The sequence below is a fragment of the Cytophagales bacterium genome (assembly GCA_033344775.1).
Classification (GTDB): domain Bacteria; phylum Bacteroidota; class Bacteroidia; order Cytophagales; family Cyclobacteriaceae; genus JAWPMT01.
Genome location: JAWPMT010000007.1, coordinates 230,685 through 346,027, shown reverse-complemented (window position 1 = coordinate 346,027; position 115,343 = coordinate 230,685). Strand labels below are relative to the sequence as shown.

The window sequence follows — 115,343 nt, the reverse complement described above, 5'->3', positions numbered from 1 at the left end:
GATGTTGCCTTCGTAGTACGCTTTTCCGAATACTACACCATCTACACCTGTGTCTCTAAGTTTCTTCAGGTCTTCAATACTCCGAACACCCCCACTGGCAAATAAACTGATATCCGGAAACCGCTTGATAATCTCTTTGTAAAGATCAAAGGAAGGTCCTTCTAAAGCGCCATCTCTTGAGATATCGGTAGTCTTCACATATTTCAATCCTCTTTCGTAGAAATAGCTGATGTGATCGAACAGATCTATTTTAGTGTCCTTTTGCCAGCCTCCTACTCGGATAAGCCCATTGTAAATATCGGCACCCAGCGCAATTTTTTCCCGGCCATAAGACATTAACCAGGACGAAAAAAGATCTTGATTGTATACTGCGATGGTAGCAGTAGTCACACTACTGGCACCCGATTCAAATGCTTTGTTCAAATCTCCATCCGTATGCAATCCACCAGAGAAATTGACATGAAGATTGGTGTACCCGGTAATCGTTTCTATCAATGGGTAATTCATCAGTCGCCCTACTTTGGCTCCTTCCAGATCAACCAGGTGAATTCTCTTAACACCATGATCTTCAAATTTTCTTGCGACATCAAGTGGTGTATCCTCATACAGTTTCTCCTTGGAGAAATCCCCTTTTGTCAGGCGGATTGTCTTTCCATTGATTACTGTGATTGAGGGTACCAAAAGCATAGATAGTGAAAGTTAAGCGTCTAAATTAATTGCCAATTACCGGTAACTGTTCCGGTGATTTCACTAACAAAGATATGGATTACTGGTCAATTGAGGTTGACCATTTTGAACCCTTCGCCGTGAATGGTCAATATCTTAACCTGCTCATCATCTTTAAGGTATTTTCGAAGCTTCGCAATGTAAACATCCATGCTCCGGGCATTGAAATAACTATCGTCTTTCCAGATCTTTTTCAAAGCGTCCGAGCGATCTACCGTTTTGTTAAGGTTGGCAAAAAAGATTTTGAACAACTCATTTTCCTTTGTTGTAAGCTTGATCTCCCGTAGTGGTGTGATCAATTTATTTTCCGTGTAGTAATACTTCATAGAGCTGATGATGAATTCATCAGGGAAAACATTGGACTGTGTTTCCTTCAATGTCCGCTTCAGCACCGCATTGATCCTAAGCATCAGCTCTTCCATGCTAAACGGCTTCGTCACATAGTCGTCTGCGCCAATTTTAAATCCCTGCACCACATCTTCTTTCAGGGACTTGGCTGTAAGGAAAATGATGGGTACAGTGGTATTTTGTTCGCGTATTTCTGTTGCCAGAGTGAACCCATCTTTCTTTGGCATCATCAAGTCAAGGATGCACAAGTCAAAATGATCATTAGAGAAGGCTTCTCCCCCCTCTTCTCCATCTCTGCAGAGTTGGGTATCCAACCCTTTTAATGTCAGGTACTCACTGAGGATCTGCCCAAGGTTAGGGTCATCTTCTACGAGTAATATTTTAGGCGTCTCCATAATGAAGGGGTAAGGTGATAAAAAATTTGCTTCCTTTTCCAGGCTCACTTTGTACATCAATTGAGCCGTGATGATCTTCTACTACGTTTTTCACATAAGCAAGGCCAAGTCCAAAACCTTTTACATTGTGAACGTTACCCGTAGGAACACGGTAAAACTTCTGGAATATATTACGAACGGCTTCCTTGCTCATGCCCAGTCCATGATCCTGCACCGATAGCACAATGTTCTTGCCAGTTTTTTCAGTTCGCACCACAATGTTTGGTTTTTCCGGAGAATATTTATTGGCATTATCCAGCAAGTTGACCACTACATTCATCAAATGCACGCCATCTCCCTTAACCATCTGATCTTTTGCGTTGAGTACCGTCTTTAAGGAGCCTTCTCTGTTCTCGATCTGCAAAGCCATTTTTCGGGTGGCCGCTTTGACCAGTTCGTGCAGGTTCATAAATTCCAATTTCATCTGCACATCCTTCTTCTCGATCGCTGCCATTTGCAGCACTTTCTCCACGTGTTGGCCCAATCGCTTGTTCTCTTCACCGATCATGCCCAGGTATCTGTCCTGAAGCATGTCTTCGCTGCGGATAGATTTATCCTGCAAAGCCTCCACGGCCAGCCCCACCGTAGCAATAGGTGTCTTGAGCTCATGGGTCATGTTATTGATAAAATCCGTTTTCATTTCAGATAATTTTTTCTGCTTCACTATCGTACGGACAGCATAGCCAAAACACAACATGATGGCTGCGATCAATATGCCCGAGCTAGCCATGGTCAACCATATTTTACCTAACAGGAACTCGCTCTTTTCCGGAAAATCCACCACGAGTAATTTGTATTCACCATTGAGGTCATTGGGAAAGAGACTCGCTCGTAATTCGCTTTTGGCCAGGATCTGATTCTTACTGGGATCCTCCAGGTATAAAAAAAGGTTTTGGTATGGTGCTATCACTCCAAAATCATAATCAATTCCAATGCCTTTTTCACCAAGTTCGTGCGTGATGAGTGAATCTAATTGGTCAGGACTCATTCGGGTTTGCATCGGCGCATTCGAAAACATCATGTCTTGCAACACCCCTATCATGTTATTGGAAGCATTGTTCACTTTGGTAAGTTCTTCCTGGATCGCCGGATCATTCATGATTGACTCGGGATTAGGTCCGGACTCAGGCCCAGGCACCAACTCATATCCCTGTTCAGTATAAGTTAAAGAAAAGCGAACATCTCTCACTATGCCTGCACTGTCCGTAACTTCAAACTCAATCGATCCGTTTTGTTGTATTAGGGGAGGGAGCAGGTTTTGCGCTTGCATTCTCCGTTGTATCTCTTGTCGTTCCAGTTTTTGTGATACATTTTGCAATGCACCGATGACATCTTTGCGAAATCGCTCTTCATTGGCACGAATGACCGTATCAATCCAGTATAACTGAAAAATTATTAGACCGGCAAGTGCCAGACTCATGATTCCGATGATCCACCTAAGGGTAATGCGATTCACAAAATCAAATGTACGTAGCCAAGTGATTGACTTCTTGTACTTTAACCATTTTTAACAGCACTATTCTCAGCAAATTTCCCGTTAAGGGCATCATTAAGGCGCTTTGTACGTTTCATTTATATGTCAGGATAATTTCCAATTTTCAGTAAACGAGCACTGTTGCTGTATAGCATAGGCTATGATAATTGACTGAAAATTCATATATTTACCTGACCTGCATCATTAAGAACGAGCTAATGTTAAATCACAAAGATTACGAGGAGTGGAAACCTCTCGCGACGGATGAAGTCGTTGATAAGCAAAAAATCCACATCTCCAGTCATGGGAGATTGAAGAGTTTCAAGACCAACGAAAAAGGCCACATCTTGAAATTTGCGACTGTACGTGGCTACAAAACCATCACTTTAAGGTTGGAAAATGGAGGAAGGAGATCCTTCTATATCCATAAGCTAGTAGCAGCACACTTCCTGCCTATGCCTGCTGATGACGCCAAATTTGTGCTCCATTTGGATCACAATAAGGAAAACAATCAGTTGGATAACCTGAAGTGGGCAACCAAAGCCGAAAAAGAAAAGCATCAACAGAGCAATCCTGCCTGGCGAGATGGTATTACAAGAAGTGCAAAATTGAATGAGTCAAAAGTACGAATGATCAAAGAGCGCATTTTTGATCCGAATCGAAAGACCCGTTTGAAAATGATCGCGCGCCAATTCGGCATTTCAGAAATGCAATTGTACCGAATCAAGAGCGGCGAAAACTGGGGCCATATCAAAGTTCCCGAACAGGAGAACGCCTAAATAAATTGCCAAGGTTACTGATAGGGTCTCAAGATTTGAGGCCCTTTTTTTTTATTCCTGTTACTGAATGTCAACTTCGACAAGCTCAGTTTGACATTTCACTCCAATAAAGTTTGAGAATCCTTTAATTAGGCACCCTTGGTCAGGCACCCTTGGTCAGGCACTTTTAGTCAATGTAAACCCAACACCATGATGATTCTTGATGGAAAGCGATTCATCGTGCCGTAAGTACTTGCGCAATCTGGAAATGAACACATCCAGACTCCTCCCTTTGAAATAGTCATTCTCCCCCCAAATACGGACCAAAATATCCTCTCTTCGCACCAATTCATCTGTTTTCTCCATCAACATGGCCAATAATTGACCTTCCATTTGGGTCAAATTGATGGTCTCTTGTTCATGTACCAGTTTCAGGTTGCTGCTATCATACTGATACGTCCCTATGGCCTCCTGAACTTCTTCTTTCTTGGTGATGGATGTCCTACGCATGAATACCGCTACTCGATAAAGCAACTCCTGCATAGAAAAAGGCTTGGAGATATAATCATCCCCGCCGATCTCAAACCCAGAAAGGCGATCCTCTTCCTGAACGCGGGCAGTCAAAAAGATGATAGGCACAAACTCATTGACCTCCCGGATGCGCTGAGCCAATTCAAAACCATCCATAGAAGGAAGCATGACATCCAGCAAGCATAGGTCAAAAACCTGATCATTAAACGCATCCCAGGCTTCTTTGCCGTTCTTGAACCAGGAAACATGGTATCCTTCTACTTGTAAACTGTCCTGGGTAACAAAGCCCAGGCTGTCATCATCTTCAACTAAAAAAATAGACCCTTTCATGCCAATTTGAATTTAAGTTGGAAGGAATTGCCCTGCTGATTATTCAGCACGATGCTCCCTCTATGATTCTTCATGATGTTGTTCACCATGTACAGTCCGAGGCCAAATCCCTTGACGTCATGGACATTTCCAGTCGGAACCCGAAAGAACTTTTTCCACACTTTGCTGCGGTAGGCTTTGGGAATTCCCGGTCCATTGTCGCCGATCACCATCTGAACGTGCTGATTATCTTTAAGGATCTCAATTTCAATCTTATCCCCACCGTACTTGATGCTATTATCCAACAAATTGTAAAAGACGGCTTCAAGCATATCAGAATTGCCCAGCACATACATGGGTTCATTTGTCTCATTACAAATGATCGTCTTTCCGGCAGCATCTGCCACCGGTTTCAGTGTCTGTACAACCCGGTCCAGAATAGCTCGCACCTCTAGTTTTACTTTTTCAATCTTAGGCTTTCTTTCAAGTAAACTATTCTTCAGCAATTGGCTCACCTGACCTTCCAGTCGTTGTGTTTCAAGGTGTGCTATAGCGCCGTATTTTTTGAGCCGCTCCGGCTGTTCCCTATCTGCATTTGCAAACACTTCAGAAGCGATTTTAAGCGTAGCGATCGGTGTTTTGAACTCATGGGTGACATTGTTGACAAAGTCTCGTTGAATGTCACGCAGACGCTTCTGCTTCAGAATCACAAACAACCCGTACCCCATGAAAAGAATTACGATAATGACCAGCATCGTTGTGATCTGCCAGAACTGAAGGTCTCGAAAAAAGCCCCGGGCCCTTCCCGGAAAGTAAATCCCAAAATAATAAGCCTCCCCCTTTAATTCCGGGAACAGGGATTTTTTTTCTATCGGAGGGCTGGAAGACAGTTGAACAAGATCTCCATATACCATCCGATCACTTTCACAATCGTAGAGACCATATTCGAAATCTTGCGTGACCGCTCTTTTCTCCAGCTCTGCCTTGAGCAGATACTCCAGTGATTCCAGATTGATCCGGTTATTGGTACGTACGATGTAGTAGTTATTGGAGATACGATCGATGGGATTGTTCAGTGGAATGTCATTGCCTTCAATCTGACAGAGCCCTTCCACCACATTATTGAGGGCCATTTGCACCGAGTGATCAAATTGCTGATTCTCATTTGACAAGGCCATGTTCACCCAATACATCTGAGACGCAATGATCCCTGCCAGCGCCACGGTGGCCAAAACAATCAGTATGCGTATGGGTGCGTTTTGCATTTACTGTGATCAAGTGAAACGAGCTACTTTTGATATCAACGTACCTCCTCAATGTAAAAGTAAATAGGGGAGGAAGAAACACGAGATGATTAACAAGACGTTAACAGTGTGGACTTAGTCTGTGATTTCTAAATTCAATATCAGCTTAGTTTCAAAAAAGACATATTTCAACTTCTTTTTTGAGCCTTAGTTAGCACTATCAAATTGGAAATGGCTAGTTTTGTCGTCCTTTCAAAGGAATAGATTCCTTAATGGGATATTAGCTCAGTTGGTTTAGAGCGCTGCCTTGACAGGGCAGAGGTCACTGGTTCGAATCCAGTATATCCCACTTCTTTCTTCTACCTTCAAATAATAATAGTTTCTGATTCTTAGCCTTCCCAACAAAGGCGAAGACCGTCGAATTCAATTCCCATCAGTGACAATGTACCTCGGACCATCAGCCGTAGATAATTGTTTAATTTCTGGTTGCGATGTTTCTGTAGTAGGAGCGCTTAAGGCAACAGCTACATTTATGATCAGTGAGACAATCAGGTCCATGTTTTTATTTCAAAACTACTAAAAGCGACCGAGCTCTAATTCCAATTGAAATCTGATCTGGTTACTGCCTCGAAGCAAGGATTGCATCCAGTTGACCTCCTACAAAATCCAGGCACTTGTCTTTCGATCCGGAGAAAAGTATGTCGTGATGGTCTAAAGTAACCGTATGAGTGGCCAATAGGTGATTAAATCGGATCCTTATTCGTTTGTCACCTAATAGATTTGTGAAGAGTTTCATGATGCAATGCTTTTCGTGAAAAGTTGATGAAACAAAAATCTACGAATAGTCACATGAATCCGTACTACGCATGATGGTAATTGAACGATACCACATTTGTGGTATGTCCAGATCAAATCCTAGATGATCCTAGAAAAACCACCCAAACCTCACCGAGAACAAATCCTCTTCGTCAGTGAAGGTCCAGTTGAAGGAAATGGCCGTGACGTCAAGTGGGGCAATGTAAGCGCCAATTCCACGGCCGACGTGCCAGGTATCAGAATTCTCTCCCTCAATCCATACCCTTCCCACATCCTGAAAGGCCAGGATGCCGAATTGTCCAGGGAAAATGTAGGTCGTGAAGGAGAACAGTTTCAATCTCAGATCCAGGTTGTGATAAAAGGCCGATTGCCCATAAAAGCGATTCCTTCTGAAGCCCCTTAGGTTGGTCCAGCCGCCAAGCTGCGACGCATTAAAAAACTCAAAGTCATTTCCAAATATGTGATCTACCCCTACACGATTCGCTATGACCAATCGAGCAGGATACTTGATCGGCGTGAAAAAGGAGAAACTTCCGGTGACTCTGGTCAGGTCTTCCGATACATTGTTCAGTCCCCACAAATGTTCAAGTTTCGCATCAAGATGGATGCCCTGAGTAGTCATGGCCGCATTGTCTCGTGTATCTAACTTAAGTCCAAAATCCAAGCCATAGTAAAAGTGATTGCGATCTACTTTGTCCGGGTCAACTCCTGTTTCTATCTGATCGATAAATCGGTTATCATCTCGTTCTACCTCTGCTTGCCGGATCAACGTCCCAAACCTGAACAACCCTCGGTCTCGTCCTCCAAAAGGTTGCAACAACCCTACTCTAAAAATGCTTCGATCTGTCTCCAGACGGTAGAAATCAATCGGGTCTTCTTCAGATGAAGCAATGTCTTCCCCGTTGAAATCCCAGGTGGTCTCATTACCATACCCAAAGAAATTGCTCACAAAGAAAGGTTCCTGAATTTCGGCCAATAGCTCCAGGCCAGCCTTTCCAAGGACATTAAAGAACTTTCCATCATACTTGAAATTGAAAGAGTTGATCGCAAAGGCTGCGTTGGCCAACAACAAATGCTGCGACGCATGCGGTGACTTGCGCCAGCCTTCTTTCCACATGAAGAATCCTCCACCCAGGTATAGTCCATTATCCGGATTGTACTGAGCACTTATTAATGGAAAAGTTTTGTCATAAACATAGCCTTTACGATTGTAGGCATTCACCTCCGGATTGTCTGACAACTTAGACTTGGTCTCCTTGCCATAAGTAATCACCGTCTTGTCAATCTTGTCATACACTACGGTCTTTTTACCCCCTTTTTTGACTGTTGACTGATCATTGATCACATCCTTCTTCTTACCTCCAATGATCCGCACCTTCAGACTTTGTCGAACATCCCCTTCAATGTCAAATACATCCTGCCCACCAAGTCCGTATAATCGGATTTCTCGGGTCTCATTGTGCAGGAAGGTTCTTTGATACATCCGATGCTTCAGGTCTCCATCTTTGGTTCGCTTTGTTACGGTTACACGGGTTTCATTGTCATTCAGTCGTTCGACCAGGAAATGCTCATGCTTATTTGTCCCTACGACTTCCACTTCCTTAGACAAATACTCGTAGAGTTCACGTGCGAAGGTTTTAAGCTTCTCCCGACGTACCTTCAGGATTCTGGCGATCTCCGGACCAGTTAGTTCATATGTTTCTTTAGGCAGGTCTTTGATGGCCTCATCAATGATATCATCGGTCACATTGGCCTGGATATCGCTGATTACCACATCCCAATCTTCCCATTCTGGCTCATTGATGAAAGAACGATCAAACCAGCGCATGTTCCAGCTCAGGCCAGGCGCCCAGTTCACTTCTTCGTCAAATCCCTCGGAAGACGGAACTGCCCATTTGCTCGCGGCAAGTTTTGGTAATAAGCCATCCGTCACGAAAAAGGCCTGGTCACGGTCACGCGGAATAGGTCGATACCTGCGTCCCTCCCGGTCTTCATTTTTCTTGCCTACCCAACGCCACTGGTCATCATGACGATCCCAGTCACCAATGAGCATGTCAAACATCCGGCTGCGCAACACAAACCGCTGATCAATCCAATTGTCATTGTCTTCGTAGATTTCCTTATCCAGTAGGTCTAAGGTACCTTTCACATCATCCCCTTCTCCAAAGAAGGGCGCGCTCGCTGCCACATCATTAGGACGCTCTTCGTAGAGGTACATCTGCTCCTCAAAGGCATAACGGAATTTGCCAAAGGCAGGATCGGATGGTACATAGACCAGCTTCGGATTGGCATGATACACACCTGCAGCGTCAGCGAGCTTAGGAACAGCCAATGCACCATAAGGATGGGAAGAAGAAATCTGATCCTGAAGAAAATCCGCAGCAAAACTTCTACGCAAGGTCTTAGGAAGCAATTGTGAAGGATCTTTCTCAATCGACCGCAATACGTATTGTTTTCCATCCTCGGCCTCCATTCGCAACGACAGGGTTTGTCGACCTCCACCACGTTTCAAGATTTCCAAACCACCATATTCCTTATTCACATCGAAAAATGGCACTTCGATGGGCGTCTCCCAGGTTTTTCGGTAATTCTCTCCCAACCAGAAGCTGGCTTTTTTACTGATTCCATATTGCTTACTGGCCGGGATCGTGATTTTCTGTGTGCTGTAATCCGGTCGATTGGCCAACTCCTGCTGATCGGTGATCACATTCTTCGAATACAGCTCTTTTCTATAAATCTCAGATTCTGATTCCCCAGACCAAAAAGTCAGTTCTACGGCTCCTGCATCTTCATAGGCTACTTCCGCAAAACCTTGCTCCTTCTTGTAGAACTGAGTTCCTTTTCCTTTGACCACATGAGAAGTTTTACTTCCTGAACCACTCACCACATAATGCGCATTTTCATTGGTGATATATTGCAAGGAATGCTCGTGACCACTGGCCCAAACGACATTATCCGCTTTTTTAAGAATATCTACAAGGACATTTCTGATGATCTTGTATTTGGGATTAGGAATATCCTGAATGTTCCCAATCACTGCCCGATTTACCCAGTAAATTGTACCTAAGCCCGGCAAAGGAATGTACAGGTTCTTCATGCTCTTGGCTTCCGTCAACGGGAATAGGTTGGCTTTCCAAAATTTGTATTTTCCACCATGTGGGCCATAAGTATACAGTGGGTGATGTGCCGCAACAATGATGTGTTTATTCGCATTCCTGACAATCATGTCTTCGAATAACTCTAATGCCTCGCTGGTCCCCGGTGCTTCACAACCATCAGCTTCACGGGCCTTTTCCTGTGAATGCAAAAAGTATTGTGTATCTAAAATGATCAATGTCACCTTATCCGATAGAATGATCTCTTCAGGCCCCGGGCATCCATTCTTGGGAAGAAATGCTTCCGCCTTACCAGTATAGGCAGTAACAAACCGCTCCATGTTTCGCACATTGTTCAGCCCTTGTCTACGGCCTTGTGCCCAATCATGATTGCCAGGTATAATGAATGATTTGCCTTTGAAATTTTTGATGATCTCCAGCTGAGGAATGAGCTTCTTCTCCATCGCCGCACGTTCCGGATCTTCTTCATCAGGGAGTCCCTTTGGATACAAATTATCCCCCAAAAAGATCAGCACGTCTTCTTCCGAGGCATTGGCTACTTTCTGTTTGAGGAAATTCAGGTTTTTGTCTTCGGGAAACTTGGGTTCGCCCGCGTCCCCCATCAGGAAAACGGAAAAGTCCTGAGCAAAAAGGCTGTTCAAAACAAACATCATTGACCCGATTAATAAGATCTTCTTCCCTGTCATTTAGTCCTCATTTTCATTGGAAACTTCAAAATATAGCCCTTATCCCCTTCTCCCTCACTGCTGATGTACAGATCGCCATTGGGAGCAAAACATATTCCCTCCGGTTGATTGAGTACTCGTGGGGCGATCGGATAAGTAGCACGAATGCTGCCATCCTGATTCAACACGACCAACAGTTTACCTACAGAAGCGAGTATGTAAAAAGTCTTCTCAACAGGATGGAACGCGATACCTGAGGGCTCAAACTTTATTTTTTCATCGTCATATTCACTCGACTTGTTCTTCTCAAAGAATTTTTTGAGGTCTTTCGAACTTATCTCAAAACGAGCTTCCTTTTTCAACTTTTCTTTCTCCACGTCAAAAGCATAAATCGCCTTGCCCTTTGCATTATGCCCTTTGATGTCACCATCTTCCTTACATGCGATGAGTAGTCTATTGGTCACCGGATCATATCCCAATCCCTCGGTATCATTAGCTCGGGAAAGTGGGGTCTCTATTTTTTTACCTACCAACTCTCTTTCTTCTGAAAGTTTGAAATGATACAGGTCACCGCTACTCTTCAAGGCGTAGATCTTATTCCCCACCATCTCTACTCCTTCAAAATCTCCGGGTTTTGCGAAGCGAACGGCCTGGACAATTTTACGCTGGCTGAAGTCGTACAAATAAACTTTACCACCTTCATCCTCAACCGTTGCAACGGTATGCTCCCGCACCCAGGTCAAACCTGATACTTCAGAAAGGACATAGGGCAGAAAATATTTTTGTTCTGGCTGCTTCAGATCATAATAAATCTCACTTTGAGCGTTAACGAGAAACAGACTATCTGCTCGTTGCCCAAACGCAGTATTGCTGCCACAGCTGCTCGATAGTGTGGCCCAGACGATGAGAATTGGTATGGCTAGTATTAGTCGAGACATTTGATGTAGGCGTAAATTTAGGCAAAGTACCTTTTCTGTATTGCCTGGCGAGCTAATGACCTTATTCAGTTTCAAAAATTCGCAAATATTTCTTCGTTAGTGGCATCCCAGGTAAGGGAAAAGGCAGAGTTAAACGTAATGTGGCTAATATTGTATTAATATGAGTTTCAAAACTCGGTATTGAATGGAAACAACCATCCTGAACAAGGCGAAAGAGAAAGCGACTTACATTCTACGTGAAGAGCTTTCTGAGGACATCACCTACCACACGTTGAACCATACGGAATTTGTGGTGAGTGCGGCACGTAAAATTGGTGCAGGAGAAGGCCTTTCAGAAAATGAATTGGAACTGTTGGAATTAGCTGCATGGTTCCATGATACGGGTTACAGTAAGTCCATTGATAACCATGAAGAAGCCAGCACCAGTATTGCCCGGGAATTTTTGACTAATGAAGCTTTTCCTGAAGGCAAAATCCAGATTGTGGAGCAGTGTATTCTGGCCACTCGCATGCCCCAGTCACCCAAGCAATTGATCGAAGAAGTACTGTGCGATGCGGACCTGAGCCACCTTGGAGGGGATGATTTTTTTGACCGTTCCGAAGCTTTATGCAATGAGATCAACAAGCTGCATGGAGAAAATATGGCTTCAGGAGAATGGTTGCAGAAAAATCGGGACTTCCTGAGTGATCATGCCTATTTCACGGCTTACGCCAAGGAACATTACGGCGAAGTAAAGGCGGCCAATCTGAAAACGGTTAAAAAGCGATTGAAATCGATGAAGAAATCCAATGAAGAAGAAAAGCTTCAACAAAAAATAGAGGAGTTAAAGGTCAAGGTAAAGCAGGCCAAAGAATTGACGCCTACTCGTGGGATCGAGACCATGTTTCGCCTGACTTCTAAAAACCACCTCGAACTAAGTTCGATCGCAGACAATAAGGCCAACATAATGATCTCCATCAATACGCTGATCTTGTCGATAATGATCTCCGTATTGTTTCGAAAATTAGAGGAATATCCCCACATGGTGGTCCCTTCTATCATTCTTACCCTGGTTTGCCTGGCCACCATTGTGATCGGTATCATTGCCACCCGACCTAACATCAGCAAAGGTGTTTTTACCAGAGATAATATCCGCAACAAAGAAACGAACCTCCTGTTCTTCGGAAATTTTCACAGCATGAAACTGGAAGACTATGAATGGGCGATGAAGGAAATGCTGAAAGACGCGGATTACCTCTACAGTAGTTTGATCCGTGACATCTACTTTCTTGGAAAAGTCCTGGGTACCAAATACCGCATGCTCCGTCTGGCATATACGGTCTTCATGTTTGGTTTCGTGGCTTCTGTGATTGCCTTTATCATTGCTGAGTTGTTCTTTAAGGCGCCTTATCCCTACTAGTAGTTTCTTGATAATAGATTAGTTTCAATTACTTATTAACAGCTAGACGAAAGAGGTCATTTCTACAAAATGTTGATTCGTTTGTGGTTTTTGGCAGAAATGTGCTGAAGTAAAAAAACTTGAATGACTCTGGTGAGTCAAAACAGAAATTGTAAATAATTGGAGCTTATAGCGAACAAGAAAGGTCACTATCTTTCTTCAAGAGACCGCCATGTTTTTTTTAAAATGATCACTACGTTTTTTAAAAAGGTCTCGACGTTTTTGAAAATGATAGCGACGTTATTCATTCTCAGCGTCTTCTGCGAATGACACTGAGAGAAGGCATAAAAAAAGATGCCCCGGTAGAGGCATCTTTTTATAGTGGTAGTTTCTTATGCTTAGAAGCTGTATCTCACACCAAGTTGGGCAATCCATCTTGAGCTATAAGTACCCGCTTGTACAATATCGTAAGGATCTCCCGGATCATTGAACTGGAATCCTTGCAGTGCACCTGAATCAAATACAGGTGTCAACAATGGGAAGGTATTGCCACCTACGAAGTATCTTCTTCCCCAATCCTTGTTCAGGAAGTTCGTGAAGTTGAAGATATCAAAGGATACTTGCATCGCGTGTCTGGTATCCCCTTGAGTGATGTAGAAATCCTGTGTCAATTTCAAATCGATGATGTGCTCAAATGGCGTTCTCACTCGATTCTGCTCAACGAACTGACCTCTTCTTTCACTCAGGTAATCATCGTTCTCAATGAAGCTGTTAAATGCCGACCACTGCTGATCAGCAGAAGCAATTACATTGTTGTCCCCATCTAGTTGAGGAATGAAAGTAATATCATCTGCATTCACTGGCACATACAACAGATCGTTGTAATCCAGGCTACCAGACAAGTCAGAAATATTGTTCGCATACACGTAAGTATATGGCGCACCATCACGACCCGTATAGAACAAGGAAATGCCTGTAGCGAAATTACCCAGGTATTCTTTTCGATAGTTCAGGAATGCAGTGATTCGAGAACCTGCATCAAATACTGATCTTCCCACAGACGGATTGTTGTTTCCTCGTACACTCAGGATATTCTCCCAGTTGGTGTTGTTGATGAATCCAGTACCATCAAACAAAGCGTCAGCCCTGGTAAAAGAGTAAGCCACACTTGCATCCAGTCCGTTGCTGAAGCTCTTGGAAGCTTGCGCACTGAAGTTGAAGGTGTAACCCTGGCTGGTGTTACTTACGTGCGTAATGTTGGTGTAAGTAGGATCTACCGGAGAACCAAAATCGAAGGCCGGTCGGTTACCAGCACCAGGAACCGTAATTCGGCCCACACTTGGTCGCAAGTTTACCTGACGTACAAAAATGTTGTTCAGAGTCTTGGTGAAAGTAAACTCAGCTGTCGTTTCAATGCCACCTGGCAATTTGTGATCTACTGCAGCACTGGCTCTCAGAATCTGAGGGTACTTGAAGTTATCAGAAAATAAATCCACATCTCCTGCAGGGCTCACAGAACTGCTTAGGTTATTCACCCACTCTTGTGGAGTAGAATATATCGGCTCACCTGAGAATACCAATACATTGAAGGCACTGTTCAAACCATTTCTGATGTACATACCACCTGGCCATACCCAGGGAACACGGCTGGTGAATACTCCTACACCACCTCGTAGCTGTGTGGTTTTGTCTCCTGAAGCATCCCAATTGAACCCAATTCTGGGCGAGAACAATACTTGCGTGTTGGGCGTGTTACTTGCTTGCGCACCTTCCAAATCATACAAGGACTCCAGTACAGGGACTGTGTTGGTGTTGAAATCGACATTTTCCAATGGAGCGTCTTCCAGGAATACCGGGATATCTGCACGCAGACCTAAGGTCAATTTGAAATCAGGGCTTACCTGGATCTCATCCTGCACATAAAATGCCATTTGCAAAGCATTGAATGTAGGTCCGAGGTTTTCTGCCTCATCTCCGAATCGGATGTTAGTTTGTCCATCTGCCAACTGCTCATGACCAAACAAGATCAGATCAGGATTTTCATCCGCCAGGAAGCGGTTCACACCATCGAAGAAGTACTCATATCGAGGCGTAGAGAAGATGGTGAACAGGTTCTGTACTTTAAAGAACTCATTGTGTGTACCAAATGTCCAGGTGTGCTTTCCTTTATAAAGGTTAAAGTTGTTGGTCAACGTGTATACATCCTGGAATACAATATTGGAATAGGAGAAGTTATCCGTTCCAACCACAATATCCGCTGATCCATCAGGAATGATGATCTGTGGAAATGGATCTCCCAGGAGTTCTCTGTCATCTCGAACGATCGTCGCACCGAGGATCAGGTTATTAGAAGCATTTGGCCCAAGGTTACTCTTCAACTCAATGGCTGTAGAATTGGTCGTAGAAGGGAAGTTGTATCCTACATTACCGAAAGTAACCCGGTTACTGTTAGGCGTTGGGTGAATTTCAGTCGTTCCTTTTACGTAACTGTGTCTTGCAGAAAGCTTATGATTCTGGTTGATGTTCCAATCTAGTTTGAACAATACTTTCTCACCATCGGTGGTCTGAGGATTATCACGGAACCCTCCCGGGTCGTAATTGAAGTCATTGATCAGTTTTTGACGAATGTCTTCCAAAACACCATCAATTCCTGCACCTGAATCTCCATTCCACGCACTGCTCACGAAAGGTCTTGGTGACTCATCTCTTTGGATCTCCACGTTTGTGAAGAAGAATAATTTGTTTTTGATCAACGGACCACCTAATCTGAATCCATACGTCTGAGCCGTAAAAGGATCCAACTTGGTTCTTTCTACATTATCGTCATCCGTTGGTGTTTTGCCAGCAAGGCTTTCATTTCTGAGGAAGTAATAAGCCGATCCTTCAAATTTGTTAGTACCGCTTCTGGTCACCGCATTGATCCCACCACCTGCGAAACCTCCGAGGGTCACATCATAAGGAGCCAGTACAACCTGGATCTGCTCAAGTGCATCAGGGCTGATCGGTGAAATACCAGCCTGACCGCCATTGGTACCCGAGTTGGCCAAACCAAACACGTCATTGTTTACCGCACCATCGATAAAGATGGCATTGAATCGGTTGTTTACCCCGGCAAATGAAATACCTCCGCTGTTGGTTGCGCCATTGTTTCCTACCGCTGCCTGAGGAGTCAATCTCAAATAATCATTCAAACCACGATCTGCAGTAGGAAGGCTATTGATATCATCGGAAGAAACTTTGGTCTCAGAACCCGTACGATTGCCATCAAACAAACCACCGGTACTGACGACAATACTTTCCAGCTCAATGGTAGATTCTTCGAGTTCAATGTCCAGTGTCTCGGTTTGTCCCAACGACAAATAAATGTCACTGAGTTTCTTGTCCGAAAATCCAACGAAAGAGATGGTGATTTCATAAGGACCTCCAACATTCACGTTATTAAGCGTGAACAGCCCCTCGACATTGGTCGTAGTTCCATACTCAAATCCTGTAGGCGTATGAACCGCCAATACAGTTGCTCCGGGTAAGGTGCCATCGCCACCACCTGTGACGCGACCTGTAATCCTGGAGGAAGTGGAACCCTGACCAAAGGCAGTATTCCCAAGCAACAGAGCAAAGCAAAATGCTCCAAATAATCGTAATGCTTTCTTCATATGTGGTTTAAATTGGGTGGGGAATTCCGGAACTTTATTCCAGCAGTTACCGCAAACACGCCTGTATAGACGATAAAAATGGAGTGCGTTGGGTGGTTGTGGTTAGGCACCGGTCATTCGAGTCAAAGGGCAAATTTAAAAATTCACAAATAAACGAGGTATTATTCCAGATTTATTAACAAAAACATTCGCGAATTGACAAAATATCGATTTACTCTTGAGAATTTTTGAATCTTCCAGAAACCAATACTAAGTGAATTTCAAAATTTACATTTTTTAACACTTCGGATTGCATCCAAATCAGTATCGGTACACCGTTAACTGGCTAATCACAACTTGTAGCTAATCTTTTTAGGATACTTCTATCCAAAAGGTTCATTAACTTTATTAGCAAATCGGCACCGAAACAATGCTCACGTCGCGAACTAAATATTGCTATATCGTACTGCTGTCTGTGCTGGGATATGCATGCGAAAAAAATAGCAGTTGTCCTAATGTCACGCCTGGGGCCATGGTGGACAACAATGGCTGTCCGGTATTTATTTATCTGGACGAGACCAACCATACAACCATCATTGCTGCACCGGAGGCAATTGTAGGCGAATCCTATACCCTCAACGGACAAGAATACCTGGTGGCGGACTCTACCATACTTTATGATCGTATTGCCGCGGGTGAGGATGTTTCACACCTGGTTACCACTCGAGTAACCAATATGAGAGGCCTCTTGCAGTACTTACCCGATTACCCGGAAAGCGAGTTTAATGAGGAAATCAGTCACTGGGATGTGAGCAATGTAACAAACATGAGCTACCTCTTTGATCAGGCCGGTCTATTCAATCAGGACTTGAGTGCATGGGACGTAAGTAGTGTCACTTCGATGCAAGAAATGTTTTCATTCGCCGGAGGGTTTAATCAAGACATTAGTGATTGGGACGTCAGCAGCGTCACCCATATGGAACGCATGTTTAAATCCGCGTTATCTTTTGATCATGACCTCACCGGATGGGAAGTGAATCAGGTGACTCACTGCGCATATTTTGGTGAATCAACTGGCCGATTACGGGGCAAAAAACCCCTCTTTACCAATTGTGCGGACGGAAAATTGGAGGGAGTCTATCCGTATAAAACGACGAATATATGGTGTGCAAACGACCGTGAGATTTCGGGAGATGTCGCATTCCTAATTCATGAAACGGGGCACTACACGTTCTCAGATTGGACTTTTGGTGCTTATACTACCTGTTGGGGTAGACGTGGGAGTTCTACAATCTCTGGCGATGTTTCATTCATCGTCGTGGATGGCGTGCTAACTTTTACAGAATTCGAAGATAATTCAGGCACTATATGGTCATTTAAGAAACATATCATTAAAGGCGATACCTGGCGTTTCGAATGGCACAACAACTACGAAGAATCTGCTTCCGTTGCCATCACTTTTGAAGACGGTGTGCCTTTTAATGAAGTGATTAGTAGGTAGTAGCGAGGAGCTGAACATAATTCATTTGAGTTACAGGAAAAGATTTCACTAGGGATTAAATGCTGCAATTATTAGCCCTTTATCTCCCTTCAGGGCCGAGGCACTGCCATTATGCTAAGGAAAAGGACCGTCATTGCGATGATAAGAAGCAATCACAAATACAGTTTCGAAGTAGAAATACAGAATAGACTGCTTCAATTCTTCGCAGTGACAAATCTTAGCTTAATGCATGGAGGAGCCTGGGGTTAATTGAGAGACTTCAAAAACTTTTCCTGAATAGAATTAAGATAGTTGATAGGGTCTAAAACCCAATTTTTTTACCCCGCCAGCCATGCGCTTCCAGTTGAGCAGCAGAATCCAGTACCTTGTCTTGCAATCCACTCTTATAGGCTTCCAATCGTTCAGCAACAGCCTTGTCATGTGAACCTAAAATAGACGCAGCTAGTATGCCCGCATTCTTTGCTCCATTGAGCGCCACAGTTGCCACTGGAATACCACCTGGCATTTGAAGAATGGATAATACCGAATCCCAGCCATCGATGGAATTGGAAGACTTGACCGGAACTCCGATCACGGGCAAGGTGGTCAGAGAAGCGACCATACCCGGCAAGTGAGCAGCTCCTCCCGCTCCGGCGATGATCACTTCAATGCCGCGAGATCGGGCATTTTTAGCAAATTCATACATTCGATCAGGGGTACGGTGCGCCGATACGACCGTTACTTCGATCTCGACTTCCAGTTCTTCCAAAATTTCTGCAGCAGCTGACATGACGTTCAAATCAGACTGGCTGCCCATGATGATGCTTACTCTCGGATTGCCCATTTATGCGATGACTTTTAATGTTCCTTTTACTTCTTGTGCCTTCTGCTTCAGCGCAGCAACTGATTGATCCCCCAAGGTGACATGTCCCATTTTGCGGAAAGGCTTGGTTTCCTTTTTCCCATACAAATGCACGTGCACATCGCTCATCCGCATGACCTCATCTAATCCCTGATACAAGGCATGTCCGGTATACCCTTCTTCACCAAGCAGATTCACCATGGCCGAAGGCCGGGTAAGTTCCGTGCTACCCAGTGGGAGGTCCATTATCGCTCGAATGTGTTGCTCAAATTGAGAAGTCACATTCCCTTCGATGGTTTGATGCCCACTGTTGTGTGTTCGTGGCGCCACTTCATTCACCAGTACCTCTCCTTCTTTGGTCAGGAACATTTCCACCGCCAATAAACCGATCATTCCCAGTTTATCAATGACATCCTCGGCAAGCTTGCGTGCTTTTTCTTCAATCTCAGGTGTGATCTCCGCCGGAGAAAACAAGAATTCGACGAGGTTTTCCGTAGGGTGGTAAGAGCACTCCACCACAGGAAATGTTCGTACTTCACCCTGTTCATTTTTTGCTACAACGACACTCAGTTCTTTCTCAAAAGGCACTAATCGCTCCAGTAATCCCGGTGCATCAAAAGCCTTGTCAAAATCAGCAGCAGTCCGAATGATCTGAACCCCACGCCCATCGTACCCTCCTTTGCCGAGCTTATTAACCGCAGGAAGAAAATCCTCATGGGTAGTCACTTCCTCAGCATTTTCCGTCAATACAAAATCTGAAGTCGGGATGCGATTCGCTTTGTAGAAGACTTTCTGCTTGCGTTTGTCCTGGATCAATTCGATGACTTCCGGCTGTGGAAAAATCTGCTTCCCCTCACTTTGTAAAGCTTTCAAGGCATCAGTGTTCACTTTTTCGATCTCAATGGTGATCAGGTCACAAGCTTGCCCAAAGGCATAGACTGTATCATAATCAGTGAGTTGTCCCACCTGAAAATCCTGAACCAGATTTTTACAGGGGGCATTGGGGTCAGGATCGAGGACACTGATGTTCAAATTGAAATCGATCGCCGACTGGATCATCATCCGGCCTAGCTGACCGCCACCGAGTACTCCAATTCTACGAGCCGCAATATCATTCATGGGTCGTTCACGTTTTACCGGATACCTTCCGGCAGACTCTCAAAATTTCTGCAAATATGAGCAAGTTCCATTGATCGGTCGTTGACCTAATCCCAGGAATATTCTCGCTTGACCCTGGGGCTGATAGAAGTAAGGATTTCGTAAGGAATGGTATCCGCGCATTTGGCCAATGCGGTAATGTGAGGTCGTTCTCCAAATAAGATCACATCATCTCCCTGCTGAGCAGGAATCCCTGTCACATCAATCATGGTCATATCCATGCAAATATTCCCGATGGTCGGTGCCTCACGGTCTTTGACCAACACTGTTACACCACCTCTCCCAAAACTCCTTCGATAACCATCTGCATAGCCCACAGGAAGTGTGGCAATGGTCATATCACTTTCAGCAATCCCCATTCGACCATAACCAATCGTAGCACCTTGCATGAGGTGTTTAATCTGACTGATCTGTGTTTTGAAAGTGCTGACCGGAAGCACCTCCAATGTTTCGCTTGGATCGATACCATACAGACCAATACCCAGCCTGACCATGTCAAAATGAAATTCCGGCCACCGTGCAATACCCGCAGAGTTGAGGGCATGTTTGATGGGTTCATAGCCCAACCCTTCCACTATTTGTTCGTAAGCTGCATTGAATATTTGTAGTTGCTCTCTGGAAAAGTCATCTTCCGAAGGATCTTCGGCTGCTGCCAAATGAGTGAAGATGCTTTGAACCTTTACTTTATTCTCAAGTAATAATGCTATCAAGGACGCCAACTCCGCTTGCTCAAAACCCAAGCGGTTCATACCGGTCTCAATTTTGAGGTGTATGGGTACTGTAATACCAAGTGACACAAAATAGCGAAGCATCTCCAGCGAATAGATCTCAGGCTCTAACTGGTAGGTTCCAAACATGGGGAGCGACTCCCATTCTGGGTTCATGACCATGATAGGGATCTCCAGTCCGTTTTTTCGAAGATCGACCCCTTCGTTAACATAAGCCACGCCTAAATAATCCACCTGATGATATTGCAGGAAATTAGCCAGCTCGTAGCTTCCTCCTCCATAAGCATGTGCCTTGACCATCACCATAAGTTTAGTCTCTGAAAGCAGGTTTCTATAAGCATTGAGATTGTGCAAGACCTTTTCGAAGTGAATGGTCAAAGAAGTGCCATGATGCTTTTCTTCCAAAATGGACACCACTCTTTCTAAACCGAAATTCCTGGCACCTTTGACCAGCACGATCTCATTTTGAAAGGCCGGAAGCTCGTTGATTAACTCCTTCGTTGATGCAAAAAAAGTCTTATGGATCTTGAAAAACGATTGCGATTCACTGATCCTTGGTCCTACTCCAATCAATCGATTGACTCCATGCTTTTCCAGCAAATCATTTACCTGATGGTACAGCGCCTCATCCGAAAGGCCCGATTGTTGAATGTCTGATAAGATCAGTGTCTTGTTTGCTTTCTGGCGTTGTTGATCAAGGATATTTAAGGCGACATTAAGTCCCGACAAATCGTTGTTGTACGAATCATCCAACAGATAACAATCATTCGCTCCCTTTTTAAGGGCCAGACGCATTTCGATATTCCTCAACCTCGAAATGGCCATCTCTACTTCTGAAAGGCTGACCTCTAGTAATAAACATGCTGCTAAAACATGCAGTAAATTTTCCAGCTGTGGTCCATCTGTAAATGGAATTCGAATCGTATTTACTCGCCCCTTCCAATTGCAGCTCAATAGGTTCCCCGTCAGCTTAAAATGAAGTTCGGCTCCCTGTTTACCCAGGGACCATGAAATGGCACGGTCCGCATATTGCGATTTCAACTTTTCTCGAACAGCCGTATGTTCATATCTGCAAATGATCCATTTACAAGAGCTGAATAGCAATGACTTTTCCTGGATCTTGCTTTGCCGATCAGTGAAACCGCTATCATGCGCAGGTCCTATGTTGGTGAAGATCCCAATATCCGGCTGAATGAGTGCTGCCAAAGTTTCCATCTCTCCAGCCATTGATATTCCTGCTTCCAGTATAGCAAGGTCATGCCGTTCAGCCATCTCCATGATGGAAAGGGGAACTCCTAATTGTGAATTGTAGCTTTTGGGGCTTTTGACCACCTGATAGTGGGTTTCAAGCAACATGGCCAACCATTCTTTCACGATGGTCTTCCCATTGCTCCCGGTGACCCCTATGACCTGGTATTGATATTGCTGTCGGTGATAGGCTGCCAACTGTTGCAATGCCTTCAGGGATTCATCTACCAAAATAATTCCCACTTCCGGGAAATTCAACTCAACAGGTCGCTCAACGATAAAGGACCTGACTCCTGAATCATACAATTCCTGAAGGTATTCATGACCATCATGGTTTGGCCCCGAATGCGCGAAAAACAGCGTACTTTCTGGATGTTGAATGGTTCTGGAATCCGTGGCTACAAATTGAAAAGTACCAGTGCCTGGCTGTAAAACCTTGCCTGATACTACTCTAGAAAGCGCTTCGAACTCCATAGGTCGAAATTAGCCGAAGAAATGACAGCTTTCAAAATAAGTTGTTGCTAAGACTCTCTAATCACTAATAAAGGCACATCCAGATCGACGGCCATGGCTTTGGTTACTGACTTCTTGAACAGTCTTTCGAAGAAATTATACTTCTTCGGGATCATGGCCAGCATGTTCAATTCGTGACTACTGACAAAACCTTTGATCCCTTCAGTTATCGAGGAGGCCTCCACGGTTCTGACTGAACTATTCGTAGGCACCAGATAATCTTTGAGTTTGCCAATCAATTTTTGATCTTCAATAGAAATTTTTGAAGGGTCTTCGGATACATTGAATGCCAACAATTCAGCATCAAAAGCCATACATAACATTTTCAGGACATTGAAATCCTGGAACAGGATACTGCTATCATACTCAATGGCGAGTCCAACCTTTTTAAGATCGAATCCTTCATAGGACTCAGGAATTACCAAAATAGGTACCGGAATGGCCTGGATTACATCAGAAGCTCTTGTGCCCAACAGGTGCTCCATTTCTGAATGCTCAGCCCGTGTACCCATGACGATCAGGTCAATGGCCTTGTTCTGCGTCTCGGTATATATGGCATCAGTAAGGTATGCGATGAAACGATCTGCTTCATGGGGGACATCCTTCAATTCAATGATCTCAGATTCCAGTTCCTGAAAGGATTGCTTCACCTGATCTTCGTAATCAGATACAATTTCTTCAATCAATCCTCCTGTAATTTCCGGATGCGGGGAATGAACGTGTACGGCATTAACCATAATGATCTTAGCGTTGCTTTTCTTGGCGATCACGATGGCAGCACGAAGCGCATTCTTGGCACATTTAGAAAAATCAATTGGGACGAGTATGTTGCTTATTTGCATGGGTCAGTATTCTTAGCGACTTCTAAGGTAAAATTTACTCTTTACAATACCCAATGACTTTTGATCTGAGACATAATGAATAAAGTCATTGTTTTCAGGTATTATGCTTCTGTGAAGAATTGGGACTTTCTGTTAGCCATCGGTGAAGATTTCAGTTCGATCCCATTAAATTCGATTCTCAGAACTTTTCCCCCAAACTTTGACATGGAAAATCCTCCTTTTTTTGACCGGGACCTTAGTTGGATCTCTTTCAACTATCGCGTCTTGATGGAAGCAAAGAATTCATCCGTCCCATTGATCGAGCGGCTGAGATTCATTGCTATTTACTCTTCTAATCTTGATGAGTTCTTCCGGGTCCGGGTATCGAATATTCGATCCATCGAACAAATTGATAAGAAGAAAATCCGTAAATCTACAGAAGTTTCTTCTGTTCTTTTGACGCAAATCAGGGAAGTGATCGGTAATCAGTTAGAGGAGTATGGGCAGGCACTTCAGGAAATTTTAAAGGCGTTGAAAGAACAGCAGATCATTGTTCAATCACCGATTGAAAACTTGTCAACGGACAATCAAAATGAATTGGGAAAATACTTCAGGACCAAAGTGCTGGCTTACTTACGCCCTTACGTCTTTGATGTCAGTGAAGGATCACCTTTTCTCAATAACCAACTGCTTTATCTGGCTCTGAAACTAAAAAGAGACGATCAAACGTATTTTGCGTACGTCAATATCCCTTCGGACGAACTCCCCAGGTTTTACCACATCAAAGAAGGAGATATCCATCATTTTGTTTACCTGGATGATATCATTCGGGCACATATTGGTCAGGTACTGCCCACTTTTGAGATCGTAGAATGTATTGCGATCAAACTCAACAAAGATGCAGAACTGTACATCGACGATGAGTATTCTGGTGATCTGGTGGAGAAAATTGAAAAGCAGATCAAGAAAAGAGACCTGGGAGCTCCAAGTAGGTTTCTCTATGATGGCTCGGCATCGGAAGAGTTAATTGAAAAACTGGCCGAGGTGTTTGGCCTGGGGGATAATGATTTGGTGACAGGAGGCAGGTACCATAACCTCAATGATCTTTTCCAGATCTATAACCCTACCAGTGCTGATCTGGAGTATGAAAGTCTACCGGAAGTACCCAGCAAAAGTATTGATCAGGCACAGTCAGTCATGAAAGCCATGGAGGCTCAGGATCAATTATTGCATTTTCCTTATCAGGATTATAGCTATGTCCTGCAATTCTTCAATGAAGCAGCCTCCGATTCTGAAGTGACTGACATTTATGTAACTTTTTATCGTATGGCCTCCAATTCGATCATTGGAGAGGCGCTGATCAGTGCTGCCAATAATGGCAAAAAGGTGATCGTGTTCATGGAATTGAAAGCCCGGTTTGATGAAGCCAACAACCTGAAATGGTCGGAGCGCATGAAAGCTGCCGGCATCAAGATCATTTATAGCATGCCGGGTTTGAAAGTGCATGCAAAGGTGGCCCTGGTGAAGAAAAAAGATAAAATTTATGGATTCTTCGGCACGGGTAATCTGAACGAGAAAACAGCCAAAATCTATTGTGACTATGGGCTGTTTTCCTGCGATCCGAGAATGACCCATGAATTACATCAAGTCTTCAAATACCTGCACAAAAGAAAAGAGCCTGCAGGTTTTAATGACTTGATCGTTTCGCAATTCAACGCCATCGATCAGTTCACTGCACTCATTGATCGTGAAATTGGTCATGCGCAAGCGGGTAAAGAGGCACGCCTGATCATCAAGTTGAACAACCTGCAGGAAAAGCAGATGATCGAGAAACTTTATGATGCTGCTGAAGCTGGAGTAGACGTCACCGTCGTGGCCAGGAGTATCTGTTGTCTGGTACCCGGCACGCATGGCATCAATGTATTCCGCCTGGTAGATCGCTATCTGGAGCATGCAAGGGCGTTTTATTTCCATAACGATGGCGATTCAGAGCTGTACATGGGTTCAGCGGACTGGATGAATCGAAATCTACACAGTAGAATTGAGGTCTGTTTCCCACTGAAAGACGAGGCATTGAAGCAACAAATCCTGGATATCCTGGAATTGCAGATCGCCGATAATACGAATGTGGTGAAGCTGGACATGGAGCTTAATAATGTTCATCGAACTGCTTCCTCAGAAAAGGTGAATGCACAATCTCAAACTAGGGAGTTGGTGAGGAGGTGGAATAGCTGAACGAACCCTAATAGGGTTATTTACGGCATTAAGAAACCCTGTTAGGGTTTCGCCCAAGTTTGTGAAGACATAAACTTGAAGGTGATTATGAAATATCGTTGGAGAGGACTCAAACGTTGGCGGAAGCGATATTCTACGCATTCACGACTATGGTGAAAACGCTACTTTTTACCTCAGAGTCTTCAGAGAATGACTCTGAGGAGCATTTGAAACCATGTCAAGGTTGGTTACTTCGACCTTCTCAACGGCATCGTCGAACACCGCAGCAAACCGCTCAGCTTGGAGGTTTCCGCATAATCCACTTCGAAGACCTCAAAATCACGCTTCTGTAGCTCCTCTTTCAGCCGATGGAAATTCCTTTCGATCACCACCTTAGCAGGCGAAATAGAAAATACATTGGGAAACATCAGGTTTTTTTCTCTTTGGTCTACGTCAATGCGCCGCTCTTCCGGGAACATGTCCAATAATATGTCTGGACGTTTCAAAAAGCCCTCCCGATAGAATATGGCCTGATCTTTTCCGATAGGCTGAAAGGTACAATCAAGGTGCAAAATATTCCGATCGGAATCATTCTGATCTACCACCAGATCCAGCGGAACCACTGTCTTGCCTGGAAAAAATTCTTGTAAAAAGGCTGCCCCAGCATGATTGGTCCGGTCACTGATTCCCACAAAGAGATAATCTCCATGAAGCAATACATCCCCACCTTCCGCAAGCGCTCCCTCCGGCAGGTGTACTATTTTACTGGAGTCTGCCTGCTGTAAGATGTAATCAACTCCCTGGATCTCTTCCTGCCGAACTGCATGTTTCATGTTTGCTACGAAATAGTAGTCTTCGATGACAAAGCCTATGTCACGCGTAAAGATCTGCTCCGTTCCTGACAAATCTTCCGGGCGCAGCACCTGAACACCGTTTTGTACCAGAACCTCTTCGAAAGTTTTGATCTCCCGAATAATGGCTTCTTCTGTGGGTGCCGAATTGTTTTGCAGGTGTTTTCGGATGGTAGGATTGATGGCCCGAGCAGCTCCTCTGTTCACCCCAATTCCTAACACCACTGACTCCAAAGGAGCTGTTTCGTCTTTTAGATAAAATTCCATATCAATGCATTAGCAGCCGAATGAGGGGTGAAAATCACATCGACCTACTTAAAAAACGATGCAAAAGTAATGAGTTCTAGCCGTCCGAATGTTCTACCAATTCCGGCTTTTTCGGGAAGATCAGAGACAATACGATGGATAATGTCAATGCAGCAATAATGATCCCGAAAGACAAGAATATCGGAATATGTACGTGATCCACACTAAATAGTGCTCCCAGTCCTTGCTGGATGATGTTCATTTCCAACAGCATCTTGGCTCCGATGAAGATCAGTACGACTGAAAGGCCTTTTTGTAACAGGTAAAATTTATCGAGCACATTGGCCAATAAGAAGAACATGGCTCGTAATCCCATCACAGCGAAAATATTGGATGTGTAGATCACAAATTCATTTCGAGTGATGGCAAAGGCGGCAGGAATAGAATCAACAGCAAAAATGAGGTCAGTAGACTCGATGAGTACAATTACCAGAAACAAAGGGGTAAACAATCTTTTGCCATTTTCGATCACCACAAACTTCCCACCATGATCATCAGTAGTCATCGGGAAAAACTTCTTGACCAACTTCATCAAGGCATTTTTCTCAGGCTCGACCTCCATGTCCTCATCTTCATTGAAGATTTTGACCCCTGAATAAACCAGAAAAGCACCGAAAATGTAGAGAATCCAATGAAACTGGGAAATCAGCAATGCGCCTACAAAAATGAAGATCGCGCGAAAGACAATGGCCCCTAGAATACCCCAGAACAGGATATTATGATAATACTCTTCTTTGACTTTGAAGTACCGAAGGATCAAAAGTATGACAAATATATTGTCTACCGATAACGCTTTTTCCGTCACATAGGCAGAGAAGAATTCCAGTGTACTGGCTTTGCCGTCACCAAAAAAGTAGATGAGCAACCCGTACATAACCGAAACAGCCACCCAAAATATGGTCTGGTTGAGTGCTTCCTTCTGAGAGACTTTATGATGTTTCTTATTGAATACTCCCAGGTCAACGACCAGGAACAGAATGATAATGACTCCAAACACACCGAAGAGGATACCCTCATTGTGCCCGGAAAGTATTGCTAACAGCATACCAATGGCGCTAAATTAAAATCAATAATATGACGTCTGTAGCCGTTGAAAAAATCGATGATTAAGAAAAAATCAGCTGACTGGTTGATTGCTGACGATCTTTTTTCATACCGATCACTACAAAGATATAAAGTTTCTGCTCATAATTATTTAATTTAGAATTCACTTCGAAATGGCACAGTTCTGGATAAACATGCTTCTTACTATTCTCGTGTACGCCATACTCATTATGGTCATGCGATGGAAGTCCTCTATGCGCAAGCCCAGAAGCCAGAATGACGATGGTGATGGAGGCATCCCACAAGACAACAATTGGGAACCGGATCTTGACCTTCCACCTGGAGTTGTGCTACCTACCGGGCCTCATGTGGTCGATAGCAAATTGGAAGAGGAGCTCGTCTAATCCAACAGCAAATTCGCACCAATTAAAATTATTCTTTCAAACAGCTCTGTTCGAACTATTTTACTGCCAAAGAAGAAAGAAACAAGCCGTACCGGCTAGGCTACGGCTTATTGCAACTAATTACCGTTCGATTTGAAATACATTGAAAATACCCGGAGATACACAATAGAAACAATAGATACCCAGAATCACTGGTGATCCGACGCAATGATGACCGGTTCCGCCACCATTTGCAATCCATATTTCTTTTGCTGTACCCGTTCCACGATAATAATACGCGTGATTTTCTGTGTCAGACCGGGCCGGCGAAGCAGAGGTGGTAATGCTGGTATCTAATCTTTCAGGATCCTGCCAACCATCATCGTTTGTGGTGTTATAGATGTATTCATTAGCCCCGGCTCCTCGATACGAGACAGTTAAACTACCATTAATTAAAGAACCCCAGGGTGTTGTTGAAGTGCTTACATTTCCATTTAGAAGGTATGGTTTATTCCAGGTTGTGCCATCAAAAACACTGTCCCAAATCAAATTTTCATTAATGCCAGGAAAGTAAACATGCAGCTCATCATTTAAAGTACAAACGCCAGGTGACGTGATACTTTGAGCAGTATAATGGTTATCTTCTATTTTAAGCTCTATTTTCTGCTCTGACGTCCAGTTATCGAGATCTTTGGTCGATACATAGTAAATGTATTGCATGGGATCTCCTTGCTTTTGATAGAAAACGTAGATCGTGTCCAGAAGTACTGCAGCCGTTGGAGAACCCGTAACTTTACTTCCTTCGGGTATACCAACTGGCTGAGACCAGGAATGGAGGTTATTATTCCCCGAACTTTTGCCTCCGTTGGCGTCAATTACTTCACGCTGATGAACCAGAGCGGCTATTGCTGCCATGGTGGAGAACTTGTATACGATCTTGGCGGTCTTTGGATCGTTGTAAAACAGACACACATTGCCATTAAATTCGACTACTGAAGGTGTATGAGGTTGATGCGGGTCTATATATAGGCCCTCCTTCGTTTCAGTGGTCATCATATCATGGAAGAATTCTTCCAAAGAGCAATAATTATGGGCTTTCGAGAAACTGGAATCAGCACTTAACAATTGCTCCGTTGTAAGTAGCAATTCACCGGCAGCTGCCACCCAATCAGATCCTAACCACGCCATCATCTGAAATATCACGGTCGCTATGTCTTCGATTTTGTCCCATGTTGACAAATCCTTACCTATGGCATGAATAATAGCCTTGAATGAAATCAAATTGAGACACCCTCCGGTAAAACCAAATAAGGCCTTAGCTTTTGACCACCAACTTGCTTCCTTATCTGCCATTCGGTACCAGGCCGTTTCCAGACCAAGCAGGTTTTCTTTTCCAAATTGAGCGGCCAAACGAGCTGTGCCATCACCTTTTAATTTAGACTTCATCCCGGCAACTGAGAATACCGCCAAAATCGCCTCAACCAAAAAGGTTTCCCATTTTTTTTCACATTCGGAAAAATGAGAGTCATCTGGCATCGAGACCTGAGGTTTAATATTGGGAATATTATCGATTAGGATTTTATCTTCACCTATTGGCTTTTTCCCACTCTTCAGATGACTAAATATGAGCCCTCTTACGGTACCATCATTATCACCCGATTGAGAGATACCCTCTCTTACTGCATTTAAATATTCATGTGTCTCTTCAGGAAAGTCTTCGAATAATTTGGATATACTCAGATCTAACTTTTGCTCTTTTGAAAGAACTGGAATTTCTCGCATCGTTAAAATTGTTTATGAATTTATCTATTGGTTTAATCAGCTCTGAACAAAACGCTTAAATCAGGAGCTAACTTCCATAAACTTAACAAATGCCTATAGCATCTCAAAGGAATCATTGTATCAGCCATGGCCCTTAAATCATAAGCAGCCGGATGATAAAAAAGAACAGGTCTATTTTAGTTTGAAGGGTTTAATAAAGACACTTTCATTTCAAAGAAAGCCGTGTCTTTAAACAGCATCTTTTGATAGCCTAGCAAAGAAAAAGACTGGATCTGATCGGAATCCAACACGAGACTCATCTTCTTTTGTGTGGTGTAGATACTGGTTTCTTCCAGAATTTCCGCGGACACAGTGAGCATGGATGCTTGACGCTCTACTTTGACCCATTGTAAAGCCTGTTTTACTCCTTCCTTTTTGTCGTAGGTAGTAATTCCATCAATTTCAGTCACGTCAAAAGCATTTCTGTATCGAGACAACCCTGGATCGAAAGGCTTAAAAACGTCCAGCTCTTCCTCCAACATTTTCGAATTCAACTCTTTATAGATACGATCAGATTCCTCATTGATTTGTATCATTTTATCCGATTTGAGGATGTCATGTCCTAATCTCTGGACTTGTCCGGTGAGCAATTCATCCAAATCAAAGTACCCGGAAGTTGCCTGTTGATCTACCGGCGTTTCACAAGCCAGGCAACTCAAAATGATGAAGCAAATAAGAAAGAGTTTACGCATCCACTAATACATTTCCACTCATTTCCTCAGGAATATTCAATCCCATGAGTTTCAAAATTGTTGGGGCAATGTCTCCTAGTTTTCCTGGTTGGAGGTTGCCTTTGTATTCATCATCTACTAACACAAAAGGTACCAAATTAGTTGTGTGCGCTGTGTTTGGCGAACCATCTTGGTTGATCATGATGTCTGAGTTGCCATGGTCAGCAATGATGATGGTGCTGTACCCATTGGCCAATGCCACATCTACTACCTGATTGGCGCAAGAATCAACCGTCTCGCAAGCTTTCACAGCCGCTTCAAAAACGCCTGTGTGGCCCACCATATCGGGGTTGGCAAAATTGAGACAAACAAAATCTACGTCTCCTTTTTCCAATTCAGGAATGATGCTGTCCCGGATATCACCTGCACTCATCTCTGGTTGCAGATCATACGTGGCCACTTTAGGAGAAGGACACAACAATCTTTTCTCGCCTTCAAATTCCGCTTCACGGCCTCCTGAAAAGAAGAAAGTCACGTGCGGATATTTTTCAGTTTCTGCAATTCGGATCTGTTTTTTCCCTTGCTCAGCAAGGGTCTCACCCAAGGTTTGCACCAGGTTATCTTTTCCGTACACCACGTTCACTCCTTCAAAAGTGTCATCGTAGTTGGTCATGGTCAGGTAGTGCAATGCCATCTTCTTCATGCCCTCTTCCGGGAAATCTCGTTGCGTCAATGCTTGTGTGATCTGTCGTCCACGGTCTGTTCGGAAATTAAAGCACATCACCACATCTCCTTCAGCAATGACGCCAACTGGCTTTTGATCAGCATCAACTTGAATAATAGGCTTGATGAACTCATCGGTCACATCCTGATCATAGGAATGCTGAATTTCGGCAGCAATATCCTGCGTTGTTGTTCCGATTCCTTTTACCATGGAATCATAAGCCAACCTTACCCTCGGCCATCGGTTGTCCCGATCCATAGCGTAGTATCTTCCGGTAACCGAAGCAACCTTTCCTCCATATTGGTCTAAAGTGGCTTGCAGATCGGCCAGGTATTTCAAACCTCCTTTGGGGTCAGTATCCCGTCCATCCGTGAATGCATGCACGAAAATGTCTTTTACTCCTGCTTCTGAAGCGGCTTTCACCAGGCCTTTCAGGTGATTGATGTGAGAATGTACTCCTCCATCGGACAATAAACCCATCAAATGAAAAGGCTTATTGTTGGCCACGGCTTTTTCAAAAGCGGCTTTCAAGGTATCGTTATTAGCAATAGAACCATCCTCCACTGCCCGGTTGACCTTCACAAGATCCTGATATACCACCCTGCCGGCGCCAAGATTCATGTGCCCCACTTCAGAGTTACCCATCTGGCCTTCTGGCAGACCTACCGCCAATCCGGACGCTTCCAAGGTACTGGTAGCGTAAGAGGAAGATACCCGATCCATGAAAGGAGTTGTCGCAGCTACGATCGCTGAAACTTCATCATTCGTTCCTAAACCCCAGCCATCCAGGATCATCAAGATCACTTTCTTATTCATATCCAAATCATTTGCAGGGCGCAAATATAATCTCAGCTTTTACAGCTTTCTGAGCGCTTACGGTTTTTTGTAGTTTAACATTCCGTAACTTTCAGGCACAATTTTGGTATAAGCAGATATCATGATCAAACTAATACCGCTTTTTCTTAGCCTCTTTTTGGTGAATACCATGGCTATGTCACAGGATAAAGTCCTAGAAGACATAGGGGTGTCATTGAAAAATGGCTCGGCTCGTGAACTGATTAAATTCTGTGCCAACCCGCTGACTATCAAGCTCAATAACTCGAGTAATTCTTATGCGAAAACGCAAGCCGAAGGTCAGTTAAGGCAGTTTTTCCAGGACAACCCACCGACTAACTTTTCTTACATCCATCAAGGATCTTCACAAGAAGGTTTGAGGTATTGTATTGGTAAATACTCCATGAAGCAAGGGTCTTTCCGAGTGGTATTGCTCATCAAGCAGCAGGGGTCTGATTATCGCGTTGACCAGATCACACTTACCAAAGAGTAAGGCATAAGTAGAATTTTACAACAAGCATGAACCAACCGTACCTGACCAAAAAACGTGTTGCTCAATTTATTCAAACCGCTTTAAGTGAGGATATTGGCAATGGAGATCATTCTTCGCTTGGCGCTATCCCTAAGGATGCGGAAAGAAAGGCGATCCTATTAATCAAGGATGATGGCATCATCGCAGGCATCAAATTGGTACAACTGATCTTCCACAATACGGCGCCTGATCTGGAGCTAAAGATGTCAAAAAAAGACGGGGACAAAGTTGAAAATGGGGAAGTGGCTTTTGAAGTAGCTGGTAAAGCCCATGACATTCTTCGCCTCGAGCGACTGGTGCTGAACTGCCTTCAGCGCATGAGTGGAATTGCCACCTATACCCACAAGATCAATTCATTGATCCGAGGTACCAATGCCAAACTGTTGGATACTCGAAAAACCACTCCCAACTTCAGACTCGCAGAAAAATGGGCCGTAGCCATTGGTGGTGGCGTAAATCATCGATTTGGGCTTTTTGACATGGTCATGCTCAAGGACAATCACGTGGATTATGCCGGTAGTGTCGAAGCTGCTATATCCAATACTCAGAAGTACCTATCTGACAATAATTTATCACTGGATATTGAGATAGAAGTCAGAAATTTAGATGAACTTGCGGCAGTTTTGAAAGTAGGGGGTGTTAAACGCATTATGCTTGACAACATGTTGCCATCAGATATGCGTCAGGCAGTCGCGATGATCGGTGGACGCTATGAGTCGGAAGCCTCGGGAGGAATCACGGAAAAAAACATCAGAGAGATCGCTGAAACCGGCGTTGATTTTATTTCGGTCGGCGCTTTAACACATTCTTACAAAAGTCTGGACATGAGTCTCAAAGCCTTTTAGAGAAAAATGAACATTCGCACAAGAAAGTACCAATTAGAAACGTCAACTTATATCAAAACGGCGCTTGTGGCCGTACTGAAAGAGCAATGGTGGGTAGGGTTGATCTATCTCGGCATATGCGCAGGTTATTTATGGATCCCCAACTGGTGGTGGATCATCGGCGCATCCATCGCTTTGGTTTTATACATCTTATTTTGGCTGATCCAATTCGCCGGAGTAACGCAATTGGAACAAGGAAAGATCCTGTTCCAAAAGTTGTCCTACGAGATCAACAGTCAGCAAATCCTGATCAAGCTTAACAGCAAACAAGGCATGCCCATGAAATGGGATCAGATCAAACGCGCCCAAAAGGGTAAAGATGCCTTCGTCTTGTTCGTTAGCAAAGCCCAGGTAATTCACTTGCCTTTCCGCATTTTCAACAGCGAAAATGAGATCAAGTTTTTGGAAAGCGTGCTTAAACGAAAGGGCTACCTCAAACAATAAATTGTGGGTTCCGCTTCGCTCAAGGTGCTGAAGCCAAAAGCGGCAAGATTTTGTGCTTATCGGGAGAGGTCTGTGCTGGAAGTGCGGACCAAACTCAAAAACCTTGGAGCTAGTGAAACGGATACCGAGACGTTGATCAAAGAGCTGATCAACGAGAATTTTATTGACGAAAGTCGGTATGCAAAGGCCTTTGCTTCGGATAAATTTCGGTTCAACAAGTGGGGCAAAGTGAAAATCCGGCAACAGCTGAGACAGAAACAGCTTGATGAAGATGAAATCGATCGGGCACTGGATCAACTCCCCAAAGAAGAATATCGAGAAATGATCAAATCACTCGTCGAGCAAAAGTTAAAAACACTTTCTGAAGACCTGGAGCTCAGTCAGAAAAAGCAGAAGGTGATCCGATTTCTGCTTCAGAAGGGTTTTGAATATGAATTGATTGCTCCGCACCTCTCAGTTCTGTCTTAAAGGCAACAGTTTCGCGCATTAACCGTCTATAATCCAAACCCTGAGTCGAAATATTGAGTAAATCGCTCCAACATTCATTGAAACCAGCGTTTTTATTTAGGCCCATAACTCAGTGATACCATGCAATTTTTACTACTTGTTTTAGCTATTGTACTTCAGCAACCCGAAACGGAACATACCAATACCAAGGATGGCCTTGCGGTTGGCGGCTATGATGTCGTGGCTTACTTCTCAGGCGAAGCGGAAAAAGGGAGCAAGTCCATCAGGGCTTCCCATCAGGGCATCACCTATCGGTTTAGTTCGGAGAGTAACAAGCAAAAATTTCTCGATTCTCCTAAAAAATACGTTCCTGCCTATGGTGGCTGGTGCGCTTACGCCATGGGCGTCAGTGGGGACAAAGTGAAAATTGACCCGGAAACATTCAAGGTCATCGATGACAAACTTTACCTGTTCTACAATTTTTGGGGTAATAACACCCTAAAGAGCTGGAACGAAGATGAATCCGGCCTAAAAACAAAGGCGGATAAGTATTGGAGTGAAACCCTCTCTTCAAATAAATAATAGCGCTATTTTTGCACGTTTAATGCGTAATTCATGATGCCCATACAGCAGTCTGCACGTGGTTTATTGTCTCAGCTAGTCGAGGTAATGGACCAGCTTTCTGATGAGGATTTTAAAAAACCGATACCCACACTAAGCGGATCTTCGGTTGGTCAGCACATCAGGCATACCATAGAATTTTTTCTTTGCCTCATGGATGGTGCCAACAAAGGTGAGATCAACTACGATGAGCGCCGGCACGATAAATTCATTGAAACGGATCGCAAACTGGCCATCAGTGTCATTCAGTCTATCGACGAGTTCCTGGCTGGCAAAGTAGAAGATCACGCCATGAACCTGATCGCGAATTACGAAGTAGAGGGCAATGATCTGGTGAGCATTCCTAGTAGCCTTTATCGTGAATTGGCCTACAACATTGAACATGCCATCCATCACATGGCACTGATCAAAATCGGTGTGCGTGCGGTCGGCGAACACATTGTTTTACCCGAGCACTTTGGTGTAGCCAGCTCTACCGTTCGATACCAAAAGCAACAGTCCTGATTGCTAAATGTCTAAGAAAGTAAGTCGGTTTGCCCAATGGTGGACTCGTTTTACAAACTTTGAATTCTGGTCCTTCAACGTTTTTTACTTTCCGGTAAAGATCTATTATGCTTTCCTGGCGCTAAGAAGCCGGTCGCTTTTTTTCTTCACCGCTTCCAACCCTTCCATTGAATTCGGTGGAATGCTGGGCGAAAAGAAGTCAGAGATCTTTGACCTGATCCCTGATGAATATATGCCTGTAACCAGGTTGTTTACTTCGGATGTATCTACTGAGGAGGTTATGACTTACCTCCAACAATCGAAGCTATCCTTTCCAATCATTGCCAAGCCTGATGTGGGTGAACGCGGATGGATGGTCTCGAAACTGAACTCAGAAGAAGAGCTAAGCAAATACCTCAAAGACATTCAGGTCAATTTCCTGATCCAGGAATTCATTGATTACCCTTTGGAGCTCGGCGTTTTTTATATCAAAGTTCCGGGTGAAGCACGGGGAAGGGTGACCTCCATCGTGAAAAAAGGATTTTTGAGTGTATCAGGAGATGGTGAAAATTCGGTGAAAGAATTGCTGGAACAAAATGTCCGTGCAATGCTACAGGTCGAATTTGATAGTCCTGAAGTACAGGAAATAGCGACCGACATACCCAAAAACGGAGAAGAGGTCCTGGTTGAAGCAATAGGCAATCATTGTCGAGGCACGACCTTTCTCAATTACAATCATTGGATTGATGAAGCTTTGCATTCAGCATTTGATCAGATTTCAAGTCAAATAAAGGATTTCTATTTCGGCAGGTTTGACCTGAGGTGCGATTCCATCGAATCGTTGAGAGAGATCAAGCAGTTTAAAATTCTGGAACTCAATGGTGCTGGGGCGGAGCCTGGGCATGTCTATCATCCTGGCAGTTCCATTTTCGCTGCTTATCGAGATATTCTCTGGCACCTGAAAATGCTCCGGCGAGTCAGTGCCGCCAATCGAAAAAGGGGGCATCAATACTGGAAATTTTCTGACGGAATCAGGAAAATGAGGGAAATTAGCGCGTATAACCAACAGAAAGAATCCAATACATGACCTTACAGGTTTTTGTAGTCGCCTTTATCGTTAGTTTTTTCGGATCCATTCCTCCGGGCACCATTAATATCACTGTGATGCAAATGGGGGTCCAGGGCAAAATACGCGCCGCTTATTTTCTGGTGGTGGGTGCCTGCATAGTCGAGTTTTTCTACGCCTTACTTGTAGTTCGTTTTCAGATCTTCCTGAATAATAACCTGACCTTTACTCATCATTTCACGCTCATCACCGGATTGGTATTGACAGCCCTCGGTTTGTATTCCATCTTTTCTAAAAGCTCGTCCTCTTCCATAAAAGTCAATACTGGAGCAAAAGGTCGCACAGGATTTCTGAAAGGCATTATTCTGGGCTTTTTGAACCCGTTGGCCGTACCATTCTGGCTGGCCGTCACCGCATATTTGCAACAAAACCAATGGATTAAATTGACAGGCCCTGGATTCTGGGCATATTTATTTGGGATTTTTCTGGGGTCAGTGATCGTTCTTTTTCTGGCCGTCCGACTTGGCAACCGGTTTACGCGGATATCAGATAATCGACTATTAGTACATGTCCTGCCCGGAGCGGCATTTCTTACGCTGGGCATTTACAACTTCTATCAGTGGGCTATCCAGTAGTTGCACAAGATAGTTGACTAACTGCATGTAAACGTCGCGGAGATAGCTTGCCTATTTGATTCCATAAGAGGTACATTTGCCACACAATTTTACCCGCTATCAAGTTCAATAAAATCACATATAGCAGGCTGTTGATGAAGTTTTTGGTTTGGCGCCTCAAACACATCAGCGACAACAACTTCATTCTCATTGTAGCAGGTATTATTGGACTCGTTGCGGGGATCGCTGCCGTTACACTCAAAACTTCTGTCCACTTCATACAAGAAGTCCTTCGAAACAACATTCACTTCCCAGGAGGTAGCTTTATTTATATCGCCTACCCAATCATTGGCATTTTCCTTACGGTTGCGATTTCAAAATTCTTATTCAAGGAAAGTTTAGGGCACGGTATCACCCAGATTCTGTATGCCATTTCTAAGAATTCCAGCATCATCCGCCGCACTCGCATGTATTCTCGGATGATCACCAGTGCACTTACCGTAGGTTTTGGAGGTTCGGTCGGTTTGGAAGCTCCCATTGTGGTAACAGGATCCGCCATTGGATCCAACCTGGCCCGACTGGTACACCTTAACTATAAAAGAAGAACTTTACTCATTGGTTGTGGCTCAGCCGGTGCGGTCTCTGCCATATTCAACTCCCCAATAGCAGGGGTTATTTTTGCCGTCGAGGTAATTCTAACAGAAGTCACCATCTCCAAATTCATCCCTATCCTGATCGCTTCTGTAGCGGGCCAGTTGGTGACCATTATCCTGCTGGGAGAAGATATTTTATTCTCCTTCCGTATTGTAGATGGATTTTCGGCCAAGGATACTCCCTATTATTTTGGGTTAGGAATGGTGTGCGGTTTGGCTTCACTTTATTTCACCCGTGTCATGTTCCGGGTAGAAGATGCGATTCAAAACATCCGTAATTCATTTAGACGCGTTTTGGTAGGCGGTCTGGCACTGGCTCTTATTCTATTGATCTTCCCACCCATCTACGGTGAAGGATATGACACCATCAAACAATTGCTCTCACACGATGAGATCATGCTATTCGAAGGCGGGTTTCTGGACCCAATCGATGATAACCAATATTTCCTGATCGCCTTTCTGTTACTGGTCGTGTTGATCAAACCCGTAGCCAGCGCGCTGACCATTGGCGCCGGAGGTAGCGGCGGAATTTTTGCCCCATCATTGTTCATGGGTGGGGTCACTGGCTTCCTTATTGCTTCCGTGTACAACATTCTCATACCTGGGGCGAATGTGAGCTTAAGCAACTTCACACTGGTAGGCATGTGCGGGGTTATGAGTGGCGTGCTACACGCTCCGCTCACAGCTATCTTCCTGATCGCTGAAATCACGGGGGGTTATATGCTATTCGTACCACTGATGTTGGTCTCTGCCCTGGCATTTACTACCATCTCCTATTTCGAAGAGCACTCTTTCTACACCAAGCACCTCATCGAAAAAGGCGATTTGATTCCTTATGACAAAGATCAGATCGTACTCAGCCTGATCGATATGAAAAAGATCATAGAAACAGACCTCCTGGCTATCCATCCGGAAAAGAAGCTGGGAGATTTGGTGGCGTTAGTGCGAAAGAGTAAGCGAAACATTTTTCCAGTATTGGACGAAGAAAATGTGCTTCACGGCATTGTAACACTGGACGACATCCGAGATATCATGTTTGATCCTGAAAAAAGAGACAGTATTTCGGTCCAGGCGATCATGCAAAAACCACCCGGTTCCGTTTCTTCGCGTGAAAAAATGCAATCAGTGATGAATAAATTTCAGTTAACACAAGCCTGGAATTTACCTGTGATTGATGATGGGAAATATGTAGGGTTTGTCTCAAAAAGTCGAATTTTCAACGCCTATCGGAATAAGCTTAGGCGTCAAAACCAAGAATAAAACCGACGAATATAAAACAAGCTAAAATTTCTGACTGTTTCAGTAAAGATTTTAGTTTTCCACAGAAATCTACATTGCTTACAATAAGCATACCTATTTGATTTACAGCATTTTAAATCAATTCACATCAAGCAATGTTGATAATTTGAATTTTTGTGGAAAACTGCCAATCAAGCCATCAGATATTGAAAATGCTGCTTTCAATAATTTCTGAAACCATACAATCGATGCGATTTTTCAATAAATACACACTCCAATCTCGGTAATATCCAAATGTGTTAACCGTAAATTAACATCAGAGTCAGTTTTCCAAACACACACCTTCCGAAAGTGCAATTTTGAAAAAATCTTAAAATTTCTGTTTTTATACAAAACCTTGGGCGTCTTTCAAACGTATTATCATATTCATGAAAAGCGTATTTGCCCTTTTGTGCCTTTGCACTTTCACCCTTGCAACCGCTCAAGACGTCAAAATCGTCAAATACGATCAGTTAGAGCAAGCTATAGCGAGTAATTCCGATAAGCTCAGAGTCATCAATTTCTGGGCAACCTGGTGCGGTCCTTGCATCAAGGAACTGCCTCATTTCGAGCAAGTGAATACCAATGAAAATGTTGAGGTTATTTTGGTCAGTCTGGATTTTATTCAGGACGAATCCAAAGTGAAAAAATTTGTGGCAAAAAAGAATTTGCAATCCCAGGTGATGTTGTTGAATGAAAAAGATTACGACAGCTACATGGGTAAAGTAGATAATAATTGGTCTGGCGCAATTCCTGCAACGCTTTTTGTGACTTCATCGGGGAAACGGCACTTTTATGAAAAGCCTTTTACCGGAGAAGAATTGGAAGAAGCTATTAACCAATTCATGGATTAAAACATGAAAGACAATATGAAACGGAATTTTCTTATGATCACAGGTTTGGTAACCGTAGTTGCCATCCTCTTCATCAATGCCTCAGCTGATAAATTCGGAATGGGGGTAGGTGATTACGCTCAGGATTTCGAATTGGAGAATATCGATGGTAAAACGGTTTCTCTTGCGGATTACAAAGACAACAAAGGTTTCATCGTTGTTTTCACTTGCAACACTTGTCCATATGCTAAAATGTATGAGCAGCGCATCATGGAATTGGATCAGAAGTATGCGAGCCAGGGATTTCCTGTGATTGCCATCAATCCCAATGACATTGATCAGCAACCTGGTGACAGCATGGGCGAAATGAAGAAAAGGGCGAAGGACAAAGGCTATTCTTTTCCTTACCTGAGAGATGATTCTCAAACAGTAGCTTCGGCATATGGCGCCACCAAGACGCCTCATGTCTACGTATTGAACGAAGAGGCTACTGGAAAATACAAAATTGAATTCATCGGAGCAATCGATGACAGTCCCAGGGATGCTTCTGATGTAGAAAAAACTTACGTTGAGGATGCAGTGGACGCCTTACTTGCTGGCAACAAGCCTACAGTAACAGGTGCAAGAGCAATTGGCTGCACCATCAAATGGAAAGAATCCTAAGAGAACAATTTTATTGATTTCAGAAAAGCTCCCTCATGGAGCTTTTTTTGTTTTAAAGATATCCCCTAATCGGGAGCGCGACAATGATTTAAAGTTAAGGATAATGGGTCGTCATTGCGAGTTGGTGATCGGACCGTCGAAGCGGCAATCTAAAATAAGGTCTCGGAACAAAAATGCAGAATAGACTGCCGCTTTGGCCGATTCAATTCTTCGCAGTAACCTGGTCGGGCCAGACCGGGTCCGCGTAGACGAATCTTAACTTTATAGCAACGAAGTACTTAGATACTCATCTCATTTCTCAGGGATATAAGCCGAACGGACCAGTTTTCCTTACAGTAAGGTCGACATGATGATTATTCTTACACCTACTGCTTCTTCGCCCTTTCCCAATACACATCCATCTCTTGGAGGGTCATATCAGATAATTCTTTGCCATCCTTCCTGGATTCGGCTTCCAGGTACTTAAATCGCTTGATGAACTTCTTGTTGGTGCGTTCCAAGGCCTCTTCAGGATTAATATCAATGAATCTGGAATAATTAACTAAGGAGAATAACAAGTCTCCAAATTCTCCCTGGGCCTTTTCCTGATCTATTTCCGCTTCATCGGCCACGTCGAACTCTGCTTTGAACTCGCCCATTTCTTCTTCTACTTTTTCCCAAACCTGGCTTTTATCATCCCAATCAAATCCTACTCCCCGAGCCTTCTCCTGAATGCGCATCGCCTTGACTAATGCAGGTAAGTGTTTTGGGACACCCCCTAACACGGATTGATTTCCTTTTTCCTGCAATTTGATCTTTTCCCAATTGGCTTTGACTTGATCCTCATCCTCTGCACTTACATCTCCATATATATGTGGGTGTCTGCGGATCAGTTTATCACACACTTCATTCAGTACATCCGCCACGTCAAAATCACCTTGTTCAGACCCGATCCGACTATAGAAAACCATATGCAACATGATGTCACCCAATTCTTTTTTCACCTCTTCATTGTCTGCTTCGATGATCGCCTCGGACAACTCATAGGTCTCTTCGATGGTCAGGTGTCGCAGAGATTCCATGGTTTGTTTCTTGTCCCACGGACAGTTTTCACGCAGCTCATCCATGATGGTCAACAACCGATCGAAGGCTTCCAGTTTTTTGGCACGATTAGGGTCAGGCTTGGCTAAACTTTTGGACATGACGTGAATCTTTTCAGTATGATTATTGGTTAACTATGTACTTGTACAATAATGGTTAATTTTGCCTTAAATCACGTCACATTATGACAACTGTATTACTCGGAATTGGATTTGTTGCGGCCTTTTTTATATTGATGTCCGTTCGCCTGCTCTTCGTAAAAAATGGTGAGTTCAAAGGGACATGCGCTTCACAATCGCCTTTTCTCAATAAGGAAGGCGCCCAATGTGGTTTTTGCGGCAAAACAGTGAAAGCAGGAGATGCTTGTGCTAATCCCGAATCTGAAGTCAACAAGGTGTTGGCCAAATTTGACTGATCCTTTTCTTCCCAATTATTAGGGTTAATCCCATCAATTATTGACCTCTGCGTAAAGGTCCGTTTAAGGATTCTAAGAAGGGCTTTGCTTACATGTAAATCCTTCTATCTTTGCGCACCGCTAAAAATTAGACCGTTTTGACATTAATAAAATCAATCTCAGGCATTCGTGGAACCATCGGTGGCAAACCAGGAGAAACCCTTTCACCACTAGATGTTGTGAAGTTCGCTGCTGCGTTTGGTATGTGGGTGAAAGAAAAGGAAGCGAATCCTTCTTTGGTCATTGGCCGCGACGCCCGACCTTCAGGCTCGGCGATCTCAAACCTGATCAGTAATACCCTTATGTCTATGGGGATCAATGTGCTCGACCTGGGACTATCAACTACACCCACTGTAGAAATGGCCGTGATCATGGAGAAAGCACATGCCGGGATCATAATCACCGCCAGTCACAATCCGGCTGGATGGAATGCGCTTAAATTATTGAATGAAAAAGGCGAGTTCATTTCAGGAGCTGATGGGAAAAAAGTGCTTGAAATTGCCGAATCTGGAGACCTTGATTTTGTAGAACCCAGAAAATTCGGGACTTATCAAACGGACGATACTTATATCGATCAACATATCGAAGCAGTACTGGCCCATGAACTAGTAGATGTAGATGCGATCAAAGACCGCAAGTTCAAGGTGGTTGTAGATGCTGTGAACAGTACCGGAGGGATCGCGGTGCCGAAACTGTTGCAAAAACTAGGTGTGGAAGTCAAAGAAATGTTCTGTGAACCCAATGGACAGTTTCCACACAATCCCGAGCCACTACCAGAGAATTTGACTCAAATCAGCCAGGAACTCGAAGCAGGCCAGTATGACTTGGGTATCGTTGTGGACCCTGATGTAGATCGACTGGTGTTAATGTGCGAGGATGGCCAAAGTTTTGGTGAAGAGTACACACTGGTAGCCGTGAGTGATTATGTATTGGGTAAGAAACTCGGAAATACAGTTTCCAACCTTTCCAGTACGCGTGCGCTACGTGATGTCACCGAAAAGCATGGTGGTCAATACGCTGCTGCTGCGGTAGGCGAGGTAAATGTTGTTGAGAAAATGAAGGAGACCAATGCCGTCATCGGCGGAGAAGGTAATGGGGGTGTGATCGTTCCTGATCTTCATTATGGTCGTGATGCCCTGGCGGGTATCGCCTTGTTCCTTTCACATTTGGCACATTATGGTAAAAGTGCCTTGATGTTGCGATCTACTTATCCCAATTACCATATTTCCAAAAACAAGCTGGAGCTAAGTCCTGAGATCGATACGGATAAGATTTTACTTGCTTTGAAAGAAAAGTACAAAAATCAACCGATCAATGATATCGATGGGATCAAGATCGAGTTTGATCGCGAATGGGTACAATTGAGAAAGTCTAATACTGAGCCAATTATTCGTATTTTTGCTGAGTCTGAGAGTTCGGCAACTGCGGAGCACCTGGCAAATAAGATTATCACCGACATAAAGGAGTTTATGTCGAGTTGAACGAATTAACCATTGTGATATGAGAGCTTACTTTGATAATGCAGCTACCACCCCCGTTGACGAAGCTGTATTTGAAGAAATGAAGCCATACTTACTCAACAAGTATGGCAATCCTTCATCTATTCATAGTCATGGTCGAGAAGTGCGTTCGGCACTGGAGCGATCACGGAAAAAAGTAGCGGACATTCTCAATACATCACCTTCCGAGATTTTCTTTACTTCCGGAGGAACGGAGGCAGACAACACCGCACTCAAATGCACCATAGCATGTAAAGGAATTGAGCATCTGATCACTTCCAAAATCGAGCATCATGCCGTGCTTCACACCGCAGAAGAACTAGAAAAAACTGGAAAAGTCAAACTCCATTTCGTGGAATTGGAAAATGACGGACAGGTCAAATACGATCATCTGGAGGAACTGCTGAAAGCACATCGCGGCAACGTAATGGTCTCTCTGATGCATGCCAATAACGAAATTGGTAATGTAACTGATATTGACCGTGTAGGAGAAATGTGTGAGGAGTATGATGCGATCTTTCACAGTGATACCGTACAGACGGTTGGTCATTTCAGGCACGATCTGCAGCAGTTAAAAGCACATTTCATTGTTGGTTCCGCACATAAATTGCATGGACCAAAAGGCGTTGGCTTTTTGCACGTGCGACACGATAAAAAAATCACTCCTTTCATTCACGGAGGAGCCCAGGAACGCAACATGCGTGGAGGAACTGAAAATGTATCAGGGATCATTGGTCTGGCCAAGGCTTTGGAGATCTCCTATCAACATCAACTGGACCATCGTCAGCATATTGAAGGACTGAAAAGCCGCATGATCCACAAATTGCGGGAACAAATTGAAGATATTCACTTCAATGGCACCTCTGGTGACATCCAAAATAGCCTTTATACCGTATTGAATGTATGTCTGCCTCCCTCCGAGGACAATGACATGTTACTTTTTAATCTGGACATCAATGGCGTCTCCGCTTCAGGGGGAAGTGCTTGTTCCAGTGGTTCCAATATTGGTTCACATGTATTGGCCGAGTTAAAAAGAGATCATTCCAGGGGGGCAGTCAGATTTTCATTTAGTAAGTATACAACGAATGAGGAAGTGGACTTTGCTGTGGAAAAATTGGCAGAAATCGTCGGCGTGGGCGTTTAAATGCCTGCTATTCACCTGCTGTTTCAGTTTATCGTATTTTTCTAACGCACAGTTCGTTCAAAAGCACACCATCCATCCGAATTCGGGTCAGGTGGCCTTAAAATCTGTGGATCTCATCACGGCAGTGGCCATCGTCGATGAAGAAGCTTCTACTCCAACTCGAACGCTACTGATCAATGAATCTAAATATCAGTTGGAACTGGATGTTCATGCTCCCAGACCCACTTATTTTCTTTCTTTACCTGAACCCACAACGGTCATTTCCATCCCTGAGACACAAGGAAAAATAGATCTGTACACCATTCACAGTGGCACCCCACCTCATTTGATCCAGGGATCAAAAAGCGAAACTCATTGTACAAGTGTTGAAGCCATCCCACAATCGGAATGGCGTGCAGGACTTCCTGCGCCAGTTGCTTCACCCAGCTTTCACACGGTAACGCATCATATTGTTCATCATACCGCTGGGTCAAATAGCAATACAAACTACACGCAGGTAGTTCGTGACATATACTTGCTACACACTGAGGTGAACGGATGGGATGATATTGGCTACAACTTTGTGATTGCGCAAGATGGTACGCTTTACGAAGGAAGAGACCCAGGTGATAGTCGCTCAGAATTTGAAGTTCGTGGGGCTCATTTTTGCGCCAAAAACACGGGCACTTTTGGTGTGGCTTTGCTAGGCAATTACGAAACAGCCCAACTGACACACGAGACCCGTGACAGACTGGTCAATTTGCTGAGCTTCAGCTTATCAGATTTGGGTATTCATCCGCTCAGCTCTTCTGATCATCGTGGTGAAAATTTACGAGCTATTTCCGGCCATAGGGACGGATGTGCTACTTTATGCCCTGGCAGAAATGTTTACTCACTATTACCGGAGATCAGAACGGAAGTCCTGGAATCACTTCAGCATTGCAACGAAACATTGGTATTGAATTATGCTGTCGATCAAAGGAACATCAACACAGGTGAAACCATTTCTTTTGAAAACACGAGTGTTGGATATGGGTCTTACCGTTGGGAATTTGAGGGTGGGAGCCCTGTATTTAGCGAAACGGACGCGCCAGAAGTGACTTACAATTCCCCAGGACTTTTCACTGTCAGGTTATATGGACAGTTGGGCAATCAGACCGATAGTCTCGTCGTTGAAAATTCCATTCAGGTCGTGGGCGAACTCCCTGAGCCTATTGTATATCCTAACCCTTTAGTAACTGGGACACAGTTTCAAATTGATTACACGGGAGAAATTGAGACCATCTATCTATATGCACTTTCGGGTCGATTGGTTGCTCAATATCAACCAGAAGAAAATGCCCAATATCAGGCCCCGGCAATACCGGGATTCTATACCCTTGTCATCGAAACAACTAACGAGACACTTGCAAACAAACTTGTCGTTCGATAGGACCTTGATTGGCTTCAGGAATTCCTAAATAATCACTTGATTCCCTCTCTTAATCCTACTTTTTAAAACATCAATTACGTTGCAATGGTTTGCAAAACGTTTTGTGCTGTAGACATCCAAAATTGTTCGTGAAGATTCAATAGATTCACTGTGCAACAAACCCAGAATATCATGAAAGTAGTTCTTCAACTCACCCTTATCTTCTTTTCTCTACAGGCATTTGCTCAAGATCTCACGCAATCTCCCTGGCATATTGTCGCAGATGATATCGACCCGAATAACTATTATGGCGTAACCGTCGCCAATGGGATGGTAGGTCTGGTCTCCTCACCTAATCCCCTGCAAGTTGAGGAGGTTATCTTGAATGGTGTTTACGACTACTACCAACGTGGCCGGGTCAGCAATATCCTGAAAACCTTCAGTCATATGAACATGGACCTGATCATCAATGATCGGGGCATTGAACGGAGCCAAATCTCCGGATATGCGCAGACGGTGGACATGAAACAAGCGAAGTTGATTACGACATTTGATGTGCGGGATGAAGCTTCGGTAAAGCATGAATTGATGTCGCTGCGCAACCTGCCATTTACCGCCATGAGCGTGGTGGAAATCACCGCAAATAAGGACATTGAAATCGTTCCTGTCAATCAAATCAGAACGCCCAATCATCTATCAGACGTACGTAATCTCTACAGCGAAATTGATCGACCTCATGTGCTGCTTCCGCTGATGAGTTCAGTCGCCTTTAGCCCGGGAGGTAAAAAGCTAGCAGCTTCTACTTCTTTCATTTTCCCGGAGAAACATGGAGAAGAACCCAAAATCATCCATGAGGACTGGGACTTCAACATGCACTTGATGAAATTTAGAAGGAAACTTAAGGCGGGAGAAACTTACCGGTTCGCTTTGGTCGGTTCCACCATTTCCACCGTGCATAACCAGGATCCACACAATGAGGCAGAACGATTGACCATATTTGCGAAGCTGGAAGGCATTGAACGATTGACAAGCGCTCACATTCGAGCATGGGACAAACTGTGGGAAAGTGATATTCAAATCGAAGGAGATCTAAACGCTCAAAAAGCTGTTAGGTCTGCACTTTATCACCTTTATTCATTTGCCCGCAAGGGTACGGCATATAGCCTATCTCCGATGGGATTATCCGGCCTTGGATACAATGGTCATGTTTTCTGGGATACTGAACTTTGGATGTATCCTCCGATCCTTGTTTTACAACCTGAAATGGCGAAATCGATATTAGAATATCGATTTGAGCGACTGGATGCGGCAAAACAAAATGCGTTTGCCCACGGCTATGACGGGGCGATGTTTCCCTGGGAATCCGCAGAAGATGGCTCAGAAGACACACCGGTATGGGCACTGACCGGACCTTTTCAGCAGCACATCACGGCAACAGTAGGGTGGGCATTTTGGAAGTACTATCAGGTCACTAAAGACAAGGAATGGCTCGCAACACGAGGTTATCCGGTTCTGAAAGAAGTGGCCAAATTCTGGTCCAGTCGAGTTGAGCGAAATGGGGAAGGTCGCTATGAGATCAACAATGTGATCGGTGCCAACGAGTGGGAAGAAAACATCGATAATAATGCTTTTACCAATGGCATGGTGAAAACAGTGATGGAATACGCTTCATTAGCAGCTGAAACATTAGGACATACTCCCGATCCAGACTGGAGACATGTAGCCGCCAACATACCTATCTTGAAATTTCCTGACGGCACCACCCGTGAAAATGCAACTTACAATGGGGTTGAAATCAAGCAAGGGGACGTAAACTTGTTGGCTTACCCATTGAAAGTAATAACCGAAGAAGAAGACATCCGAAAAGACCTCAAGTATTATGAACCAAGGCTATCACCCACAGGCCCGGCGATGGGTGGTGCGATCCTTTCCGTGCTTTATGCGCGTCTGGGGAATCATCAGAAGGCCCTGGAGATGTTTACCAAAAGCTATCAACCGAATGAGCTGCCTCCTTTCAAAGTCATTGCTGAAACAGCAGGCGGCACCAATCCTTATTTCGCTACCGGTGCTGGAGGTATGCTGCAGGCAGTCCTGTTTGGCATTGGTGGACTGGACATCACTGATGATGGTATTAAAACACTGGACACTAAGCTTCCTAAAAAATGGAAATCTTTGAAAATCACTGGACTTGGAGTGGATGGTATGGTAGTGGAGAAGTAATAGTAAAATCACACTACTTAAAAAGTAGCCGTCAACTTAAGCGTCATTCCTGACTAGTTTAGGAATCTCAACGTCGGATACACTCAATGAGCTTGAGATTCCGGCATTCGCGCTCGGAATGACGACTTTCCTTTTTTGGCTTAAGTTGATGGCTATGCTTATCAACAGGAACCTTATTGATATCAATCAGGAAAATGATCTTCTCCCACGATTCACTAAATTGAACGGGAACACGTTATGATAACGTAAACCGCCAAGTCATGAGAAATAAATTGCTGATTGGACTTATACTCTTTATTGGTTTACAAGCCAATGCCCAAAAAAGTGAGGTCTTATCGGTGACCACCAAAGACCGGATCTTTGAGGGCATTATTGACGATAATTACCCGATCACCATGTACCTGAAAGTGGTGAAACGTTCGGTTAACAGTGGTTATGTCCAATCCGTGGCTGGATGGTACTTCTACAATAAAGTAGGCACCTCAATACCACTGGCTGGCTTGATCGGTCCGGGTGTCCATCTTGTGGTATCCGAAGACCCGGAGGTATTAAAAGGCATCCAAAACTTTGAATATGTAGCGAATGGAGACACCATGCTCCTGGATAATCGTGTGAGTTCAGTGGTCGATAATATGGCATTGATAAAAAACATGATGGAACGGTTTACAATGGATTATGATGGGGATAAGATTTTGGGCACCTGGCAGAGCAACGACAAAAACCTTAAGATCGAGTTGTTTGCGGATGAATACCGAGTAGCGGATACCCGAAACTATTTGAGACACCCTAATGGGGAATATTTCGATCTGAGTTATCTCGGTTTTCCGGATTGGGCATCCATTGAAGTGGAAGCCAGTGCCAATAATGGCAGAAATGTTATTCTGGACTGCTATTTTCAAGCTAACCTCAATTACATGGGAAGGTGTGGCGCCGCAGAAAACAAAGGAAAAGTTGGCCTGATTTTCAATGAAAAGTACGAGTTGGTAAAATCCTCATTTGTCATTTTCGAAGATTGCTACCGGGATATTTATACATTCAACGAGGAACAGATCTCAGAGACTGTTACTAAATATGAAATCGAACATTTCGAGAACTCTGATGATCCGCAATACGTCTATTGTACGGTCGATCTGGAAAAGGCTACTCTCAGGAAGGAGTAGCGGTCCACTTTAAGCCAAATCCGCTATATTTAGAGATACTACTTTGTCAATAAAATAAGTAAAAATCAGTCGGCAGATTGAGCCACGTTGAAATCAGCTCAAAAACACATTTCGATAGCCTCAATGTGACACTTCGTTTATTACGAGCAAAGTAGGATGATATTCATAACCTGACTAACCCATCGTGAACGATTTTAAGACTCCACTGGAAGCCCTTAACTATTGGCTTGAAAAAGACCCCAATTTCATTTTCTTACGACAGCCCGTCAATCGGAAAATTATAGAATATACCCGTCAAGAGGTCTTTGATCAGGCATGCAAAATCGCTGCAGCACTTCAACTGCAAGGACTGAAAAAGGGAGATCATGTAGCCATCATATCCAAGAATTGTGCGCATTGGTTCATGGCAGACCTGGCCATCATGATGGGCGGTTTTGTCTCTATTCCTTTGTACCCTACCCTGGACAAAGAGACAATTAACAGCATTCTTATTCATAGTGAATCCAAAGCAGTGATTATTGGCAAACTTGATGACTACTCGCAGCAAAAAGCAGGAGTCCCCGAGGAGCTTATCCGAGTCGGCATCAATCTTTATGGAATTGATGAACAACACAGCTGGGAGGAACTTCAAAAAGCAGATTACCCGGATTTTACTCCACATGAATTGGATCCAGAGGCATTGATCACCATCATGTATACCTCTGGAACTACGGGTGACCCCAAAGGAGTGATGCATCTGGTCAAGTCATTCAATCGCGTTTCATCGATCGCTTTCCCCGCCTTGAAACAGACATACAATAAGAAATACTTTTCCTACCTGCCCCTCTCCCATATCGCCGAACGGATCGGGGGTGAAATGGGCTCCATTTACAGTGGAGGCTGTGTGAGTTTTGCTGAATCACTGGATACTTTCGGTGAAGACCTTGCCTCGGTGAATCCCGACTATTTCGGTGGTGTCCCTCGAATTTATCAGAAGTTCCAGGAAAAAGTCCTTGAGAAATTTCCTCAGAAAAAACTGGACCGACTTATTTCATTGCCCCTACTTGGGAACATCATCAAGAAAAAAATCCGGCAAAAAATGGGATTGGATAATGCCCAGCAGTGCTACATTGGGGCCGCTCCGAGTGCCGTCAGCATGTTGGAATGGTTCGATAAGATTGGGATCAATATCCTTCAAGGATACGGCATGACGGAAGATAGTATCCTTTCACATTTCAATGTAGTAGGGTCCAATAAATTTGGTACAGTCGGTCGACCGTTCCCAGGTGTTGATAGTCGGATATCAGAAGAAGGTGAAGTGCAAATCAGCAATGGATGCCTCATGGTTGGCTACTACAAGAATCCTGAAAAAACCGCTGAAATGTTCACCGAAGATGGATTCATGAGAACAGGCGACATAGGGGAATTCGATGACGATGGATACCTGACGATTACAGGCCGTGTAAAGGATCAATTCAAGACGGATAAGGGCAAGTATGTGATCCCTGCACAAATAGAATTGCACTACTACAAAAACACCGATATCGAACAAATCTGTGTTGTGGGTGTAGGTCTTGCTCAACCTATTGCCCTGATCGTCCCATCAGAAGCTGGGTTGGGTAAATCAAAAAGTGATTTGGAAACCTCGATCATGTCAACCGTCGATGAGATCAACCCTTCTCTAATGGCGCATGAAAAGGTGGCCAAAGCCGTGATCATGAAAGAAGCATGGACGATTGAAAATGGTCTGATGACCCCTTCTTTGAAAATACGCAGACCCAAAGTAGAGGCTCTTCATCAGGACAAGTATTTAAACTGGTACCAGCGAGAAGAAAGGTGCGTTCATGAATAAGCACTTCTTCAATATGCGTGGCTGACTATTCCAGTCAAAAAAAATGTATCACCTCCTTCTAAAATATTCAAAGGTCGTATCGGTTACTTTTTTGGTACTATTCGTATAAATAATTGAACCATTTATATTTTTAGCGATGATCAATTTACTCAAAACGAACTTTTCCAAAGAGATCAGAAGCATTAGAAATCTGGTCAAAATTGCTTTCTCAAATGGCAAAATCAGTCAGGAAGAATTAACACTCCTCAACTCAGAACTGGATTATCTCCACGTTTCTCCGAACAAGGAGCTTGATGAAAAACGCTTGCGTCTGAACGCTGATATCACGAGTGATCGCTTCTTTCAATATCAAGTGATCTACGATCTCACGTCTCAAATGATGGGGCAAAGTGGCTTATCTCAAAAGAAAGAGAAAATCCTCAAAGCACTGATGAGTGTCTTCGAGAAAAGTACACAACGCATCAATGAGCTGGTCAGCTTTGTTCAATACAACATCCGATCCGGCTACTCACTGGAAGATTCCTTTGATCGATTAGGGTATCAGATGTACTTGAATCGTCGGGCTTGTTCCTAATTGAGGCTAATGTCTAAACTGCAAGGCCTTATCAATCTCCTTCGTTTCCAAAACAACTAATCTGATCGTCGAAGAGGTATCCTTGCCGGACGCCCGGACTTTTTTCGGCTCCTTCCGGATTTTAAGTCGAAAAAAACCCTCGCCGGGCGTCCGGCCCGACGATCTAATTAATCCTCAAAAGCCTCTGTAAGTATCAGCGGCTTGCCTTCCAGGGTTTTGTGCACCGGGCAACGATCGGCAATTTCAATCAATCGCTTTCGTTGCTCGTGTGTCAGATCACCTTCCAGTTTGATCATCCTTTTGATCTGATCAATCTTTCCTCCCGGCTGCTCACTGGCCTCTCCATCTTCCAAATGGACCTTATCATGGGTCAATCTTACCTCCACTTCATCCAAACTTATGCCTTTATAATTGGCATACATCTTTAAGGTCATCGTGGTACAAGTTCCTAAAGCAGCAAGCAAATATCCGTAAGGTGAGGGTCCCAAATCCTTGCCGCCTACACTCTGAGGTTCGTCTGCCAGCATTTTGTGAGTTCCTGCCATGATCTCAGTAGTATAACCATCATCGCCCAATCGCGCCCAAACTTCCCCCTCCGGAGCTAACTCTTCTTCATGATCGGGCACAATGTATCGTGTCGCCCAATTGGCCGCCACCGTACCTACATAACGTGCATCTTTCTCATCAGAAAGCAAATGATCTGCTCCATCAAGGGTCACAAAACTCTTCGGGTGTTCGGCTTTGGTGTAGATCTCCGTCGCATTCTCCAATCCCACAATCGTGTCCTGGGGCGAATGCATGATCAGGAGTGCCTTGCCTAATTTTCGAATAGGGTCATGAGAATCGTTGGCGTGCAAATCATCCAAAAACTGTTTTTTGATATTGAAAGGTCGTCCGCCAATATTGACCTGTGCTTCTCCTTTTTCAACGATTTCTTCCTCTCCTTTCGCCAGTAGATGTTTCACGTGAATGGGATTAGAAGGAGCCCCTACCGTGACAATCGCGCGGACTTTCTCCAACTGACCTCCCAAGTGTAGCACTGCAGCTCCCCCCAGCGAATGTCCAATCAGGATTTGCGGAGCGCTATATTCTTTTTCCAAATACTCATAAGCGCAAGTCAGATCACTCAGATTCGATGAGAAATTGGAATCAGCAAAATCTCCTCCACTTTGCCCAAGACCAGTGAAATCAAATCGAAGCACGGCGATCCCTTCCTGAGTTAATGCTCTGCTGAGGTGATCTACCGCCAGTAAGTTTTTCGAACAGGTAAAACAATGGGCGAAAATGGCATACGCTTTGGGATGGCCCAGTACTGGAAAATCCAGTCTACCGGAAAGTTGATGGCCTTCTTCGCTCCTAAAGGTGATTTTTTTCGATTTCATTATCTATAAATTTCTGCAGATGGTCGATCAATTGGGAAACCATCTTGATTTATTACCGACTTTACATGTAAATTGGATTAGCTAAAGTGTGCCAATCCTTTTTTCAACAAGTTATACGGATCATATTAAAAACATGCGCTTCCTCTCTTTGATAGTTTTTGCCTTTTGTCTGCAAACTGCCACTTGCCAGAGTTTGCATTATGATGCGGTACGCAAAGAGAAAGTCATTGGAGGAATGGACATTGTGATCAAAAAACACAATGATGAACGAATTTATGATGTGAGAAGCAACATGGAGTTCAGAGTTCTTGTCTCATTGAAAGTGATTTTCGAGAATACAGAAACTTTCAAAAACGGAATTTTGCAGACAGGCTCCGTGGCCAATAAGATGATCGGCTTCAAGGAAAACGAAGCACACATTGAAAAAACACCTGATAAATATCATTTGTGGATCAATGGCACCCCAGAACCGATTGATGATCAGGAAATCACTTACACAGTATCTCAGATCTATACCCAGGAACCCAAAGACGGTCAAAAGGTATTTTCTCAGTATTACGGTACGTACTTCACTTTTGAAAAGACTGGCGAACACGAATACAAGTACACTTCCTCGGAAGGAGACAACCACTACACTTATCTGAATGGCATCTGTACAGATGTGAAAGTTGAGCGTGATTTTGCGACGATCTATTTCAAATTGAAACCTGAAAGCCTGGCTGCCGTGAAAAAGAATGCATCCCAATTTCAGAACAATGATTAGTACCCTGAAAAAACTCGCCCTTCCTGTAGTCCTATTACTCAGTTTTGTTTTCCTGTTGTTCCTGATCAATCAGGTTTCAGGAATTTATTTAATGGCCTCCGAACTAAATCCCATCTTCGGAAAAGTCGTACTGGGCTTACTATCAGTGATCAGTCTAATTTTGATTGCAAGTCCTTTTGTGGTCTTCATGAAGCTACCCAAGCCGATGAAACGGCCTGAGAATGAACAAGAACTTATTACCTATAAAAAAAAACTACTCAAGCGGCTTCAAAAAAATCAATTTCTACTCGGGAGAAACGCTATTCCTTCGCATGTCGATAAGCTCCCAGAAGTCATTAAGCTATTAGATGAAGAAGCCGATCGATTGATTAAAAGCACCTCAAAAACCATTTTCCTGGCTACTGCCATTTCTCAAAATGGCAAGCTGGATGCCTTGACGGTATTTCTAAGTCAGATGAGACTAGTTTGGAAAGTGGCTCATGTCTACTATCAAAGACCTTCAGCTAAGGAGTTGCTTTACTTATACGGAAATGTCGGAACTACAGCTTTTTTGGCAGGTCAAATTGAGGACATTGATTTGGCTGAGCACCTGGAACCTATCGTTACCTCCATTGCCAAAAATGTAGGCAGTAGAAGCGTTCCAGTATTAGGGCCGACAACCACCATCATTCTCGATTCATTGATGGAAGGCACAACGAATGCTTTTTTGTCCCTGCGTGTGGGAATTCTTTCTAAAAAGTATTGCAATCAATTAACTGTATCAACAAAACGCGAGATCCGTTCCAGCACGTTGAAGGAAGCTTCGAAATTGCTGCGAAAAATCGCCGTAGAGTCTTCGGGCACGATTATAAGTACCATCATTGATGCAACCAAAAAGGCCGGTATTGAAACACTGAAAAACAGCTGGGATGGCGTAGTAAAAACTGGCGGAAAGGTGAAAGATACCGTAGTGGATGTATCTAAAAAGGTGAATCTATTTAAGAAAAAGGGAGAAAAACAAGCGGAAGCTGAACAGGTCAGTCCGTCAACAAGTCAGGCTCAGTACGAGGAGGAAGCTCGAAGAGAATAGTATTTTACTGCAAAAGTATTAGCGAGATTCTAAGCCGCTTCCAGGCATTACAAATGTCAATAATCCTTCGCACACATTGCAAATGTGTGCGAACTAGCGCTTCGACCGGCACGATGGTTATTACTGCTTAAAGAAAGAGTCTACGAACTCCATCTTGTTGAAGACTTGCAAGTCATTGACTTGCTCTCCAACTCCGATGTATTTGACAGGGATCTTGAATTGATCGGAAATACCTATTACGACTCCTCCTTTGGCGGTTCCATCCAGTTTGGTGATCGCCAGTGCTGTCACGTCCGTCGCTTTGGTAAATTCCTTGGCCTGAATAAAGGCATTTTGCCCCGTGCTTCCATCTAAAACAAGCAACACATCGTTCGGAGGTTCGTTGGTTACTTTTTCTACCACCTTTTTGATCTTGGTGAGCTCATTCATCAGGTTTACTTTGGTGTGCAAACGTCCTGCGGTATCGATGATGATAACATCCGCATTATCTTCTACACCTTGTTTGACCGTTTCGAAAGCTACTGATGCAGGGTCGGTATTCATGCCTTTGGAAACCACTTTAACACCCACACGCTCGCCCCACATGATTAGCTGATCTACGGCTGCGGCACGGAAAGTATCTGCTGCACCTAGTACCACGGTTTTACCTATGGCTTTCATCTGAGCCGCCAGTTTTCCGATGGTGGTCGTTTTACCTACACCATTCACACCCACCACCATGATCACATATGGCCCCTGTACTTTAGGTACATCAAAATCCTGAAGGTCCTCGGTGTTGTTTTCAGATAGCAAAGACGCTATTTCTTCCCGAAGAATTTTGTTGAGTTCGCCCGTATTCAGGTATTTATCTTTCGCCACCCGAGCCTCTATCCTATCGATGATTTTAACGGTGGTTTCCACCCCTACATCGGAGGTAATGAGGATTTCTTCCAATTCATCCAATACCTCATCATCCACTCGCGACTTACCAACAACTGCTTTGCTGAGTTTGGTCAAAAAAGAACTTTTGGACTTCTCGAGTCCTTTATCCAAAGAGGCTTTTTTCTCTTTCGAGAACATTCCTAAAAAGCTCATAGCAATTGGCAGGTTATTAGAATCGCTGGCAAAATTACCTAATTTTTAAACTAACGTTTGCGATAGGATTTAGGGTTCCTTTTTTGGTGAATTTGGGACAAGATTCGGTGATTTTAAGATTTCTACGCGTCGAATCAAGATTTTGAAAATCCCCCGGTCTGCGACCACCCCCTTTAAAGGGGGAATCACAACTACAATAAACGAAGACAACTAGAATTGCCGCCATAATTACCAACACCAAGACATAAAAAAAGGGCACCCATATGGATACCCTTTTCCAGGTTGATTTTAATTCTTAATTATTGTTTCTTGATCTTGATCGTACGGCTCTCATCGCCATTGATCACTCGCAAGAAGTACATTCCTGGAGCCAAGCGGCTTACATCCAGGTCAACTTCTGCGGTATCCTTGATCAATACTCTTCCTGATACGTCCATCAATCGAACGGCCGCAGCTTCCGGCAGATTCTTGATGTTAAGGATGCTCTGAACAGGGTTAGGATATACTACTACATCTTCCAGTTCGAACCCATCCACTTCATCCTCCACAGGAACATTGAAACCAGTTGCTTCATTGCTACCATTGTGAACGATCGTGGTACCAGCTGCATTACAACCAGAAATCACCACATCATCAATGTAGACATAGTCGCTATTGCCAGAAGCGTCACAACGGAATCTCACTCTTGTGTTGGTTGTGAAAGGACCAGCAATGGTCACGGACTCGGTGTAGAAGTTGTTATTCACAAATTCAGCCCCAGCAGCCCAGGTTTCGACAGTAGTATATGTAGATCCACCGTTGGTAGAAATCTGCAACCAGAAATCCTCATTGGTTTCCATACTTCGTGGGTAGTATCCGAAATCAACCGTCAAGTCATCAAACGTTGAAAGATCAATGTTATCGGTAGTCATTGTAGAAGTAGACGTATTGTCTCTCAATCGAATACAGTAAGACCCTGTGGTAGCATAAGCCTGATCGTTGATGCTTCTTCTAGCATCGGACCCACCATCGTTCCAGATGCCCCAGCCACCTTCGAATCCTTCAGAATTCACAGTAGCAGGAGTACATCCACCAGCACTAGCAGTCGTCACATTGATCGAAGTAGTACCAGAAACATTTCCTGCAGCATCGTAAGCCTGAACACCAGCACTGTAAGTCGTATTTGCCACCAATCCAGTAATGGAAGCAGCAGTACCGGTTACGGTTCCGATGTTAGATCCGTTGATAAATACATTGTATCCGGTTACGCCAACATTATCCGAAGAAGCCGTCCAGCTAAGATCGAAGCTAGTTTGTGCAACATTGGAAGATGTCAGGTTCGTAGGATCGGTAGGTGCTTGTGTATCACCACCGCCGCCACCAGCGGAAACGCCAAGGTCATCAATAGCGATATCACTAGACCATCCGTTTCCGGTAGTTCCGGTAATTCTCAGTTTCACTGTTCCTCCAACATAGCTTGCCAAATCAATGTTTGCACTATTCCACTGATTCCCTTGATCTCCAGTTTGAGTAAATAGCGTCGTATAGTTGGAATCATCAGTAGTAGCTGAAACAGTCAACGTACCTACTGCAGTACCCCACATATGATATTGGAAATCAAAACTTGCAGAAGTTTCGCCAGAAAGATCGAAACAAGGGCTTTCCAAAATAGCCGTAGCATTATTACCAATCTGTCCAGCAGAACCATTGGTAGAAGCTTCAAGGAAAAGATAGAAAGATCCTTCCGCAGCAGAAGTTGGTCCAGTTCCACTTGAAGGTGTATTGGTAGAAGTTCGGTACCAGTTACCATCATCTCCACCAAGCTGTGTCCAGCCATCTCCACTTTCAAATCCTTCTCCGTAAGGGAAAGAAGCAACCGTAGAAGTACAGCTAATCGCTCCAGGAGCAGCAGTAGTTACACTTCCAGTCAATTGTCCTGAAACATTTCCAGCAGCATCGGTTGCTTCAACCGCCACATTGTAGCTAGTAGAAGCAGAAAGTCCTGAGAAGCTGAAGCTTGTAGAAGCGGTGCTTCCGCTGAATGCGCCATTCAGGTAAACATTGTAACCAGTCACACCGATGTTATCAGTAGATGCAGTCCAACTGATGTCAAATCCTGTTTCAGTAACATTAGATGAAGCCAGATTTGTTGGAGTGGTAGGCGCTTCTGTATCAGGTGCAGCACCACTGAAAGGGAATCCTGTGTAAGAACCTCGCCCATGCGTGATCACCATGACCTGACCATCACTCGCTCTGTACTGTAACATGTCGCATCGTACATTGGCCAATCCTACGTTAGTTGCTCCCCAATCAGGAGAAGAAACATTCACATTATCTGTAGACCAAACGCCAACTTCTGTCGCTAGCAATACTTCATTGGTATTATTAGGGTTGTAAATACCCCATCGTACCGGTACATCTGGTAAGTTACCTTCTCTGTTGGTCCAGGTAGAACCTCCATTTCTGGTTTCCCAAACAGAAGTCAATCCATAGTTAGCATACGTGATCAGGATCTGGTTTTCACTTGTTCCTAAATCGATGCTAGAGATATAACCATTGCTAGGAATAGCAGAAGTACTGATTTGAGTTACCGTTGGTGAGTTGGTGTGGGCATTATCAATTCTGTAAACAGCCGATCCACCTGCACCACGGTTTGTACCTGTTGCCATGAATACTCTGTTCGCGGTATAAGGCGAAGCTTTAAACGCAGAAGCCGTTCTTCCACCCAAGCTTACAGAATTCAAGAATGCTCCGATACCAGCAGCACTACCCGTTAAATTATCTAGATAGATGTACTGATCGGCGTTTGCAGCGGAGTAAAGTACTTTGGCATTGTCATCATACTCGGTAGGGTTAATGAATCGTCCGTAAGTCTGGTTAGACAAGATGGTTGAGAATGAGCTACCATTATTAGTAGATCGATAATAACTGTTGTACACATAAGCAGTGAACTGATAATTACCGTTGGCTTGGTCTATATGACAGTAAGCACCGTCACCACCAGTCACCTCAGTAGTAGAGTTGATACCCGCTGTGCTGTATCGGTGAGAACCATTATCCTGCGCACCTGCCAACATGATGTTGCTGCCAGATTCCGCTCTTTGGTCTCCACCGTAGAACTGCGTTACGTTGTAGCCATTGTTTCTTGCAACGAAGCTAGGATTAGAAGCGCTTCCTACATTGGAAGAGTAGAATACACCTCCATCATTACCGAAGATTGCTGCATCGGTATCAGTAGGACTCCACATCATTGCGTGCTGATCCGCATGAACATAAGTATCACAAGCGCCAGTCCAGTAAGAAACCAGCCCCCAGCTGCTACCACCATTGGTGGTTTTGTAAATGTCGATACCACCTACTAAAGCAACGTTAGGATTGGTTGGGCTTACAGACATGATCAGATCATACCATGCTTGTCCACGCGCAAAATCATTGGATCCAGAAAGCGTACAGCTTTGCTCAGTGTATTGAGGTACAGTGATAGCTGACCAGCTGCTACCACCATTGGTAGTTCGGTACATCCACGCAATGGCTGTATTGTTAGACGCTACAGCATAAACCGTATTGGGATCTGAAGGCGCAATCGCCAATTCGATACGCTCTCCACCAGAAGCAGGAGTTACTGTAGACCAGCTTACCCCGTCATTGGTCGATTTTCTAACTACACCTGTAGTGAAAATACCTTCGGAAGCCCATACATCACCATTTGAAGCTACTTCAATATCCGCATAACGTCCTGTAAAAAGCTGGCTCCAGCTGGCTCCATCGTTAGTAGATCTGAAAAGACCTTCTTGGGTTGCGGCAATCACAGTTCCTGAAGGGGTTACCACCACTTTCTGTACATAGTGGAAATCAGAACCAGTCGTACTGGAAAGCTGTGTCCAGCTTGATCCACCATTCGTAGATTTCCAGATACCTGCACCTCTGATCGCATCTGCGTTGAAGAATCCTTCACCCGTACCTACGTAGAAAGTATTGGTGTTCGTTGGATCATAAGCAATCGTTGTAACGGCAATATTGGCCCAGAAATCATCGACATTTTGCCAAACTGAAGAAGCAGAAGTAATATCATTGTTGGACCATAGCCCACCACCAACACCACCAGCCCAGACTTTTCGGCTCGTACCATCATTGGGATCAAACATGATCGCTCGGGTACGTCCACCGACATTGTCAGGACCTCTTTCTGTCCAGGTTACACCGGGAAGAGCTTGTGCCTGGAAATTTTTCTTCACTTCCTTAAACGCCTGAAGTGCTCGTTCTACCGGCACTTCATTGGTACTTGGATCTCTTGTCATGTCAAAATTTTGCATGACAGCCAGATCTGGTCGGTCGTATTTAGGAAGTGAATTGATTTCCTCTACGGTTGATCCCTGATATTTGGTTCTCTGCTCCTCGAGCGTCAAACCTCTGTCCTCTTGGAAAGGATTCAGGAACAACACGGATAAGGTTAAAGTTGCGACCAACGCAAAAGACATACGTCTCCACGCTTTTCGCGGAAAGTTAAAATGTTCCATGTTATAAAAAAGGTTGAATTTGAGTAACCGTAATACTAGGGAAAACTTCCGTTCATCAAAAAAATATGCATAAAAAAATACCCATTTTATAATTAACTGTTTTGGATTGAAATTTGCTATTGTTAGTCTATTCCTCTCCTTAATAACCGTTTTGTAACGAAACTGACATACTTAATTTCAAGAAAGCGAGAAAATCTGAAATTTTATTGGGCACAAAAAAAGTCACACATTTCTGCGTGACTCCTGAACTTTTTGTGGTTCGAGTTGGTTACTTGCGGCTCAATACTTCTTTGACCTCACCTTCCGTTACCATCTCCTCCTTGAAAGTGTAAGCGCCAGTTTTTTCAGAACGGATTGCTCTGATCACTTTGGCATACTTTACACCATCTTTACTCTTAAGCGTTGCAACTACTTTCTTTGCCATGACTTATTTAATTTCTTTGTGAACAGTGTACTTCCTAAGGATAGGATTATATTTCTTCAACTCCAATCTCTCAGGAGTGTTTTTTCTATTCTTCGTAGAGATGTATCGGGAAGTTCCAGGCATTCCTGAATCCTTGTGTTCCGTACACTCTAGAATTACCTGAACTCTATTTCCTTTCTTCGCCATTTTTTTCTACTTGAAATTTTTGGGAAGGCAAAATTAGGGAAACTCTTGAAAACACACAAGAATTATTCATCTAATCCTGGTAATATGAATTGATCTAATATACTAGGCTGTTTCATCAACGCCTCAATCTCCTCACTTTTGCGTGGAGCCCGGTCCGATAGCAACTCATAACCATCAGAGGTGATCAATATATCATCCTCTATTCTGACGGCAATTCCCCACCACTTTTTCGCACATTCACTTCCTTCGGGAATATAAATGCCCGGCTCGATGGTGATCACCATGTTTTCCTCCATTTGATCATAATTCCCTTTGTCGTGCACATCCAAACCTATGTGATGTGATAAACCATGTGGGTAATACAAATGATACTCTTTCTCACTGGAAATAATTCCTAACTCAACCAGGCCTTTATTGATGATGGTCTTGGACAAGGCAGTGATCTCTCGAAAAGACGCTCCGGGTTTACACATTTTAATCGCTTCATCCTGCGACTTGTAAACCAGATCATAAATCAGCTTTTGTTCCTTAGAGAACTTTCCACTAACGGGAATCGTACGCGTCACATCCGCGGTATATCCATGATATTCCGCACCCAGATCCATTAAGATCAATTCATCATTGCTAATGTTTGGCTTGTAATTTTCAACGTAATGCAAAATGCAGCCATTATGCCCGGCCCCAACGATGGATGGATAACCTTCATATTCAGCCCCATACTTCTTAAAGACAAATTCATGGATACCTTGAATCTCTCTTTCTCCCATACCTGGCTTCATGGCTTTCATCACCTCTACCTGACCTACGGTAGAAATATTTACCGCCTTTCTCAGAAGATCCAGTTCTTCAGGAGTTTTGATCCCGCGAAGGTCTTTCATGATCTGATCCAATGTCCGGGTATCCAAATTGGTCACCACACCTTCGATATCCAGGGAAATCTCAGTAGGGTAACTGGCCTTTTCTTTGAACCAGGAAATCAGATCATATAGATCACCTTCTGTACCAGTGTCTCTGACATCATTCTTAAAATCATAAAACAACACCTTATCAAATTGTGAAAAGTCGACATTGTATGCTTTGAAGGTGCGATTGACGTAGACGTCTTTGATCTCCAACTTGGTCTTCACACCTTCCACTCCCAATCTTCGGCCATCCCACATTTCCCTGAGTTCGTTGCGTGGCTGCGCAAAAAGTATCTCATCATATGTGCCATTAGGGCCTTCCTGCTTTTCTTTGAAGATCAACAGCACACCATGTGGCTCTCGGTAGCCAGTGAGGTAATAATAATTAGGGTCCTGATGATAGACGTAATCCACATCATTGGCACGGTTTCGAACCGGATTGGCAAAAATGACTGACACGGAATTGGGAGGCATTTTTTCTCGCACCAGATCTCTTCGCTCTTTATGAAAGTCTGTACTTAAAAAATCATCGGGCTCGTCCTGAGCGACCAATAAAACAGGAAGCATCCAAAAAAGCATTCCGAGTATGCTGTTGTGTCGTCGCATGATCAAACTAGGTTTTGTCTGGCACGATAATAAGCAATCCCTTCGGAAAGAACGACTCCTATTATCCAGATGGCATTCATCTTTAAGTCAATGGGACATTAAAGGCCGATCAAGGAACCAGTTGAAATTTGGACATAAAAAAAGCCCTCTTTCGGAGGGCTTCACTTATTTCTTCAAGGTCTGTTAGACCAGGGTATTTCCGTTTGCTCTTGCTTTTTTCAAGACAGAGGTGATGCCATTCTTATTGATGGTTCTCAACACCTGCGTAGAAACTTTCAAAGTGACCCATTTGTCCTCTTCTGGAATATAGAATCTCTTTGTCTGAAGATTTGGATAAAATCTTCGCTTCGTCTTGTTGTTTGCGTGAGAAACGTTGTTCCCTACTCTTGGTCTCTTACCTGAAATCTGACAAACTTTTGACATGTTCAAATGGTCTTTTGAAAAACGGAGTGCAAATATCGTAAAAATCCAATGAAAGACAAGTGTGGATGCAGATTTTGCTAAAGAAATGAAATTAATGGCATTCCAATCTCTATGTTTTGCAGATACACCATCAATTTCAGCCCTAAAAATGCACTTAAAGACGACTTAAACTTCATTACCCCTGCATCGGAGTGAAAAAGAATTCCTCCTTGATCACCTTACCATCTTTTACCTGATACAGGCATATCTCTTCCATATTTACCCTCGGGCCATCCTTAAAGGTAACATCCATGGTCATGGAGCAGGAAAAGAAATTATCAGCCACGATAGGGTCAGACACGGAAGATCCATGCGTTTCAGCAATCATTTCACCGAAAGCTTTGGCTTTTTCCGCCAACGCCTCAAATCCCTGCACCCTTTCGACCGGTGCTCCTACAGGCTCTACGCTTACAATTTCAGGGGCATACAATTCCTGAATGGCTTGTTCAAATTTTCCCTCACGGCAAAGTGCAACAAGTCTATTGGCTATTTCTTGAGTGGACATATGTTTCAATTTTTTTGATGAGAAATAGAATGGTATCGAATCAACCGGGGAAGTTATCAGCTTCCATCACCTCTTTAATCTGGTCGGTATGTCGCTGCACATGGCCGGAAAGAAAAAGGATCGTCTGATACGCGTCGATGGTGCCAAAAGGGAATTGACAATAGCGATTCCGCAGATCATCATCAGTTTTTTTCACATAGTTCAGATGTTCTTTTCTCCTTTTTTTAAAGGTTTTCAAACTACCTGAATAATCCACAAATCGATTTTGCGGCTCCGCATCCGGTCTTGTTTTCACCTTATTTTCTCTCGCCCGAATTAACCCCAGTATTTGGTCATCGCTCATTTGAACCTCATTCCTTCTGGAAGGATCAGCTTCGACAGTCAATGCCGTTTCAACCAGGCCGAATATGGTATTTTCCGTGATCGCAATGTGTTCCACGCATTCGGCGATGGACCAGGAATCTGCATCAGTCTTAAAATTCAATTGCTCAGTGGTAAGTCCTTTTACCGTCGCAAAGAGCTCACTTTGAGATTGATTGAGATGTTTGACAAGTTTGGTGCGCTCGTCTGCGCTGATTGATTGTGCGACAAGCATCGTAGCAAACAAAGTCAGCAATAGGAAGATTGGTAATCTTTTCATCATTGATAAATTTTTGATCAGTTAAAGAAGAGACGAGCGACTGACGTCATCTTGGACATCTGCCACAGAAAAAATGAAAAATTTCCTAAACCTCGGATTCTGGTACCAACTGGTAGATATCACGAAGATTTCTCCCCAGCCCATCGTAATCGAGACCAAAGCCCACCACAAAATCGTCAGGAATTTCGAAGCAACTGTAAGCCACGTCTACATGAAATTGCATGGCTTCTGGTTTTGACAAGAGCGTTGCTATCTCCACACTGGAAGGACCCATGTCTTTCAAAATAGGCAGAAATTTATGCATTGTCCTTCCTGAATCTATGATGTCCTCGATGACGATGACAGACTTACCTTTCACTGTTTCCGGATCCAGCCCCGACACTTGAACATTGCCGGTACTTTTCATTCCCTCATAAGATCGGATGTTAACAAATCCCAGGTGACATTGCCCAGTGTAGCGACTGACCAACTCTGAACCAAACATGAAGGCGCCTTTCAAAACGATTAAAAAAAGAGGCTCCGTGTCCTTATGACTTTCGTTGATCTGTTTTGAAATTGACGTGATCTGGGCAAGGATTTCCTTTTCTTCAAGAAAAACCTCAAATACTTTATCGTGCAGATGTACTGTTTCGGGCATGGTCTTAAATGATCGCTCTAAGATAGGTCACTGATGGAAGTTAAACGCTTTGTTTTCCTCTGAACCCTAAAATATTACCCCTCATCGAAGAAAAATATCAAACCGTCGGCTTTGTTAATATGTATTCAATGGATTTGAATTAACTTTCAGGTAGCCATTTGACAAATAGTTTAGACGAACATATGACAGCTTCACTTCAAACCGAACATTTGAAGCGGATCTCAGCTGATGTAAACTCATCCATGGTATCACACCTGGAATATTCGAAAGAAGAATGTAAGATGAGTATTAGATTCATCAGAGGCCGATACAAGGGTAAAACGCGTGAATACGACAATGTGATGCCCCATGAATTCTTTAGCCTGCTGAATGCGCCTTCACTCGGAAAAGCCGTGATCCACTTTTTGGAAAGCAGAAAGTCCGCCTGACATCCTTAAATCCTTTTCAACAAAATCTTATTGTACATTGATTAGTTGCCGGGTACTTTTGGTTGATATAACCTAGTTACCCGTATGAAACGTCAGTTGATACTGTTTTTTGTTGCTTCTATTTTTTCCTTCACAGCATTTGCACAGGACACACCAACCATGGATTTCGAGGAATATGATCCGGTATCCACACTGGTTGTTCCTGAAAACCCTATAAAAAAGGCCAAGTTTCCCTTCATCGATGTACACAGTCATCAGTGGAATGTAACCGTAGATCGTGTGGCTACACTCGTCAAAGAAATGGATGAGATCAACATGGGTGTGATGGTAAATCTAAGCGGACGTGGCTTTGATCGCGCGGCAGGAGACATTGGTACACAGGCCTATTTACAAGGAATGGTCAATCGCTTCAACGGAGAAGCTCCTGGAAGATTCATCGTTTTCACGAATGTGTCCTGGAAAAACGTCGGTGCTCCAGGCTGGGCGGATGAAGCCGTTCGTCAACTGGAAGAAGACGTAAAAAACGGCGCCAATGGGCTGAAGGTTTACAAGAGTCTGGGCTTAAGAAACAATGATATTAATGGCAACAGAATTGCCATAAACGATCCCCGACTTGATCCCGTATGGGCAAAATGCGGAGAATTGGGCATTCCTGTCTTGATCCACGCAGCAGACCCTAAATCCTTCTGGGATCCACATGATGAAAAAAATGAGCGTTGGTTGGAATTAAAATTGCGCCCTGGAAGAAAACGTGAAGCCAATGATCCAGCCCCTTTTGAGCAAATCATTGCAGAACAACATCATGTCTTTGAAAAGCATCCTAATACGACGTTTATCAATGCTCATATGGGCTGGATGGCTAACGACCTGGAAAAACTTGGAAAGCACCTTGACCACTTCCCGAATGTGAATGTGGGTATCGGTGCGGTGATCGCAGAGTTAGGTCGTCAACCGCGAATGGGGCATAAGTTCTTTGTGAAATATCAGGATCGCATACTCTTCGCGAAAGACGCTTATAATAAGGAAGAATTCTGGACGTACTTCCGTGTACTGGAAACAGAAGATGAGTATTTCCCCTACTACAAGAAATACCATGCATTCTGGAGGATGTACGGACTCGGATTACCGGATGAGGTACTGAAAAAAGTCTACTACAAAAATGCAATCCGCATTATTCCGAATATTGATGCTTCGGGGTTTCCGGATTGATATTTAGCTGTCACCCTTCCTGCCTTGGCGAGAACCTCACCCTTCGAGAACCTCAGGGTGACAGCTTTTACTTAAAGGCTTAATGCGCTTCTTCCTTCAATAACTCAGGGAATTTCGCTTTGAATCGATTCAAACGAGGAACAGAAACGCTTCTGACATACGGTTGATTCGGGTGCAGCATTTCATACTCCTGATGATATGCTTCCGCCACATAGAAAATCTCGAAAGGCACGACTTCTGTCACGATGGGATTCGGCCAAACCTTGGATGCAGTCAAGTCAGCAATAGCTTTTTCAGCGATCTCTTTTTCAGCATCATTGAGGTAGTAGATCATGGATCGGTATTGCGGTCCGCGATCTGGCCCTTGTCGATTCGGCGTAGTAGGATCATGAGATCCGAAGAATACTTTCACTAATGTTTCATAGGACACTACTTCAGGATCGTAGTACACTTCGACTGCCTCAGCGTGTCTGGTACCACCTGAGCTTACCAATCGGTAGCTTGGGTTTTTGATCTTTCCACCGGAATAACCAGAGATGGCTTCTTCTACTCCTTTCACTGACTGGAAGATCGCTTCCACGCACCAGAAACATCCACTGGCAAAGTACGCTTTTGAATATCCTTCCAGTTCTGCAGCCGTTTTTGGTTTTGGCTGTTGGGCCGTTCCGGAAGAACAAGCCATCAAGAAGGCCAGGGCAAAACTGGCAGAGAAGAATACGGACTTAGAAACACGCATGATCAATTAATTTTTTTCAAGTGTACGGAAGAAGCAGCTACAAGGTAGGCAAACCTCCTCACAGAATACTTGATTTAACAACCAGCGGACAGTTTTGGTTGTTTGGGGGTGGATCAATTTTAAAGCGGCTAAAGTAAATGGCACTGCAATGATTCTCATCCATGCAAGTAATGCTCCATGCTCCTCTGGTTTACCAGTGTATTTATACCAAATCTCTTGTTTAGTATAGCCTCCTGCCAAGAACTCTTGTATGATTTTGTGTAGTTCAGCGACTCAATCAAGGCCTTGCCTAAAAGGAAACTCCAATTAATACTAATACTCCACAGATTTTCGGCTTGACCCGTGAACCCGTCAGGATTGCCCTAAGCGATCCTTGATAATTCCTAATTCCGATAGTAAAGCACGCAATTTCTGATGGCGAACTTTTTCTTTTTGTCTGCTTCTCTTAATAAATTCAGCAAGCCACAAAAAGAAAAAGCCCTTCGTTAGACGAAGGGCTTTACTCTCTTAGTGAACCCGGCAGCCTGCCTCGCCGGCAAGGCGGGGATTCAAACGGAATTCAATATCTTTCTCAGCAACTCCCTTCCAGAGCCCGATTTCAAGTATTTCTCTCTTTTCCGAGCTTCATCTCTACTTTCATATTCTTCATGGTAAATCAATTCCCATGGTCTGTTTGGTTTCGTTGACCTAGATCGACCAGCGTTATGCTCAGCTAATCGTCTTTCTATATCGGAAGTTAAGCCAACATAAGTTTTGTTATGATTGAGGCTCCTTAACACATAAACAGTGTAATTCATAGTATTAGTTGTTTCGCATAAAAAAGGCTCACCCAATTGGTGAGCCTTTGTGAACCCGGCAGGATTCAAACCTGCAACCTCCAGAGCCGTAATCTGGTGCACTATTCAGTTATGCTACGGGTCCAGTATGTCATGAAAGATCCCTAAAACGAATCTCTAATGTTAATTTTTCCCAAAAAGAGAATCCGCTTTTGAACGTGTTCGTTGTAAAACGGAGTGCAAAAGTAATAATTTGTTAAATAAATCGACGTTAAAGAGCAGGTTTTAAAATTGACTCTATCTTTGGCGCTTCAAATTTGGATATGAAGATGAACAAAATCATTGGGACGGCCTTGTGCTTGTTGGTGGCTTTCTTTTCAATGGCTCAGGACAGTAGCGACAATCGATATGCGCAACCAGAATTACCTGGAAGTATCATGATCGACATTGGCATGAACTCCATGCAGAGCGCTCCTGACTTGATGGACATCAATGTATTCAATTCACGGTCTGTAGGTATTTACTATAGTCGTACCTTCAAAATGGGCAGTCGATTCACTTTTGTTCCCGCCATCGGAATTACTGCAGAAAAATGGAGATTTGACAACAATTCAAATTTTCAGCTGGATGACGACAATGTTGTAGTATTTGATACGCTGCAAAACCGAGGGGCTCTCCGAACCAATAAATTGGCCATTAACTATCTTGACATCCCTTTCGAGCTGCGGTTTTATCCCTGGAAAACCATTGGCGGCGAAGGGCTGTTCGTAGGAATTGGTGGTATCGTAGGAACCAGAATTGAATCACATACCAAAATCAAATACGATTTTGACCAGGATAGAAGAACTGAAAAACTCAGAGACACCTTCGGCATAGAACGTTTCAGATTCGGAGTTCAGGGTAGAATTGGTCTGAATGGCATTCACCTTTTCGCCAAATACTATCTGACAGATATTTTCGAGTCCGGCGCTGCACCGGGAGGAATGGCTACACCGAGTCAACTGACCTTCGGCATCAACGTCTCCGGATTCTAAAACTGAGGGGTCAGGACTGCAGGATAAATAACCCCAGCAGGCAAAACGCATAGCCAAATACCGATCCTATCCATATTTCGCGCGGGGAATGTAACCCCTGATAGAGGCGACTGGTACAAACCAGGCCTGAACACAAAATGGAGCCAATCAATGGGTAAAACAATGCCGGTGAGTTCATTACCGCCAGGTAAGTAAGTATGCCTGTAGAAGCCCAATTGGCGGCCGCATGAATACTGATCTTGAATCTTAGGGTGATGATGGACAAAATAAAAATTAGTGAAGTCACCAAAATCATCATCACGGCAAACAAAGGACCTACCCTAAATTGCGTAATAAACATGTAGGTGGTCACGCCATAGAACAGCGTGATGGTCAAAAATGGCATGAATCTCTCATCCCTGGAGGAAAGTTCCAGACTGGTGATTTTTGAAGTCAGCCGCATCATGCCCATACTTAGGCCCGGAACCAAAAAAGTTGTAATAGCTGTTGCAGCGATGAGCAGCGGGATTCGATTGGCCCCTAGCCCTCCGAAGAGTTCGGGGGCAAAAAAGTACAGCACCGTCATCAAATAGGTTGCAATCAACAAAGGATGCAGAACGGCCGAGACGACCTTCATGAAAAAATTCATATCAGAGCTCTTTTCTTAAGCGGGCTACCGGAATATTGAGCTGTTCACGGTATTTAGCCACAGTTCTGCGAGCAATATTATATCCATGACCCTTCAGTAGCTTTTCCAGTTTATCGTCAGAAAGGGGTTTCTTCTTGTCCTCTCCATCAATGATCTCTTTCAACTTGTTTTTCACCTCCCTGCTACTGACATCTTCCCCGCTATCGGTGGCAATGCCCTCTGAGAAAAAGTATTTCAAAGGAAAAATCCCAAACTCTGTTTGAATGGCCTTACTATTGGCTACTCGTGACACGGTGGAAATGTCCATGTTGATCCGGTCAGAAATATCCTTCAGGATCATCGGTCTCAACTTGCTTTCATCGCCTTCCAAAAAATAATCATACTGGAAATCAATGATGGCCTGCATCGTGTTCAATAACGTCTGTTGTCGTTGTTTGATCGCATCAATGAACCACTTGGCTGAGTCCAGCTTTTGTTTGATGAACGTGACCGTTTCTTTAAGCTTCTTATCTTTCTTATCGCCCTTGTCATACGCCTGAAGCATTTCTGAGTAGGAACGACTCACGCGTAGTTCTGGTGCATTTTTCCCATTGAGGCTTAGCTCCAACTTGCCATTGTTATTGGCCAGTTGAAAGTCTGGCATGAGGTACTGTGTTCGCACCAGTTCGTCACCACTCCCTCCCGGTTTAGGGTTGAGTTTCGTCACGATAGAGATCGCTTCTTTTAGCAAATCCTCATCGGAAATGGACAGTTTCCGGGCAATTTTGTCGTAATGCTTCTTCGAAAATTCATTAAAACAGCGATCGATGATTTCATAAGCTAGCCTGTTAACCTCTTCTTCAGGGTCTTTTCTCTCCAACTGCAGCAATAAACACTCTTGCAAGTTTCTTGCGCCTATTCCTGCTGGTTCAAAATTCTGGACTTTGTACAGTACGTCTTCAAGCTCCTCTGCATCAGTGTCCATGCCCATCGAGAAGGCCATGTCATTGGCGATGGCTTCCAATTCACGGCGTATATAGCCATCTGTATCGATACTACCGATCAGCTGCTTGCCCAACGCCCTTTCACGATCAGTTAAACGAACAAATCCCAACTGAGAAATAAGTTGTTCATGGAGTGTGGATCCTACTGAAATTGGAATTTCCCTGTCTTCTTCATCAGAGCGACCATCCCCCTGCATTTTATATCCGGAATAGTCATCGTGCAGGTAGTCCTCCAGATTGGTGTCCGCATCTACTTTTTCTTCAAACTCCTCAGGTTGGTCGTACTCTTCCTTATCTTCATTCTTACCTTCTTCCAAAGCAGGATTGATCTCTAGCTCCTCTTCCACCCTCGATTCCAGCTCGGCCGTAGGTACCTGAAGCAGTTTGATGAACTGAATCTGCTGCGGAGAGAGTTTTTGTTGAAGTGACTGAGTTAAGCTGAGTTTTTGCATATTAATTGTCCAACAATCAAAAGTATTTATTTTCTGTGAGTAAGGTTAGTTATTAAGCCAAGCCAGGCAGATTTTATAAGATAAAGGCTAACACTCCTTAGTTGATTACAAATACTAAACCAATTTTGACGAGTATACCGATAAATTGTTGCAACAAAATTTTTCTCTCTTTCAGCCAGCAATTGTACCAGTTCACGATCTTGTTTTTTGACAGATGCTGTAATTAGCAAATAATTGTATTTTCATTGAAGTCAGCAAACACTTTGAGCCATGAAGGGAACCATTCACTATTGTCTGGAAGACGCAATAACCCACTATTTTGGTCAAGAGGCTTGGGGCACATTGATGACCAGCCTTGGCAAAGAAGCATCATTTAGCTACGGCACACATATTCGCGATGACATAGACGAAGTGCAAAGTATCGAACTCTTTGTATTAGCTTCAAATTCATTAGGACTGGATTTAGGTGAAGTTTTTGACATGTTCGGCGAACATTGGTGTGTCGAGTATTCTACCAAGCTTTACGGTGTATTTTATCGCGGCATGAACAGTACCAAGGATGCCATTACTCAATTAGATCACGTTCACGCCAAAGTGACCGAGCACATACAGGGTGCCTATCCTCCACGATTCGAATACGAATGGATCAATGAAGAAACCCTTCAGGTGAAATACAAATCAGACCGGAACCTGATTGACCTTTTCATTAGTCTGATCAAAGGACTGGACCTCAAATTCAATGATTACACGATCATCGATAAGCTGGATGGAAATCTGTTGCACCTGACTTTCGGACAAAAAGACAAGAAAAGAGGCACCTTCAAAGAACATCTGGAAGCTAAAACAGCATAACTGTCACATACTTTCTGATTTATCTGCGGTTCTAATCGTAAATGCGTTCATTTTCTCTAGTGCCCAAGGTGTAGATTCATTTATTTTGCCGAAATTTTTAATTCAGTAAAATGGTGGATTCGAAAAGAACAAAAATCAAATTCGCCCTTACAGGAACAGTTGACGAAAACGTAAGGGTCAGTGGTTGGGTCAGAACAAAGCGAACCGGTAAAAATGTGGCGTTCATCGCATTGAATGACGGGTCTACCATCAATAATTTACAGGTCGTTGCAGATGCTGCTCAATTCGAAGAGGTCTTAAAATCGATCAATACCGGTGCTAGTCTTTCTGTTTTCGGAAAACTAACTGCTTCTCAGGGTTCAGGCCAATCTGTAGAGTTGCTAGCGGAATCGATTGAAGTCCTTGGGGAGGCAGATCCGGAAAAATATCCATTACAACCCAAACGTCATAGCCTGGAATTTCTTCGTGAGATAGGGCACCTCCGCATGCGGACCAATACGTTTGGAGCAGTGATGCGTATCCGGCACAACATGGCGTTTGCCGTACACCAATTTTTCCATAACAAGGGGTTCTATTATATGAACACGCCAATCCTGACCGCTTCTGATGCGGAAGGGGCCGGCGAAACTTTCAAAGTCACGACCCTTGACCTGGATAACGTTCCAAAAACGGAAGAAGGTGGCATTGATTACGCGCAGGATTTCTTTGGAAAAGAGGCAAACCTGACGGTTTCGGGTCAATTGGAAGGTGAATTGGCAGCCTTGGCCCTTGGAGAAATTTATACTTTCGGACCAACATTCCGGGCGGAGAATTCCAACACGACCAGGCACTTATGCGAATTCTGGATGATTGAGCCGGAAATGGCTTTTTATGATCTGGAAGACAACATGGACCTGGCCGAAGAAATGATGAAGTATCTGGTGAAATTCGCACTGGACAACTGTCAGGATGACCTGGAATTTCTGGACCAACGTGAGCGTCAGGAGGAAAAAAGCAAACCTCAAAACGAGCGCAATGAACTTTCATTGATCGAGCGATTGAAATTCGTATTGGACAATCCGTTTGAACGCATCACCTACACAGAGGCGATTGATATTTTGAGAAACTCCAAGCCCAACAAGAAGAAGAAGTTTCAGTTCTTGATTGAGGAATGGGGCGCGGATCTACAATCTGAGCATGAAAGATTTCTGGTAGAGAAGCATTTCAAAAAACCCGTGATCCTATATAACTATCCGAAGGACATCAAAGCCTTCTACATGCGGCAAAATGATGATGGAAAAACCGTAGGGGCAATGGATGTATTGTTCCCTGGCATCGGAGAAATCATTGGAGGGTCACAGCGAGAAGAGCGACTGGAACAACTGACAACTCGCATGGCGGAAATGGACATTCCTGAAGAGGAGCTTTGGTGGTACCTCGAAACGAGAAAATTCGGCACGACACCACACAGTGGTTACGGATTAGGATTTGAGCGCATGATCCAGTTTGTGACGGGCATGAACAACATCCGAGACGTGATGCCTTTCCCAAGAACTCCCGGCAACTGTGAGTTTTAAAGATTAGACTGAGTTCTTTCAAAGCAATGTCTTGAAAGGATGTGCAAATAGTAATGGATCAAGTGAATTCCAAGAGGGTTTGCTTGATCTTTTTTTTTGCACTGGGTATAAAAAAAGGATTGACCGCCATGGCCAATCCTATCAACCTAAAACATCACTGAACCAATGTTTATCTTTATGATAGTCCCTTTCGGGCATTCAATACATTAGTAAAAGTCTATATAAGACCATACAAAGATGCAAATCCTAATTGCACTACAACAAAGAATATGGTCGAGACAACTTGATTAGGCGCTGAACGGGAAGAATTTGGAATCAAAGGGCATTTGCTGAAAACGCAAAGGGAAGCAGTGACTTAGCGTCCTCTAATTCAATCAATTGCTCGTTTTCCAGCAACATAAGCACTCGAATCGGAATGTCTTGCTTCATGGCATATTCCAAAATTACCTGCCGGCAGCCTCCACATGGAAAAGCACTGGCCAATGCATCTTCAGCGTTTTTAGCCAAAACAAGTAGTGTACGAACAGGCCCCATGTTTTCAGCACCTGCATGAAACAATGCCACTCTTTCTGCACAAAGTCCTGACGGATAAGCTGCATTTTCCTGATTATTCCCCGTGACTACCTGGCCGTTTTCCATTTGGAGTGCACAACCCACCGTAAAATTGGAGTAAGGAGCATATGCGTTCTGTCGTGCTGATTCGGCTGCTGTCAACAATTGCTGATCTTCTTCCGAAAGATCGTCTTTATCCAGCTTTTTGTAGGTTAATGTGATTTCCATAGCTAAAAAGTAAATCGATAGTTCAGGATCTGGTCAAAAAATTCCGGACCTGCCTGAGGGTAAACTACCAATCCAAATATAAGGCCATAAATGGCGCCATATAGATGAGCTTCATGATTGATGTTATCTGCCATGTTCTTCCCCTGGGTATAGGAGTAGATCACATAGATGACCCCCAGGACAAATCCCGGTAATCCGATGAGGCCGAACAAGTAGATCTTATTTGTCGGATAATACAATATACTGGCGAAGACAATCGCAGAAACAGCACCAGAAGCACCCAGGCTATTGTATCCTGGATTGTCCTTATGCTTGAAAGCAACGGGAAGATCTGAAATGACAATGGCCGATACATATAGGATCACGAACAATACTGTCCCATCTGTTTCACCGAGTCGATAATTAAATGTTTCCTCTACCAGCCCTCCAAAAAAGAAAAAGGTGAACATGTTGAAGCCCAGATGAATATAGCTATTGTGAATGAACCCGGAAGACAGGAACCTCCAGTATTGCTTTCCATGGATGGCTTGATACGGATTGAGTAGGAATTTGTGGTATAAACCATCATTCCCCAACGCTGCAAAACTGATGGCCACGGTAATGATGAGGATGAGTAGGGTCATGTGGTACTTATTTTGGGTCTGATTCTTGAAAATGAACAGCGGTTACCTTTCCCGCTGCATCAACTTCGTAGCAAACTCTTTTAGTAAGACTTTGGCGATAGAATTGCCTTCAAATGTTTCTAGTTCCTTGATGGACTGATCGAAATAATAATTCATCTTCATTTTTGCGAGGTTGGGGATTCCAATCTCATCATAGATCTCAGTGACTGCTGCTACTTTTTCCTGGACATCAAATTCTCTAGCAGATAACCAATGATCCAGTTTAGCTTTTTGCTCAGGGTTGGCCATTTCCAACGCAGATAGGAGTAAATAGGTTTTTTTGTTGGCAATGATATCCCCGCCTACTTGCTTACCAAACTTGGCTTTGTCTGCATATACATCAAGGATATCATCCATCAACTGAAATCCGATGCCCATCTTCTCTCCTATACTAAAAAGTTTTTCTGAGGATTGCTGATCATAACCAGCCAGTTTTCCTCCCAGGTACATACTGAAACCCAGCAATACGGCCGTTTTCAGACGGATCATTTCGAGGTATTCTTCTTCCGTTACAATCTCCTGTTCTTCAAAATTCATGTCGATCTGTTGGCCTTCACAAACTTCAACCGATGTTTGATTGAATTTCGGACATACTCCCATGAAGTAATCGCCTGAACCTTTTTGTAATAATTCGTAAGCCTTGATCATCATGGTATCACCAGACAAGATTGCTACGGTATCGTTCCATTTGGTGTGTACAGTAGGTTGACCTCTTCGGAGTGGTGCCTCGTCCATGATATCGTCATGTACGAGGGTGAAATTATGAAAGACCTCAACGGCCAGCGCGGCATCAAGAATCTCATCCAAGGACTCTCCTTTCAGTTGATAGCTGAGTAAAACCAGTAATGGACGTAATCGCTTACCCCCCAATCCCATGATGTAGTTGATTGGCTCATAGAGATTGGCTGGATTACTTCCGTATTCCTGTTTCGAAATGTGCTGGTTGATCTTTTCTAGCAGTTCTTGCGTGGTGTGCATTCAAAAAATGAGTTTGACCGGGTTAACAGATGAGTACAGAAAAAAGTTATTGTAGTTAATCAGCGTTCCCCTCTGGGCTTTGTAAGTAAATAAATTGCCATACCAATTACCAGTATTCCGACACTGATTAAACTTTCAAAAGGTTTGTCGATCGCTACAAAAACCAACGACCATACACTGACTCCTAAAAATATTGCTGGCGCAATGGGGTAGCCCCACATGCGGAAGGTGGCTTCATATTTTTTGATCCGAACGATATATACTCCCCCTACCGCCAGGGTAGTGATCAATATCAACAGGAAAGAAGTATAAAGCAGGACTTGTTCAAAGGTGGATGTATAGATAAAGATCAAACTGAGTGCCGTGGAAAGGAGAAAAGCACGAACGGGTAACCCATTTTTGGACGTATGTGCCAGCCAATTCAATCCTGGCAAGTCCTGGCCCATTACCTGGCTGACCCTTGGGCCAAGAAAAACATAAGCACTGACTGTGGAAATGAGGAGAATAGCAATTGCAATAGCCATGACCTTACCACCAACCGAACCGAAAATCGACTCACCGGCAAGGAAGCCTACTTCTATGTGTCCTTCCAATACAGAAATCGGAACCGTGTAGAGAAAAATCCAATTCAACAATAAATACAAAATGGTCACGCTAGCCGTACCGATGAGCAAGGACCTGGAAAGATCTTTTACCGGATCTCGCATTTCATCCAAAATGTAAATGGCCGAATTCCATCCAGTATAAGCGTAGGAAACGTAAACAAATGCGACCGCATAAGCCGGCTGAATGATCTCCGACCAACTTCCCGATTGAGGGAAAATAGAAATGTTTTGAGGTAAATCGATGGTAAATCCAAATACGATCAAAATCAAGATTAAAATCAACTTGAGTGCCGTGGTGAAATTCTGGACAGAACTCCCAATCTTCAATGACGAAGCATGAATGACACTCAGCAACAAAACCGTACCTGCAGCCACATGTTTTCCTGGCAATCCCGGAATAATCACTTCAAGATAGGAAGACAAGGCTATAGCTGCAATGGCCGCAGGAGCAGCAAACCCAACCGTCACGGATACCCAACCGGCCACAAATCCTAGCGCTGGATGATAGAGTTTCCCAAGCAATTGATATTCACCTCCGGAACGACGAAACACGGAGCCCAGCTCGGCATAGGCTGATGCTCCGAAAAATGCCACGATTCCTCCTAGTGCCCATAATAGCATGATAGAAAATCCTGACTTAATGTCGACAACTTGATAACCCAGACTGGTAAATACACCCGTGCCGATCATGGCGGAAATGACGAGTGAGGAGGCTGTTTCTACACCGATCTTTCCCTTGGACATCCTTAAAATTCGTCAGCTTGCCAGGGTGAATGATTCTTATTGCCCTTCTTAACCAGATCAATGGTTCGACGGTCAATATCGGTCTTGGCCACGATCACTTCCACTTTATCCCCGAGAGTGATGATTTTTCCAGAGCGCTTGCCCACCGCAGCGAATTGTTTCTCATCGAACTCGTAGTAATCGTCATCCATGTCGGACATCCGGATCATGCCTTCACATTTTGTCTCCACGATTTCTACGTAAATGCCCCATTCGGTCACACCGGAAACGATCCCTTCGAACTCCTCACCCAACATAGATTGCATGAATTCCACCTGCTTGTATTTGATGGATGCACGTTCTGCTTCAGCCGCACGTTTCTCTCGCTCACTGGAGTGCACACATTTGGACTCAAATGCTTCCTTGTCCTGCGATTTACCACCTTCCAGATAGTGCCAGAGTAAGCGATGAACCATTACGTCCGGATATCGCCTGATGGGAGAAGTAAAGTGTGAATAATGGTCAAAGGCTAGTCCAAAGTGTCCTTTTGGATCGGTGGTATATTTCGCTTTCGCCATCGATCGGATGGCCAATTGTTCCAGAACATTTTGTTCAGGTTTGCCTTCAATCTTGGACATCAGGTTATTCAGGCTTTTACTGACCAGTCCATCCGTTGAAACCTTGTGACCAAAGCGGGAAGCAAACTTAGAAAACGAATCCAGTTTCTCCGGGTCGGGGCTGTCGTGCGTTCGGTAAACAAACGTCGTAGACCCTTCCTCTTTTCTTCCGTCTCTTTTCTTGAAAATGAATGTCGCTACCTCTCGATTGGCTAACAACATGAATTCCTCGATCATCTTGTGCGCGTCTTTCCGCACTTTGGGAACTACCTCCAGCGGCTTTCCTTTATCATCGAGTTTGAACTTGACTTCCACGGTCTCGAAATTGACTGCCCCATCTTTGAAACGTCGCTTTCGGATCAGCTTGGCCAAGTCATTCAGTTGATTGATCTCCTGTTGGAAATCACCTTCTTTGGATTCAATTCTTTCCTGTGCTTCTTCGTAGGTGAATCTGCGATCGGAATAAATGATCGTACGACCGAACCAACGATCCACCACATTACCTTCTTTGTCAATCTTGAAGACTGCCGAGAAAGTCAGCTTTTCCTCCTCGGGTCGAAGGGAGCACAAGCCATTCGATAATTTCTCTGGGAGCATCGGAATGGTCCGGTCTACCAGGTACACCGATGTTGCACGGTCATAGGCTTCTTTCTCCAGCATAGTCCTTGGACGCACGTAATGGGAAACATCGGCAATGTGTACGCCAATTTCCATCAACCCTTCCTTGGTCCATTCCAGCGACAAAGCATCATCAAAGTCCTTCGCATCAAAGGGGTCAATTGTGAAGGTGGTCACCTTCCTGAAATCCCTGCGATAGGCCAATTCCTGCTTGTCAATTTCCACTGGGATTTTCGCAGCTGCCTTTTCGATCTTCTCCGGAAATTCAAAAGGAAGTCCGAATTCTGCCATGATGGAGTGGATCTCCGCTTCATGTTCTCCAGCTTCTCCGAGTACCCGAACGACCTTGCCTTGTGGGCTTTTGTTCTCCCGATTGTGCCATTTATGGATCTGCACGATCACTTTGTCATCGTGCTTGGCGCCCATGGTTTTTTCTGGATACACAAAGACATCAAAGTGTAAGTTGCGATTGTCGGGAACGACAAAGGCAAATTTGTCTGAGATCTCGATTCGTCCTACAAATTCTGCCTTATTCCGATTCAGAATCTTCGTGACCTTGCCTTCAGGCTTTGCGCCCCTTGCAGCTGGTCTGGTGATTTGTACCTCTACCTCATCGCCATCAATGGCAAAGTTCAGATTGGAGGATTTGATCCAGATATCTTCTTCAGAATCCATCGATATGACATATGCAAATCGTGGATTGACATGGTCCACCTTACCGGTAATCACCGATGGTGTGGAATTGGAAACGAACCGGCCATCGCGATTTCTCGCCACTTTGCCTTGTGCTTCCATCCCCAATAATATGTCTTTTAATGCATCTTTCGTTTTGGCATCTCTGATCCCGATTTTCTTGATCAGCTGCCGATACGAAAAACTTTCGCCTGCTTCTTCGTAAAAAATTTGGCGCAGACGATCTTTCACGTCCACTACTTTCTTAGATTTTTTAGTGGTTGTGTTTTTAACTTTTCTTTTCTTTCGTGCCATAAGATTGGCTAGTCCACAATGGAGATCCGGTCGTCCGGTATCGTGGATTTTGCGTTCATTTTTAAATACAATTGCGCGGTTGCTACCACGTCTTTTTCACAATATCGACGGATACTTTCTAGTCCGTCCTGTTGATGGTAGACTTCATTGACCATGGAGCCGTCAATGTTGTCCTTGCTCGTCGGGATACCGAAAATTTCGGTCAATAGCTCTAATGATGTGAAACTTTTCCAGTCTCCGAATTTCCAGAGTTCCATCGTGTCGATGTGATTGACCTCCCAGGGTTTTTTACCCCGGGTATCCAATACAAAAGGGATCGGCAGGCCATTGACGAGCAATCTACGACATAGATAGGGGAAGTCAAACTCTTTTCCATTGTGCCCGCATAACTGCAGGCTCCCCTGATTAAATTCCTGGACCAAAAAGGAAACAAAGTCTTGTAAGACTTGCTTTTCGTCATGTCCAAAAAAGCTTCTTACGGTAAAGGAAAGCTCCTTTTCCCTTCCACTGAAGACCCCTACACCAATAACGATCACTTTGCCAAATTCGGCATAGATCGCGGCTCGGTCTTCATAGAGTTGGCTTATATCAAGCTCCTCTTCGTTCTTTAAATTCTTTGCTTTTTTCGCCCAAAGAGATTGTAATCGCTCGGGCACTTTAGAAAAATTTGAATAAGCTGATACGGTCTCAATGTCGATAACGACGGTGTTTTTGATGTTTTGCATGTCAAAGATGAATCACCCCACGCAAGTTGAGTTCGGGGATGAAGCTTAAGTTGTTTTCAGAAATAGAATCAGGTACAAATATGTACTTTTTATCATACACTTGTGTACCAATGAAAAAACTTAGCCAATATTCATTGTTGAGATGGAACACCTGAGGGTCGATTGGCTCGATCAAAGCAAACTCTCCTGCTTCCAATTTTGGGATGCCATGTCGAAGGACTGAAGTCTCCTGTTTCTTCCCATCCTTTTCGCCATACCCTTTGGAAGTAATCATCACATTTTCCAACACATCAGAACCACGATTGATGAGGTAAACTTTCCACTCTTCCTGGTCTTGCGCTACCGTAAAAAACACGTCTTTGACTGGAAGGAACTGAATATCTTTTTTCAAGGTGATTAAAAATTAATGGTCACTGACCATGACAAGATCAAAATTAAAACAAGCCGCAGATACTTCGATCTATTCGGAAAACTCCATCTCAAATAAAGTACCAAGATGTTTTTTCAACTTTTGTTCAACTTCAGACATTTCAGGCGCATATCCCAACTCTTTGGCCAGGGAAGTCACGGCTTTGTCAGAAATACCACAAGGCACGATATTATTGAAATAATCCAGGTTCACATCCACGTTGAAAGCAAATCCATGCATGGTTACCCAACGACTGGACTTCACCCCCATCGCACAGATCTTCCGGGCAAGATCAGGATTTTCCCAGTCAATCCATACGCCAGTAAGCCCATCGATACGGCCCGAAGCAATTTCATATTCTTTAAGCGTCAGAATGATTGCTTCTTCCAGGTAGCGTAGGTATTTATGGATATCAGTAAAGAAATTATCCAGATCCAAAATGGGATACCCTACGATTTGCCCAGGGCCATGGTAAGTGATATCGCCCCCACGATTAATTCGATAAAAAGTGGCCTCCTTTTCCTCTAACGCCCGGCTATCCAATAAAAGATGTTCTTCTTTGCCGCTTTTACCTAAGGTATAAACGTGTGGATGTTCGACAAAAATCAAGTAATTGGATGTCGTAGCTTGTTCTTCCTCGGGAAGTTTTCTGTTGACGATCTTTTGATCTACAACCCCCTTGAAAAGTTTTTCCTGATAATCCCAGGTTTCCTGGTAATCTTTCAATCCCAGGTGAATGAATTGCGTTTTTTTATTTTTTGTCAGAGACATGTCGGTAGTACTCCTACTCTAATCGATGTAAGACTCTAACAATTTAACCTGCCCTTCGGGTTCAATCGTGTAATTCGTCATAGCAGCTGGAACCAGAATCACATCACCCATGGAAATGCTTTCTGAGGCTCCTTCTGCATATTGAATATTGGCCTTGCCTTCCAGGCAAATGTAGATTTTGAATGAATCCAACTTGGGCAAATCAATGGTCATTGCCTGATCCAGGGTCAGTTTATTGGTTGTGAAAAATTCGCATCGTTCCAATTGCACACGCGCATTCAATTGATCCTCATAGGAAGTCTTGTATTTATCGTATTTCTTATAATCTATCGCATCCAGGGCTTCTTCCACGTGAAGCTCTCTTTTATTTCCTTCGGCATCTACTCGATCAAAATCAAAGATGCGGTATGTGATGTCACTGGTCTGCTGGATCTCTGCAATTAATAAGCCCTCACCAATCGTATGTACTCTGCCTGCTGGCAAGAAGAAGACGTCATCTGTTTGCACTTCCTCCCGGTTCAGGATCTCAGACAATCGGCCGCTTTCGAAATGCTCCACATAGGAGGCTTTATCAACTTCCTTGCTAAAACCGCTGATCAAAGAAGCCCCTTGATCTGCCTGCATCACATACCACATTTCAGTTTTGCCTTTGCTATTGTGCCGTTCGGCGGCCAGCGTATCATCAGGATGTACCTGAATAGAAAGGTCCTGATTGGCATCGATGAATTTGATCAATAAAGGGAATTCGTCACCGTATTCCTGATAGTTTTTCTCCCCTACTAAAGTTGCTTTTTCACGAGCAAGTACCGATCGAAGGTCCACTCCAGCCAATACACCGTTATTAATCATGGAAATATTGCCTTTGACTCCCGATAACTCCCAGGTCTCTCCACAATTGGGCAGATCACCAAAGTCCTTCCCCAGTACAGTATGGATTTTCTGGCCTCCCCAGAGTTTGTCTTTGAAAATCGGATTGAATTTGAGAGGGTATAGTTCCATTAATGACATGATACTTGCTAATCAAATTGCAAGATTAGCTTAGTCAAATCAAATAAAAAACTTAAGGGGGGTATGGATTCAATCTGCCAGACTCAATCCGAACCCTGAAAAATCAGACTTCCATTAATAAACTGAAATCCGCTATTCGTGAGAGGAATTGAACCACTCACAAACTTTATTTGCATTCCAGCCACGATGATTTCTATTTTTAGTAACGAAAGACGGTATTAAACTGAAATTGAAAATTCAAAGTAAAACAGGAATCGGTTTTTCGTTACAGGATTGAATGCATTGACGAGTCCAAATTACTGAAGGTTCTACAGGCTGCAATTCATAGCCAATACTCGGAACACTACTTACATAATTTTATATAGTGGTTTTTTGGGAGTAGATATTCATGAGAATCAGTGAATTTGACGAATAAATACATGGATTCTACGTAATATTATTTAATCCTAACCAGAGTATTCCTAACTTTCTAGAACTAACAATTTTTGTCCGTTCAGGGCTTTTTTGCTAGACAAAATCACTCGACCAAATATGAACTTCAGCAGAACAGCAAAGTCAGCTTTTTGTTGCTTGATATTATTCGCCATATGCCTTATTCCGTTAAAATTATATAATGGGAATCCGGTAGAGGAAACTAATACTTCAGCAGAAATTTCCTCAGCACCTTCCGATGAAAAGGTCAAAAATTTTAAAGCGAGTCTAGCCGCAAAGTCTGGATCGGTCATGGATTTCAGGCCTGATGGTTTTCTGGAAAACAAAGGACAATGGGATGCCGATGAACTTCAATTCTTCTTGGATAAAGGAGGTCTGCAGGTTGCGCTTGGCCTTGATCGTTTCACCTATATCCTGAACTATAGGGAATCGACCAGCGGGGGCAATCAATATTTTCAACACAACATTCAGGTCCAGCTTGTAGGAGCTAACCCATCTCCTCGGGTTTCAAAAACAGGAAAAAGCGCTGATTATAGAAATTATTTCTTTGGAAAAACACAAGCCTCAAAAATTCATCATTATGAACAGGTTACTTATCATGATGTCTACCCCGGAATCGATGTGGTATTTGAAACAGCAGCACCTGACACTCGGCGAATGGGCTTCAAATACAGCTTCATCGTTCATCCTGGTGCTAACCCTGACCAGATTCGATTGAATTACGATGGGCAGGATGAGCTAGGAATCAACCACTCCAGCGGCATTCATACCTCTCATGAATCAGACGAAGAAAACCTGGTTTCCAATTTGCTCACGCTCACTACGCAAGGTGGTGTGGTTGCTGAAGATTTGAAAGAAGTTTATACGATATCCAGTGGGATCCGTCAGTCTGTACCTGCCAAATTTCAGCTAGACAGTGAAAAGGAAGTACATTTTGATTTAGGTGAATATGACCAAAGTAAGACGCTGGTAATTGATCCGGAGGTAGTGACATTAACACTAAGAGTTTCCACCTACCTTGGAGGCGAAGAAGAAGACCTGATTTATGGTGTTGACATTAGCAATGACGGAAATACCGTTTACGTAACAGGCGCTTCTAACAGTTCGGACTTATTAACCAATGCCTTGAGCTTAGGCTTTCAACCAGGGAAAAGTGGGGGTAACGACGCCTTCATTGGCAGTTTCGACGCTACACTCGAGAACCTGCTGTGGGCGACCTATATGGGCGGAGGTACTGAATCCAGTAACATTGATGTAGGTTTTGATATCAAGCTTGATGAGTCTAGTTCCAATTTGTTTATCAGTGGCCGTACAGGCTCAGACAGTGTGGCTTCTCCTTTTTTTGGGGCTTATGCGGGTGAAGCCGACGGTTTTGTGACTAGCGTATCTACCGACGGCCAAACTCTCAATTGGCTCCGATTTGTTGGTAGTGACAGGAATGACTATATGAGCGCATTGGATATCGATGATGATGCAGTAATTGTAGTGGGAACAGTCGGTAACAGCTTATCTACAGATAATATCGACGGGGCGACGGTTGAAAACGCCTATGCTGATGGAAATGATGCAATCATCTTAAAACTATCTGCAACCAGTGGAACGCTAGAACGAATTTCTTATGCAGGCAGCAGTCTCGAAGATAGAGGACACGACATTGTTGCTCACAACAATGAATATTACATCATAGGGTCCAGAACAGTTGACCTTGGAGGCATTGAATTGGTTCGGATTGGGTTAACCAAATTAGATCAGGATCTTGATATTATCTTAGAAAAAACACCATTCGGACAAACCACTCACCCAAATGATAATATCCCGAATCAAGGAATTGATATTAGCACAGATGGCTCCTTTCTCGCCATTACAGGAGTAATCTCTTCTTCAAGTTCCGACATAGTCGTAGGGAATACGCACCAAAACACGAATGGGGGTAACGGCGATGCCTATTTGTTGAGGGTTGATGCTGGCACCCTTGACTTAGATTGGGGCTCTTACTATGGTGGTTCCGGATCGGATGAAGGAACTGATATCATCATTGATTGTAACGATAATATCATTTTTACAGGAACCACTAACAGTGAAAATAACATCGCCACCTCAGATGCTCTGGAAGGCAATGAATCCTTTGGAGGTGCATCCGTAGGTGATTCAAATGGCGACGTTTTCCTGGCAAAATTTGACAGTGAAGGTAATCGTATCTGGGGTACATATTTTGGAGCAGGGGGAAGCGATCGAGGAATTTCATTAGGTATTAATGAAGCTAATGGGGAATTCGTCCTTGGAGGAGTAACTAGAAGTAGTACGCGCATTGCCACGACGGGAGTTTCACAATCCAGCCTCAATGATGCTAATGAGGGATTTGTTTCCGCATTTTGTGATGTAATTATCATTCAATCACCACAAGATGAACTTTCGGCAGTCTTCGGAGGAGATGCGACTTTTGAGATAGAAACAGATTATTGTGGTACGATCTCTTATTCCTGGACCAAACAAGGTGAATCAACGGTACTCTCCACTTCAAGTGTGCTGACATTAACTTCTCTTACGGAAGCTGACATTGGGACTTATTGCGTAACTGTTAACACCAGTTGCGGAGCCGATTTCGAACGATGTGCCGAACTGGATGTTCTTTCACTGGCTGGTTCCGATGTATGTTTAGATCCTGGCACCACTTCCGGGGCTCCTGCTATAACACAAGATACCATAGCACTAACTTTCCCCAATTTGGAGGACAATGCAAACATCACGAATGCATTATATTCCTGGTCTGTTACATCATCTGATGCGGATCCAAATGACGCCTCTACGGTTGTAGCAGGGCCAAGCGGGGCGATATCAAGAACCTTGCCCATCACCAATGAGGCAGACTTGTATGAAATTGATATCATTCCTACAGCTGCCGGCACCTACACTTATACCCTTGATCTGTCTTATGATGTCGATGGTACGCCGACAACCGAAAGCCTCGAGGTAGAAGTCACCGTAAACCCATTTCCAACCATCACCGCATCGGACCCAGCAAGCTTTTGTGAAAGTGGATCTACTACGATTGAGGTCACATCAGATATTGACCTGGACCGTGTAGAATATCAGCGAATCGACTCAAACACCGGCCTGACAGGAAATAGTAGTGGTACGCAATCCGGAGCAGGCTTGAGTGTATCAATAAATCTGGGTTCGTTCGAAAATGCTACCAATATGCCATTGGATGCGGTTTTCGAATTAACTCCTTACGCATCGACCGGTAACTGTGTGGGGGCTACGGAAACAGTGACCGTTACTGTTAATCCGGAACCCGAGTTTTCGACCACCGTAGTTACTGACACGATCTGTAGTAGTGGCAATGTTGAAATCAATTTTGAAGCACTGACCTCTCCTAACTTTCAAACAGGCAGTGGCACTTCTTTCGAATATACGCGGAGAGCGAATACAGCGATTGATGAGCCTACGGCTACCGTCACGGTTACAGACCCGAATAGCGGAACAATCAATGAGTCACTGACAAATAATTCAAGTCAAATCGCTACGGTCACCTATGACATCACCGGCACATTTGAAGGTTGTTCTGCTGATACCAGTGTGTCCCTGCTGGTATTACCTGTACTTACCTTGGAGCATTCAGGAACGACCGTCAATGGATGTAGTGGCGAGGATGTCTCTCTGTCTTTAGGTGTTTCCAATGATCAAATAGCTACTTTTCTTGAGGTGACATTCGACGATAATCCAAATGTGGATGGAGAATCAGATACAACCATCAGCGTATCAGCAGGCAGTAGCGTAACCCTGGTCGCAAATTTGACTCACAGTTCTTCCAGCACGGAAACGGTCACAGCAAACATTACCCCAGTATATACGCTGGCAAGTGGAGACAGATGCGAGGGAACCCAAGAATCTTTTGATTTCGAAATAGCTCCATTGGCTACTGTAAGTGACTCGAATGCTGCCATATGTGAAAACACCTCACCCAACATTGATTTAACAAGCCTCAGCAATGGCATCACAGGAACGACGTTTAGTTGGACTGCTGTGAGTGCCACTGGCAACGTGACATTTAATGCTACAGGGTCCGGGGATACCATTGACGAAACGCTTTCTCTTACCAGTGGCACAGAAGGAACAGTCACATATACGGTAACGGGGAGTTTCGAGGGTTGTTCGGGTGCTACCGGAGAGATTGTAGTGACTGTTTATAGTCAGCCTGAACTTCTCATTTCAGCTGATCCTACATCTGCAGAGCTATGTGACTCTTCTCCTATGCCAGTGGAATTAACGGTCACCGTTTCCAACACGGATGAAGCCAACATCACCAGCAGAACGTGGTTCAAAGATGGCCTGGAGATCACCGGCGAAAACACCAATACTTTGACAGTCGAAGAAGCAGGATTGTATGAATTCAGGGTACAAACTTTAGGTGATTGCAGTCAAAGCATATCTCAAGATGTAGCAATTGTAGAGCGAGCCAATGTCGAGATTGATGCTTCGAGTGAAAATGAAGTTTGTTTAGAGGAAGACTTTGTATTGACCAGTGTGGTAACGGGCGGAGTGGCCTCTTCTTACCAGTGGTTCCGTGACGGCACCGCAATTTCCGGGGCAACCGGAACCACATATACTACTGGAATCGAGGGAGCATATCAAGTAGTGGTCAATTCTGCGGGTGCTTGTCCGGACACCTCTAATGTGGTCAACTTGACGTTCTTCGCAGAACCTGTACCTACCTTCAACCTCGACGAATCAACATGTCCTAATATCACGTTGGATTTCACCGGTTCCAATACTAATGCCTCCGCCAATGTTACCCGCGTAGAATGGTCCGTTACAGGGGAAGCACCACTTCCCACCTTCTCGACGACCAGCGAACTGGCCACCTCTTTATCGTTTGGAGAGAATCAAGGTACCGACCGGAACTACACTGTTTCGCTCTCCTTAACAACCGACAATGACTGTGAAGCCACTTTTTCGAGAGACATCACACATCTGGCAAGACCACTGGTCGATTTCGAATTCGAAACGCTTAATTGTTCGGGAGAGATTTCCCTTGCTACACAGAACACAACAGGTGGCGACACTTTTCAGTGGGCCATCACCTCAGGTGGATCTGATTTGACCATCACTGATCCTACGAATCTTAACACCACTTTTGAAGTGGAGAATGAAACCCGGGAAATCGTCACCTATGACATCACCCTAACTGCCACAGATGACACTGATTGTAGCCATGAAGCAACACAAACACTGTCTGTCTATCCGACACCAATCATGGTCATTGATAACGCCCCAAGAGGTGTTTGTCCTGGCGATCCTATTTCCCTGACCAGCGAAAATTCAGACCCTGGAACCGGATTGAGTTTTGATGAAGTCTCATGGTTCATCAATGGCACGTTGGTCAGCAATGCAACCACCCTGGATACGACACTCACCAATACCGGTGAAGAGGAGATCGATTACGTGATTGAATTAAGAGGCACCAATGAAGGGCAATGTGAAGGCATCGTAGACACAAAAACCATTCAAGTGGCACCGGACCCACAAGCAGTAGTTACTACTAATTTCACGGCTGCTTGCGACGGAATAGCGGTTAATATCAATAATGAATCTGTTGGACTGCCAGAGTTTTACGTGATTGATTACGGAGATGGCTCTCCAGTTGACACCCTCTTCAATCAAGAGCCAATTCCTCACATCTTCCAAAACAACACTTTTGACGATGTGACTTATACCGTTGAGCTAAGTGCGATTAGTGCCTGTGGTGTGTCCACAGATTCCGTTAATGTTACGGTGATACCCGTAAATGAGGACGCTGAAATCGACTTAGGAAGACCATCTAATGACTATTGCGAAGGAGATTTACTGAACGCAGGCGTAAACGGCTTAACCGATGGAACAGGAAGAGATTTTGAATGGACGCTGGTTGCGGAAAACAGCACTGATAGTCTGCAGCTATCACTCACGGATACGGTTCAGAACCATGAGCTGGATCAGGCTGGAACATTTCATCTCATTCTCTCCGTAGAAATAGCCACAGGTGGCGTTGTTTGCGGTCGTGTTCAAGATGTTGAAACCATCATCGTGGAACCAGGTCCTGATATCAGCTTTGAAGTAGAACCCTCGTCCATATGTCTCGGAGAGACTGTGGAAGTCATTAATACCAGCTCAATTCTTTCTGAAGAGACCATTTGGGACCTTGGAGACGGAACCGATTTAGAACCGACTGAAACACCGGGTACGCATCAATATAACAATCCAGGAATGTATTGGGTCAATATGACGCTGGAAGGGACAAATGGTTGTTTCTCCTACGACTCGAGTCAGGTAGAAGTAAAATCTGTGCCCACAGCAGCAATCGAATCTCCAGGACGAATTTGCGAAAACGATCGGATCACTTTTATCAATAACTCCGTAGGTGCAGATTCCTATCAGTGGGAAATCAGTCGACTAACAGATTCCCTTTCCAACAGTGTTAATGTTACCCGAAGTTTCTTTGAGCCAGGAAGTTATTATATCAACCTTACAGCTTTTGGCCCCGGGCCAGACCCCATCTGTTTTGATAAGGATAGTCTTGCATTTGAGGTCAATGCCAATCCAGAAGTATCCTTCAGACTTGACGATGAAAGATATTGTGAGGACTCTACGGTAACGGTGATTAATGACCCTTCAGAAGCCACCTATGAGTGGACACTCATCAATTCAAACACAGATGAAGTGATCCTTCTCAGCGACCAGAATACGCCAGATCCATTTGATGCACCATCCGTTGGTAATTATTACGTTAAGTCTATGGCGGTATCCAGCGCAGGCTGCAGTTTGGAAGATTCACTACCCTTAAGGGCCATCGCCAACCCAATACCCATCGTTTTTCCAACCCAAACAGCCATTTGTCATGGCATTGAGTTTGACTTATTTAACCAGACAGATGTTCCAAGTGAAGAAACGGGCATTTTCCAATGGTACATGGACGGAAATTTAATTAGTGAAGAGTATCGCGTATCTCCTGTGTTTTCACGGGTTGCACGTAGTATAGGCAGGGACTCTCAAGTGACATTCCGCCTGGATGTGACCAATGAGATTTGTGAAAACAACTGGCAAATGACTTATGATGTTCCAGGCTATTATGGATGTAGTTTTACGCTTCCGAATGCATTTTCTCCTAATGGCGACGGGACCAATGATCAGTTTTTGGTACAGTTCCACGACGAAGATCTGGATAATGTGGAACGAGTAGAATTATCAATTTTTGGTACAACCGAAAACCTCGTTCACCACCTAGTCATGAGTCGTGATGCTGTAGGGGAAGAAATGTCATGCGATGGCTGTACCGGAGAATTCATCGCAGAAGAATGGCAAAAAAGCGTAGGCTGGGATGGTAAAATCACCACTCCTGGGAACAACAGAAGCGAAGACAATAACCGCGGAACCTATTTCTATGTCGTGAAAGTGCAATGTTGCGATGACAAGCCCATTGCCAGAACAGGATACTTCCAGTTAATAAGATGATCATGAGAACGATTTTACCTCAGATATTGATCCATATTGTAGTAGCGCTGGCGCTAACATTGCCAAGAGCAGCGGAGGCACAATTATCTCCTTTATTTCAAACGCCCTCGATGAACATGGATCTACCTGTATTCAACCCAGCTTTTACAGGTGATGCAGACAAATTCAGGTTTTATTCGATGGCCATCACCCAGAAGCCTGATGTAAACTCCTTGTTTGGCAATAACATCTATGTGCTAGGGTATGATTCGAAAACTGATCACAAAAAGTCTTCCGTCCAATTCACCTATGGGGTTTCGATGATTCATAATCAAATCTCACTGGATCTTGAAAACAGCCCTGATGTCTCAAATTCCGGACAAGCCGAAAGTTTTGGTGTCGGTTATGGCAATATTGAGGTGGCATTTGGTGGCCGAATACCTACCGGAGATATATTCAGGAAAGAAAAAAAGCTCAGAAGACCTGTAAGGCAGAAAGCTGGTTATCGAAAACGAAAAGAGTTCAAGGACATTCGTAAAATGCCTGTCGAAACACAGATTTTTCTGGCCCCAGTTGCTAAGTCTCAGGTGTGTAGTGACAAAACTTTAGAAGACTTTCTGGCCTTTGATTTTGTTGTGGAATTTAATTACCTCACCATCAGCAGTGAAAACGGAGCCATTTTTGGGAATCAGATCATGACTAACCCCATAGGGAGTAGCACCCCATTCTTCATTGATTTCAATGTTGCTGACCCTTCGTTAGATCCTCCTGCATTGGATAACATCGGAAAAATCGATTTGGGCGCAGGGGTCTTATGGCAACATGGATTTAAAAAGTATGGCTCATTAATGCGAGTTTCCTACGCCATTCGCCACCTTACCAGGTCTAATTTGACGCTAAATGAGGCTGCTCAAAGAAACCGATTGCTCAAAACATTTCATGCGAGCTACAAATCTTTCATTGGAAAACACATGGGCTTTCATGCAAGTATCATGAACCTCCAACAGGATACTGAATATCATCCTGTTCTATTTGGGGAGATCAACCAATGGCGAACAGATGTTTCCACTCCCATTTTCAGAAAATCATTCAAAAGAGAAAATGTGATTCGAAAAGGCAAGTATCATCGCTTGAGTGTAGAGCCGGGTTTATCGGCCTTTATTTTCGATAAAAAGGTCCGATCAATATCTGGTTTTGTCGGCATGCGATTTCGTAAAAGTCAAATCGATCCAAATGACCCTACCAACAATGAAACGGTCGCAAAGATCAACAATGAAAAAAAGGATACTGGCAATATCATCTATGCCTTTCTGAACTGGAATGTTTTCACTTCAGAAGACATTGCCTTCCGCGATACCTATGGTAATCTGACTTTTGGAGTCACCATTGAAGGATGGCTAAACAGGTGAACATCTCCCACGACCAGCATTCGAGCTTACGCTGACTAACTCGCTATTTTCCTGTATTTGAACTTACTATCACTACAACTAGTGATACCCTCCTCCACTAGCTCTAGTGAACCCTGAAGCCCCTTTTTACTACCATTAGTGAAATTTTCGGATTATTTAGAATGATTCTAAATTTTGTGATTGACCCCAAATAATTTTGGCCTCAGCTAAATCACACAAACGAACAAATGAAGATATATAAACTATTCACAGCCCTATTGATCCTCGTATTTTTATCGAGCTGTGGAGAAGATGAACCCAGCTTGAACTTAGAGATACCCGATGAATACACGTCGGCTGATTTTGACACCAATGTAACGACTGAAGCTACCGTATTGGCGGAGCTTTCTGCCATGACGGCTGCCGTCAATGCAGCAGAGGCCGGTGCACAAGGTGAAACAATTCCTGCGATCCCGTATCCCTCCAACTTGTCTTTCATCACTGAGCCTAACTACCGCACACTAGTCGAAGGTTGGTTGGTGGAACTGGTTGCTGCAGCTAATTCCACGACAGGATTTCAAAACCCAGGAACCGGCACTCCTGCAGCAGAAGAAGAAGGCGGCTTGCTAGGCACACGATTGCTGGATGAAAATGGGTTGGAGTTAGAACAAAATGTGCAAAAAGGCTCTTTCGGAGCGGCCCTTTACAATCATGCGCTGACCGTGATCGACGGTGACTTGAGCAATTCATCTGCTGTTGATAAACTGGTGCTGATTCACGGAACGAACCCAGCTTTTGATCCTTCCGCAACTACTGCAGCTGCTACTTATTCACGACGCAGGTCCAACCAGACCACACAAACAGGCTTTTTCTACGATATCAGAAATGCATTGATCATTGCGAAAGCAGCCATTGAGGGTGGAGATCTGTTCAACACACAGAGAGACCAGGCCCTTGAGGATTACCTGCTTGCCTGGGAAAAATCAAATTACGCCACAGTGATCTATTACTGCAATGCTACTAAAGTTCAATTGCAGGCCGCAGGCGATGATCCCGAAGCACTGGGGAATGCTATGCATGCATATGCAGAGGGTGTTGGGTTTGCTCATGGATTTCGAGGTGTCAGTAGAAAACTGATCACGGATGCGCAAATTGACGGTATTCTGGAACTACTGTTGGCTCCTGCCGGACAAACGCCAGAGAGTTACCGATTCCTGAATGATGCGACTTTGCTAGCCAATTTGGACCAGATCATAAGTGACATCCAGTCGATTTATGGGTTCACCGATGCAGAGATCAACACATTTTATGAAAATGATCCAACCTGATTCAGGTACTGATAATTAGATAATTAATTGGACTGAACCTTGTCGTTTTGTAGCGGCAAGGTTTTGTCGTGTTTCTGAAATAGAGATTTTGTGTGAAAAGGAGAAGATGAAAAGAATGAAAAATTACCTATTGTGTGGATTGATGCTCGCGATACTATTCATTGTTTCTTGTGGAGAAGACAATGGAACGCCCAACGAGCCTGGATTTGATCGTGGAGCATTATTAGAGAGTTTAGCGACTGAATTGATTGTTCCCAACTTCGAGGACTTGCAATCAAATCTCAATGATCTGTCCGCAGCGACCACTGCGTTTGTAGAAAGTACAACCGAACAAAACCTTCAGACCCTAAGAGATAATTGGGTACAAGCGGCTACTGCCCATCAGCATTGCTCGGCGTTTGGATTTGGTCCGGCCAACCTTCCTTTAGGAGCTTACGCCACAGTGTTGGGAGTATTCCCAGTCGATGAGGCTCAAGTGGAAGCCAATATTATCGACCCTGATTTCAACCTGGCGGCGGCTTTCGATCGAGATGTCCGAGGGTTCTATGCCGTTGAATACCTGATCTATGGCAATGGCCAAAGCGACGAGGAACTGGTCACCAATTTTGATCAGGCCCGCAAGGATTATTTGGTGTTGATCATGAGTGAATTGACCACTACGATTGATCAGATCGTTCAAGAATGGAGCAACTCGTATTTACAGGAATTCATCAGCGATGATGGTACGGCTGCCGGCAGCTCTATCTCGCTGCTATACAATGAATTTGTCAAAGACTATGAGAACATCAAGAATTTTAAAGTGGAGTTGCCAGCAGGGCTAACAGCTGGCCAGTCCGGGGCTGATCCAACGCTGGTAGAAGCATACTACAGTGGCATTTCCAGGGATTTGCTGCTTGCTCACTTCGAAAGTTCCAAAAACATCTGGATGGGACGCTCCAAATCCGGAGGATCAATCATTGGCTTTGATGACTATCTTGATGAAGTAGAGGGCGGAACAGACCTGGTAGCAACTACTCTAGACGCGCTCGGAAACATCGACCAGGCCTTAACCAATTTGCCATCCGGTCCGCTTTCTGCCTCCGTAGAAACCAATGAAATCCAAGAATTAAGGGACTTATTACAAGCCAACACAGCCAATTTCAAAAGCTCCATGAGTTCTCTGTTAGGTATCAGCATCACCTTTAATTCCGGTGACGGAGATTGATCCCCAAACCCATTGATTGAAGGAAAAACACCATATCAAAAGTTAGTTGATTATCTGGAGCGACCGGTCTCGATCGCTCCTTTGGTCACGTTCCGGATAGCCTTTGGTCTGGTCATGCTGTTCAGTACGATCAGGTACATGTGGATGGGCTGGGTAGACACCCAATTGGTAGAGCCTGCTTTACATTTCAGCTACTTCGGCTTTGATTGGGTAGCACCGCTTTCGCAGGCTGGAATATACTCAATCTTCTGCCTGATGTGCATTGCTGCCATAGGTCTTGCTATTGGCTGGCAGTACCGATTCTCTACAATCCTTTTCTTTCTATGTTTTACCTATGTCGAGCTCATTGACATCACCTTTTATCTCAATCATTATTACTTCGTCAGCATCGTCGCTTTCCTTTTGATTTGGGTACCAGCCCACCGAAACTATTCCATAGACACCTTTCTGAAACCACATTTGCGACGAACCAAGGTTCCAGCGTGGTGTGTAGGAATCTTCAAATTGCAGATTGCCATCGTTTATTGCTACGCTGGTTTGGCCAAGATCAATTATGACTGGTTATTTCGAGCACTCCCTTTAGCAATCTGGCTACCTGCCAAGTCAAGCATGCCTTTGATTGGATGGTTTTTCCAATTTAAACTCACAGCATTCGTTTTCAGCTGGGCCGGCATGTTATTCGATACGTTCATTATCGGAGGACTTCTTTGGAGAAAAACCCGCTTGATAGCTTATGCGGCAATCGTGATTTTCCATTTGTTGACCGGCCTTTTGTTTCAGATCGGTGTTTTTCCGGCAGTCATGATCATGGTGGTCACTGTTTTCTTTTCCGCCGAATGGCACGAACGGCTATTGCAAAAGATCAGCCAATGGATTCCATTTCTGGCAGGGAGCCAGAATCAAACACAGAAGGAACCAGAAACGTCAGCAAGGGTGAATCATAGTCATCGTTTAGGCCTTCTCTTGCTGGGTCTGTTCTTCACTTTTCAAATATTATTTCCCTGGCGGTATCTTCTTTACCCGGGTAATCTCTTTTGGACAGAAGAAGGCTATAGATTTGCATGGCGAGTCATGTTGATGGAAAAAGCAGGCACGGCTACCTTCTATGTAAAAGACAGTGAAACCGGACGGGAAGGGTCAGTAATTAATCAACAATTCCTTCATCCGCATCAGGAGAAACAGATGGCCATGCAACCAGACATGATCTTGCAATACGCGCAATTTTTAAAAGAACACTATGCCGAAAAAGGTGTTAATGACCCTCAAGTAAGAGCTGAAGTCTGGGTGACACTGAACGCCCGACCCGCTCAATTATTAATCGATCCTCACACTGACCTAACTCAAATCAAAGATGGTTGGTCTTCCAAAAACTGGATCCTTCCGTACCCAAATCAAAATTGATGTGATTCCCTTGCGCTACGTGTTTTCCATATTATTGATCGGCTGCATCTCATCTGCATGGTCTCAATCCTTCACACTAGAAGGAAAGGTATTGAACGATGTGACCAATGAACCCATTGCAGGCGCGATGGTACTGGTTCCCGACCAAAAGCTTCAGGTGGAAACAGATCAACGAGGCAACTATCAATTGGAGTTGCCAGCTGGACAGCATGTGATTCGCGCTTTTTATTTTGGTCTTGCCCCTGCCACTGAGAAAATCGATCTGAAACAGGACGGAAAACTGAATTTCTTCATGGAAGAGCTTGTTCAAAATCTCGAGGTTGTAGAGGTTACGGACAACAGTCGATCTACCATTGGCATCTCCCGTCTACAAGCTGTAGATGGCTTTGCCATTTATGAAGCCAAGAAAAACGAACTCATTGTACTGGATGATTTTGCTGCCAATAAAGTGGCCAACAATGCCAGACAGATCTTCGCCAAAGTACCCGGTCTCAACATTTGGGAAAGTGATTTTGCTGGTTTGCAACTGGACATTGCTGCACGTGGTTTAGGACCTAGTCGGACAGCCAATTTCAATACCCGGCAAAACGGCTATGACATGAGCGCCGATGCCTTAGGGTATCCCGAAAGCTATTATCTGCCCGCCCTGCAAGCCGTGGAACGCATAGAAGTGGTGCGCGGCGCAGCGTCTTTACAATACGGTACTCAGTTTGGAGGGATGTTGAATTTCAAAATCAAAGAAGCGCCAGAAAAACCGGTGGAAGTCAACCTGGAACAAGCCGTTGGATCATTTGGTTTACTGAATTCGTTTGCAAGTGTAGGCGGACGAAACGATAAAATCGATTACTACGGCTACTTCCAATATCGACAAGGTGATGGTTGGCGAAACAATTCGTCCTTCGATGCACAATTAGGTTTTACACGATTAGGTTATCAGCCAACCGAACGTTTGAAACTGGGTTTCGAATACTCTTACCTCAACTATCAGGCGCAACAACCCGGTGGGCTGACGGACCTGGATTTTCAGCAAGGCAACCTGAGTGCTTCGAGAAGAAGTCGCAACTGGTTCCAGGTATCATGGAATCTATTGGCTGGCACTATTGACTTACAATTCACCCCGAAAACCAAACTGAACATCCGAAACTTCGGACTCATCTCCCGCAGGGATGCACTGGGGAATTTGGAGCAGATTTCACGATTGGACGACCCTAACAGCAACCGCACTTTGATCAGCGATCAGTTTCGCAACTTTGGGACTGAAACCCGATTGATACAATACTTTGATTTTGCAGGCTTACAATCTGCCGTTGTGGTGGGAGGCCGCTACTACAAAGGCTTGACCGACCGACGCCAGGGAGATGCCAGTGCTGCCGCAGATGCTGATTTCAGTTTTCTAAACCCTGAAGACCTGGAGGCATTCGATTATGACTTCCCCAGTCAGAATTATGCGGCATTCGCTGAAAATGTCCTGAACCTTTCTGAAAAATTCAGTGTAACCCCAGGGATCAGGTTTGAGCACATCCGAACAGATTCTGAAGGAACCTGGAAACAAATTGTGAGGGATTTTGCCGGAAATATTGAAGCTCAAAACACCTTCACCGAAGATCGCTCCGTCAATCGATCATTCATGCTATTTGGACTTGGGTCCAGCTATTACCTAAAAGATGATTTAAACCTTTACGCTAACATCTCTGAAAATTTCCGGTCTGTCACTTTCAGTGATCTGCGGCTTAACAATCCGAATTTTCTGCTAGATAGTATGATCACAGATGAAAATGGCTTTAATGCCGATCTGGGTATTCGTGGGTCAATTCTGGATTGGCTCAACGTAGACATCAGCTTATTTTTCCTGAAGTACAATGATCGAATTGGTGTCCTCCTACCACCTGCCAGCACCCTCCTTTTCAGAACCAATGTAGGAGACTCCAGACATATCGGATTAGAAGCATATCTCGAGGCAGACGTATTGAAGTTGCTGCGACGGTCAAATGAAGATACACGACTATCGGTTTTCGGTAACCTGTCCCTGATCGATGCGACCTACATCCGTTCCATGGATGCGGCGATTGAAGGCAGCAACGTTGAATATGTGCCCAGTGTGATGTTTCGAGGTGGCTTGAATTACTCCTGGAAAAACCTGAAAGCTTCCTATCAATTTTCCTATTTGGGAGAGCAATTCTCCGATGCGACCAATTCCGTCCGAAATCCTAGCGCCCTTACCGGCCTGATCCCTTCCTATCATGTGATGGATGTATCTCTGGAATATCGAATGGATCGCTATAAAATGACCGGTGGCATCAATAACCTGACAGACGAGAAGTATTTTACCCGTCGGGCAGAAAGCTATCCCGGTCCAGGCATTATTCCGGCTACTCCCCGAAGCTTTTATTTGTCCTTCGGCGTGCAATTTTAGAGGTTTAACGACTGGGTATTTTACCATCTTTCGACTTCTGGCACGACTTTCGCCACTCATGAAGAAATCCTTATACCATGAGCCAAAATCAAATATCAAACCTGGAAATCTCTCTGAAAGGGTTACTCTTGATCGCCATTATTTTCATTGGTTGTAAGGATGATGAACCGAACCTGGATTGCGCCAGTGGAACGTTGTTCAATGAGACCGGTTTTGATGGCTGTGGTTGGGTCATACAACTCGATGATGACACCACATTGGAGCCTATCAATCTGGATGATTTTGAGATCGAATTGACAGAAGGTCTCCCTGTTTGCGTGGAATATATTGAAGTAGATAATCTATTCAGTATTTGCATGGTAGGACGCATCGTCGAAATAACTTCGATCATCGAAAGGACTTAATCCAAAACAGAAACACTACCTTCGCCAAAAAACTTTTGGCCAAGCAAAAAACCGTCTTTTATTGTCAGAATTGTGGTGCTGAGTCACCCAAATGGGTAGGAAAATGTCCGGCATGTGGAGAATGGAATACTTATCTGGAAGAAGTTGTTTCTCCTTCATCGGCTGTGCCTGCATGGGCCACTTCGAAAGGAAAATCAGGTAACGCGCCCACCTTACTCAATGAAATCACGGCAGAAAAACACAAACGCGAAAGCAGTGGTGATGAAGAACTGGATCGCGTACTTGGAGGCGGTATCGTACCCGGTTCCCTGATCCTGATCGGCGGAGAACCCGGCATTGGTAAAAGTACCCTACTACTGCAGCTGGCCATTCGACTCAAAGAGCAAAAAGTTTTATACGTTTCTGGTGAAGAAAGCCCACAACAGATCAAATTACGGGCAGATCGGCTAGGCATCGTGGCTACCAGTTGCTATTTGCTTTCAGAAACCTCACTGGATGACATTTTCAATCATGTAGCAGAGTTGGGCCCAAACCTCCTGGTTATTGATTCTATTCAAACCCTGCATACTTCGAAGCTGGAGGCTGCTCCAGGATCAATTACGCAGGTAAGGGAATGTACTGGGCAACTCATGCAATATGCGAAACAAAATAATGTGCCAGTCTTTCTGATCGGCCACATCAACAAAGAAGGTAACATTGCAGGTCCAAAAGTACTGGAACACATGGTCGATACGGTCTTGCAGTTTGAAGGCGACCGCAACATGACCTATCGTATTTTGCGGACCATCAAAAACCGTTTTGGCTCTACCTCAGAACTGGGTATTTACAAAATGCAGGGTGATGGCCTGGAAGAGGTTAAAAACCCTTCCGAAATGCTGCTGTCTGAACAATCAGAAGGCACTTCAGGTGTCGCCATAGGCGCTTCCATGGAAGGTAATCGACCTTTATTAATTGAAGTGCAGGCCCTTGTGAGTCCCGCGACCTTTGGCACTCCGCAACGCAGTGCAACCGGATTTGATATCAAACGTCTGCACATGTTGCTCGCTGTGTTGGAAAAACGCATGGGCATTCGATTGAGTACGCAGGATGTCTTCCTCAATATTACCGGGGGCATCAAAGTCAATGATACCTCACTGGACCTGGCGGTCTGTGCCGCTGTATATTCCTCGTTTCATGACCTGGAAATGCTTGAGAATACCTGCGTCATCGGTGAAGTAGGCCTTGGAGGAGAATTGAGAAGAGTAAATCGACTGGAAAATCGAGTGGCAGAGGCACAGAAACTCGGATTTGAGAACGCAATTATTCCTTCAGGTCCAGAAAAATTGAAGGTTGGTTCATTAAAGATCAAAGAGGGAAAATTGGTAAAGGAAGCTTTCGGCTTTTTGTTCAAATAGATCAATCATCTTCTCCACCCGGACCTTTTGCCCCTTTCTTCGCCTTACGGAATGCTGGCTTAGGGCTTCGGGTATCCTTCAGTTTTCTACGCTTTTGTTTCTTGATCACTGAATAGATGGTGTCCTTACCTTTTACTTTCACTTCTTCTCCAAGGAAGAAACCATAAGTAGAACCTTTGGCTTTGGTCTTATCTTTTTTCTGCTTCAATGGGGGAGGTTGCTGAATTCTGCCAGGCTTATTATCCTGTACCTTTTGTTGTTTCTTATCAAAAATCAAATTGATGCCAAATCGGAAATCCAGTGCCGACATATCAGGCACATTGTATCCCAGTACATTATCAGAGGCCATATAAATCTGAACCGGGCCTACTTTTGATGCCAGGGCCAATCCGCCATTGAAAAACTGCTGATCCAACTTGATCACATTGGCCGATACCGTCAGCCAAGGTCCGAGCGTATATCTTGCTCCAACACTGAATGAAAATCTTGGATCTCCCTGGATGATTCGGGTAGAAACGGTAGAGATCACATCAAAAGGCCGGAACCCTTTGTAAACCACACTACCGAAAACTCGGGTAGGCAACATGGTTCCGTAGGTCTCATTGTTGTTATCGTATTCTGCGAAACGATTGACAAAGGTCTCAACAGAATCCTGCCACGAGTCTTCTGCTCCATAAAGTTGTGCTCCCGTAAACACCACAGAGGTATCGGGAATGGAGTATTGCTTGGTATTTTCTTTCCAGTTGATGAAGCCAAGGTCGTTGACGCCCAGTGCGATGGTATACCAACGATTATAATCGTATTCAAAACCCAGGTCCAAGGCGGCACCCGTATTTCCATTAGACACCAAATGTGTTCCGATATCTCCCTCATCTCCAGTAGCTATTTCAACACCGGCAGTCCTGATTCGTCCATTAGAAACATCAATATCCCACTGATGATTTTCGTTTTGCGTCAGGAAGGTAGCACTTAGGGCTCCTGGTGTACCCGCATTAAAAAAGCCTTGCAAGTATTTCGCTCTAAAACCTATTTTTAAACCGTACTGAGGCAGCGCATAAGCATACCCAAGACCAAATTCACGGTAGTGCATGAAGTTTAAGGAAGAATTCCCAATGTTGATCTGTCGCTCTAAGAAGGCAGTATTACCCTCCCACAGGAAACGAGCCAATCGGGTAGGGAACAATATGTCTGCTTCCACCCTTTCATTCGCAAATAAGCTTACCACGCCATTATTGGGTAACCGAAAACCCAGATGAAAAAGATTCAGGTTTACATGGGCATGAAAGCCATTTCTTGCAGATAAGTTGGAAACTGCTTTTGAGATATCTAAAAGGGTACTATCGCTGCCTTTGGTGAAAATTTCATTATAACTCAGTTTGCTATTCAAATGCAGATTAATCCCTGATAGTACCGGCAGGCCAACAAATACACGACCATAATCTGGCATGTGTGCCGCGTTGAACTGCGTATTTTGAAATGTTGCATTGCGCAGGTGGTACATGGAAAGACCATGCTGTCCCGATGCAGTAAAACCCATCAAAATCAGGGCCAGATATATAAATTTTATGCGCCTCACCCTATAGATCGACGTTTAATTTGACTACCAACGACACTTTCATTTCCAGCATGTACTGTGCCAAAAGGTCGACAAAAATTTCTTGAGAATTTAGTGTTTCGGGTGTATTTAGCGTTAAGATAATTGTGAGGATTTCACTGTCCTGAAAGGCGGTCAACGCTTCTTTGTTGAGGGATAAATTGGCAACATTATTTTCGCCTTCAACCACCCTGTTATCTCTATTGATGAATGGACTTGCTAGTACCAATGTACTGTCTACTGTCGCCAATACCGTACTATCTGCCGCTTTAAATTGTATGCCTAGCGATGCATTTAAGGGCAATTGATTATTCGTCACAAATCGGATGGCTGCCGAATCTACATCATTCAAATTAATATCTGTATTCAGGCTAAAGTCCACTTCTCGGCGTACATTATTGAACTGGACAGAAAGCGGGAGACGCATTTCAATCTCAGCATCTAGTGCAGATTGATTGGTGACAAAGTTCTGCGCAAATGTGCTACCGGGGTTCGTCGTGGCAGAAATATTAAAATTGAGCTGATCCGGTGATGCCGCCAGCAATTCTGCCAGATTTGAATTTTGGGAATCAACAGAAAACTCATCTGAAATGGTCTGACCAACCTGAGTCCGATCGGGCGACGCAATTACTTGTGACGACTCGGTCACTGCACCAGACAGGAAAGTTGTGTCGGGAGTAGCTCCTGAGTTATTAATGCCTGCAATACCTCCAAGGTTTAATCCGATAGGCACGCCAAAAGAATTATCGAATCTCATGATCATTTGAGGGTTTTCGAAAACCACACCGGTTCCAAATTCTTCGAAAAAAGAAACGTCTATGGATTGATTCCCTATTTGAAGGTTGTCATTTCCGAAGAAACCGTAGACTTCCCGAATGGTCTGATCTCTATAAGTCAGATTGAAGCTAAGGATATCCGTACTTGAAATAGCATCTCCAGGCTGTAAATTGATGGTACCCGTAAATCTCACCTGAAAGGTGTTCTGGTCACCGTCCAATGTCAAGAATGTAGAGTGATTGGCCAGGTCCTGAGAACCATCGAAATTTGAATTCGATCCTACATTTCCCGAAAACGCTACATTATTTCCGGAAGCATCTATCGTATTGAAAATATCAAACTGGAAATCCAATGGTGAATCCAGGGATGAATTGATTCGCAGCGAAAGTGTGCCTGATTCATAAACAACAGAATCGGTCGGCTCACCATTCTGTGGTTGATAGCTGAAAGTAAATGTTTCGTCAACTGGAATTTGGGTAGCCACAGGAGAAGCCGGAGTTTCGGACAATTCCACAATGGTCCCGTTTGTAATATCATCAATTACGACCAAATCATCGACATTGTCGTATGAGAGGCTATCAACGAAGACCAGTACGAATATGGAGTCTTCTCCTATTTGGAGGTTTTGGGACGAATCGATGAGGTCCTCAAAGAGTCTCCTAAAGGTTTCATTGAATTCCCCAACTGGGATACCTATCGTGCCTTGATAATTTTCAATAGCAAGATTATCAGTTTCCAGCTGATTGATATTACAGCTAGCACCTACCAGGGCGAAAAACGCTATGAACACAAATTTTTTCATTCCAGACCTGCTAAACCAAAAGGAGTCAATCGCCTTCCTGTATACCTTGAAGACCGCCAGTGTGCAAAACCAGCAATCGGGTTCCGGGCGCAATTTGGTTATTTTTTACATTCTCCCAAACGCCGAAAAACATCTTTCCAGTATATACAGGGTCCAATAAAAAACCGAACTCCTGCATAAAAGTATGCATAAAACCCTTTAAATCCTGATTAATTTTCCCGTATCCTCCGAAATGGTAGTCCGTAAAAAGTTTGTAATTGCGGTGAGTCAAGTAATTCATTTCACAAAGTTTCTCGATCTCATCGTGAATGAACACACCTTTTAAGGCCGAAAATCCCCAGACCATTCCCTTTCCCTTAAGGCCTTTGAGCAAACCGGCCAGCGTACCTCCGGTGCCTACAGGCGTCACAAGTATGTCGAATGCTACATCGATTTCATCGATCAGCTCAGCCACTCCTTCCACAGCCAAAGCATTCGTACCCCCCTCGGGCAATAGATAATCTTCGGGTTGCAGCCCCTGATATGCCATCTTTAATTGTCTGAATTGCTCCCTGGAAACAAATTCAAAGGACATTCCTTTTTCAGCTGCTGTTCTTAAAGTCTGGTTACTTGCTGAGTTGAGTTCCTCACCCCGAATGATCGCTTTACTTTCAAAATCAAACAGTTCGGCCGCGGCGGCGGTTGCTGCGACATGATTTGAATATGCGCCTCCAAAGGTCACCAGCCGCTTTTTTCCGAGCTTCCGGGCCGCTTCCAGGTTGTATTTCAGCTTCCGCCATTTATTTCCCATGATCTCCGGATGGATCAAATCCTCGCGCTTTACAAACACCTCAATATGCTTATTTTCAAAGTCCGGATGATGTAATTGAACAATTGGACTGGGAACAACAGGTTTCATTACTTCAAGATTATTCAATTTTGCAGTATGGAGGACGAAAATCAACCACAAGAACTTTACGAAAGGCATCAAATCGAGGTAGACCCTAAGCAACAGCCCATGAGGATCGATAAATTTTTATTCGATCGATTGGCGAATGTGACGCGTTCCAAGATTCAGGACGGCATTCGGGATGGGTATGTGAAAGTAGGGGAAGTGATCATCAAACCTAACTACAAAGTGAAGCCCGGCGACGTGATCACGGTTTATTTGCCAGAACCTCCCAGAGACGAAGAACTGGTTCCTGAAAATATTCCCATCAACATCGTATATGAGGACGATGATATCCTGATTGTAAATAAAGAAGCGGGAATGGTCGTTCATCCGGCTTATCAAAACTGGTCAGGAACACTCGTCAATGCAATTGCCTACCATTTCCAAAACTTGCCTACACTACCTGGCAATGACGGCAGACCTGGTCTTGTCCATCGCATTGATAAGTATACTTCTGGTTTGCTGGTGATCGCCAAGACAGAACTGGCCATGTCTAAACTGGCCAAACAATTTTATGACCATAGCATTGAACGGACCTACTATGCGCTCATTTGGGGGATCCCCGATGAGGATAAAGGCACGATCAATGTGAATTTAGGTAGAAGCCTGGCAGACAGAAGGATTACCGTAGCGTTTCCTGAAGGCCAGGGTCGCACTGCGATCTCACACTATGAGGTGATCGAGAAATTTCACTACGTCAGTCTGGTCAAGTGTAACCTGGAAACAGGAAGGACCCATCAGATCCGGGCCCACTTCAAGTACATCGGCCATCCCTTATTTGCGGATGCACTCTATGGCGGGGATCAAATCCTTAGAGGTACAGTCTTCACTAAGTACAAGCAGTTTGTACAGAATTGCTTCAAGATCATGCGCCGGCAGGCACTACACGCCAAAAGTCTTGGATTCATACACCCCAGAACCAATGAGTATGTGGAGTTCGATTCCGAGATCCCGGAAGATTTTCAGCAGGTACTGGAAAAATGGCGTCACTACACTCAGTATCATCCTGATGAGCATGAAGAGGATTGATAAGCACCCTTCCTGTCTGCCGGCAAGCAGGTGAGAGCCTCAGGGTGCTTCAATAATTTCAACTAAACACTTAAAATACTATCCAGATACAGGCGATCATTGGAGAGTCTGGGAACTTTGTTTTGACCGCCTAACTTTCCGCGTTTTTTCATCCAACTGTGGAATGTACCTTTTTCCACTGCGTGAATGACCGGTGGATGAAGCGCCATACCTTTGTGTCGTTTGGCATCGTAATCTGAATTGATTTCCCTCAGGGTTTCATCGAGGATTTGAGTAAATCGGGTAAGATCATCTGGTTCCTGTTCAAACTCGATCACCCATTCATGGCCACCACTCTTTCCAACCTCCAAATATTTCGGTCCGGCTGTAAAGTTCTCTATAGTAGCATTGGTTTTTAGGCAAGCCTGTGCAATGGCCTGTTCCGCATTTTCAATAATCAACTCTTCTCCAAATGCATTGATAAAATGCTTCGTTCGTCCCGAGATCTTGAACCGGTGTGGATCTAAGGAAGTGAATTTGATCGTGTCCCCAATTTTATAGCGCCAAAGCCCGCCATTGGTGGTGATCAATACCGCATAATTTTTTCCAACCTCTACCTCTCCAAGAGGAATAGCCTCTTCTTTTTCATTCCCCAGTTGATCCATGGGAATAAATTCATAGAAAATTCCATAATCAAGCATTAGCAACATTTCCTTGGAATCCTTCTGATCCTGAATGCCAAAGAAGCCCTCGGAAGCGTTGTAGGTCTCCATGTATCGCATGCCTGGATTAGGGATCAGCTTCTTAAAAAGCTTGTCGTAAGGCGTGAATGACACGGCACCATGGAAGAAAATTTCCAGATTCGGCCAAACTTCCGTGATATCAGCCACTTTCCGTTTTTCGAGAATTTTTTCCAGCAGCACGACGGTCCAGGTGGGCACGCCCGAAATGGAAGTGACATTCTCCTCGGAAGTTTGGGCAGCCATTTTGTCGATCTTCGATTCCCATTCATCCATGAGGGCAATGTCCATGCTAGGTGTTCGGACATATTGAGCCCAGAGCGGTAGGTTCTTCAGAATAACCGCCGACACATCACCGTATCTCGATTTGCCATTTTGGTCCATCTGATTGATTTGCTGGCTGCCTCCGATCACCAGGCTCTTGCCTGTAAACATGCGACTATCCGGGTAATTGTTCACATAGATGGAGAGCATGTCTTTCCCTCCTTTCATGTGACAATCTTCGAGGGCCTCATCCGTCACCGGTATGAATTTGCTACGATCATTCGTGGTGCCACTGCTCTTCGCAAACCACTTGACCTCCGTTGGCCAGAGTACGTTTTGCTCCCCCTTCATGCATCTTTCGATGTATGGTGAAAGGTCTTCGTAAGCAACAATTGGGATCTGCTTCTTGAACTGCTCGTAATTATCGATGGATTTGAACCGATACTTGCGTCCATATTCTGTTTGATTGGCCGCTTTGATCAGGCCTTCACGCAATTCCTCTTGCACATCGTGCGGATATTTCATGAAAAGCTCGATCTGATGGATCCGCTTTCTCATGACCCACGTCAATATGGAGTTGAGCAGTTCCAAGACTTAAATTTTTCTTTTCAATTCGAAGTGCTTGCCCAGGTAAACCCGACGCACTTGCTCGTCTTCTGCTAATTCTTCAGCAGTTCCGGCCTTCAGCAGTTTACCCTCAAACATCAAATAAGCGCGATCGGTAATAGACAGGGTTTCGTTCACGTTGTGGTCCGTGATCAGGATGCCAATATTTTTGTTTTTGAGCTTGGCTACAATTGATTGAATTTCCTCTACAGCAATGGGATCCACGCCAGCAAACGGCTCATCCAGCAAAACAAACTTAGGATCCACCGCGAGGGCTCGTGCGATCTCTGTGCGGCGCCGCTCCCCACCGGATAGCACCATCCCCAGATTCTTGCGCACATGGGTCAAACTGAATTCTTCCAATAGTTCCTCGGCTTTGGCTTTTTGTTCTGCCTTGGAGAGCTTGGTCATTTCAAGCACGGAAAGAATGTTGTCTTCCACGGATAATTTCCTGAAAACTGATGCTTCCTGCGCGAGGTATCCGATGCCTTTTTTGGCTCGCTGATACATCGGTAAAGGCGTGATGTCCTCATCATCCAGATAGATATGACCATCATTAGGCTTGATCAACCCCACGATCATGTAAAATGAAGTGGTTTTTCCAGCTCCGTTAGGGCCCAGCAGCCCTACAATCTCGCCTTGCTCCACCTCCACGGAGATCTGATTGACCACCGTTCTTTTCTTGTATTTCTTGACTAAGCTCTTTGCCTGTAATTTCATCCTCGTATTCGAATTCGCTCTTCGGGAAGCAAGGCTTCCTGGAGCACTTCTTCAACCAATTCGCAAGTTATCACTCAATTTTTATATCCTTAATGATCAATTGCAGGCTTTTATTGCCACGATATTCATTTTCATCCAAATGAAAAGCAATACTGAAGGGTTGGCCCTGACTGATTGGCTCCAAAAAATGCCCCATACCAAACGCGATGGCTTCAAAAGGTTGAGATCCATTTTTGACGAGAGTCATCTTCAAATGCTCGTCTTTGATCAGTCTGGGCGGATATTTTGTCTTAACGTTTTTGGAGATCAAAACCGGATTGGCATTACCCGGTCCAAAAGGTGCCATTTGCCTAAGGATGTTGTAGGACTTGTAATTGACAAAGTCAAAATTCACTTCCAGATCCACTTCTAGTTTGCACAGCAACTGCTCTTCGGTGATAGTACTTGCCACCACTTCTTCGAATCGATGTTTGAACAACGGCACATTTTCTACGGGCATGGATAATCCGGCAGCATGGTGATGCCCTCCAAATTGATCCAGCAGGTCACTGCATTCTGAGATAGCCGCATGAATGTCGAAACCTTCCACTGATCGCGCAGAACCGGTTGCATGACCTTTCGATTCCGTAAGAATGATGGTAGGGCGGTAATAGTTTTCGATGCATCTGGAAGCGACAATACCAACGATCCCCTTGTGCCAATCCTCTCGATAAAGTACGGTAGATTTTTTGTCCGGCCCAGCTGCTTCTTCTTCAATCATTTCAAGTGCCTGCTCCGTTGTGGATCGGTCATGTTCTTTCCGCGCACTATTGATCTCATTGAGCTGCTTCGAAAAATCCGCCAATTGGTCCTGGTCTTCCCCAATCAATAAACGCACCGACTCCCGTGCATGTGAAAGGCGACCCGCAGCATTGATCCTGGGTCCGAGATAGAAAACCAGGTCTGAGATCTTCAATCTGGTTTTTAAGCCACTCACCTGAATAAGTGCTGCAATGCCTGCAGAAGGTACTGAATTGATTTTCTTCAACCCATAAAAAGCGAGTACTCGATTTTCACCGGTGATGGGCACAATATCACTGGCAATACTGATCGCCACCAGGTCCAGAAAATTGAACAGCTGCTTGAGGTCGATCGTGTTCTGTTGACAGAACCCTTGCAGCAATTTGAACCCAACTCCACAACCCGAGAGCTCTTTGTATGGATAATTGCAACCTTCTCGCTTTGGGTCCAAAATCGCCGTAGCGACAGGTAACTGTTCTCCAGGTAAATGGTGATCGCATATGATCAGATCAATACCTAGTTGAGAGCAGAGTGCAGCATTGGCATTTGCTTTAATCCCACAGTCCAGAGTGATGATCAGGTCAAAGGCCTGATCCGCTGCCCAGCGTACTCCTTTTTCAGATAATCCGTATCCCTCTTCATATCGATCCGGGATGTAATAGGCAATCTGTCCAGGATCGCAAAATGCTTTGAGAAAACCATAGACCAGTGCTACCGAAGTAGTGCCATCCACATCATAATCTCCGTAGACTAATATTTTTTCTTTTTGAAAGACCGCATTACAAATACGGTTCACGGCCTTGTCCATGTCTAACATGAGAAAAGGGTCGTGCAAATGATCCAGAGACGGCCTGAAAAAGTCTTTCGCCAATTCAAAGGTGTCGATACCTCTTTGCAAGAGCAGCGAACTGAGGTCAGGATTAATGTTGAGTGCCTTTGACAGTTGTTGGGCCGAAGCAGGATCCGTTGTTTTGTGAATCACCCACTTTTTTTCCATCGGCAAATCTTAACCAATTTGTGGTTACCGGAATAGAAAAAATTAAAAAACTTTAAAAATCAGATCAATTCGTCCATGTCCCTTTCGATGACATAGTGATAATCGAACCAAAAAGAATAGTCGTCATAACTCACCATATCATTGACTACTGGCATCATTTCCACCAATGTCAGAGGACTCAGTTGTGTTGATGTCCAATTGCTGAACAAGGAGGCTTGCTGCTTCGGAAGATCCGATATCCGGACAAATTTCTGACCTTCAAAAAATCGAGGTTGAACCTTTTCTTTCATAGTTGATAACAAAAATAGTATGCATGCATACGATATTCACATAAATAAGATCAACTTATTGTCAAGAAAATAGGGTCAAACCCCCAAAACCATCATATTCTGTTAATGAAAATGGCCAAAATGTTGTCTTCCTCATCTAAACAGAAATACTTCAGGTATGAAATTCACCTTTTAAGAAAGGCTAATTGGTACGACCAAATCGATAAAATTTAGGCCTTGTCAAGCGGCATGCTTTGTGTAGTGACCTATTTCTTTCATTCTTAGCCGATATTCACTTTACTTTAAGGGCAATTAGAAGCTATGAAGATTTCATTAAGCGAGATTTGGAATTTCATCCAAATGATCGATCAGGAGGAAAGTGGATGGTATTATTCGTTAACCGCGGGCAACGTACGAATTGTCGGTTTGGATCATACGACTCTCCTGAACCTTCGCAATGATGAAAACTACGATACGGAATTATTACCCTCGCTTTTTACTTTTCGGGAGATTTTATGGCAGCCAGATGTATTTACTGAGGCATCGATGAGTCTACCTGGCTTGCGGATTCTCAAAGCCTACAGCGAAGAGTGTGCCGAACAGCTTCAGGAAGAAAAATCCACGATCTCAGAAATCTATGCGAAGTTGATCCTCGGATTGAGTGCCGCTTCTGAGGAAGCGATCCAACAATTGGAATCCGGAAATGTGCCTGTCACCAAAGTACTTCGGGACCTTCGCAAAGCCTGCTTCCCTATCATTAAGTTCTTTATTTTCCATCCCCAAAATAGAGTCGATTACCATAGTGATGCGGTCAATCGGCTGAATTATGCAGTGAAAGTCATGTTGACACAATTTTATGGCCGATATACCGAGCTTGAAGATCCCTACTGGGAAATCAGCTATGACAAAGGCGGAGAAAACGGAACTGCTAAAAAAATGCAAAAAGCTGCGGCAACACCGGAAGTTTCAACCAAAGAAGATTGAACCTATCTGCAGAATTTCTGTTAAAGACAACAACTGACCCTTAAAAGACGATCGTTATACCCCTTGGAAACCGAAGAGACTAAAAGTTCCCGTGAGCGTTCAAGCTTCTTGCTCAAAAACCTTGTTCGGGGGCTCCTTTGGCTGACCGTTATCATTGGCGGCTACATCATTGCCAAAAAATATTTTCAATTTGATTTGAAGGAGGCCCTGGGGCCCATTTACGATGAGCCCACTATTATTTACAGCATCTTCCTGGGTTCAGAAGTGATCTTCGGGATCATACCTCCTGAATTTTTCATGTTCTGGTCTGCCCGACATGGCGATATGGATCTCTATATCCAAAATACGGCATTATTAGCAGCGATATCCTACGTCGCAGGTTTGATTGGGTATGGCATTGGTTCTTTCTTCAACACTACCCGGCTGTACCGCACCATAAAAAAGAATTTCCTGGGCAAAGTCGAAAAGCAATTTCAGGCCTATGGAGGGTTTCTGGTTATTGTTGCAGCACTTACCCCCCTTCCGTTTTCAGGAATTTGTATGCTCGTAGGAGCTGTGAAATATCCTTTTCGAAAATTTTTGTTGATGGCGCTTATCCGATTCGCTCGGTTTGGTGTTTATGCTTATATCATTTGGCAGACGAATTCATTTTAACTCATGGAGCAAAAAGCTGGTGTCTTGTTGGTCAACCTCGGCACACCCAATTCTACGGCTACGCCTGACGTACGTAAATATTTAAGAGAATTTCTTTCGGACAAACGTGTGATTGACATTCCATCCGTTCCGCGGTGGTTGTTGGTCAACATGATCATTGCACCCTTTCGGGCACCTAAATCCGCAGAAGAATACCGTAAACTTTTCACAGAGCGTGGCTCACCCTTGAAGTACTACACAGAAGACATCACTAAACTGCTACAAGAAGTGCTTGGTGATGACTATGTGGTCGATTTCGCCATGCGATATCAAGAACCATCTTTACCAGATGTACTAAAAAAAATGCAGGATGCTCGCGTCTCCTCTATTCATGTCATTCCGCTGTTTCCGCAATACGCCTCAGCGACTACCGGGTCTGTGATCGACCGAGTCATGGAAATCGTGAAAGGCTGGCAGATCATTCCCGAGATCAAATTCACTTCTCAGTTTCTGGAGCATGAATTGTTCATCGAGACCATTGCAGATCAGGGCAGCGTCTTCATGGAAAGAGAAGCATACGATCACTATGTGTTCAGCTATCACGGATTACCGGAAAGACAAATTCGTAAAGGCTCCTACGGTGACTATTGCCAATTAGGCACCTGCTGTAGTACCCTCAACGAAGAAAACCGCTACTGTTATCGGGCACAGTGTTTTGAAACCACACGTCTTGTAGCGGCTAAACTGAATATTCCGGAAGAAAAGTATACCGTATGCTTCCAGTCACGCCTGGGCAGAGATCCCTGGGTGCAGCCCTACACGGAGGATACTTTGCTCAATCTGGCGAAGGAAGGAAAGAAAAAGGTACTGGCCTTTTCTCCAGCGTTTGTATCCGATTGCCTGGAAACCACCATTGAAGTTGGGGAAACCTATCAGGAAGACTTTCTACATGCAGGAGGGGAAAAGTGGGACCTGGTGCCTAGCCTGAATGCAGAGCCCAAATGGGTAGAATGCCTGAAGCAGTTAGTGGTGGAAAAACAGTAAGTAGTTCCAAAATCCCGGAACTACTCACCATTCAATCAAATATTAGTAATTCAGCGCAGCTAGTGCCGGAGAACCATTGAATACATTCACCTTTCCTACAGTGGTGTAAACCAAAGTGGTCCAGGAATTGTCACCACCAGAAAGTGGCATGTCCACGGAGTTTCCACTGATATCTACGGTGATTTGATCGCCTGATTGACTGAATTTATGAATTGCTGAAGGATCGCCATTTTGTGGAACACTAATTTGTTGTCCATCTACTGTGACGTTCAATGCTTTTCCTGAAAAATTTACTACGGTGAAATAATTGTTCGCAGCCATGATATTATGATTTACTGATTGTATGTACGCTTACTCTGTTTCGGATTTTCAGCTTTCCTCCTCTCTTCAATCAGATGAATTTGTGATTGATGATGAGACAAAGTTGAAAGAAAGCATTATCAGGGGCATGCCACGTATACACCGGATGTTGATTTACCTCAAATGAGGTAGACTCACTCCAATGTTGTATCGTTGTGCTGCCAGTAGGCAGCACCAAATCTGTCGGTATCCAAACCAAGTAGATAGTGAAACCACACTTTGGAGTCGTACCAGAACACTTTGAGAAAGCCATTTTCCAGGAATCGACGGGCAGAAGTCCTTATCCGCGAAGGAACGATTTTTAACCTTCCGTGCTCTCGTAAGGCAAGGCACAAGTAGGAGCTTTCCATGATCAACTTTTCAGGATAGCCACCAATTTGTTCGAGTATTGATCTTCGACAAAATACAGCTTGATCGCCAAGGAAGTTATAATCGACCCTTATCCTTAAACGGTTGAGGGCTGCCAGGGCTTGCAAATACCATTGGCGTTCCTGGAACTCAAAATCAAAGGCGCCACCTACGACCCTGGGGTCAGACAGACTTTTTTTGATGAGTAGATCAAAGGATTCCGGTAATTGGGTATCGGCATCCAAAAACATGATCACTTCACCAGCAGCTTGCCGTAAGCCAAAATTGAGCACAGCATATTTTTTGCCTTTTAGCGAAGGCTGCTCAAAGGTTTTTACCTCCAGGTCCTTCACAGTCTCCAAAGTATGATCTACACTACCATTGTCCACTACAATGATTTCCAGTTGGCTTACATCAGCACACATGGCTTGCGTATGAAGGATGGTGTTCCGAAGGTTTGCAGCTTCGTTGAGGGTCGGGATGACAATGCTCAGGTACTTCAATCAGAATGATTTAAGTCGCAATGCTGAGCAATTTTTAACTAATAAGAAAGCGTACAAAAAAGGAAGCTACCATTTGTCGGCAGCTTCCTTCATGATTTGGGTATTTTAGAATGACGTTATCTAACGATAGAGATTTTTTTCGTATCCAATAAATTGTTATTCAAATCTACAAATCGGGCAACCAGGATTCCTTTTGGTAATTCACTCAGATCAATTGCATTATTATTTCTACTAATCCGGAAAGTAGAAAGCTTTTTCCCACTCAGGCTAATGATTTGAACGTCCATTTCCATCAATGATGGGTGCCCCTGGAATATTTCATCAGCTCCTAGTTGTTGAGAAAATTGGAAGCCCGGAAAGATACCGATGCCTCCACCGCCACTGCAGTCGTCCAGATAGCCGGTTCGGGTTCTCCAGGAAGTGTAGGAACCACAGGCCTTTTTCACTCGTACCCGATAATATTGATAAGCACCATCAACATTATTGGTGAGGATATTGATCTCATTGGTCCCTTGCCCATTCAGTATAGTGGCTCCTGAAACGTACCATTCATAGATTGGACAATGCGCTGAATTGTTGTCAATGGCTACCAGTTGCACAGCGCTTCCCGGACAAACATCGGATATCTGTCCACTGGCTGGGCCGTTCAACTGAATAGATGAAACCGTGGACACATTGCCACCGGAAACCGTCACCGATCTGGATGCGGTACAGGAATTGATGTCCGAATAGGAGGCAGAAATTTGACCGGAAAAGGAACTGCTACAGTTATTGGCTTTCACTCGTAAAGTAGTACTGGTTGCCCCACTCACAATGGTCACTCCGGAAGGAACTTGCCACGAAATATTGGTCGCGCTTCCTGATCCGCCAGTCAAGTGAAAAGTTGATGTGGTACAACCGATCGTACTCGGACCAGTAACGGAAAAGTCGCACGGCTGATCTACAACAGATGCACAAACCGTAACTGGAAAGGTGTCAGAGCAGGAGCCACTTACATCCGAATAAGTGACAGAGATCTGGCCTGAAAATGAAGAACCGGTATTGTCAGAGCGAACTGTAATCGTTGAGCTATTTGCTCCACTGACTACTGTAACTCCTGTAGGAAATTGCCATGAAATATTCGTTGCTGATCCTGTTCCTCCTGTCAATTGATAGGTAGTGTTAGAACAGCCTAGCGTACTTGAACCAGAAATTGAAAAGTCGCAAGGGGTATCTCCACAATTCGTGCAACCGCCACCTCCGGATACATAAGTCAATCTTCTTACCTGATGGTTACTGAATTGGCCAGTTGTCATTTGGTTACGATTCGTTGCCCCACCTGGCCAGCTGTCTTTGTAGTAGAAAACGCCATTGGTGTGCTCGTAGATAAAAATGGCATGCTGAATGCCTGCTGATGCTCCATTGCAAGTTTCAAATCCGTAATTATCAATAACTGCTACCACCCCATTACCGGCGGCCAATTGATCAATGACTTTTTGGGGTGTAAAATTGGAAGTGATATGATGGATTGACAGGTTACTAAATGAATAATCCGGACTAGTCGCTGATTGCGTAAAATTGAATGAATCATTGCCAACTATATCTTCCGGGCATTGTGTGCCAGATTGGTATCCCCCAAGTGTGTTACACCAATCCAAGTTGCCGACGTTCCCGAAAGGGCCGCCTCCGGTAGTACAGCCAAAGCTGGCGATGCCATTAAAATCTCCACAATCCAAGGGGCTATAGTTAGGCAATGAGGCAGCGCTAGTAAAATTGAAGGCTGAGCCCGCTTCCATGGCACCATAATCGATCATGTGTTGTAGCGGTAAGGTGACCAATTGTGAAAGGGAAGCATTGGGAACTCCATTTGATCCGCCCAAAACACAGTCACTCCAGTAACGCCACTCATTGATGTTGACACCCGAATGCCCTCCTTGTGTTTGCCCCTGAGCTTGTAAAGCTTTGGATTCCATCGCCGCGACGGTAGCAA

97 protein-coding genes and 2 tRNA genes (2 of these 99 cut by a window edge) are annotated in these 115,343 nt (G+C 44.1%); 44 read left to right on the top strand and 55 right to left on the bottom strand.

Annotated elements, in window-relative coordinates; genetic code table 11:
* The 3 genes from R8G66_33520 to R8G66_33510 form a co-directional block, all read right to left on the bottom strand.
* Positions 1 to 687: the 5' portion of a 1-(5-phosphoribosyl)-5-[(5-phosphoribosylamino)methylideneamino] imidazole-4-carboxamide isomerase gene (locus tag R8G66_33520; protein ID MDW3197345.1), read on the bottom strand. 33 nt of this gene lie to the left of the window's left edge; 687 of the gene's 720 nt are visible here — the first part of the coding sequence; the start codon lies at positions 685 to 687; its stop codon lies beyond the left edge, outside the window.
* A gap of 86 nt (positions 688 to 773) precedes the next feature.
* Entirely contained in the window at positions 774 to 1,469 is a 696-nt protein-coding gene (locus tag R8G66_33515) for a response regulator transcription factor (protein MDW3197344.1), read from the bottom strand.
* Positions 1,456 to 2,928, bottom strand: a complete 1,473-nt coding sequence (locus R8G66_33510) for a HAMP domain-containing sensor histidine kinase (GenBank protein MDW3197343.1) — start codon at positions 2,926 to 2,928, stop codon at positions 1,456 to 1,458. Before R8G66_33510 ends, R8G66_33515 begins: the two co-directional genes overlap by 14 nt.
* 272 nt (positions 2,929 to 3,200) lie before the next feature.
* Here R8G66_33510 and R8G66_33505 point away from each other — a divergent pair, with 272 nt between their 5' ends.
* On the top strand, positions 3,201 to 3,761 hold the full coding sequence (locus R8G66_33505; protein MDW3197342.1) for an HNH endonuclease: 561 nt from the start codon (positions 3,201 to 3,203) through the stop codon (positions 3,759 to 3,761).
* A gap of 156 nt (positions 3,762 to 3,917) precedes the next feature.
* Here R8G66_33505 and R8G66_33500 read toward each other — a convergent pair whose 3' ends face one another.
* Both R8G66_33500 and R8G66_33495 read right to left on the bottom strand, forming a co-directional pair.
* On the bottom strand, positions 3,918 to 4,601 hold the full coding sequence (locus tag R8G66_33500) for a response regulator transcription factor (GenBank protein ID MDW3197341.1): 684 nt from the start codon (positions 4,599 to 4,601) through the stop codon (positions 3,918 to 3,920).
* The gene (locus R8G66_33495; protein ID MDW3197340.1) at positions 4,598 to 5,845 is read right to left on the bottom strand and encodes a HAMP domain-containing sensor histidine kinase; all 1,248 of its coding nucleotides are present in this window, start codon (positions 5,843 to 5,845) and stop codon (positions 4,598 to 4,600) included. The genes R8G66_33500 and R8G66_33495 overlap by 4 nt, the downstream gene beginning before the upstream one ends.
* Positions 5,846 to 6,098: 253 nt before the next feature.
* Between R8G66_33495 and R8G66_33490 the strand changes: the two genes are divergently transcribed.
* Positions 6,099 to 6,173 (top strand) — tRNA-Val (locus R8G66_33490).
* A gap of 74 nt (positions 6,174 to 6,247) precedes the next feature.
* Here the strand turns inward: R8G66_33490 and R8G66_33485 are convergent.
* The 4 genes from R8G66_33485 to R8G66_33470 form a co-directional block, all read right to left on the bottom strand.
* The gene (locus R8G66_33485) at positions 6,248 to 6,382 is read right to left on the bottom strand and encodes a hypothetical protein (GenBank protein MDW3197339.1); all 135 of its coding nucleotides are present in this window, start codon (positions 6,380 to 6,382) and stop codon (positions 6,248 to 6,250) included.
* Positions 6,383 to 6,443: 61 nt separating this feature from the next.
* On the bottom strand, positions 6,444 to 6,620 hold the full coding sequence (locus R8G66_33480; protein MDW3197338.1) for a hypothetical protein: 177 nt from the start codon (positions 6,618 to 6,620) through the stop codon (positions 6,444 to 6,446).
* A gap of 129 nt (positions 6,621 to 6,749) precedes the next feature.
* On the bottom strand, positions 6,750 to 10,442 hold the full coding sequence (locus R8G66_33475; protein MDW3197337.1) for a BamA/TamA family outer membrane protein: 3,693 nt from the start codon (positions 10,440 to 10,442) through the stop codon (positions 6,750 to 6,752).
* Positions 10,439 to 11,359 (bottom strand): SdiA-regulated domain-containing protein, encoded by a 921-nt coding sequence (locus R8G66_33470; protein ID MDW3197336.1) that lies wholly within the window; start codon positions 11,357 to 11,359, stop codon positions 10,439 to 10,441. The genes R8G66_33475 and R8G66_33470 overlap by 4 nt, the downstream gene beginning before the upstream one ends.
* Before the next feature lie 184 nt (positions 11,360 to 11,543).
* Between R8G66_33470 and R8G66_33465 the strand changes: the two genes are divergently transcribed.
* The gene (locus R8G66_33465) at positions 11,544 to 12,758 is read left to right on the top strand and encodes a DUF5706 domain-containing protein (GenBank protein ID MDW3197335.1); all 1,215 of its coding nucleotides are present in this window, start codon (positions 11,544 to 11,546) and stop codon (positions 12,756 to 12,758) included.
* Between the two features lie 377 nt (positions 12,759 to 13,135).
* On the opposite strand, the gene R8G66_33460 is transcribed toward R8G66_33465, so the two are convergent.
* On the bottom strand, positions 13,136 to 16,390 hold the full coding sequence (locus tag R8G66_33460; GenBank protein ID MDW3197334.1) for a carboxypeptidase regulatory-like domain-containing protein: 3,255 nt from the start codon (positions 16,388 to 16,390) through the stop codon (positions 13,136 to 13,138).
* Between the two features lie 409 nt (positions 16,391 to 16,799).
* On the opposite strand from R8G66_33460, the gene R8G66_33455 reads away from it, so the two are divergent.
* Positions 16,800 to 17,870, top strand: coding sequence for a BspA family leucine-rich repeat surface protein (locus R8G66_33455; GenBank protein MDW3197333.1), 1,071 nt, complete (start codon positions 16,800 to 16,802; stop codon positions 17,868 to 17,870).
* 301 nt (positions 17,871 to 18,171) lie between these two features.
* Here the strand turns inward: R8G66_33455 and purE are convergent, their stop codons facing one another.
* The 4 genes from purE to R8G66_33435 form a co-directional block, all read right to left on the bottom strand.
* The gene (purE, locus tag R8G66_33450; GenBank protein MDW3197332.1) at positions 18,172 to 18,693 is read right to left on the bottom strand and encodes a 5-(carboxyamino)imidazole ribonucleotide mutase; all 522 of its coding nucleotides are present in this window, start codon (positions 18,691 to 18,693) and stop codon (positions 18,172 to 18,174) included.
* The gene (locus R8G66_33445) at positions 18,694 to 19,830 is read right to left on the bottom strand and encodes a 5-(carboxyamino)imidazole ribonucleotide synthase (GenBank protein ID MDW3197331.1); all 1,137 of its coding nucleotides are present in this window, start codon (positions 19,828 to 19,830) and stop codon (positions 18,694 to 18,696) included.
* 86 nt (positions 19,831 to 19,916) lie between these two features.
* Positions 19,917 to 22,319 carry a bifunctional UDP-N-acetylmuramoyl-tripeptide:D-alanyl-D-alanine ligase/alanine racemase gene (locus R8G66_33440; protein MDW3197330.1) on the bottom strand — a complete coding sequence of 801 codons (2,403 nt, stop codon included), beginning with the start codon at positions 22,317 to 22,319 and terminating at the stop codon, positions 19,917 to 19,919.
* 47 nt (positions 22,320 to 22,366) lie between these two features.
* Positions 22,367 to 23,200, bottom strand: a complete 834-nt coding sequence (locus tag R8G66_33435) for a universal stress protein (protein MDW3197329.1) — start codon at positions 23,198 to 23,200, stop codon at positions 22,367 to 22,369.
* A 75-nt stretch (positions 23,201 to 23,275) separates the two neighbouring features.
* Between R8G66_33435 and ppk1 the strand changes: the two genes are divergently transcribed.
* Positions 23,276 to 25,414 (top strand): polyphosphate kinase 1, encoded by a 2,139-nt coding sequence (gene ppk1 / locus R8G66_33430; GenBank protein ID MDW3197328.1) that lies wholly within the window; start codon positions 23,276 to 23,278, stop codon positions 25,412 to 25,414.
* Positions 25,415 to 25,641: 227 nt separating this feature from the next.
* On the opposite strand, the gene R8G66_33425 is transcribed toward ppk1, so the two are convergent.
* Positions 25,642 to 26,511 carry an arginine deiminase family protein gene (locus R8G66_33425; protein ID MDW3197327.1) on the bottom strand — a complete coding sequence of 290 codons (870 nt, stop codon included), beginning with the start codon at positions 26,509 to 26,511 and terminating at the stop codon, positions 25,642 to 25,644.
* Between the two features lie 76 nt (positions 26,512 to 26,587).
* On the bottom strand, positions 26,588 to 27,595 hold the full coding sequence (locus R8G66_33420; GenBank protein ID MDW3197326.1) for a TerC family protein: 1,008 nt from the start codon (positions 27,593 to 27,595) through the stop codon (positions 26,588 to 26,590).
* Positions 27,596 to 27,788: 193 nt separating this feature from the next.
* Between R8G66_33420 and R8G66_33415 the strand changes: the two genes are divergently transcribed.
* The gene (locus R8G66_33415; protein MDW3197325.1) at positions 27,789 to 27,998 is read left to right on the top strand and encodes a hypothetical protein; all 210 of its coding nucleotides are present in this window, start codon (positions 27,789 to 27,791) and stop codon (positions 27,996 to 27,998) included.
* A gap of 120 nt (positions 27,999 to 28,118) precedes the next feature.
* Here the strand turns inward: R8G66_33415 and R8G66_33410 are convergent, their stop codons facing one another.
* The 3 genes from R8G66_33410 to gpmI form a co-directional block, all read right to left on the bottom strand.
* Complete coding sequence (locus R8G66_33410; GenBank protein MDW3197324.1) at positions 28,119 to 29,759, bottom strand: hypothetical protein; 1,641 nt, start codon at positions 29,757 to 29,759, stop codon at positions 28,119 to 28,121.
* 176 nt (positions 29,760 to 29,935) lie between these two features.
* Positions 29,936 to 30,490: a hypothetical protein gene (locus tag R8G66_33405; GenBank protein ID MDW3197323.1), complete on the bottom strand. Its 555-nt coding sequence runs from the start codon at positions 30,488 to 30,490 to the stop codon at positions 29,936 to 29,938.
* Positions 30,483 to 32,009: a 2,3-bisphosphoglycerate-independent phosphoglycerate mutase gene (gpmI, locus tag R8G66_33400; GenBank protein MDW3197322.1), complete on the bottom strand. Its 1,527-nt coding sequence runs from the start codon at positions 32,007 to 32,009 to the stop codon at positions 30,483 to 30,485. Before gpmI ends, R8G66_33405 begins: the two co-directional genes overlap by 8 nt.
* A 121-nt stretch (positions 32,010 to 32,130) precedes the next feature.
* On the opposite strand from gpmI, the gene R8G66_33395 reads away from it, so the two are divergent.
* The 11 genes from R8G66_33395 (at position 32,131) to R8G66_33345 (ending at position 40,545) form a co-directional block, all read left to right on the top strand.
* On the top strand, positions 32,131 to 32,520 hold the full coding sequence (locus R8G66_33395; GenBank protein MDW3197321.1) for a DUF4783 domain-containing protein: 390 nt from the start codon (positions 32,131 to 32,133) through the stop codon (positions 32,518 to 32,520).
* A gap of 26 nt (positions 32,521 to 32,546) precedes the next feature.
* Positions 32,547 to 33,404 (top strand): carboxylating nicotinate-nucleotide diphosphorylase, encoded by an 858-nt coding sequence (gene nadC, locus R8G66_33390; GenBank protein ID MDW3197320.1) that lies wholly within the window; start codon positions 32,547 to 32,549, stop codon positions 33,402 to 33,404.
* 6 nt (positions 33,405 to 33,410) lie between these two features.
* Positions 33,411 to 33,887, top strand: coding sequence for a YcxB family protein (locus R8G66_33385; GenBank protein MDW3197319.1), 477 nt, complete (start codon positions 33,411 to 33,413; stop codon positions 33,885 to 33,887).
* A gap of 3 nt (positions 33,888 to 33,890) precedes the next feature.
* Positions 33,891 to 34,355, top strand: coding sequence for a regulatory protein RecX (locus R8G66_33380; GenBank protein MDW3197318.1), 465 nt, complete (start codon positions 33,891 to 33,893; stop codon positions 34,353 to 34,355).
* 120 nt (positions 34,356 to 34,475) lie between these two features.
* On the top strand, positions 34,476 to 34,916 hold the full coding sequence (locus R8G66_33375; protein MDW3197317.1) for a YHS domain-containing (seleno)protein: 441 nt from the start codon (positions 34,476 to 34,478) through the stop codon (positions 34,914 to 34,916).
* Positions 34,917 to 34,949: 33 nt separating this feature from the next.
* Entirely contained in the window at positions 34,950 to 35,459 is a 510-nt protein-coding gene (locus tag R8G66_33370; protein ID MDW3197316.1) for a DinB family protein, read from the top strand.
* Positions 35,460 to 35,466: 7 nt separating this feature from the next.
* Positions 35,467 to 36,525, top strand: coding sequence for a hypothetical protein (locus R8G66_33365; protein MDW3197315.1), 1,059 nt, complete (start codon positions 35,467 to 35,469; stop codon positions 36,523 to 36,525).
* The gene (locus tag R8G66_33360; GenBank protein MDW3197314.1) at positions 36,522 to 37,139 is read left to right on the top strand and encodes a LysE family transporter; all 618 of its coding nucleotides are present in this window, start codon (positions 36,522 to 36,524) and stop codon (positions 37,137 to 37,139) included. The genes R8G66_33365 and R8G66_33360 overlap by 4 nt, the downstream gene beginning before the upstream one ends.
* Positions 37,140 to 37,273: 134 nt before the next feature.
* The gene (locus R8G66_33355) at positions 37,274 to 39,031 is read left to right on the top strand and encodes a chloride channel protein (GenBank protein MDW3197313.1); all 1,758 of its coding nucleotides are present in this window, start codon (positions 37,274 to 37,276) and stop codon (positions 39,029 to 39,031) included.
* A 407-nt stretch (positions 39,032 to 39,438) separates the two neighbouring features.
* Positions 39,439 to 39,903 carry a TlpA disulfide reductase family protein gene (locus R8G66_33350; protein ID MDW3197312.1) on the top strand — a complete coding sequence of 155 codons (465 nt, stop codon included), beginning with the start codon at positions 39,439 to 39,441 and terminating at the stop codon, positions 39,901 to 39,903.
* 15 nt (positions 39,904 to 39,918) lie between these two features.
* Positions 39,919 to 40,545, top strand: a complete 627-nt coding sequence (locus R8G66_33345; protein ID MDW3197311.1) for a thioredoxin family protein — start codon at positions 39,919 to 39,921, stop codon at positions 40,543 to 40,545.
* A 365-nt stretch (positions 40,546 to 40,910) separates the two neighbouring features.
* On the opposite strand, the gene mazG is transcribed toward R8G66_33345, so the two are convergent.
* On the bottom strand, positions 40,911 to 41,726 hold the full coding sequence (gene mazG, locus R8G66_33340; GenBank protein ID MDW3197310.1) for a nucleoside triphosphate pyrophosphohydrolase: 816 nt from the start codon (positions 41,724 to 41,726) through the stop codon (positions 40,911 to 40,913).
* A gap of 83 nt (positions 41,727 to 41,809) precedes the next feature.
* On the opposite strand from mazG, the gene R8G66_33335 reads away from it, so the two are divergent.
* The 8 genes from R8G66_33335 to R8G66_33300 all read left to right on the top strand — a co-directional run bounded on the left by R8G66_33335 (position 41,810) and on the right by R8G66_33300 (position 51,897).
* Complete coding sequence (locus tag R8G66_33335; protein MDW3197309.1) at positions 41,810 to 42,040, top strand: hypothetical protein; 231 nt, start codon at positions 41,810 to 41,812, stop codon at positions 42,038 to 42,040.
* Between the two features lie 137 nt (positions 42,041 to 42,177).
* On the top strand, positions 42,178 to 43,560 hold the full coding sequence (gene glmM, locus R8G66_33330) for a phosphoglucosamine mutase (GenBank protein MDW3197308.1): 1,383 nt from the start codon (positions 42,178 to 42,180) through the stop codon (positions 43,558 to 43,560).
* Positions 43,561 to 43,579: 19 nt separating this feature from the next.
* On the top strand, positions 43,580 to 44,722 hold the full coding sequence (locus R8G66_33325; protein ID MDW3197307.1) for a cysteine desulfurase family protein: 1,143 nt from the start codon (positions 43,580 to 43,582) through the stop codon (positions 44,720 to 44,722).
* A gap of 91 nt (positions 44,723 to 44,813) precedes the next feature.
* Entirely contained in the window at positions 44,814 to 46,133 is a 1,320-nt protein-coding gene (locus R8G66_33320; protein ID MDW3197306.1) for an N-acetylmuramoyl-L-alanine amidase, read from the top strand.
* A gap of 171 nt (positions 46,134 to 46,304) precedes the next feature.
* Positions 46,305 to 48,332, top strand: a complete 2,028-nt coding sequence (locus R8G66_33315; protein MDW3197305.1) for a glycoside hydrolase family 65 protein — start codon at positions 46,305 to 46,307, stop codon at positions 48,330 to 48,332.
* Between the two features lie 260 nt (positions 48,333 to 48,592).
* On the top strand, positions 48,593 to 49,492 hold the full coding sequence (locus tag R8G66_33310; protein MDW3197304.1) for a hypothetical protein: 900 nt from the start codon (positions 48,593 to 48,595) through the stop codon (positions 49,490 to 49,492).
* 184 nt (positions 49,493 to 49,676) lie between these two features.
* Positions 49,677 to 51,323 (top strand): AMP-binding protein, encoded by a 1,647-nt coding sequence (locus R8G66_33305; protein MDW3197303.1) that lies wholly within the window; start codon positions 49,677 to 49,679, stop codon positions 51,321 to 51,323.
* Positions 51,324 to 51,459: 136 nt separating this feature from the next.
* Positions 51,460 to 51,897, top strand: coding sequence for a hypothetical protein (locus R8G66_33300; GenBank protein ID MDW3197302.1), 438 nt, complete (start codon positions 51,460 to 51,462; stop codon positions 51,895 to 51,897).
* A 167-nt stretch (positions 51,898 to 52,064) separates the two neighbouring features.
* Here the strand turns inward: R8G66_33300 and R8G66_33295 are convergent, their stop codons facing one another.
* Positions 52,065 to 53,279, bottom strand: a complete 1,215-nt coding sequence (locus R8G66_33295) for an alpha/beta fold hydrolase (GenBank protein MDW3197301.1) — start codon at positions 53,277 to 53,279, stop codon at positions 52,065 to 52,067.
* A gap of 133 nt (positions 53,280 to 53,412) precedes the next feature.
* Here R8G66_33295 and R8G66_33290 point away from each other — a divergent pair, with 133 nt between their 5' ends.
* Together R8G66_33290 and R8G66_33285 are read left to right on the top strand one after the other, a co-directional pair.
* Positions 53,413 to 54,042, top strand: a complete 630-nt coding sequence (locus R8G66_33290; protein MDW3197300.1) for a DUF6134 family protein — start codon at positions 53,413 to 53,415, stop codon at positions 54,040 to 54,042.
* A complete protein-coding gene (locus R8G66_33285) occupies positions 54,035 to 55,111 on the top strand; it encodes a DUF697 domain-containing protein (GenBank protein ID MDW3197299.1) in 1,077 nt (358 codons plus the stop codon). The genes R8G66_33290 and R8G66_33285 overlap by 8 nt, the downstream gene beginning before the upstream one ends.
* A 120-nt stretch (positions 55,112 to 55,231) precedes the next feature.
* Here R8G66_33285 and ftsY read toward each other — a convergent pair whose 3' ends face one another.
* From ftsY to hpt, 9 genes are all read right to left on the bottom strand, one after another.
* Positions 55,232 to 56,185 carry a signal recognition particle-docking protein FtsY gene (gene ftsY / locus R8G66_33280; GenBank protein ID MDW3197298.1) on the bottom strand — a complete coding sequence of 318 codons (954 nt, stop codon included), beginning with the start codon at positions 56,183 to 56,185 and terminating at the stop codon, positions 55,232 to 55,234.
* Between the two features lie 299 nt (positions 56,186 to 56,484).
* Positions 56,485 to 60,681 carry a T9SS type A sorting domain-containing protein gene (locus R8G66_33275; protein ID MDW3197297.1) on the bottom strand — a complete coding sequence of 1,399 codons (4,197 nt, stop codon included), beginning with the start codon at positions 60,679 to 60,681 and terminating at the stop codon, positions 56,485 to 56,487.
* A gap of 268 nt (positions 60,682 to 60,949) precedes the next feature.
* A complete protein-coding gene (locus R8G66_33270; protein MDW3197296.1) occupies positions 60,950 to 61,105 on the bottom strand; it encodes a DUF4295 domain-containing protein in 156 nt (51 codons plus the stop codon).
* 3 nt (positions 61,106 to 61,108) lie between these two features.
* Positions 61,109 to 61,291 (bottom strand): 50S ribosomal protein L33, encoded by a 183-nt coding sequence (gene rpmG, locus R8G66_33265; GenBank protein MDW3197295.1) that lies wholly within the window; start codon positions 61,289 to 61,291, stop codon positions 61,109 to 61,111.
* 62 nt (positions 61,292 to 61,353) lie between these two features.
* On the bottom strand, positions 61,354 to 62,799 hold the full coding sequence (locus tag R8G66_33260) for an aminopeptidase P family protein (protein ID MDW3197294.1): 1,446 nt from the start codon (positions 62,797 to 62,799) through the stop codon (positions 61,354 to 61,356).
* A 183-nt stretch (positions 62,800 to 62,982) separates the two neighbouring features.
* Complete coding sequence (rpmB, locus tag R8G66_33255; protein MDW3197293.1) at positions 62,983 to 63,222, bottom strand: 50S ribosomal protein L28; 240 nt, start codon at positions 63,220 to 63,222, stop codon at positions 62,983 to 62,985.
* A gap of 175 nt (positions 63,223 to 63,397) precedes the next feature.
* On the bottom strand, positions 63,398 to 63,766 hold the full coding sequence (locus R8G66_33250) for a nuclear transport factor 2 family protein (GenBank protein ID MDW3197292.1): 369 nt from the start codon (positions 63,764 to 63,766) through the stop codon (positions 63,398 to 63,400).
* A gap of 40 nt (positions 63,767 to 63,806) precedes the next feature.
* Entirely contained in the window at positions 63,807 to 64,409 is a 603-nt protein-coding gene (locus tag R8G66_33245; GenBank protein ID MDW3197291.1) for a DinB family protein, read from the bottom strand.
* Positions 64,410 to 64,491: 82 nt separating this feature from the next.
* On the bottom strand, positions 64,492 to 65,043 hold the full coding sequence (gene hpt, locus R8G66_33240) for a hypoxanthine phosphoribosyltransferase (protein ID MDW3197290.1): 552 nt from the start codon (positions 65,041 to 65,043) through the stop codon (positions 64,492 to 64,494).
* 182 nt (positions 65,044 to 65,225) lie between these two features.
* Between hpt and R8G66_33235 the strand changes: the two genes are divergently transcribed.
* Positions 65,226 to 65,471, top strand: coding sequence for a KTSC domain-containing protein (locus R8G66_33235; GenBank protein ID MDW3197289.1), 246 nt, complete (start codon positions 65,226 to 65,228; stop codon positions 65,469 to 65,471).
* An 84-nt stretch (positions 65,472 to 65,555) separates the two neighbouring features.
* The gene (locus R8G66_33230; GenBank protein ID MDW3197288.1) at positions 65,556 to 66,680 is read left to right on the top strand and encodes an amidohydrolase family protein; all 1,125 of its coding nucleotides are present in this window, start codon (positions 65,556 to 65,558) and stop codon (positions 66,678 to 66,680) included.
* 79 nt (positions 66,681 to 66,759) lie between these two features.
* Here the strand turns inward: R8G66_33230 and msrA are convergent, their stop codons facing one another.
* The 3 genes from msrA to R8G66_33215 all read right to left on the bottom strand — a co-directional run bounded on the left by msrA (position 66,760) and on the right by R8G66_33215 (position 68,337).
* Positions 66,760 to 67,416 carry a peptide-methionine (S)-S-oxide reductase MsrA gene (gene msrA / locus R8G66_33225; GenBank protein ID MDW3197287.1) on the bottom strand — a complete coding sequence of 219 codons (657 nt, stop codon included), beginning with the start codon at positions 67,414 to 67,416 and terminating at the stop codon, positions 66,760 to 66,762.
* A gap of 548 nt (positions 67,417 to 67,964) precedes the next feature.
* Positions 67,965 to 68,213 (bottom strand): GIY-YIG nuclease family protein, encoded by a 249-nt coding sequence (locus R8G66_33220; GenBank protein MDW3197286.1) that lies wholly within the window; start codon positions 68,211 to 68,213, stop codon positions 67,965 to 67,967.
* A gap of 50 nt (positions 68,214 to 68,263) precedes the next feature.
* Positions 68,264 to 68,337 (bottom strand) — tRNA-Arg (locus tag R8G66_33215).
* Between the two features lie 184 nt (positions 68,338 to 68,521).
* Here R8G66_33215 and R8G66_33210 point away from each other — a divergent pair.
* Positions 68,522 to 69,226, top strand: coding sequence for an outer membrane beta-barrel protein (locus R8G66_33210; GenBank protein MDW3197285.1), 705 nt, complete (start codon positions 68,522 to 68,524; stop codon positions 69,224 to 69,226).
* Positions 69,227 to 69,236: 10 nt separating this feature from the next.
* Here the strand turns inward: R8G66_33210 and R8G66_33205 are convergent, their stop codons facing one another.
* Both R8G66_33205 and rpoN read right to left on the bottom strand, forming a co-directional pair.
* Positions 69,237 to 69,842 (bottom strand): hypothetical protein, encoded by a 606-nt coding sequence (locus tag R8G66_33205; GenBank protein ID MDW3197284.1) that lies wholly within the window; start codon positions 69,840 to 69,842, stop codon positions 69,237 to 69,239.
* Between the two features lie 13 nt (positions 69,843 to 69,855).
* Positions 69,856 to 71,289 (bottom strand): RNA polymerase factor sigma-54, encoded by a 1,434-nt coding sequence (rpoN, locus tag R8G66_33200; protein ID MDW3197283.1) that lies wholly within the window; start codon positions 71,287 to 71,289, stop codon positions 69,856 to 69,858.
* A gap of 270 nt (positions 71,290 to 71,559) precedes the next feature.
* Here rpoN and R8G66_33195 point away from each other — a divergent pair, with 270 nt between their 5' ends.
* Both R8G66_33195 and asnS read left to right on the top strand, forming a co-directional pair.
* A complete protein-coding gene (locus R8G66_33195; protein MDW3197282.1) occupies positions 71,560 to 72,141 on the top strand; it encodes a heme NO-binding domain-containing protein in 582 nt (193 codons plus the stop codon).
* Between the two features lie 110 nt (positions 72,142 to 72,251).
* Entirely contained in the window at positions 72,252 to 73,697 is a 1,446-nt protein-coding gene (gene asnS / locus R8G66_33190) for an asparagine--tRNA ligase (protein MDW3197281.1), read from the top strand.
* A 315-nt stretch (positions 73,698 to 74,012) separates the two neighbouring features.
* Here the strand turns inward: asnS and cdd are convergent, their stop codons facing one another.
* From cdd to R8G66_33140, 10 genes are all read right to left on the bottom strand, one after another.
* Positions 74,013 to 74,477: a cytidine deaminase gene (cdd, locus tag R8G66_33185; GenBank protein MDW3197280.1), complete on the bottom strand. Its 465-nt coding sequence runs from the start codon at positions 74,475 to 74,477 to the stop codon at positions 74,013 to 74,015.
* A gap of 2 nt (positions 74,478 to 74,479) precedes the next feature.
* Complete coding sequence (locus R8G66_33180; GenBank protein ID MDW3197279.1) at positions 74,480 to 75,100, bottom strand: rhomboid family intramembrane serine protease; 621 nt, start codon at positions 75,098 to 75,100, stop codon at positions 74,480 to 74,482.
* Positions 75,101 to 75,142: 42 nt separating this feature from the next.
* Positions 75,143 to 76,117 carry a polyprenyl synthetase family protein gene (locus tag R8G66_33175; protein MDW3197278.1) on the bottom strand — a complete coding sequence of 325 codons (975 nt, stop codon included), beginning with the start codon at positions 76,115 to 76,117 and terminating at the stop codon, positions 75,143 to 75,145.
* Positions 76,118 to 76,176: 59 nt separating this feature from the next.
* On the bottom strand, positions 76,177 to 77,466 hold the full coding sequence (locus tag R8G66_33170) for an amino acid permease (GenBank protein MDW3197277.1): 1,290 nt from the start codon (positions 77,464 to 77,466) through the stop codon (positions 76,177 to 76,179).
* Positions 77,467 to 77,468: 2 nt separating this feature from the next.
* Entirely contained in the window at positions 77,469 to 79,667 is a 2,199-nt protein-coding gene (gene rnr, locus R8G66_33165) for a ribonuclease R (protein MDW3197276.1), read from the bottom strand.
* 8 nt (positions 79,668 to 79,675) lie between these two features.
* A complete protein-coding gene (locus R8G66_33160; protein MDW3197275.1) occupies positions 79,676 to 80,392 on the bottom strand; it encodes a 3'-5' exonuclease in 717 nt (238 codons plus the stop codon).
* 1 nt (position 80,393) lies between these two features.
* Positions 80,394 to 80,783 (bottom strand): hypothetical protein, encoded by a 390-nt coding sequence (locus R8G66_33155; protein MDW3197274.1) that lies wholly within the window; start codon positions 80,781 to 80,783, stop codon positions 80,394 to 80,396.
* A 69-nt stretch (positions 80,784 to 80,852) separates the two neighbouring features.
* A complete protein-coding gene (gene lipB, locus R8G66_33150; protein MDW3197273.1) occupies positions 80,853 to 81,572 on the bottom strand; it encodes a lipoyl(octanoyl) transferase LipB in 720 nt (239 codons plus the stop codon).
* Between the two features lie 18 nt (positions 81,573 to 81,590).
* Positions 81,591 to 82,571, bottom strand: a complete 981-nt coding sequence (locus R8G66_33145; protein MDW3197272.1) for a type I phosphomannose isomerase catalytic subunit — start codon at positions 82,569 to 82,571, stop codon at positions 81,591 to 81,593.
* A gap of 470 nt (positions 82,572 to 83,041) precedes the next feature.
* On the bottom strand, positions 83,042 to 83,305 hold the full coding sequence (locus R8G66_33140) for a hypothetical protein (GenBank protein ID MDW3197271.1): 264 nt from the start codon (positions 83,303 to 83,305) through the stop codon (positions 83,042 to 83,044).
* Here R8G66_33140 and R8G66_33135 point away from each other — a divergent pair.
* The 8 genes from R8G66_33135 (at position 83,304) to radA (ending at position 100,014) form a co-directional block, all read left to right on the top strand.
* Positions 83,304 to 90,503 (top strand): PKD-like domain-containing protein, encoded by a 7,200-nt coding sequence (locus R8G66_33135; protein MDW3197270.1) that lies wholly within the window; start codon positions 83,304 to 83,306, stop codon positions 90,501 to 90,503. The two genes, R8G66_33140 and R8G66_33135, sit on opposite strands and share 2 nt — an antisense overlap.
* Before the next feature lie 2 nt (positions 90,504 to 90,505).
* Positions 90,506 to 91,891: a hypothetical protein gene (locus R8G66_33130; GenBank protein ID MDW3197269.1), complete on the top strand. Its 1,386-nt coding sequence runs from the start codon at positions 90,506 to 90,508 to the stop codon at positions 91,889 to 91,891.
* Positions 91,892 to 92,118: 227 nt separating this feature from the next.
* Positions 92,119 to 93,198: a hypothetical protein gene (locus tag R8G66_33125; protein MDW3197268.1), complete on the top strand. Its 1,080-nt coding sequence runs from the start codon at positions 92,119 to 92,121 to the stop codon at positions 93,196 to 93,198.
* Positions 93,199 to 93,304: 106 nt separating this feature from the next.
* Complete coding sequence (locus tag R8G66_33120; protein ID MDW3197267.1) at positions 93,305 to 94,402, top strand: imelysin family protein; 1,098 nt, start codon at positions 93,305 to 93,307, stop codon at positions 94,400 to 94,402.
* A 12-nt stretch (positions 94,403 to 94,414) separates the two neighbouring features.
* Entirely contained in the window at positions 94,415 to 95,803 is a 1,389-nt protein-coding gene (locus tag R8G66_33115; protein ID MDW3197266.1) for an HTTM domain-containing protein, read from the top strand.
* Positions 95,754 to 98,216: a TonB-dependent receptor gene (locus tag R8G66_33110; GenBank protein ID MDW3197265.1), complete on the top strand. Its 2,463-nt coding sequence runs from the start codon at positions 95,754 to 95,756 to the stop codon at positions 98,214 to 98,216. The genes R8G66_33115 and R8G66_33110 overlap by 50 nt, the downstream gene beginning before the upstream one ends.
* Positions 98,217 to 98,293: 77 nt before the next feature.
* On the top strand, positions 98,294 to 98,620 hold the full coding sequence (locus R8G66_33105; protein MDW3197264.1) for a hypothetical protein: 327 nt from the start codon (positions 98,294 to 98,296) through the stop codon (positions 98,618 to 98,620).
* Positions 98,621 to 98,655: 35 nt separating this feature from the next.
* Positions 98,656 to 100,014: a DNA repair protein RadA gene (gene radA / locus R8G66_33100; protein ID MDW3197263.1), complete on the top strand. Its 1,359-nt coding sequence runs from the start codon at positions 98,656 to 98,658 to the stop codon at positions 100,012 to 100,014.
* Position 100,015: 1 nt separating this feature from the next.
* Here radA and R8G66_33095 read toward each other — a convergent pair whose 3' ends face one another.
* From R8G66_33095 to R8G66_33085, 3 genes are read right to left on the bottom strand one after another with little or no spacing between them, the layout of a single operon-like run.
* A complete protein-coding gene (locus tag R8G66_33095; protein MDW3197262.1) occupies positions 100,016 to 101,590 on the bottom strand; it encodes a DUF5723 family protein in 1,575 nt (524 codons plus the stop codon).
* A 1-nt stretch (position 101,591) separates the two neighbouring features.
* Positions 101,592 to 103,187, bottom strand: a complete 1,596-nt coding sequence (locus tag R8G66_33090) for a hypothetical protein (GenBank protein ID MDW3197261.1) — start codon at positions 103,185 to 103,187, stop codon at positions 101,592 to 101,594.
* Positions 103,188 to 103,212: 25 nt separating this feature from the next.
* Positions 103,213 to 104,085 (bottom strand): pyridoxal-phosphate dependent enzyme, encoded by an 873-nt coding sequence (locus R8G66_33085; GenBank protein MDW3197260.1) that lies wholly within the window; start codon positions 104,083 to 104,085, stop codon positions 103,213 to 103,215.
* A gap of 27 nt (positions 104,086 to 104,112) precedes the next feature.
* On the opposite strand from R8G66_33085, the gene R8G66_33080 reads away from it, so the two are divergent.
* Complete coding sequence (locus R8G66_33080) at positions 104,113 to 105,147, top strand: RluA family pseudouridine synthase (protein MDW3197259.1); 1,035 nt, start codon at positions 104,113 to 104,115, stop codon at positions 105,145 to 105,147.
* A gap of 62 nt (positions 105,148 to 105,209) precedes the next feature.
* On the opposite strand, the gene R8G66_33075 is transcribed toward R8G66_33080, so the two are convergent.
* The 4 genes from R8G66_33075 to R8G66_33060 all read right to left on the bottom strand — a co-directional run bounded on the left by R8G66_33075 (position 105,210) and on the right by R8G66_33060 (position 109,523).
* Positions 105,210 to 106,688, bottom strand: a complete 1,479-nt coding sequence (locus R8G66_33075; GenBank protein ID MDW3197258.1) for a GH3 auxin-responsive promoter family protein — start codon at positions 106,686 to 106,688, stop codon at positions 105,210 to 105,212.
* A 36-nt stretch (positions 106,689 to 106,724) separates the two neighbouring features.
* The gene (gene lptB, locus R8G66_33070; GenBank protein MDW3197257.1) at positions 106,725 to 107,456 is read right to left on the bottom strand and encodes an LPS export ABC transporter ATP-binding protein; all 732 of its coding nucleotides are present in this window, start codon (positions 107,454 to 107,456) and stop codon (positions 106,725 to 106,727) included.
* A gap of 70 nt (positions 107,457 to 107,526) precedes the next feature.
* Positions 107,527 to 109,233: a single-stranded-DNA-specific exonuclease RecJ gene (gene recJ / locus R8G66_33065; GenBank protein MDW3197256.1), complete on the bottom strand. Its 1,707-nt coding sequence runs from the start codon at positions 109,231 to 109,233 to the stop codon at positions 107,527 to 107,529.
* A 59-nt stretch (positions 109,234 to 109,292) separates the two neighbouring features.
* Positions 109,293 to 109,523, bottom strand: a complete 231-nt coding sequence (locus R8G66_33060) for a hypothetical protein (protein ID MDW3197255.1) — start codon at positions 109,521 to 109,523, stop codon at positions 109,293 to 109,295.
* Positions 109,524 to 109,823: 300 nt separating this feature from the next.
* Here R8G66_33060 and R8G66_33055 point away from each other — a divergent pair, with 300 nt between their 5' ends.
* The 3 genes from R8G66_33055 to hemH all read left to right on the top strand — a co-directional run bounded on the left by R8G66_33055 (position 109,824) and on the right by hemH (position 112,163).
* The gene (locus R8G66_33055) at positions 109,824 to 110,486 is read left to right on the top strand and encodes a hypothetical protein (protein MDW3197254.1); all 663 of its coding nucleotides are present in this window, start codon (positions 109,824 to 109,826) and stop codon (positions 110,484 to 110,486) included.
* A 63-nt stretch (positions 110,487 to 110,549) separates the two neighbouring features.
* Positions 110,550 to 111,140: a VTT domain-containing protein gene (locus R8G66_33050; protein ID MDW3197253.1), complete on the top strand. Its 591-nt coding sequence runs from the start codon at positions 110,550 to 110,552 to the stop codon at positions 111,138 to 111,140.
* A gap of 3 nt (positions 111,141 to 111,143) precedes the next feature.
* Complete coding sequence (gene hemH, locus R8G66_33045; protein MDW3197252.1) at positions 111,144 to 112,163, top strand: ferrochelatase; 1,020 nt, start codon at positions 111,144 to 111,146, stop codon at positions 112,161 to 112,163.
* A 42-nt stretch (positions 112,164 to 112,205) separates the two neighbouring features.
* On the opposite strand, the gene R8G66_33040 is transcribed toward hemH, so the two are convergent.
* From R8G66_33040 to R8G66_33030, 3 genes are all read right to left on the bottom strand, one after another.
* Positions 112,206 to 112,484: a hypothetical protein gene (locus R8G66_33040; GenBank protein ID MDW3197251.1), complete on the bottom strand. Its 279-nt coding sequence runs from the start codon at positions 112,482 to 112,484 to the stop codon at positions 112,206 to 112,208.
* A 173-nt stretch (positions 112,485 to 112,657) separates the two neighbouring features.
* Entirely contained in the window at positions 112,658 to 113,374 is a 717-nt protein-coding gene (locus tag R8G66_33035) for a glycosyltransferase family 2 protein (GenBank protein MDW3197250.1), read from the bottom strand.
* Between the two features lie 116 nt (positions 113,375 to 113,490).
* Positions 113,491 to 115,343 carry the 3' portion of a hypothetical protein gene (locus R8G66_33030; protein MDW3197249.1) on the bottom strand. The gene runs 124 nt beyond the window's last position, so the window shows 1,853 of its 1,977 coding nt (coding positions 125–1,977); the start codon falls outside the window, past its right edge; the stop codon is at positions 113,491 to 113,493.

Bases quoted from the DNA above. Each gene is read 5' to 3' on its own strand.
- R8G66_33250 (MDW3197292.1), bottom strand. From the start codon at position 63,766: ATGTCCACTCAAGAAATAGCCAATAGACTTGTTGCACTTTGCCGTGAG.
- R8G66_33205 (MDW3197284.1), bottom strand. From the start codon at position 69,842: ATGAAGGTCGTCTCGGCCGTTCTGCATCCTTTGTTGATTGCAACCTAT.
- R8G66_33290 (MDW3197300.1), top strand. From the start codon at position 53,413: ATGCGCTTCCTCTCTTTGATAGTTTTTGCCTTTTGTCTGCAAACTGCC.
- R8G66_33295 (MDW3197301.1), bottom strand. From the start codon at position 53,279: ATGAAATCGAAAAAAATCACCTTTAGGAGCGAAGAAGGCCATCAACTT.
- R8G66_33480 (MDW3197338.1), bottom strand. From the start codon at position 6,620: ATGAAACTCTTCACAAATCTATTAGGTGACAAACGAATAAGGATCCGA.
- R8G66_33485 (MDW3197339.1), bottom strand. From the start codon at position 6,382: ATGGACCTGATTGTCTCACTGATCATAAATGTAGCTGTTGCCTTAAGC.
- R8G66_33365 (MDW3197315.1), top strand. From the start codon at position 35,467: ATGTCTAAGAAAGTAAGTCGGTTTGCCCAATGGTGGACTCGTTTTACA.
- rpoN (MDW3197283.1), bottom strand. From the start codon at position 71,289: ATGCAAAAACTCAGCTTAACTCAGTCACTTCAACAAAAACTCTCTCCG.
- R8G66_33445 (MDW3197331.1), bottom strand. From the start codon at position 19,830: ATGAATGATATTGCGGCTCGTAGAATTGGAGTACTCGGTGGCGGTCAG.
- lptB (MDW3197257.1), bottom strand. From the start codon at position 107,456: ATGAAATTACAGGCAAAGAGCTTAGTCAAGAAATACAAGAAAAGAACG.
- R8G66_33435 (MDW3197329.1), bottom strand. From the start codon at position 23,200: ATGCAAATAAGCAACATACTCGTCCCAATTGATTTTTCTAAATGTGCC.
- lipB (MDW3197273.1), bottom strand. From the start codon at position 81,572: ATGTCTCTGACAAAAAATAAAAAAACGCAATTCATTCACCTGGGATTG.
- rpmG (MDW3197295.1), bottom strand. From the start codon at position 61,291: ATGGCGAAGAAAGGAAATAGAGTTCAGGTAATTCTAGAGTGTACGGAA.
- R8G66_33455 (MDW3197333.1), top strand. From the start codon at position 16,800: ATGCTCACGTCGCGAACTAAATATTGCTATATCGTACTGCTGTCTGTG.
- R8G66_33125 (MDW3197268.1), top strand. From the start codon at position 92,119: ATGAAGATATATAAACTATTCACAGCCCTATTGATCCTCGTATTTTTA.
- R8G66_33315 (MDW3197305.1), top strand. From the start codon at position 46,305: ATGAAAGTAGTTCTTCAACTCACCCTTATCTTCTTTTCTCTACAGGCA.
- R8G66_33210 (MDW3197285.1), top strand. From the start codon at position 68,522: ATGAACAAAATCATTGGGACGGCCTTGTGCTTGTTGGTGGCTTTCTTT.
- R8G66_33130 (MDW3197269.1), top strand. From the start codon at position 90,506: ATGAGAACGATTTTACCTCAGATATTGATCCATATTGTAGTAGCGCTG.
- R8G66_33405 (MDW3197323.1), bottom strand. From the start codon at position 30,490: ATGCGTAAACTCTTTCTTATTTGCTTCATCATTTTGAGTTGCCTGGCT.
- hemH (MDW3197252.1), top strand. From the start codon at position 111,144: ATGGAGCAAAAAGCTGGTGTCTTGTTGGTCAACCTCGGCACACCCAAT.
- R8G66_33345 (MDW3197311.1), top strand. From the start codon at position 39,919: ATGAAACGGAATTTTCTTATGATCACAGGTTTGGTAACCGTAGTTGCC.
- hpt (MDW3197290.1), bottom strand. From the start codon at position 65,043: ATGCCCGAAACAGTACATCTGCACGATAAAGTATTTGAGGTTTTTCTT.
- R8G66_33465 (MDW3197335.1), top strand. From the start codon at position 11,544: ATGGAAACAACCATCCTGAACAAGGCGAAAGAGAAAGCGACTTACATT.
- R8G66_33055 (MDW3197254.1), top strand. From the start codon at position 109,824: ATGAAGATTTCATTAAGCGAGATTTGGAATTTCATCCAAATGATCGAT.
- msrA (MDW3197287.1), bottom strand. From the start codon at position 67,416: ATGCGTGTTTCTAAGTCCGTATTCTTCTCTGCCAGTTTTGCCCTGGCC.
- R8G66_33425 (MDW3197327.1), bottom strand. From the start codon at position 26,511: ATGGAATTTTATCTAAAAGACGAAACAGCTCCTTTGGAGTCAGTGGTG.
- R8G66_33375 (MDW3197317.1), top strand. From the start codon at position 34,476: ATGCAATTTTTACTACTTGTTTTAGCTATTGTACTTCAGCAACCCGAA.
- R8G66_33500 (MDW3197341.1), bottom strand. From the start codon at position 4,601: ATGAAAGGGTCTATTTTTTTAGTTGAAGATGATGACAGCCTGGGCTTT.
- recJ (MDW3197256.1), bottom strand. From the start codon at position 109,233: ATGGAAAAAAAGTGGGTGATTCACAAAACAACGGATCCTGCTTCGGCC.
- R8G66_33385 (MDW3197319.1), top strand. From the start codon at position 33,411: ATGAACATTCGCACAAGAAAGTACCAATTAGAAACGTCAACTTATATC.
- R8G66_33275 (MDW3197297.1), bottom strand. From the start codon at position 60,681: ATGGAACATTTTAACTTTCCGCGAAAAGCGTGGAGACGTATGTCTTTT.
- R8G66_33325 (MDW3197307.1), top strand. From the start codon at position 43,580: ATGAGAGCTTACTTTGATAATGCAGCTACCACCCCCGTTGACGAAGCT.
- R8G66_33105 (MDW3197264.1), top strand. From the start codon at position 98,294: ATGAGCCAAAATCAAATATCAAACCTGGAAATCTCTCTGAAAGGGTTA.
- R8G66_33170 (MDW3197277.1), bottom strand. From the start codon at position 77,466: ATGTCCAAGGGAAAGATCGGTGTAGAAACAGCCTCCTCACTCGTCATT.
- R8G66_33420 (MDW3197326.1), bottom strand. From the start codon at position 27,595: ATGCTGTTAGCAATACTTTCCGGGCACAATGAGGGTATCCTCTTCGGT.
- R8G66_33110 (MDW3197265.1), top strand. From the start codon at position 95,754: ATGGTTGGTCTTCCAAAAACTGGATCCTTCCGTACCCAAATCAAAATT.
- rpmB (MDW3197293.1), bottom strand. From the start codon at position 63,222: ATGTCAAAAGTTTGTCAGATTTCAGGTAAGAGACCAAGAGTAGGGAAC.
- R8G66_33395 (MDW3197321.1), top strand. From the start codon at position 32,131: ATGATCAAACTAATACCGCTTTTTCTTAGCCTCTTTTTGGTGAATACC.
- mazG (MDW3197310.1), bottom strand. From the start codon at position 41,726: ATGTCCAAAAGTTTAGCCAAGCCTGACCCTAATCGTGCCAAAAAACTG.
- R8G66_33440 (MDW3197330.1), bottom strand. From the start codon at position 22,319: ATGGAGTTCGAAGCGCTTTCTAGAGTAGTATCAGGCAAGGTTTTACAG.
- R8G66_33060 (MDW3197255.1), bottom strand. From the start codon at position 109,523: ATGAAAGAAAAGGTTCAACCTCGATTTTTTGAAGGTCAGAAATTTGTC.
- R8G66_33160 (MDW3197275.1), bottom strand. From the start codon at position 80,392: ATGCAAAACATCAAAAACACCGTCGTTATCGACATTGAGACCGTATCA.
- R8G66_33510 (MDW3197343.1), bottom strand. From the start codon at position 2,928: ATGAGTCTGGCACTTGCCGGTCTAATAATTTTTCAGTTATACTGGATT.
- R8G66_33235 (MDW3197289.1), top strand. From the start codon at position 65,226: ATGACAGCTTCACTTCAAACCGAACATTTGAAGCGGATCTCAGCTGAT.
- R8G66_33515 (MDW3197344.1), bottom strand. From the start codon at position 1,469: ATGGAGACGCCTAAAATATTACTCGTAGAAGATGACCCTAACCTTGGG.
- R8G66_33245 (MDW3197291.1), bottom strand. From the start codon at position 64,409: ATGATGAAAAGATTACCAATCTTCCTATTGCTGACTTTGTTTGCTACG.
- R8G66_33085 (MDW3197260.1), bottom strand. From the start codon at position 104,085: ATGAAACCTGTTGTTCCCAGTCCAATTGTTCAATTACATCATCCGGAC.
- R8G66_33415 (MDW3197325.1), top strand. From the start codon at position 27,789: ATGCTTCTTACTATTCTCGTGTACGCCATACTCATTATGGTCATGCGA.
- R8G66_33505 (MDW3197342.1), top strand. From the start codon at position 3,201: ATGTTAAATCACAAAGATTACGAGGAGTGGAAACCTCTCGCGACGGAT.
- R8G66_33335 (MDW3197309.1), top strand. From the start codon at position 41,810: ATGACAACTGTATTACTCGGAATTGGATTTGTTGCGGCCTTTTTTATA.
- ftsY (MDW3197298.1), bottom strand. From the start codon at position 56,185: ATGAGCTTTTTAGGAATGTTCTCGAAAGAGAAAAAAGCCTCTTTGGAT.
- ppk1 (MDW3197328.1), top strand. From the start codon at position 23,276: ATGAATAAAGTCATTGTTTTCAGGTATTATGCTTCTGTGAAGAATTGG.
- R8G66_33080 (MDW3197259.1), top strand. From the start codon at position 104,113: ATGGAGGACGAAAATCAACCACAAGAACTTTACGAAAGGCATCAAATC.
- R8G66_33040 (MDW3197251.1), bottom strand. From the start codon at position 112,484: ATGGCTGCGAACAATTATTTCACCGTAGTAAATTTTTCAGGAAAAGCA.
- R8G66_33470 (MDW3197336.1), bottom strand. From the start codon at position 11,359: ATGTCTCGACTAATACTAGCCATACCAATTCTCATCGTCTGGGCCACA.
- R8G66_33460 (MDW3197334.1), bottom strand. From the start codon at position 16,390: ATGAAGAAAGCATTACGATTATTTGGAGCATTTTGCTTTGCTCTGTTG.
- R8G66_33285 (MDW3197299.1), top strand. From the start codon at position 54,035: ATGATTAGTACCCTGAAAAAACTCGCCCTTCCTGTAGTCCTATTACTC.
- R8G66_33360 (MDW3197314.1), top strand. From the start codon at position 36,522: ATGACCTTACAGGTTTTTGTAGTCGCCTTTATCGTTAGTTTTTTCGGA.
- R8G66_33140 (MDW3197271.1), bottom strand. From the start codon at position 83,305: ATGACCGATCCAGACTTTGCGGCTAGACTCGCTTTAAAATTTTTGACC.
- R8G66_33175 (MDW3197278.1), bottom strand. From the start codon at position 76,117: ATGCACACCACGCAAGAACTGCTAGAAAAGATCAACCAGCACATTTCG.
- R8G66_33135 (MDW3197270.1), top strand. From the start codon at position 83,304: ATGGATTTCAGGCCTGATGGTTTTCTGGAAAACAAAGGACAATGGGAT.
- R8G66_33220 (MDW3197286.1), bottom strand. From the start codon at position 68,213: ATGAATTACACTGTTTATGTGTTAAGGAGCCTCAATCATAACAAAACT.
- R8G66_33370 (MDW3197316.1), top strand. From the start codon at position 34,950: ATGATGCCCATACAGCAGTCTGCACGTGGTTTATTGTCTCAGCTAGTC.
- R8G66_33090 (MDW3197261.1), bottom strand. From the start codon at position 103,187: ATGAAAAAATTTGTGTTCATAGCGTTTTTCGCCCTGGTAGGTGCTAGC.
- nadC (MDW3197320.1), top strand. From the start codon at position 32,547: ATGAACCAACCGTACCTGACCAAAAAACGTGTTGCTCAATTTATTCAA.
- R8G66_33120 (MDW3197267.1), top strand. From the start codon at position 93,305: ATGAAAAGAATGAAAAATTACCTATTGTGTGGATTGATGCTCGCGATA.
- asnS (MDW3197281.1), top strand. From the start codon at position 72,252: ATGGTGGATTCGAAAAGAACAAAAATCAAATTCGCCCTTACAGGAACA.
- rnr (MDW3197276.1), bottom strand. From the start codon at position 79,667: ATGGCACGAAAGAAAAGAAAAGTTAAAAACACAACCACTAAAAAATCT.
- R8G66_33145 (MDW3197272.1), bottom strand. From the start codon at position 82,571: ATGGAACTATACCCTCTCAAATTCAATCCGATTTTCAAAGACAAACTC.
- R8G66_33495 (MDW3197340.1), bottom strand. From the start codon at position 5,845: ATGCAAAACGCACCCATACGCATACTGATTGTTTTGGCCACCGTGGCG.
- cdd (MDW3197280.1), bottom strand. From the start codon at position 74,477: ATGGAAATCACATTAACCTACAAAAAGCTGGATAAAGACGATCTTTCG.
- R8G66_33350 (MDW3197312.1), top strand. From the start codon at position 39,439: ATGAAAAGCGTATTTGCCCTTTTGTGCCTTTGCACTTTCACCCTTGCA.
- R8G66_33075 (MDW3197258.1), bottom strand. From the start codon at position 106,688: ATGAGAAAGCGGATCCATCAGATCGAGCTTTTCATGAAATATCCGCAC.
- R8G66_33300 (MDW3197302.1), top strand. From the start codon at position 51,460: ATGATCAATTTACTCAAAACGAACTTTTCCAAAGAGATCAGAAGCATT.
- R8G66_33270 (MDW3197296.1), bottom strand. From the start codon at position 61,105: ATGGCAAAGAAAGTAGTTGCAACGCTTAAGAGTAAAGATGGTGTAAAG.
- R8G66_33475 (MDW3197337.1), bottom strand. From the start codon at position 10,442: ATGACAGGGAAGAAGATCTTATTAATCGGGTCAATGATGTTTGTTTTG.
- R8G66_33195 (MDW3197282.1), top strand. From the start codon at position 71,560: ATGAAGGGAACCATTCACTATTGTCTGGAAGACGCAATAACCCACTAT.
- R8G66_33310 (MDW3197304.1), top strand. From the start codon at position 48,593: ATGAGAAATAAATTGCTGATTGGACTTATACTCTTTATTGGTTTACAA.
- purE (MDW3197332.1), bottom strand. From the start codon at position 18,693: ATGGGCAATCCGAGAGTAAGCATCATCATGGGCAGCCAGTCTGATTTG.
- R8G66_33230 (MDW3197288.1), top strand. From the start codon at position 65,556: ATGAAACGTCAGTTGATACTGTTTTTTGTTGCTTCTATTTTTTCCTTC.
- gpmI (MDW3197322.1), bottom strand. From the start codon at position 32,009: ATGAATAAGAAAGTGATCTTGATGATCCTGGATGGCTGGGGTTTAGGA.
- R8G66_33260 (MDW3197294.1), bottom strand. From the start codon at position 62,799: ATGCGACGACACAACAGCATACTCGGAATGCTTTTTTGGATGCTTCCT.
- R8G66_33180 (MDW3197279.1), bottom strand. From the start codon at position 75,100: ATGACCCTACTCATCCTCATCATTACCGTGGCCATCAGTTTTGCAGCG.
- R8G66_33355 (MDW3197313.1), top strand. From the start codon at position 37,274: ATGAAGTTTTTGGTTTGGCGCCTCAAACACATCAGCGACAACAACTTC.
- R8G66_33410 (MDW3197324.1), bottom strand. From the start codon at position 29,759: ATGCGAGAAATTCCAGTTCTTTCAAAAGAGCAAAAGTTAGATCTGAGT.